We start from the raw sequence: 115,343 nt of genomic DNA on the forward strand, positions 1-115,343 counted from the left end.
AACCTTGGTGGTTTCCTGCAACAGCTAATCTAGGTAAGTCAGTTGTATAAGGGGTTACTGTTAAAGTTATTACATTCGAATAAGAGACCAAACTTGCATTAGAGCCCAAAGAAGCTTTCAATCTTATATCTATATCAGTTGGGCTATATGGAATAGCACCTAAATTCATCATTAATCCGTTTAAAGTTTCAACAGTCCATGTCATAAATCTACTTGTGGTATTTCCACCTACTTCAAAAGTTGAAAAATCACTTCCTGACAAAGCTACTTGAACTTCATAATTCACCTCAGTTTGAACTGAATATTTAGCATGATTCCAAACTAAAGTGGTTGCCTCATTATTAGGGTTAGCAGGGTTTAGTTCATAACTACTACCATCAACTGGAGAAACTAATTGAGGATTTTGATCTGCTTGAACAGTTACTTGCTCATCATTTTCACAAGAAAAATTAATACCTAATAAAAAGACAAGAGCTGATATTTTTAATATTTTTTTCATTTTTAAAACAATTTTATGTTAATAACCTGGATTTTGTGACAAATTAGGATTAGCTTGAAGAGCTGTCAATGGAATTGGAAACACATTATAAGTAGCAGGAATAGACGCACCATTTAGTGCATTTCCTTTCCATGGCCACAAATAACTTCCGCCTGTAAACATTCCAAAACGAATTAAATCACTTCTTCTATGTCCTTCCAACATCAACTCTCTACCTCTTTCATCAATTATAAAATTTAAGTCCAAATCAGAAGCTGTAATTGTTGCTGCATTTGATCGAGTTCTGATTTGATTTACATAACTAACTGCATCAGTAATAGTCCCTCCTGATGCACCTCTAACCACACATTCAGCATACATAAGATAAGCATCAGCCAATCTAAACAAAGGAAAATCCGTACCAGAAAAATCTGTTGGTGTAGTAGCTGACATATAATTATTATTTCTAAACTTAATAGATGGATAACCATTTGTCCATTCTTTATAATCTGTCATTTCGTAGGTATGACCATTTGTCCAAAAGAGCTGTGCTCTATCATCTGTTGATGTAGATAGATTTCCAAAAAGCCCATACCAAGCTTTAGTAGCTCTATGACCAGCCCATCCTTGCGTTGCTCCATAAGTACTTAAAGTCATTGTTGTACTATTTAAACTACCATTCACAATGTAAGTTGTATTACCATAACTTTGACTAACTAATGGATCTGCAATTAAAGGATAAATAATTTCAGTAGAAGTATTATTATCTCCAGTAAAATTTGAAGCAAAATTAACTGCTAAGTTATACCCTCCTTCATTGATAACTTTTTTGGTATAAGTTAAAGCATCTGAATATCTATCAATACCTGTATATACTTGGGCATTTAAATATAATTTTGCCAATAGCATTCTAACTACTGATTTATTAGCTCTACCGTAATCGTTTGTTGTAACAATTCTATCCTCAATATCCAAAAGCTCTGATTCTACGAAGTTAAACAAGTCTAATCTTGATGCTTCTGGCAAAGGTGTTGAAACACCAGCATTATCTTCAGTAACTAAAACACCTTTTCCAAAACAGTCAATCATATAGAAATAGGCTAATGATCTTAAAAATCGTACTTCACTTATGATTGATTCTTTATTAGGGACGTCAACATTGTTAAGAACCACCAATAAATTATTACACTGAGGAACGGTATAATAAACACGATTATAGAGGTATCTAAAGAATTTATTATTTTCATCCCAATTTGATGTAGTTGTTAACTGATCTAAACCATTATCTCCCCAACGGTTTTTCATTCCATCTGCTGTAAATTCTTGTAGATTTATAATTCCTCTCAAGAATGGTGACTCACCTGGATCGTCACTAATATCTGAAGAACCTGGTCCATCTGGTCCAGATAAAGCAAATGAACCATACAATTTTGACATAATACCTGTAATTGCATTTGGATCTTTCTGTAGTAATTGTTCCAAAGACAATTCTACTTTTGGTTCTGTATTTAAATCATCTGTACAACCAGAGAACAAAACAGAACACAAAATAAATAAGCTTAATAATTTAATTCTTTTCATATTGCATTTTTTAGAAATCCATACTTAAACCAAAAGTATACGACTTAGGCCTTGGATAAAAATTAGTATCAATCGCATTAAAGTTTTCAGGATCTTGACCTGTGTACTTAGTTATTAAGAAAGGATTGTTTAAAGCACCATAAACTCTTAAAGTAGAACTTTTAATTAGCTTATTGAATTTATAACCAAGTATTATATTCTCACATCTTAAGAAAGTGGCATCTTCTAAGAAATAATCTGAAAAAGTAGCATTTCCATTATAATTTTGAAAAGCTAAGTCTGCTTCACCAGAATAGAAATCAAGTACATTAGACAAACTATTATTATTAGTCGGAATTGCACTATCCACCCATCCTGAAGTGAGCTTTCTAGAATTATAAACTTGTCCTCCAAATTGACCTCTCCAACTAGAACTTAAGTCCCAATTTTTGTAATTAAAATTCAATCCAAATCCAAATGTCCAGTTTGGTCTCGCCGCTTTGTAATATCTATCATCATTATTGATAACATGATCTCCGTTTCTATCAACAAATGCTCCTGGAATAACGTTTCCATCAACATCATATAACTGCTCAAAAACCCAAAACGAGTATGGTTGCAGACCAACAACATGGTCTGCTATATTAACCCCTGTACCTGTTGGCAAATTTCCACCAGCTTGAACTTTATCCACATCTTTTAAGTCTGTCACTTTAATATAAGTGTAAGCCAAGTTTGTATATACGTCTAAATTAAAATCATCTTCTTTTAGTGGTTTAAAATTTAGATTTAATTCAAAACCTTTTCCTTCAGTACTTCCTACATTTTTCACAAATGTATCGGTTAATCCTTGACCAGGAGGTAAAGGGACTCTAGCTAACAAATCTTTAGTTTCTTTTTTATAAATATCAAAACTCCCTGATAAGAAACTATCTTTGAAGAAATCAAAGTCAAGCCCTAAATTATATGTGGTTGTTTTTTCCCATGTTAAATCTTCATTAAAGGCTAAAGCCGAGTATAAATTTGATCCTTGTAAATATTGACTACTAGTACTCCCAACATTAAACAAAGGAGTTGATGGATAAAAGCCCACTGTAGCTGTTATATCTTGTTGGCCAGTTTTACCCACTCCAATTCTTATTTTAGCATCATTTACAAATGATACATCTGTAAGAAAACTTTCTTGTTTTAACTTCCAAGCTAAAGCGGCAGATGGAAAATAACCCCATCTTTTGTCTTCTCTAAATAAAGATGAAGCATCTGCTCTAAAAGTTACTGTTAATAGATATTTATTTGCTAAATCTATATTAGCTCTACCAAAGAAAGATTGTAAATTTAAAACATTATAATATCTATTATTAGGGTTATTAACATTTGGCTGAACTTCTCTTAAACCTGTTGTTAAATTATATCTGTAGATTTCTTTATTCCCATCGTTTTTAAAGTTCTGATATGAATAACCACCTTGAATGTCAAATTTATTTAAAAACCCATCAAAAGACTTACTATAAGCCAAATAAGAATCCATTGTTACATTCGTCATTTTTTGATTTTCTAAATAATTAATACCTGGGTTGAAAATAAAATCAGTATCACTATTTATTACTCTATAAGTAGCTAAAGCATTATCTGTATAAAGCTCTCTTATTCTTGCTTTCGAAGCATCAATTCCTAAATTTAATACCGCTCTAAGGTCTGGAAGAAAATGCATTTTATAATCAAATTCCATATTTCCTAAAAAGCGTAATACTCTTTCTGGTCTAGATCTTTGCTCTAATAAAGCTAAAGGGTTATACTGACCACTTATATTGTTTGAATTTGTCACCAAATCTTGATAATAACCTCCAAATCTATTTGAAGCTGAATAATCATATAATGGTTTAGTAGGATCCATTTTAATAGCACCGCCTAAAGCACCATCTTCATCAATTGAGTTTTTCACAACACTTATTAATCTAGCATTGGCATCAATTTTTAAATGATCTTTAAATAATTTAGGTGATAATTTTAATGAGTAATTATATCTTTCATAATCATTGGTTTTAACAATTCCTTCGTTTTTAGTATATGAAACAGAGGCTCTCATAGGCAAAACTTTGTACAAATTCGCTTTTGCACTAAAATTATGATCAGTAGAAATTGCAGTTCTATAAATTGCATCTTGCCAATCCGTATCAAATAAGATTCTTCCTTCTATAACATTTGGGGTAGACAAATCATCTGTAGCTGTAGAATTAGGATCATCTATTCCTAAAAAATTCGTGTAAGTAGGATGGTATTGTTGTATAAATTTAGTAAAATCACTTCCATTCATTACTTCTATTTTTTTACCAACTTTTGATACAGAAACATTTGCTGAATAATTATATTGTGCTTCTCCAGAAGTACCTTTCTTTGTTGTTATAATTATAACTCCATTGGAAGCACGAGAACCATATATTGCTGATGCAGACGCATCTTTCAAAACGGTAAAACTTTCTATATCATTAGGATTAATGAACGATAATGGATTACTAACCCCAGCTTGAGTAGTATTATCAACTGGAATCCCATCAATAACTATTAACGGACTACTATTTGCGTTTAAAGAAGAACCTCCTCTAATTCTGATATTGGGAGCCGAATCAGGCTGACCACCCTTTGTAGTTATTCTAACACCAGCAACTTTACCAGTCAATAATTGATCAGCAGAAACTATAGCTCCTTTATTAAAATCTTTTGCTGTAACAGAAACTAAAGATCCCGTTGCGTCTTCTTTCTTCACAGAACCATAACCAATCACTACTACTCCTTCTAATTGATTCGCATCTTCGGTCATTAAAATAGTAATTTCTGTTTGACCTTTATAAATAAATGTCTGTTTTACAAATCCTACATAAGAGAAAATAATTTGATCTCCATCTGATAAATTTGAGAGCATGAAGTTTCCATCAAAATCTGTTGATGTTCCTGAGTTGCTATTTGCTACCGATATATTCACACTTGGCAATGGGGATTGCGTGGCACTATCTAGCACTCTACCTTTTAAAATATTTTGTGCAAAAGTACCCAAGGGCAATACTACCAGCATTAAAAAAAATAGCTTTTTTTGTAATGTTTTCATACAATTTGTTTAGGGTTAAATCTTTAATTATTTTTGCTTATAATTCACTTCTAATGTTAAATTTATGTAAAAAAAGCGTAAAAAAAAACCTAGCTCTAATTATGGTATACCGAAAACGTTTTCGTGTTGAAAACTTTATTAATTCAATGCATTTTTTACATTAAAATTACGATACTAAGAAAAATAAAAGTACTTTTATTGAAAATATTAAATTTACAAAAAATGCAATGAAAAGAAAAGTAACTTTAAAACAAATTGCCAAAGAATTAGATGTATCAATTTCTACTGTATCCAAATCTTTAAAAAACAGTCCTGAAATTAGTGAAGATACTCGTTTAAAAGTTCAAGCATTTGCAAAACTATATAATTACAAACCAAACAACATTGCCTTAAGTTTAAAAAATAAAAAAACAAAGACTATAGGTATTATTATTCCTGAAATTGTACATCACTTTTTTGCCACTGTAATTAGTGGTGTAGAACAAGTAGCAAACGAACAAGGCTATAATGTTATTGTGTGTCTCTCTGATGAATCTTTTGACAAAGAAGTAATCAACTTAGAAATGCTGGCTAACGGAAGTACTGACGGTTTTATCATGTCGCTTTCAAAAGAAACACAACAAAAAAAAGACTTTCACCATTTACAAGAGGTAATCAACCAAGGCATGCCTATTGTTATGTTTGATAGAGTAGCCAATGAAATTCTAGCAGACAAAGTTATTATCGATGATTTATTAGCGGCTTATCAAGCAGTTAATTACTTAATTGAAGAAGGAAGGAAAAAAATTGCTTTAATTACTACAGTAGATTATGTGAGTGTAGGCAAATTAAGAACCGAAGGGTACTTGAAAGCGTTAACCGATCATAACATACCTATTAATGAAGATATCATTTTAAAAATTGAAGACATTGACAACTGTTCTGATGTTATCCAAAAACTAATTTTGGAACAAGAAATCGATGGCGTTTTTGCTGTAAATGAGCTTTTTGCTGTAGTTGCAATTAAAGAAGCATTAAAAAAAGGAGTGAAAATTCCAGACGAGATGTCAATAATTGCATTTACAGATGGAATCATTTCAAAATTTTCAACTCCAACTATCACTACTGTAAGTCAGAATGGTGTAAAAATGGGAAGAAAAGCGGCTGAAATGCTTATTGAAAGACTAGAAGCCGAAGATGAGGAAGACGAAAGATATCGCACTGAAGTAATTGAGACAAACCTCATTTCCAGAGAATCTACGCAAACGTGATAGTTCACCATAAACAACTGAAAAACAATATCTTAAAAAATAAAAAAAAACACTATTTACAAGAAAAAAAGTAGTTAAAAAAATTTTTTAGAATAAAATAAGATATATATTTGTACTCAATCAAAGCTTATAATACACTTCTACACTATTAAGTTTTGATAAGCAATAACGCTTATCGTAAATCAATTAAAAATTACGATAATGGAAAAGCGTAAGTTAAGTTTCTGGGAAATTTGGAACATGAGTTTCGGTTTTTTAGGAATTCAGTTTGGTTTTGCATTACAAAATGCTAACACCTCAAGAATTTTCGATACTCTTGGTGCTGAAGTAGATAAAATTGGTCTCTATTGGTTAGCAGCTCCATTAACTGGACTTATTGTGCAACCTATAGTAGGTTACTTTTCAGATAGAACTTGGACAAAACTTGGAAGGCGCAGACCCTACTTTTTAGCAGGTGCTCTATTATCATCTATTGCCTTATGCATTATGCCAAATTCTCCCACATTATGGGTAGCAATTGGTACGCTTTGGATTATGGACTCTTCCATTAATATTTCTATGGAGCCTTTTAGAGCTTTTGTGGGTGACAATTTACCAGAAAGACAACGTACTTTAGGATTTTCTATGCAAAGTTTCTTTATTGGTGTAGGTGCTGTAGTAGGTTCTGCATTACCCTATATTTTCACAAACTGGTTTGGAATAGAAAATACTGCTCCAGCTGGAATTATTCCTCCTTCTGTTAAATGGTCATTTTACATAGGCGGTTTTGTATTTCTTATAGCAGTATTATGGACTGTTTTTAATTCCAAAGAATATTCTCCTGAAGAATTAGAGCAATTTGAAAAAATAAAAGAACCTCAACCAAATAAGATTGAAAACAGCCAATCATTGGTTCCTGTGAAAAAACAGTTCAACTATGGAATGATACTAACCACCATAGGCGCAATAGCATTAACTTATGTTTACCACATTAATAAAGAAGACAATAAGCATAAAGAACTGTATATTTTAGCTATAGGCTTATTTATAACTGGAATCCTTTTTATTGTCGTTTCTCAACTTCGTAAAGCAAAAGTTAGAAATGGATTCACTGTTATTGTTACCGATTTATTAAACATGCCTAAAACCATGAAACAATTAGCATGGGTGCAATTCTTTTCTTGGTTTGCCCTATTTTCTATGTGGATTTACACCACAAAATCGGTGACTGGGCACGTATTTAACACTTTTGACACTACATCAAAAATATATAATGACGCCGCAGATTGGGTTAGTGTTATGTTTACTGTTTATAATGGTGTGGCAGCAGCTGTTGCATTCTTACTTCCAGTAATAGCAAAAAGAACTAGTAATAAATTTACGCATATGTTAGCTTTAGTTGCTGGTGGTTTAGGATTAATTTCTATTTATTTCTTATCAGACAAAACGGGACTATTATTAGCTATGGTAGGAGTAGGTATTGCTTGGGCAAGTATTCTCTCAATACCATATGCCATGTTGTCTGGTGCTTTACCTTCTAATAAAATGGGATATTATATGGGCGTCTTTAACTTTTTCATTGTTATTCCCCAAATCGTAGCAGGAACTATTTTAGGCTTTTTAGTGAATACCTTTTTTAACGATCAGCCGGTTTATGCTTTAATCATTGGAGGTTTTTCAATGATTTTTGCTGGACTGTTAACATTAACCGTAAAAACTAAAAGAAAATTGAATATTAATGAGCAATAAAACTTTCATATTTGACTTAGATGGAGTTATTGTTGATACGGCTAAATATCATTTTTTAGCGTGGCAACGATTGGCCTCACAATTAGGAATAGATTTTACACCAGAACACAATGAACAGTTAAAGGGAGTAAGTCGAGTTCGCTCTTTGGATATCATCTTAGAATTAGGCAATATTAAAGCGTCTACAGAAGATAAAGAAAAATGGTTACTCCAAAAAAACACAGAGTATTTAACTTATATAGACACAGTTAATCAATCTGAAATTTTACCAGGTGTATTGTCTGTTTTAAATTACCTTAAAGAGCATAATCAAAATATTGTGTTAGGAAGTGCTAGTAAAAACGCAAGACCAATTCTTGAAAAAACGAATATTATACACTATTTTGATGTCATAGTAGACGGTAATGATGTGACTAATGCCAAACCAGACCCAGAAGTATTCTTACAAGGCGCAAAGAAAATGAACGCAATTCCTACAAATTGTATTGTTTTTGAAGACTCTGTTGCAGGTATTCAAGCAGCTAATATCGCTCAAATGACAAGTATTGGAATAGGTGAAAAAGAAGTACTGCACGAAGCACAATATGTGTTTCCTAACTTTACTTTCATAGACACAATTTTTTTAGACAATTTATTGAAAAAATAAAATGAATCAGGATTATATCATACCAAATAATTGGTCAATTATTGAAGAAGGATTTAATGCAGCAAGTGTAAAATCCTCAGAAAGTTTATTTAGTATCGGAAATGGTGCTATGGGACAAAGAGCTAATTTTGAAGAAGACTATTCTGGCAGTACTTTTCAAGGTAGTTATATTGCTGGAGTGTATTATCCAGACAAAACTAAAGTAGGTTGGTGGAAAAATGGGTATCCAAAATATTTTGCCAAAGTCTTAAATGCTCCTAACTGGATAGGAATCGTTGTTGAGATTAATGGTGAATCACTCGATTTAGCTACCTGTAAAGAAATTAAAAATTTCAGAAGAGAATTAAATATGAAAGAAGGTTGGTACAATCGTTCTTTCGAAGCAATTCTTCAAAATAACACACAGGTCCAAGTTAATGTAACTCGTTTTCTTTCTTTAGATTTAGACGAACTAGGCGCCATTAAATATGAAGTAACGCCTGTAAACTCTGACGCAAAAGTGGTTTTCAAACCTTACCTAGACGCTGGAATTGAAAATGAAGACACCAATTGGGAAGAAAAGTTTTGGGAAACTTCAACTATTAGGCATGATGAAAACAAGGCATTTATTGTTGCGCGTACCTTAAAAACAAATTTTGTGGTTGCCACATTTATGCAAAATAGTATTTTAGTTAATAATGCTACCGCTAATGTTTTGCCTGTTGAAGTACACAAAGAAACTTCTAAAATTTCCTTTTCTTACGAAATAGCCGCAACTAAAGGACAAACTGTTAGTATTCAAAAACTTGGCGGGTATACAGTTTCTACAAACCATACTGAAGACAATTTAATTCTTGCGGCTAAAAAAGTTTTGGAGAAAGCGAATTCAAAAGGATTTGACGGTCTTTTAAACCAACAAAAAGAAGCTTGGGCAAAAATTTGGGAAATGAGCGACATCACTATAGATGGTGATGTTAAAGCACAACAAGGCATTCGATTTAATATTTTTCAATTAAACCAAACCTATTTAGGTAAAGATTCTCGATTAAATATAGGCCCGAAAGGATTTACTGGGGAAAAATATGGCGGTTCAACTTATTGGGATACCGAAGCGTATTGTATCCCATTTTATATGGCTACAAAAAATCAAAATGTAGCTAGAAGTTTATTAGAATATCGCTATAATCAATTAGACAAAGCCATTGAAAATGCGCAAAACAACTTAGGTTTTAAAAATGGTGCTGCTTTATATCCAATGGTTACTATGAATGGAGAAGAATGTCATAACGAATGGGAAATAACTCATGAAGAAATTCATCGTAATGGTGCTATTGCATTTGCTATTTTCAACTATTATAGATACACTGGTGATTATTCTTATATACCCGAAAAAGGATTAGAAGTTTTAATTGGTATTGCTCGTTTTTGGTTCCAAAGAGCCACCTTTTCAAAACATAAAAACAAATATGTTATTTTAGGTGTTACTGGACCTAATGAATACGAAAATAATGTAAACAATAATTGGTACACAAATTACATCGCTAAATGGTGTATTGATTATACTTTTGATCAAATCCAGAAAGTGAATGCGGAATATCACTCAGATTACTTACGTATAATGCAAAAAGTGAATCTGAATGATAACGAATTAACGTCATGGAAAAAAGTAGCCGACAACCTATATTTCCCATATTCAGAAGAATATGGTGTATTTCTTCAACAAGATGGTTTCTTAGATAAAGAATTGGTTAAAGTTTCTGATTTAGACAAATCGCAACGTCCAATCAATCAAAAGTGGTCATGGGATCGCATTTTACGTTCTCCATATATTAAACAAGCTGACATCCTTCAAGGGTTTTATTTTTTTGAAGATCACTTTACTAAAGAACAATTAGAAAAACATTTTGACTTTTACGAACCCTTTACTGTTCATGAAAGTTCACTTTCTCCTTGCGTTCACTCTATCCAAGCTGCAGTTTTAGGCCGAATGGAACAAGCCTATACTTTTTATTTGCGCACTTCTCGTTTGGATTTAGATGATTACAACAAAGAAGTTCATGAAGGGCTACATATTACTTCTATGGCAGGTACATGGATGAGTATTGTGGAAGGCTTTGGAGGAATGCGTATTAAAAACAATGTATTGCATTTTGAACCAAGAATTCCTTCACAATGGCAAGGCTATTCATTCAAAATTAACTTCAGAAATGCTATTGTAAAAGTAGAAGTCAGCCATCAAGAAACCAAAGTAACCGTAGAAGGTAATCAAGAAATAGATATTGTTGTAAACGGAACACCACAATTAGTTAAAAACCAGTAAAATGAATACAATTAAAACACTACTAATTTTAGTAGCGCTATCCTTTTTAAATGTTCAAGCGCAAGAGTTAAAATCACCAAATGGGAAATTTGTAATGCATTTTGCTTTACTAAATGATGGAACTCCTACTTACCAATTGACCTATTTGAATAAAGAAATTATCAAAAAAAGTAAATTAGGATTAGAATTACAAAATGATTCTAAATCACTTTTAAATGATTTTACAATTGTTCAAGCAACTCCAGCTACTTTCAATGAAACTTGGAAAACAGTTTGGGGTGAAGAAACAGAAATCCAAAATCACTACAATGAATTAGCGGTTCTCCTCAAGCAAAATAAAACAGATCGAGAAATAATTATTCGCTTTCGATTATTTAATGATGGACTTGGCTTTAGATATGAATTCCCACAACAAAAAAACCTTGTCTATTTTACAATTAAAGAAGAAAGAACCGAGTTTGCCATGACTGGTGATCATACCGCTTTTTGGATTCCAGGTGACTATGATACGCAAGAATATGATTATACAGAATCGAAACTTTCTGAAATAAGAGATTTATTTCAAACCGCATTAACTACGAATGCTTCTCAAGAACAATTTTCTGAAACAGGTGTACAAACTTCTTTAATGATGAAAGCGGCTGATGGCTTATACCTCAACATTCATGAAGCTGCCTTAATTGATTATTCTTGTATGCACCTTAATTTAGACGATAAGAACCTAGTTTTTCAATCGCATTTAACTCCTGATGCACAAGATAACAAAGGCCATTTACAAGCCCCTTGTGTTTCTCCATGGAGAACTATTATCGCAAGTTATGATGCCAGAGATATTTTAGCATCCAGAATGACATTAAATCTTAACGAACCTTGTAAAATTGAAGACACATCATGGATAAAGCCAGTAAAATATGTAGGGGTTTGGTGGGAAATGATTACAGGTAAAAGTTCATGGTCGTATACCAATGACTTCCCTTCCATTCAATTAGGAATTACAGATTATTCAAAAGCAAAACCAAACGGTACGCATGGAGCAAATACAAAACATGTAAAAGAGTTAATTGATTTTGCTGCTTTACATGGATTTGATGGTGTATTAGTAGAAGGTTGGAACCAAGGTTGGGAAGACTGGTTTGGTCAATCCAAAGATTATGTTTTCGATTTTGTGAGTCCATATCCAGATTTTGATGTGGAAGGTATTCATGAATATGCTAAGTCAAAGGGAGTTAAAATGATTATGCATCATGAAACATCGGGTTCAGCTCGTAATTATGAGCGTCATTTAGATCAAGCCTTTCAATTTATGAATAAACACGGGTACGAAGCAGTAAAAACAGGTTATGTGGGTGATATGTTACCTCGAGGTGAACATCATTATAGTCAATGGATACTCAATCATTACCAATATGTCATTGAAAAAGCAGTAGATTATAAAATTATGGTAAATGCGCATGAAGCGGTTCGTCCAACGGGAATTTGTAGAACCTACCCAAATATGATTGGAAATGAATCTGCAAGAGGGACCGAATTTCAAGCTTTTGGAGGTTCAAAACCAAACCACACTACCATTTTACCTTTTACGAGATTAATTGGTGGACCAATGGATTATACTCCTGGCGTATTTGAAATGGATATCTCAAAAGTAAACCCAAATAATGATTCCCATGTAAATACTACCTTAACGAATCAATTAGGTTTGTATGTAGTAATGTATAGCCCATTACAAATGGCTGCCGATTTGCCAGAAAATTACAATCGCTTTTTAGATGCTTTTCAATTCATTAAAGATGTTCCTGTAGCTTGGTCTACCTCAAAATATCTTGAAGCAGAACCTGGTTATTATATCACCATTGCGAGAAAAGATAAAAATTCTAACAACTGGTTTATTGGAAATAATAACGGGGCAAGTCCAAGAACCGCAACAATAAACTTGGATTTCCTAGATAAAGACAAAAAATACGAAGCGACTATCTATGCCGATGCTAAAAATGCAGATTACAAAACAAACCCGCAAGCTTATACGATTACAAAACAAAAAGTAACCCACAAGTCAAAATTAAAAATGACTTCTGCAGCAGGCGGTGGCTATGCGATTAGCATCGTAGAAATAAAATAATATTACAAAAGACAGTGGTTATAAATTGCTGTCTTTTTCATTTAATACCAAATTGAAATGAAAAAAAATAAGCTCATCTTATTATTCGCCATATTCTTTACTACTCTTTCTATGGCTCAAATCACAAAAATGGAACCTCCTTTTTGGTATGAGGGCATGAAAAAAAGCGAAATACAAATTTTATTTTATGGAAAAGATATTGCTGAAAATTCGGTAACTGTATCAAAACCCGTAATTATTACCAACCTAACGAAAACCGAAAATCCAAATTATTTATTTGTAACCATAGATACAAAAACTATAAAGGCTCAAACTCTAGAATTCACTTTTAAAAATGGCAAGAAGACTTTTTCTCAACCTTTTGAAATTAAAAAAAGAAGAGCCGATTCAGCCATTAGAAAAAGCTTCGATGCATCTGATGTTATCTATTTACTAATGCCAGATCGTTTTGCCAATGGTAATGAAGCCAATGACTCTTCTCCTAATTTAACAGAAAAAGGAAATAGAGATTTACCTGGCGGAAGACATGGTGGAGATATACAAGGAATTATCGATCATTTGGACTATATACAAGAATTAGGAGCAACAGCAATTTGGTCTACTCCTCTTTGCGAAGATAACGACAAAGGGTATTCTTACCACACTTATGGTCAATCGGATGTGTACCAAATTGACGCTCGTTATGGAACCAATGAAGACTACAAAAGACTGGCTTCAGAAATGCACAAACGCAATCTTAAATTGATTAAAGATTATGTTACGAATCATTGGGGTGCTGAACATTGGATGTTTAAAGACATGCCTTCTTACGATTGGTTCCATCAATTTCCAGGTTACGCACAAAGTAATTATCGAATGACTACTCAATACGATACTAATGGATCTAAACGCGATGCTAAATATTGTATGGACGGATGGTTTGTACCTAGCATGCCCGATTTAAATCAATCCAACCCTTTAGTATTAAATTACTTGATACAAAATGCGATTTGGTGGATCGAATTTGCAGATCTTGATGGTTATCGAGTAGACACGTATTCTTATAATGACAAAGACGGTATTGCCAAATGGACAAAAGCAATTACGGATGAGTATCCTTATTTTAATATTGTAGGCGAAGTGTGGATGCACGATCAAGCACAAATATCCTATTGGCAAAAAAACAGTCCCATTGCAAAAATTCAAAGTTATAATTCTTACTTGCCAAGTGTCATGGATTTTACCTTACATGATGCTTTTGGTTCAGTTTTTAATGAAAATGAAGCTAATTGGTCTAATGGAACAATTAAATTCTATGAAAATTTTGTCAATGATTTCTTGTATGATAATCCGAATAATTTATTAGTGTTTATCGAAAATCATGACACGGGTCGTTTTAACGAAATTTATAAAAATGACTTTAAAAAATTCCAGTTAGGGATGACTTTATTAGCAACTACTAGGGGAATTCCTCAAATTTATTATGGTTCAGAAATTGGAATGGCGGGTAATAAAGGAAAAGGTGATGCAGATATTCGTCAAGATTTTCCGGGCGGCTGGAAAGGCGATTCAAATAACGCTTTTACCAATTCAGGAAGAACCGAAATGCAAAAACAATATTTCAATTTTTCAAAAAAACTTTTGAATTGGAGAAAAAATAAAACGGTTATACATTCTGGTAAATTAACCCATTATATTCCTGAAAACAATGTATATGTGTATTTTCGTCATAATGACACTGAAAGTGTTATGGTTATTCTTAACAACTCTTTGAACAACCAAACTCTTAATCTCAATCGATTTGAAGAAAACATAAAAAAATTCACTTCAGGTAAAGATATTATTTCTAATGAAACCCTAAAATTGAATAACGAACTTTCAATAGAAGGGAAAACCGCATTAATTTTAGAATTACAATAAATGAAAAAATTTATATTCCTATTGTTAAGTAGTTTCGCTTTTTGTCAAGACAACATTCTTTCGTATACTCTTGAAAATTCAGGTAATTTTGAAGGCAAAATAGAACGTATCAATAGTTTCCCTTCTCAATTTATTGTTCCACGAACGGTAGATGTTTGGTTACCCAAAGCATATACTGCCACAAAAAAATACAATGTGTTGTATATGCACGATGGACAAATGTTGTTCGACGCAACAACAACTTGGAACAATCAAGAATGGCAAGTAGATGAAGTAGCTTCTAAACTAATGGAAGAAAATAAAGTGAATGATTTTATTGTGGTCGCTATTTGGAATATTCCAGAATTACGTCATACGGATTTATATCCGAAAAAGCCTTATGATTTACTTTCTGAAGCATGGAAAGAAAGGTTACAAGATGAAATACAAAAATCACATTTCCCTTTTGATGCAACAAAAATTAATTCGGATAATTATTTGAAATTTATTGTAGAAGAGGTAAAACCTTATATAGACAAAACGTATCCAGTGTATACTACTGCAAATCATACTGCGATTATGGGTTCTAGCATGGGTGGTTTAATTTCTATGTACGCGCTTTGCGAATACCCTGAGATCTTTGGAAAAGCTGCCTGTTTATCGACACATTGGGTAGGTTTTCTAGATTTTGAAAACAATCCTATTCCAGAATCTTTTTTTAGGTATTTAACGAAAAAGCTACCCGATCCTAAAAACCATAGCATTTATTTCGATTATGGTACTGAAACCTTAGATGCAAGTTATTTGAAATATGAATACCGAGTAGATGAAATCTTAAAAGAAAAAGGATACACCAATTCAAATTCAAAAAATCTAAAATTTGAAGGTGAAAATCATTCCGAAAATTCATGGCAAAAGCGGATCCATATTCCAATGGAATTCCTTTTTAAAAAATAAAATAAAACATATGAAAAAAACAATCGTAGCCTTATCAATTCTAGTATCATTATGGAGTTGTAAAGAAGATAATAAAGAAACAATTAGTGAACCAATTGCTGATACCACAAAAGAAATAGTCGAATTTTCACCTGAAATGGCTGAAAATGCTGTTATTTATGAAGCCAATATTCGTCAATATTCCGCAGAAGGTACTTTTAATGCATTTACCAAAGACATTCCACAATTAAAAGAGTTAGGTGTTAAAATCATTTGGTTGATGCCTATTTTCCCAATTTCTGAAACGAAACGAAAAGCTACAGGTGGAGAAAACAGCAAATTCGCTTTCGAAATGCCAGAAGCAGAACAAGCAAAATATCTAGGCAGTTATTATGCTGTTTCGGATTTTAAGAAAGTAAATCCTGAATTTGGAACTATTGAAGATTTACGTAATCTAGTAACTACAGCTCATGATAATGGTATGTATGTTATTCTAGATTGGGTACCTAATCATACGGGTTGGGATCATGTTTGGATTAAAGAACATCCAGAATTCTACACCCAAAATGAAAAAGGTGAAATTATAGACCCTATTAACCCTGAAACAGGGGAAACTTGGGGCTGGACTGATGTGGCCGACTTGAATTATAACAATCAAGAGCTTCGTAAAACCATGACAAATGACATGTTACATTGGATTAAAAATGAAAACATAGATGGTTTTCGTTGTGATGTTGCGGGTAATGTTCCTACTGATTTTTGGCAACAAGCCATTCCTGCTTTACGTAAAGAAAAAAACATTTTCATGCTAGCAGAAGCTTGGGAACCCGAATTATTAAAAGACAATCTTTTTGACATGTGTTATTCTTGGGAAGGACATCATACGATGAATAAAATAGCGCAAGGAAAAGAAAATGTAACAAACTGGGACAGCTTCATGGATAAAAGACTAAAAGAATATGAAGCGGACGACATTTTAATGAATTTTGTAGACAATCATGATGAAAACTCATGGAATGGAACCATTCAAGAAAGATTAGGAGATGCTTCAGAAGTAATGATAGCACTATCCTATATGACTCCTGGAATGCCTTTAATTTATAGTGGTGACGAATATGGTTTAGATCGTCGTTTAAAGTTTTTTGAAAAAGATTCTATTCCAAAAGCGAAAGGAAAAAATTGGGCTATTTTCAAAAAATTGGGTGGTTTAAAAGTGAATCAAGTGGCCTTAAACGGAGGTAAAAACAAAGCGGCTTATAAAAGAATTCCAACCTCTAACAACCAAAATATTTTGGTCTTTGAAAGAGAGAAAAATGGAGAAAAAGTCATTTTTATAGCCAATTTATCCCAAAACAATCAAAATTTCACCACAGATTTAGAAGGGAAATTCAAAAATTTACTTACAAATGATGATTTTTCGTTAAATAAAAATCAAAATATAGAATTGAAACCTTGGAAATTTGTAATTTTGCAATAGTACAGGTTCATGTTTACCTGTTTGTTTGTTTGAATTGCGCGAATCTCCACTTTTAGATTCGCGCTTTTTCGTATATTTGAGTATGCAAAAAATAGGTCATCGTGGTGCCAAAGGTCACCTTACAGAAAACACATTAGAATCCTTCCAAAAAGCAATTGATTTAGGTGTGGATGCTATCGAATTAGATGTACACCAATGTGCTAGCGGTGAACTGGTTGTTTTTCATGATTTCACATTAGAAAGACTAACGAATGGTGAAGGTGAAATTTCGAAATTTACGTTGGAACAATTACAGCAATTAAAAATCACAAATCACTATTACATTCCAACCTTAATTGAAACATTAGACTTGATTGATAGAAAATGTAATATAAATATTGAACTAAAAGGACATCATACTGCTCAAGCTACCGCTTTGATAATTGAAGATTATGTTCAAAAAAACGGCTGGCAATATTCTGATTTTATTGTTTCTAGTTTTCAATATGAGGAATTAGAAACTTTTTATCATTTGGGTTCCAAAATACTTCTAGCGGTTTTAACTCAAGCTAGTGTAGAACAAGCTATAGAATGGGCAAAAAAATTCCAAGCTACTTATATTCATCCTCATTTTTCACTTTTAACGACCGACAATTGTAATTTTGCTAAAGAAAACAATCTAAAGATAAATACATGGACAGTGAATGATGCTCTAGACATTGAACACGTAAAAAAGTTTCCAATTGATGGTATTATTTCCGATTTTCCAGACAGAATATGAATACAAAATACGACATCCTAATTATTGGAGGTGGAGCCGCTGGTTTTTTTACCGCAATTAATATTGCTGAAAAAAATAAAAGTTACAAAATCGCTATTTTAGAACGCGGAAAAGAAGTGTTATCTAAGGTAAAAATCTCAGGTGGTGGAAGGTGTAATGTGACTCATGCTTGTTTTATTCCCAATGATTTAGTCAAATTTTACCCTAGAGGCGAAAGAGAACTTAAAGGACCATTCAATCAATTTTGTTCTGGAGACACCATTGAATGGTTTACCAATCATGGCGTTTCATTAAAAATAGAAGAAGATGGCAGAATGTTTCCAGAAACCGATTCTTCCCAAACCATAATAAACTGTTTTTTAGATGCTTGCAAAAAACTTAAAATAGATATTCTTACCTTTCAGAGTGTACAATCTCTATTTAAAAAAGAAATGGGCTGGAAAGTAGACACTAATTCTGATTCATTTTTGTGTAAAAAAGTCGTAGTAACTACTGGAAGTAACCCAAAGATTTGGGATATGTTGCGGCAATTAGGACACACCATTGTTCCACCTGTTCCCTCTTTATTTACCTTTAATATTAAGGACCCAAGAATAAAAGATTTAATGGGACTTTCTGCTTTGGCAACTGTAAAAGTAAAAGGAACGAATTTAAAAGCATCAGGACCTTTATTGATTACACATTGGGGAATGAGTGGTCCTGGCATTTTAAGGCTATCTGCATGGGGTGCACGTATTTTATTTGAAAAAAAATACCAATTTACATTGCAAGTGAATTGGTTAAACGAAATTTCTTTTGAAGAGTGTATAGAAACCTTAAAAGAACTAAAAGTTGAAAATAGTAAAAAACAAATAGCTACGTTTTGTCCTTTTGATTTCCCAAAACGATTATGGGAAAATCTAACCCAAGCAGCTGGCATAGCCCGTGATCTAAAATGGGCTGATTGTTCCAAAAAACAATTAATCACTTTAGCCGAACAGTTAACCAATGGTCATTTTCAAGTGAATGGTAAAAGTACTTTTAAAGAAGAATTTGTAACTGCAGGAGGTATTGATTTAAAAGAAATTAATTTTAAATCAATGGAGAGTAAAAGTTTACCAAACCTTTATTTGGCTGGCGAAATATTAAATATTGATGCTATTACTGGTGGATTTAATTTTCAGAATGCTTGGACTGGAGGGTTTTTAATTAGTGAGGCATTAAAATAAAAAAGACCGGTTTAAAACTGGTCTTTTTTATTTTATTTTTCTCTTCCGCCATCTAATATGGTTTGCCAATCTTTCAATTCTTGCCATTTTCCTTCATAACATAATTTAGCTTGTCTTGGCCAAGTTCCTGGATCATGAATTTGGAAACGCTCCCCCGCTTTGTTTAAAATTTCCCGACATCTATCTACTGATGTTTCTGACAAAGCTTTCCATGTTAAAATTCCAGAAGTTTTGAATAATTCTTCAATTTTTGGACCGATTCCTTCTATAATTTTTAAATCATTTTCATTAATCTTTTTACCAAAAACTGCTTTAGCAGCAAGAGCATCAAAAACAACAGTTACTACTGATGAAACACTGGTCTCTTGAATGGGTTTCACTTCAGTTGCAAAACTAGCTTTCATCTTATTTTGATCATTCAATTGAGCACGCATTTTATCCAAATCAGAACGCAATTGAGAGTTCATCCGATTACAACTATCTAAATCGTCTTGCAAAGAAGAAACATCTATTGTTGCTTTACTAGAAAACATTTTTCCAAGTAAATAGCCTAATATAGCACAAATAACACCTACCAAGGCTGGAATGATAAAACAAGGTAAATTCATAGTATTATAGTTTAGTTAGTTGTTTTATTTAATAGTAATTTCTGTTCGTCTGTTTTTAGCCCTACCTACTTCTGTTGCATTATCTGCTATGGGTTCTGATTCTCCTTTTCCATAAATTTCAATTTTATTTTCTGGAATACCATTGGCAACAAAATAATCTTTAGCAAATTTAGCCCGTTGTTCAGAATAATATTGATTGGTATGTCGTACTCCAGGATCGTTATCAGAATGACCTGTAATATTTATTTTAGCACCTTGCACATGATTTACATAGTCTACAATCGCTGCAATTCTTTCTTTTTCTTGTTGTGTTAGAATAATAGTCGATTGACCCGTATTAAAATACAATATTACTGGATTAGCATTGCTGTTTCTTTTAATGGTTTCCCAATCTTTTTCATTTTCCTTACTATATTCGTTAGACAACCAACTATAACGTACTGGTCCAAAAACGGTATCAGAATTTATCTTTAATTCTTCTTGCAACACATCTGATAATTCAATTTTAGCTTCAGGAATTCCTCTATTGACAAAATAGTTTTTTACTGCATTAGCTCTGGCTAATCCTAAATTTGGAAAAATAGAATTATTCTCTTCTTTGGAATTATACAAACCAGTAATCTTAAATTGAGCATCACTTTTTAATAATTCTTCTTTTAAATGTAAAACACCTCTTTGTACCGAATCTGAAACAGGTAAGAGAGGCGTAAAACTTGAAGTAAGAAAATTAAAATTTTCACTACAATAATAGTTTGTATTGGGCGAAGAAAAAGAAAAACCACTTTTTCTAGAACTAGTTTCTTTTTTGCTTTGCACAGATTCCTTTTTACTTTCTTTATTTTTTTCAGGAAGGAGGGTATCTACTGTACAACGGTTACAGCAAAAAGCAGTATAGAGCCAAGTTCCAATTAAAATTGTAATTACAATTCCAAGAAGATAGAGTACTTTTTTGGACATAATCTATAATTTTGATTACTATCAAAATTATAAAAAATTAACAAAAAAACAACTATAAAACTTTAAAAAACAAAAATATATTACATTATTTTTATCAGAAATTGAGAATATAAATTGAAAAAGTTAAAATGGTAGCAAACCCCACCCAAACTAAATAAGGGATTAAAAGAATCGCTGCTGTTTTATGTATATTTTTAAAGATAAGATACGTTTCAAAAATAAGTAACCAAAGTATGACGATTTCTATTAAAGCGAGTAAAATATTATGCAATCCGAAAAATAAATACGACCAAAAAGCATTTAATAGCAACTGAGTTACAAAATAAAATAGCCCTTTCTTTACTAGTTCAATATCTTTCTCTAACGCATTCCAAACTAATCCTCCTGCAATACCTATCAACAAATACAACACACTCCAAACAGGTGCAAATAATTGATTGGGTGGATTAAAAAATGGTTTTTTCAAAGTAGGATACCATGTTTCTATACTAGTTGCTGTAACCAAACTAGACAAATAACCTATTAACAAACAGATCGCAACCACACAAGCAATTTTTAGATACTTAGACATTGTATTTAATTTTAAAACAAATTAACGAATAAACTCACAAACAAGTAAATCAAAATTGGTATTTTTGCACAAATTTTCAATTATGTTATCTGAAAAGGATTTTATTACAAATAAATATGCCACTATAGAAACCGCCTCCTTTGAATGGAGTGCACCAAGCAACATTGCACTTGTCAAATATTGGGGCAAAAAAAGCAATCAAATCCCTGCCAATCCTTCCATTAGTTTTACTTTAAATAATTGTAAAACAATTACAAAATTATGGGTTACAAAAAAAAACGACACAACTTCCTTATCTTTCGATTTACTGTTTGAAGGAAAACCTAAAGAGTCGTTTCAACCAAAAATTCAAAAATTCTTAGAGCGAATAGTAACATATTGTCCTTATTTAAAAGAATATCATTTGGCAATTGACACAAAAAACACCTTCCCTCATAGTTCAGGAATAGCTTCTTCTGCCTCGGGCATGGCAGCTTTAGCTATGAACATCATGAGTTTAGAAAAAACATTAGTTCCTGAAATTTCTGAAGATTATTTTTATAAAAAAGCCTCATTTTTAGCACGTTTAGGCAGTGGGAGTGCCTGTAGAAGCGTTAAAGGAGAAGTGGTTATTTGGGGAAACCACCAAGAAACCAACAATAGCTCTGATTTATTTGGGGTGGAATTTACATCAATTCACGAAAATTTTAAAAACTATCAAGACACCATTTTATTAGTAGATAAAGGCGAAAAACAAGTTTCAAGCACTGTGGGTCATGATTTAATGCACCATCATCCTTTTGCCACAAAAAGATTTGAACAAGCGCAAGACAATCTCACTCACATTAAAAGCATTTTGTCATCTGGAAATTTGGTCGAATTTATTAAAATAGTAGAAAGCGAAGCATTAACATTACACGCAATGATGATGACTTCGTTACCTTATTTCATTTTAATGAAACCAAATACATTAGAAATTATTAATCGAATTTGGAAATTTAGAACAACAACAACTATTCCAGTATGTTTCACACTTGATGCTGGAGCTAATGTACACATTTTATACCCTAAAGAGGCCACAGAAAAAGTTTTAGAATTTATTAAGAATGAATTAGTTGGCTATTGTCAAAATGGTCAGTATATTTGCGACCAAATTGGCACAGGTGCTCATTCGATTTAATTTTTTTGTATCTTTACGAAACCCTATTTAAAACGCCCTATGAAAGGACCATTATTTTACTCAAAAATTTTACTTTTTGGAGAATACGGAATTATTCAAGACTCCAAAGGACTTTCTATACCTTATAATTTTTACAAAGGTGCTTTAAAAACAGACGAAAATCCTTCCAGTGAAGCCATATCTTCTAATAAAAGCCTAGAAAAATTCGCTTTTTATTTAGCTGATTTACAAAGCAAACAACCTGAACTAGTTACATTTAATTTAGAATCTTTACATCTTGACATTGCTAATGGAATGTATTTTGATTCAAGCATTCCTCAAGGATATGGTGTAGGTAGTAGTGGCGCTTTAGTAGCTGCAATTTATGATAAATACGCTTACAACAAAATAACCGTTTTAGAAAACCTTACTCGAGACAAACTATTACAATTAAAAGCCATTTTTTCACAAATGGAATCTTTTTTCCATGGTAAAAGCTCTGGTTTAGATCCCTTGAATAGTTATTTAAGCTTGCCTATATTAATAAATTCAAAAGACAATATAGAACCTACCGGAATTCCAAGCCAAAGCATGCAAGGAAAAGGGGCGGTTTTCTTAATTGATTCTGGGATTGTAGGAGAAACAGCTCCAATGGTGAGTATTTTTATGGAAAACTTAAAAGATAATGGATTCCGAAAAATGCTAAAATCACAATTCATTAAATATACAGATGCTTGTGTAGAAAACTTTTTACATGGCGATATCAAATCTTTATTTACAAATACTAAAAAATTATCAAAAGTCGTTTTGAATCATTTTAAACCAATGATTCCTGAACAATTTCATCAAATTTGGCAACACGGAATTGAAACCAACGATTATTACTTAAAACTTTGTGGATCAGGTGGTGGCGGTTACATTCTAGGTTTTACTGAAGATTTAGAAAAAGCAAAAGCCTCATTAAAAGATTATAAATTAGAAGTAGTTTATAATTTCTAAACATAAGAGTTTTCTAAAACAATTTCTTTAACCATTTTATAATAAATGCTATCAAGAAAATCCAAATTATTACTGACTAAAATTTTCAGTTTTTTTTCTGTTATTAGAGGATATAACATTTGGGTTATTGCATTAGCACAATATTTAGCCGCTATTTTCATATTGGCTCCAGAATTACGTGCTTTAGAAATTTTATTAGATTGGAAATTATTCCTAATTGTTTTAGCTTCTTCTTTGACTATTGCATCAGGCTACATTATTAATAATTTTTATGATGCCAAAAAAGATCTAATTAACAGACCAAGAAAAGCAATGATTGACCGATTAGTAAGTCAGTCTACCAAATTAAAAGTCTATTTTGCGATTAATTTTTTAATTGTAACTTTGGTTAGTTTTATTTCCTGGAGAGCTGTTTTATTTTTCTCTAGTTATATTTTTCTTATTTGGTTCTACTCACACAAGATTAAGAAATACCCCATAATAGGTAATTTAACAGCCGCTATTTTAGCAATTTTACCTTTTTTTGGCATTTTAATGTATTATAAAAATTTCTATCACGTAATTTTTGCTCATGCCACTTTTTTATTTTTATTAATTCTTATTCGCGAACTAATTAAAGATTTAGAAAACATTGAAGGTGATTTAGCTAATGAATACCAAACCATTCCTGTTTTATTTAACGAAAAAACAGCAAAAACAATTATTTCAGCACTTACTATAACTACTATTTTCCCTGTCTACTTATTAATTGACATCTACGATGTTGGCTACATGGACATCTACTTTTATTTCAGCCTACTGCTTTTAATTTTCTTTTTTATCCAATTATGGAAATCAGAAAACAAAGCAGATTTTTTAAAACTACATTTCTTGTTAAAATTTATAATTGTAGCTGGCGTTTTTTGCATTGTATTAATAGAGCCTTCTGTTTTAATACATGGTAAAAAATTACTAACCAGTCAATACGTTATCTTTTTAGAATCAATTACTTAAAGAAAAAGAAAAGCCAATTGTATTTTACAATAAAAATATGTGAATCCACTTAATAGTTATATCTTTGCAAAAAATACAGATAAGATATGTCACGTCATCAAGGAAATGATAAAAACAGGCCAGGATCAGGAAGACAAGGTGGCTTTAAAAACACTAGTAACTCAAGAGGAAATGCTCCAATAAAGAAGACACCTTCGAAATTCTCAGCAAAAACGGAAACCAATAAGCCTAAAAAAAATACTAACGCGACTTCTAATCCTGATGAAATGCGACTAAATAAGTATATCGCAAATTCAGGAATGTGTAGTCGTAGAGAAGCAGATCTTTACATTCAAAGTGGTAATGTTAAAGTAAATGGTGAAGTAATCACTGAAATGGGTTACAAAGTAAAATTGAGTGATGTTGTCGTTTTTGATGGAGCAACAATTACTCCTGAAAAAAAAGAGTATATTTTATTAAACAAACCTAAAAACTTCTCTACAGCAGGTGATGATGAAAAAGGAGATGGAAATGTTTTAGATTTAGTTCGTAGCGCTACAAAAGCAAAGCTTCAACCTGTAGGAAGAATGGATAAAACTACGACAGGCTTATTATTGTTTACCAATGACACAGACACCATTAGAAAGTTTACACTTCCAAACCAACGATCTTCAAAATTATATCAAGTTTCTCTAGACCGAAATTTAAAGTATGAAGATTTAGAGAAAATTTCTGGAGGTATAAATATTGATGATTTTAGAGTCTATGTAGAAGAAATCACATATATAGAAAACGAACCAAAAAGTGAAATCGGTGTAAAAATGAAGACTGCTAATGTAAAAATAGTTCGTAAAATTTTTGAACACCTTAATTACAATGTAATTAAACTAGACCGAGTAACTTTTGCCGGTTTAACGAAAAAAAACCTTCCTCGTGGCACTTGGAGGTTTCTAACTGAACAAGAAATTATAAATTTAAGAAATTCATAAACCTTAATTAGCCACGAAAACTATTTCGTGGTTATTTTTTAGACCATGTCCAATCACTTACAACAAATAGCCGTTCGATGGTTTGAAGCATTTAATGCAAAAGACTTAGATAAATTATTGTCATTATATGATGACGAAGCGAAACACTATAGTCCAAAATTAAAAGTAAAACAACCTGAAACCAACGGTTTAATACATGGCAAAAAAGCCATGCGTGTTTGGTGGCAAGATGCCTTTGATAAGCTACCTACATTACATTACAAAGTAACTTCATTAACAGCGAACACAGATCGTGTATTTATGGAATACATTCGTCAAATAGCGAACGAAGAAGATCTATTTGTCGCTGAAGTATTAGAAATTAAAGACGATAAAATTGTTTTTTCTAGAGTATATCATGGATAAAACAACTGCAAAACAAAAAACCTTAGACATTAAAAAACAACCTCTAAGGTTTTTTCAAATAAAATAATTAAGTAGTTTTTTTACATTTTCGTCGCAATTTCTTTACTATATTTTTTCAAAATAGCACGGCTCATTCCTAAATTAGCCTTACTACTATCAACAGCTAAATAAATGAAATACTCTCCATTTTCTGAAATACTTATAATATGAATTTGATTCGATAAAGTAATCATGATATCTTCAATATTTTCTTTTAATCCTAACGCTTTAATAGCAGTCATTTTAGCTTTCACAACCTCTAAATTATAGGCCGATGCTAATTCTGGATCAAAATTTGAACTTACAGATAATGACTTATATGACATACCTGTCTTTACTTCAGTTACCGCTACAGCGATAAATCCTGAAACGTTTGTTTTTAAATCTTCTACGAATGTGGTTAAAAAATCTGACATAAATTGTTGCTTATTTTAGTTTATAAATTTTGATATTCTTAAAACACTAGAACTATTTATTAATAATAGAATCCATGGTTTTCATTATCAATCCTAATTTCGAACCATCTTTTGAAAATGAGGCCAAATAGTAATCTTTACTAAACTTGTTCACTACTACAAGTCCGTGATCTGCATGTATTGTAATCTTATCCATATCACCATATTCTAGATCTTGGATAATTTCTTTACACATCGTGGCAATCATTCCAGACATTGCTGCATAATTACCATCATACTCAAAATCACTTGACTCAATTAAATCTCCATCGATATCAAATAGAAGAACATTTTCTACTCCTGCATCTGTTATCATGTTTCTTAAATCTTGTTTGGTCGGTCTACTGCTCATAAATTAATCTTAGTTTTTATTTGTATTAAAATTTTTATTAAAATATATTTAGAGTTTTAACAAAAATAACTTAAATTTATCTCATAAAAAAGTTAAATTATTCGAATTCAATTACAGAAAAACTATAATCATGAAAACAAAAAGCCTAAAAAAACTAAACAAAGACCTACAAAAAGCATTAGTAGAATTTAGAAAATATTCTACAGACAATGGTCCAATTACTAAAAAAAGAGGATTTTTTAAAAGTATTTTTAGTTAAAAACAAACAAAAATTCTTATAAAAATTCTTGTCCATTTTTAATTTTAAGAATATAATACTACTATTTCTTTAAGCATTAAGAATATAGTAGTATTATGTTATTGTATATTAACAAAAAAAACTGGTGGCATGATTTTTACCTATAAATTTCAAGAATAAATTAAGAAATTAAACAAATTGATAATCTCCAAAAACTTGTTCAATTTCAGTAAACACGTCTAACAACTGATTTAAATCATCTGTTGTAACTAGCTTTTGCTTGTATTCTTTAAAACCATGAATCCCTTTAAAGTAATTTGTATAATGCCTACGCATTTCTACAACACCTACTCTTTCATTTTTCCACTCCACAGACCAAATCAAATGATTACGTGCCGCTTCAATTCGATCTTTCATACTAGGAACTGGTAAATGTTCTCCAGTTTTAAAAAAATGTTTGATTTCATTAAAAATCCAAGGGTAACCAATTGCTGCACGTCCAATCATAATTCCATCTAAACCAAATTTATTTTTATATTCTAATGCCTTTTCAGGAGAATCAATATCTCCATTACCGAAAACAGGCATTGTGATTCTTGGGTTATTTTTTACTCGAGCAATATGAGACCAATCAGAGTGTCCTTTGTACATCTGGGCTCGCGTTCTGCCGTGTACCGTTAATGCTTGCACACCAATATCTTGCAAACGTTCCGCAACTTCATCAATATTAATAGACTCTTCATCCCAACCTAAACGCGTTTTTACAGTAACAGGCAGCGAAGTACTTTTTATGACCGCTTTCGTTAAACGCACCATCAAATCAACATCTTTTAAAACACCTGCACCTGCACCTTTGGAAACTACTTTTTTTACTGGACATCCAAAATTAATATCTACTAAATCAGGCTGAACTGTTTCAACAATTTTAGCACTCATAGCCATAGCTTCTTCATCGCCACCAAAAATCTGAATTCCTACTGGTCGTTCGTAATCAAAAATATCTAACTTTTGACGACTTTTAATAGCATCACGTATCAATCCTTCAGAAGAAATAAATTCAGAATACATTAAATCTGCACCATGCAACTTACATAAGCGTCTAAAAGGCGGATCGCTCACATCCTCCATTGGGGCTAATAAAAGAGGAAAATCGGGTAATTCTATGTTGCCAATTTTAGGCATAATCTTCAATTTTTTTTGCAAAGGTAAGTTTTTTTATAAAAACTTAAATTGTTAAGCTAGATTTCAATGTTTGAATGAATTAAAAAACAATTATCTTATTTCTTTTCAGTCAAATAACGCCAGTAACGCTTTGGAACATGTTGTAAATGCAATTTTGTGTTTTTTCTTTCTTTTATATTTGTATGATCAAAATATTCAATCCACAATTGCTGATAGTTTATCTCACTGTCATGCAAAACAGCTACTCTATTTTGAAAATAGTTCTGTTGGTCTGGCAATGTAACAATTTCAACATCTTGCAAATCATAAAAAATCCCATACTTTCGTCTTTCATCATAAATCAACCATTTTTGGTCTTGGTACCTTTCTTTAAAGTGCCTTATAATTAAAGGCAAAACATCAAAATCAGGATGAATTTTTGCAAAGTAAATTTTATCCTTTAACAACTCAAATCGCACAAAAGCTTCCATCCGATGTTTTTCTCTTCCCACACTTTTTACCAATTTTGACAACTGTAACACATACATATTCGAATAATCATGCATAATATTTTTCCCCTTACAATCAATCGCGTAAAAAATAACATTGGCCATAATATTTTCCACATTTTTATCTTCCGAAGCATAAGCATACAACAATTGTCTTACGCCATATTTACCCAATAAAATCTCTAATTTAACCAAAACACGATTGGCTTTTTCTATATTAGTAATTATGGTTACCGTTTCTCCAAAAAGAGCATCTTGACTTACTCTTGTTTTTACAATTGTTACTTCAACATATTTATATTCGTAAATTTCAAATATAGCTGTTAGAAAACCTTCAAAGCTATTATCGTAAGAAAGCTGTATCATTTAATAAAGACATTTGAGTACTAAATTGTTTTTCAAACTTACTTTTTGTTTCATTCAAAATAACTTTTTTTAGATGCACACTATCTAAATACTGCAAATATTTATTGGTATTCGCTACTGTTATAAAGTATTTTGCCCGATTAGTAGCTCCACCCATTTTCTTTATATGTTCCAAAGAAAGTTGTTGAAAACGTCTAGTTTGCACAATTTTATAAGCAGATTTTACACCTATTCCTGGCACACGTAAAATCATTTCAAGAGAATCATATTGAATGTTAACCGGGAATTGATGAATATTGCGTAAAGCCCACCCTAATTTTGGATCCACTTCTAAGTCTAAAAAAGGATTATTTTTTTCCAAAATTTCGTCTGCTTTAAAACCATAAAAACGCATCAGCCAGTCTGCCTGATATAATCGATTTTCTCTCACCATAGGCACTTGAGTTCCCAAAGCAGGCAATCTGGCATCATCAGCAACAGGCACATATCCCGAATAATATACTCTCTTTAAATTAAAATTATTGTAAAAATGATTGGCTACTTTTATAATTTGAAAATCTGTTTCCGATGTTGCACCAATAATTAGTTGTGTACTTTGCCCAGCTGGTGCAAATTTAGGAACCAATTTAAATTTTTTCTTTTCATCCTTATATACAATTATTTCATTTTTAACAAAACCCATAGGTTGAATCATCTGCTGATGGTTTTTATCTGGCGCTAATAATTTTAAACCCGATTCGGTTGGTATCTCTAAATTAACACTTAATCGATCTGCATACAATCCTGCTTCTCGCATTAAATCATCACTGGCTCCAGGAATAGTTTTTAAATGAATATAGCCATTAAAATTATGTTCTAACCGTAATTTTTTAGCTACCCTAACCAAACGTTCCATAGTAAAATCTGCATTTTTAAAAATCCCCGAACTTAAAAATAAACCTTCTATATAATTTCTTCTATAAAAATTAATCGTTAAATCCACTACTTCCTCAACTGTGAAAGCAGCTCTTTGTATATCATTACTTTTTCTTGTGACACAATAAGCGCAATCATATATACAAAAATTAGTTAAGAGAATTTTCAACAAAGACACACAACGACCGTCTTCAGTGTAAGTATGACAAATTCCAGATGCAGAAGAATTTCCTAATCCTTTTTCTTTATTCTTACGATTTCCTCCACTAGAAGAACAAGAAACATCATATTTTGCAGCATCTGCCAAAATTTCAAGCTTTTCTTTAATTCTGTCGTAATTCATATTGATGTAAGATTATTTTCTTACAAATATAAGACAAAATTACCCTAAAAAGAAACCTTTTTTCAACTTTAGCATTTGTTTAAGCATCACATATTATCTGTTAATAATACATAGAATGTTAAAAACTTTGGTTTATATTTGCAGATTAAATACAGTGCTGTATTTTTAGGAAATTTGACAGAATCAGAAGATGAAGAACATTAGAAATTTTTGCATTATTGCGCACATCGACCATGGTAAGAGTACTTTGGCTGACAGATTATTAAGTGCTACACAAACGGTTTCAGCCAGAGAAGAGAAAGCGCAATTGCTCGACAATATGGATTTAGAACGTGAGCGTGGTATTACTATTAAAAGTCACGCTATTCAAATGAATTATAAATACAATGGAGAAGATTATATTTTAAATTTAATTGACACTCCAGGGCACGTGGATTTTTCTTATGAAGTATCTCGTTCTATAGCTGCCTGTGAAGGAGCTTTATTAATTGTTGATGCGGCTCAAAGTATACAAGCACAAACTATTTCAAATTTATATTTAGCCTTAGAAAACGACTTGGAAATTATTCCTGTCTTAAACAAAGTCGACTTACCTAGTGCCAATCCTGAAGAAGTTAGTGATGATATTATAGACCTTTTAGGTTGTAAATTAGAAGATATTATCCATGCATCAGGAAAAACAGGTTTTGGTGTTGACAAAATATTAGAAGCAATTATTGAGAAAGTTCCTGCACCAAAAGGAAATCCAGATGAGCCTCTTCAAGCTTTAATCTTTGATTCCCATTACAATCCTTTCAGAGGAATTGAAGTAATTTTCCGTGTAATTAATGGTGAAATTTCCAAAGGTCAGAAAATTAAGTTCATGGCAACTGGTAAAGAATACTTTGCTGATGAGGTAGGAACTTTAAAATTAAATCAAGTTCCCAAACAAAAAATATCAAGTGGTGACGTTGGGTATTTAGTTTCTGGTATAAAAGAAGCTAAAGAAGTAAAAGTGGGTGACACCATTACAGATGCCAAAAATCCAACGACCAATATGATTACTGGTTTTGAAAATGTAAAACCAATGGTATTTGCTGGGATTTATCCAGTAGACACAGAAGATTTTGAAGATTTAAGAGCTTCTATGGAAAAGCTACAGTTAAATGATGCTTCTTTAGTATTTGCCGCTGAAAGTTCGGCAGCCTTAGGTTTTGGATTTCGTTGTGGTTTCTTAGGAATGCTACATTTAGAAATTATTCAAGAGCGCTTAGAACGTGAGTTTGACATGACTGTAATTACTACAGTTCCTAACGTATCTTATTTGGCATATACTAAAAAAGAACCTGATACAGCTATCATTGTCAACAACCCATCTGATTTACCTGAACCATCAAAATTAGACCGTGTGGAAGAACCTTTTATTAAGGCAACCATCATTACAAAATCTGATTTTGTAGGTAACGTAATGAGTTTGTGTATTGAAAAAAGAGGAATTATTACTAATCAAACCTATTTAACTACTGAAAGAGTTGAATTAAATTTTGACATGCCATTAGCTGAAATTGTATTTGATTTTTACGATCGTTTAAAAACAGTTTCTAAAGGATATGCTTCATTTGATTACCATCCTATTGGAATGCGAACTTCAAAATTAGTTAAATTAGACGTCCTTTTGAATGCTAACCAAGTAGATGCTTTATCTGCATTAATTCATGAAGACAATGCTTATTACATTGGTAAAAAAATGTGTGAAAAATTACGTGAATTAATCCCACGTCAACAATTCGACATTCCAATTCAAGCAGCAATTGGAGCCAAAATCATTGCTCGTGAAACCATAAAAGCCTTACGAAAAGACGTAACAGCTAAATGTTATGGTGGAGATATTTCTCGTAAAAGAAAACTGTTAGAAAAACAGAAAAAAGGAAAAAAACGTATGCGACAAGTTGGTAATGTAGAAATCCCACAAGAAGCATTCATGGCCGTTTTAAAATTAAATGATTAAAATATTTAAATAAATCAATTTCAACCCAATAATTTTCATTATTGGGTTTTTTTTATACCATTAAACTTCCGCAAATTCCTAAACCAACAAGCAAATACAAAACAGCTAAAATATAGAGTACTTTTGCTGCTTTAGGACTATTTTTTCTTACAATCGCACCAAATACACCTAACAATAAAGGCGGACCAAACATAATTAGTAAAAAGAAAAAAATTAATCCGTTTAAGTTTCCAACTTCTAATGCTATCATCTTTTAAAATTTTATTTGTGACCGTAATTCTTCTAATCGTTCTTTTTTATCGTCTCTATAAAACAAATTCATTGTTTCAAAAGGAATAATTTTATAATCTTTATCTACAATATGAACACACGATTTTTTTATCGCTCTTACATCAAAATTATAAGCGTCAATAAATTGCATAATAATAATTCGAAAAAGATTATCATAACCTAAGTGAGGTGCATCAATATTTGGCAAACAACACATGATTGATTTCAAATTTTCTTCTGCAACTTCAACAGAATTTCCAGTACTAAATAGTTCAATCATTTTCCCTTTTAATTGTTCGTCCTGTTCATAAATTATGGTATTTTTACTATTATCTAACAAATCATTAGGATTAATATATCTTGTTAAAGGAAAAACTTGGTCATCCAATTTCAAAGCATATCCCATTACTAAAGCATCTGGATTACAAGGAACGGGTAATAAGTCATCAGGATTAAAAATAGAAGTTTGTTCCAAAATTTTCCTTCTTACTTCTGTTAAAGTCATTCTATCGGTTTGGGGATTAAAGTTTTCTAATCTTCCTGCAATTTGTGTCGGTTGAAAAGTAACACCTCGCACACATTTTTGTTGAATCGCATAGGTTATAATTTTTCCAATTTCATGATCGTTTAATCCTTTTTGCAATGTAACTACCAAAGTAGTAGATATATTAAACTCATTTAAATTTTCAATAGCTTGTTTTCTGACTTCATTTAAATCAGCTCCTCTTAATTCTTGCAGCACTTCATTGTCAAACGAATCAAACTGCAAGTAGATTTCAAAATCTGGTGTAAATGATTTTAATTGTTTTACAAAATCTTTATCCTTTGCTATTTTTATACCATTTGTATTTAACATGAGATGCCGTATAGGCAATGATTTAGCATAGGTAAGAATTTCAAAAAATTGTGGATGCAAAGTAGGTTCACCTCCACTAATCTGAACCACATCGGGTTCTTTTTCATTTAGAACAATAGTATCTAACATTTTCTTTACTTCTTCTAAAGTTCTATGTCTCCCATAAGTTGGAGAAGAGCCTGCATAGCAAGTAGGGCAAGTTAAATTACACCTATCTGTTACTTCTACAACAGTTAAACAAGAATGTTGTTCATGATCTGGGCATAGTCCGCAATCATAAGGACAGCCGTAATCTGTTTTTGTGTTAAATTTATAAGGCGTTTCTGAAGGCTTATTGTAATTTCTGATGTTTTTATAATAGTCAATATCATCGGCTATCAAAACTTTAGAACTTCCATGATCAGGACACCTTTTTAACATATAGACTTTATCATTTTCAAAAACAATTTTAGCATCAATTCGCTTTAAACATTGAGGACAAAGACTTAAGGTATAATCGTAATAAGTATAATTTCTAACTGGCATTTTTAAAAAAAATTAAAATTGTTTTATAGTAGTACACTAAACACAGCATACATACTATTTGTATTGAACTTAGGTTTAGAACATAAAAAAGGTTTGGTTTTAAAAACTCTATAAAAAAGCGAAATAAAAAATACAATATCATAAAATATTGAAAAAGCAATCCGTTTTTTAATTGTTGTCTTTTTAGTTGCAGCAAAAACAAAAAAAGCATGATTAAAAAAAACAATTCATATAAAGCGATTGGATGTCTTTTTATACCATCTCCCAAATTCATTCCTAAAAAAAAAGAAGTTTCTTTTCCATAGGTAAACTCATTCGTCCCCGACAAAAAACATCCAATTCTACCTATAAAAATCCCAATGATAATTGGAAAAACAAATAAATCTCCTGAGGATTGTTTTTCATTAATTATCTTTTTTGACCATTCAACTCCTAAAAGTCCGCCAAACAAACCTCCCATAATTGTTTTTGTGTTCAACAACTTTAAAAAAGCAATAGAATTTACAGGCACAATAGGATTTTCAAGAAAACCAATAATTCTAGAACCCAAAAATGCACCAATAGCTGCACCAAGAATAATGGATAAACGATGTGTTGTAGAAATGGTATCTGTTGTATTTTTTCGTAAATACAAATAATATCTAAACCCTAAAAAAAAAGCTAAATATTCTAAAATGAGATGTATGTTTATTTTATTTCCTAAAACAATTGGTTCAAAAGGAATAGTCATGTAATCGATTTATTCAAATTTAGAAAAATACTACAAAAATGGTACCCAAAAAAACATTAAAAGATTGTTTTAATAAAATGATTAACATTTTTCAAAATAAAAGCGCTCAACCCATTTAAAAAAAATGTAATTTTGCACAGATCAAAATGATTTTCAACCCCCAAAGATATCATAATGAAGAAACTACTAATTTTATTTTGGCTTTTGCCAATGTTATCTTATTCTCAATCCATTACTGTGGATGACACCAGTAATTCCCCAAATCAATTAGTGGATTTACTTTTAGGAAATTCTTGCACAGATGTATCCAATGTAATGATTTCATCCAATCAATCAGTAGCATCATTTAACAACAATGGATCAGCTTTTCCAATTAATGAAGGCATCATTATTCGTAGTGGTATCGCTAAATATTCCGAAGGGCAATATACAGGCAACAATTTAGATAGCCAAGTAAATACTAATGGAGATAATGGTCTACAAAGCATTGTTACCAATGCGGGTCAGTCTGGTTTAATAACCGATGTTGCTTTTCTTCAGTTTGATTTTATCCCTTTGTCTTCTAATTTTAGTTTTGATTTTCTTTTTGCATCAAATGAATATGGACAATGGCAGTGTGCCTCTTTTGACACTTTTGCCTTTTTCCTAACTGATCTAACAACTAACACTACAACAAATTTAGCTGTAATCCCAACTACTACAACACCTGTCTCTGTTTTAAACATAAGAAATCAAGCTTATAACAACAATTGCAATTCAGCTAATGCAAATTTATTTAGCACTTATAATGTAAACAATCCTAGCAGCTCTACCATGAACATGAGAGGTTTTACTACTGTTATGAATGCCTCAGCAGCAGTAACACCCAATAACTCTTACAGAATTCGATTAGTTATAGGTGATTATCAAGATTATCGATATGATTCTGCTGTTTTTTTAGCTTCAGGAAGTTTTATTACAACAATTGATTTAGGTTCAGATGACACCATTTGTACAGGAGACATGAGAACAATCACTTCTGGTTTAAGTGATACTGAGTTTAATCATAGTTGGACTTGGAACGGAAATCCTTTAGCAGAAACAAGTAACACCTTAACAGTAACACAAAGTGGTATGTATGAAGTTACTTTAACTAAGCCAAATTCAAATTGTGTTATAACCGATCAAATTGTATTCTCAGATTTAGCTGTCAATAATCCTGTAGATTTAATTGCTTGCAACAACGGAAGTACTACTTACAACTACGATTTAACACTCAACAACGAAACAAATTTAGCAATCAACAACGCGGTTTATGATATATACTATTACGCTTCTATAACAGAAGCAAGTTCTCATACTAATGCAATTACTCAAGTTACTAATTATAATAGCACAGGAAATGAAACTATTTATCTAGCATTATACAATACCAATACAGCCGCATTTTGTGATGCCATTTACCCTTTTGATTTACTGGTTAGTGATCCTATTGTAGTTAATCCAATTGCTAATTTTGAAAATTGCGACACTACTAATCCTTCTGGGCAAACGGTTAATTTAATAAACCAAACTTTGGCAAACAATTCACAACTTGCTTCAGATTACACACTTTCTTTTTATCCTTCTCAAAATGAAGCTCAAATAGGTGGTCTTGGAAATTATCCTAATCCAACAAATTATGGTGTTGCTACAGGTGCTTCAATACAAACTGTTTGGGTTAGAATAGAATCTAATACGAATTCACAATGTTTTGCAGTTAGTAACTTCGACATTATTATACACCCACTTCCATTGGTAGACACTATTAATAGTATAGTTGAATGTCATGAATATATATTACCTTCTATTACTAATGGAAATTATTTTTCTGGACCAAACGGAACAGGTAATTCGTATAATGCAGGTGATAGCATAGATGTAGGGGGAACTTATTATATTTTTAATGGTCCAGACATCAACGGATGCACGAATCAATCTAGCTTTCAAATAACACTTATAGATGAATATGGAATTCCTTTAGAATATTGTGGCCAATTTGTAGTTCCAAACCCTATTGAAGGAGATTTCTTTACTCAAACTGGTGGCTCTGGAAACCCTACTAACACTATCATCCCTAGCGGTACAATTATAACAACTGATCAAACTATCTATTATTACGCTGAAGTAAATGGTAATTTTTGTAAAGAAGAAGCTTTTCCATTAATAATACACCCTTTACCACCTGTAGACTCATTAAATGATGTGGTTACTTGCGTGAATTACACTTTACAACCATTAACCAATGGCAATTATTATAATGCGCAAGGAAATCAACTATCCGCTGGTGATGTTATCTCCACAACACAAACTATTACTATTACTAATGGCCCTGATGTAAATGGTTGTAGTGATAGCACCACATTTACCATCTATATCATTAATAACGTAGGGAACCAAAATGCCTGTGGTAGTTATACTTTACCTAATTTAGATGCAGGAAATTACTATACTGGTCCCACAGGAACAGGAACCATCATACCAGCACAAACCAACATTACCACATCGCAAACTATCTATATTTATGCCAATACAAGTACAGCACCAAACTGTACTGATAATATGTCTTTTGACGTAACTATTTTACCTGTACCTCCTGTAGACTCTCCAAACGATGTTGTAGCTTGCGATTCTTATGTTTTACCAGCATTAACAAATGGAAACTATTATACAGAACCTAATGGTTCAGGAGAGATGTTACAAGCTGGCGACATTATCGATTTAACAGGAAACAACAATGCCCCAGGAACATACTATGTTTACACTCCTGCAAACGCGGCAGGTTGTGACAACCAAAGCTCTTTTAGCATTACTATTAATCCGTTACCACCAGTAGACACGGTAGGAGATCTATATTATTGCAACTCCTATTCATTACCTAATCCAATTGATGGTAATTATTATACCGAACCAAATGCTTCTGGTATCTTAGTCGATGCAACTATGGTATTTAATGAAACCAAAACCTTTTATATATATAATATAGATCCAAATACAGGTTGTACCCAAGACATTCCTTTTACGGTTTACTATAACTATATTGGCTTACCTGATTATGACAACCATACTGCTTGTGACAACTATACACTTGAAAATTTAACACATACACCTTCATCGCCAGATAATTATACTATAAATTATTATTCACAATCAGGTGGTAATCCAACAGACATTATAAACCCTAGTAATTATACTCTTACTTCAACACAAACTATTTATGTTTTTGCAAGTAATGGAGATCGTTTTCCTTGTACGGAAGAAAAAAGCTTTACTGTAACCATATCTGAAACCCCAGATTTAACTTTATATCCAATAGATTTTACATCTTTAGATGGTGCTAGTTATTGTGGTGATTTTACTTTACCAACATTAACACCAACAGCCTATACTCTAAATTATTACAGTCAGCCAGGCGGTAATCCAGTTAATTTAATCAATCCTAACGACTATACTTATAGTGTTGCTGCAACTAGTTCGAGTATAACATTTGATGTTTGGGTATATGCAGAAGCTACAAATAACCCAAATTGTCATGATGAAACACATTTTCAATTTACAGTTTACCCAAGATCTGTATTTTCAGTAGAAGACGGTATCATTTGTATTCATCCAGAAACAGGAGTAGTGGAACAAACTGCAGTATTGCAGGTAAATCAAGATAGTAGCTTGAACAGTAACAATTATGAAATAGAATGGTATCTTAATGGGGTTTTAATGGGCTCAGGATTTCAATACACAGCTAGTGAGATTGGAACATATGATGTCGTTCCTGTTAAATTAACGACTGAAAACGCTCCTGATTGTTCTTACGACCCTACAACGGTTGAAGTAACTCAGTCTAGTATTGCAGTTGCGGAAGTTGTTTTAACAGACACTTTTGAAGAAGTAGCCGTTGCGACTGTAACTATTTCAAATGGATATGGGGATTATGAATATCAATTAGATGGAGGTCAATTTCAACAAAGTCCTATTTTTACTGACATAGGATCGGGAGATCATACTATTATTGTTAATGATATCTATGGGAATTGTGGAGACCAAACACTAACTTTTACTGTCATTAAATACCCTAAATTTTTCACACCAAATGCTGACGGCTACAATGACAAATGGAATATTTATGATTTAAAAGATAGTCAAGAAACAGTTATCTCAATTTTTGACCGCTATGGAAAATTGATAAAACAAATTTCACCAAATGGTCCAGGATGGGATGGCACTTATAACGGTGTTCCTTTGCCATCTACAGATTATTGGTTTGTAGTAGAATATAAATACAACAACCAAAACAAAACTTTTAAGGCTCATTTTACAATGAAGAGATAAATAAAAAGCACTTGATACCAAGTGCTTTTTTATTTATAATTACTAATCCTTATTTTATAATCCTGTTCTAATAGCTTCCACAGGATCTAATTTTGAAGCTGATATAGCAGGAATAATTCCAGATACCAAACCAATAAAAGTAGCCAACCCGCTACCTATTAATAAATTTTGAGTACTTAATACAAATTCAAAATCCAAAGCTGCGCTTAAACCGACAGCACATAGCCACACTAATAACATCCCTACAATTCCACCAATTAAAGATAAAATAACTGCTTCAAATAAAAATTGAAACAAGATAAATTTATTTTTGGCTCCTAAAGCTTTTTGAATGCCAATTAAATTAGTTCGCTCTTTTACAGAAACAAACATGATATTAGCAATTCCAAAACCACCTACCAAAAGTGAGAAAAAGCTAATCCCCCATCCTATTTTATTCATCTGTCCAACGATATTATCAATAAAATCTGTAAATCCAGATAACACATTGATAAAAAAATTATTTATTTCTCCTGGTTTAATACTTCTAAAAGTTCGTAATTTTTGAGTTAATTCTGCTTTAAATTCATTCATATCAACACCCTTTTCAGGTTTAATTAAAATAGCTGGAGTAATACTTTTATTATTATCTCCGTACATTCTTCTTAAGAAATTAACTGGAAAAAACACAGTAACATCATTACTTTGTCCAAAAGTAGATTGTCCTTGCTTTTTAAGTACACCAATAACAGTTAATTTTTGTCCATATAATCTTATTTTCTTTCCCAAAGGATTTTTATTACCGAAAAGACTTGTTGCTACTTCGCTACCTATAACAATAACTGGTGTTCCAGAATTAGATTCTGATTCGTTAAAAAAGCGCCCCGATTCTACTTTGATAGGTTCTATATCAATTAATTCATTGGTACAAGGATTTACTTGAATTGAATTAACGGTTTTATCTTCGTATTTGATATTTTCGCTACGCGTAAACAAATTGAAAGACATTTTATCTACATATTTCACCGATCTTTTGATGTATTCGTATTCTTCATAAGTAACGTCAGGAAATTGTTCTCTTTTCCATCTCGGAACATCAGTAGGGCCAAAAGAAAAGCGAATTAAATACACTGTATTTAAATCCATGTCACTTAAATCTTCCTTAATTTTTTTATCCATAGAATCTACTGCTGCCAACACAGCAATAATAGAAAAAATACCTATCGTAACTCCTAAAAGAGACAATAAGGTGCGTAGTTTGTTATTTCGCAAGGCATTAAGCGCAAAGCTTAAACTTTCTTTAAGTAATCGAAGATATAATAACATAATACAGTTGAATTATCTTATTAGTAGACCTAAAGCAAAAAATGTTACAAAATGAGTTGAAAAAGATAATGTTCACCTGCAACACACTATAAGTTATTATAATTTCGGCATTAATAAAATTTTGATACAACGTGGAAATTTTTGAAAAAAAAAAAATACTTTTTTTACAGATTAAAACAAATTATGAAACGAAAAAGCAATTAAATCTTTAATAGAATTAAGTTCGAGTTTCTTTAAAATATTTTTTCGGTGAGTATCTACAGTAAATTGACTAATGTGTAACATATCTGCAATTTGTTTTGCCGTTTTTCCTTCTTTTATTAATAAAATAATTTCTTTTTCTCTTTTGGAAATAAGTTTAAACAAAGGTTGTGGTAAATAACTCTGCATATCCATTTCCAAAAATACATCTTCACCTTGTAAAACAGCCATAATTACTTCTTTAACTTCTTTGGCATCGGTACTTTTTGGAATAAATCCATTCGCTTCGCTTCGCTTGATTTCCTGAACCAAGGCTTTAGGATCAAACATCGAAATAAAAATTATCTTTATTTGTGGATAATTTGTTTTTATGCGTTTAGCAATATCCAATCCATTTTCTTCTTTTAATTGAATATCCAGCAAAATCAAATCGATGCAATCCAGTAACTCAGGCAATTCTTTTTCAGAAGCAATAACATCTTGTAATTGAACTAATTCAATATCACTTAAAATCCTTGCCAATCCTTCTGCAAAAAGTTTGTGATCATCGATAATGATAGTATTATTAATTTTAGTTTTCATGCAAAGGAATGTTTATAATAATTGTTGTATTACCTTTTGTACTCGAAATGTGCACTTCGCCATTTCTATTCTTAACTCGCTGATGAATGTTTTTTAATCCCATACCTGTTCCTTTCATCGCCTTATCAAGATCAAAACCAACACCATTATCTTCAATTATAAGTTGAATTTCTTCGTCGATTAAGATTTGAATAGTAACTTCTTTGGCTTGTGCGTGTTTTAAAATATTAGTCACAATTTCATTACAAATTTTAAAAATAGTATCGGCTGTAACATTCGACAAAAGACTTTCGTTACCAATAAAAATTACGCTAAATTCTATTGGACTTATATTTTGATATAATGCTACAAGAGTATTAATTCTATCCTTAATAGTATTTTGATGAGACGTATGTATCGCTAATTTTTTATAAAATCCGCGAATGTCATTACTCGCATTAGTTATCATATCTATTAAAATTTTATCTTCTTCATAATTATTGGTTACCCAAAGTTTTATAGCACTAATGGTTGCTCCTAAATCATCGTGTAAATCTCTCGCAATTTGCTGCCTTTCTTGATTTTGAATATTTAATTCCCTATGCATCATACGCTCTTCATAATTTGCGTTTTCAATTTCCAACTGAAATTTTATTTTAGCAGTTTTTTGAAATCGCCACGCAATTAAAACACCAATAAAAATAAACTCAACACAAACCACCCAGTAGAAATAGTTAGGATAGGTTATTTCATAATAATTTAAGATACCAGAATAATTTAAAAAATAACCTGCTGGGTTAAAAAGCAACATAATAATTACAAAGAAAATACCTGCTGTAATATTTTTTGATTGTAAGGACAATAAAATGATTTTTAAAACAGTAATAGCTACAATAACAAAGATAAGATAGAGATTTATTTTCCAAAATAACGTATATCCTATTTGTCCAAAATGAAGTTGATTCATAAACAAAAAATAGATAACTATTGAAAAAAGACTACAAAAAAGACCTAATTTATAGCAAAAATCGAATATTTTTTTACAGCTAATTTCAGTCTCTGTATCCTGAAAAATGTAAGAAACAATACTATAGTTTATACAAACAGCTAATAACGCCAATGGTAGAGAATGAAATCGATTGATTATCCAAAATAAAGTTGCTTGTGAAACAATAGTATTCATTAATTCTTCAGACAAAGCAATGATAATTACGACAAGCAAATAAAAGAAAAAGAATAAAAACACATTTTTTCTTTGAATTATCCAAAGAATTAAACTTAGTAAAGACATAATTAAAAATGTTCCAATAAAGAAACCAACCGACCAATAAAATTGTTTCTCCCATAGAAGATGATGTTCAGGGGTTGTTAAATCGGTAAAAGCATTTTGTGTATGCCGCTTATTAATTAATTTTACTACGATTTCTTGTTTTTGCTTATATTCTAAAAAAACAGGAATAGACAGCGCTCTGGTCTTCACTTTCCTATCACGCAATAATTGATTTCTAAACAAGGTATCAGTTGCTACCCAATGCCAATTTTTTTTACGAAACACATAAAGAGAATCGGCATGAGTATAAAATGACCACCAATAGTTGTGTTCAATTTCGGAATTATTTTCAATTTTTAAATAATACCAAGTAGAATAAGGATTTAAACCAATATTTTTCTTAGATGAATAAGCGTCATCAAACAAATTATCATTACTTAATTTTGCAGCAACATCTGTGAAACTGGCATTCTTAGTTGTATCTATCCAAACTCGCAAATAAGCATACAAATTATCAATATTAGGTCCGTTCACTTTAAAAACATTTTTTTCTTGCGCAGAAACAATGGTTATAAAGTGAATACAAATGCAAATAGTAAATACAATTTTGTTTGAAAACCTCATAATTAGTACAACAAATATCTTGTAATTTACTGAAAATAAAAATACCAAGTTATTGGTATTGTGGGTGTTTTATAATAAAAATAAATTTATAGTATCTTTATAAAAAAGAATAAAACAGTAACTATCAGATAGATATGAAACCATTTATATTTAAAAAACACGCTTTCGTATTACTTTTTACTTTCCTATGTATATCTTCTAATTATGCGAATGAAACAAAACCTACAAGATACATAACGGTATATTATTTTACCCAGCAAACCTCACAAAAAGATGGACATATAGTGTTATCTTTTGTAAAATCTATTAACTGTCAATGGGGTGATCGAGGTGAGTATGCCATTCAAAAAATGATACGAGATCATTACGATAGTTGGTTCAGATATAAACCTTGGAGCAAAGAATACAAAGCAAATGTATATGTTTATGAATCTGAAAACAGTGCAAAACAAGCGCGTAACAGAATTCATTCCTCTTCTGGTTTATATGATGACAATGACAAATATACCGATTCGTATCGATATGACTGCGACTATCATCTTTCTTTTGATGAAGAAAAAGAATGGGAAAGACAAAGACAAGCTAAAGAAGAAGAAAGAAGACAAGCTAAAGCGGAGCAAGATCGAATAGCTGCTGAAAAAAAGAGAATACAAAACGAGAAAAATACAGCCGAAGAAAAAGTAAAATTCACTAATTGGTCTAATACTACTTATAAAACACTTATTGAAAAACTAAAAGAATGGGATGCTAGCACAAAACAGTTTCTTACCGAGACACAGAGCAAATATTACTTATTCAATGGTGAACAATTACCTTCCTATTTAGACATTTACGCCTTATTAATTGAAAAAACCATATTATCGCCAACCCTACCTGCTGAAGAAAAATCGGCTATTATTAATCGGGTTTTAATAGACACATATAACTATTACAATATTTATTACGATTATAACTACAACAATGTAATTCCTGCTGACCAATTTAAAAAAATCAATACCATTTATGCCTACGGAAAAGCACAATTTGGTTTTCATCCGGCTACCAATGCATATCGCTATTTATCTGGCATTACTGTTTCTGTACCAAATCCTAATTTCTCAGAAGATATTAAAGAATTTGAAAAAAGAGGGATAGGCTATTTTGCTGAAAACAAAGTAGATTTAGCCTTATTTGAATATTTCTCAGCTTTAACGAATCACAACACCGATTTAAAAAGGGTAATTAAAATGAGAAACTTCACTGATAACACTATTCAATGGCGTATTAATTTAGGATATCTTTTGTATTACAACGGTTACTATTATGATGCTTACAGAATGTTAAACAGAGAAAGAACTACCGTAGATATACGTAATAAAAATTTTAAATCTACTTCTTATTGGGAAATCTATTCTTATGAAATTGCTGCTTTATATTATTCAGCTAATTACGACTTAGCCATACAAGAAGCTCAAAAATTTGAAGAAGCCCTTTTAAAACAATACCCAAAGAAGGAACTAATTAATTTTAATTCGATAAAAATAAGTAAAGAAAAAAATAGCTTAGCTACTGACGATATGTCTCTACAACACTGCTATTCACGTGCTTTAATATTTTGGTCAAAATCACTTTTCAAAAAAAATGACATAAAAACTTCCGCTAAAATATTGAATCCAATTGTAAAAATGATAAAAAAAGGTACTCCTATTACTTATTTTGGCAACAACGATAACCAACTTATTTATCTACTAAAAACACACGAACCTAGTTTGTATGAAAAAAACAACTTGGTTAAAGCAACTAATTATTTCAAAAAAATAAATCAAACCTATGATGAATGGGAAAAAAATACTCGTAAAAAGACCTGGGAAGAAATAAATGCGTCAAAAATTGAAGCTTTTAATAATGCCTATGATAACAAAAACGATAATCTTGCAGTAACTATTGCCAAAGAACTTTTGCCTTCTTTACGTTACGATTTTACACATGACAACATGGTTTATAAAGATCTTATGACAAAAGCAGCCTTAGCTTCCACTTGCATCAAAGAGTACGAAAGCGCTATATGTTTTTCAAATTTTGCCCAACTTTACACTGAAAACAAAGAAGAAAGTGTGGCTTATTTATTATTACTTACCAATATTATTTTAAGCAACAATTATACTTATAAACTAAATTTAGATTCGAATATTATATTTTCAAAACCCGAAGACGATAATGTAAAATATGATTTTGAAGCACTACTTACTACAGCAGCTTCCAAAAAATACGATGCAGATTATGGTTATATCATACTAGAACATATTCAACAAGAACTTTCTAGAAAAAAAGAAAAATCGATATACTTGCCTTATATTTATAATGCAATTAAAAAAACGAAACCTAAGACTATATGATTCCATTTTTTAAAAAAACAGCAGCTTGTTTTTTACTTTTTTTAACCAATTGTATTTATGCACAACTTAACAATATTACGCATTTTTCATTAATAGAGAGTGAAGAAGAATATGCTACTATGATAGAACCAGAAGATACTCTTTTCGAAAAAACAACAATTGTAGCTTTTAGAGAAGTAAATCCCATCTATATGTTAAACAATGAAATTAGCTATCATGATTTTGCTACCTTCTGTAAAAAAACAGGTAGAAAAATACCAAAACAACTCAATGGCAATAATGATTTACTTCCTGTTGTGAATGTAAATTATGCCAATGCAAATGACTATTGCAAATGGTTGTCAGACTATTATCAAATAGAATTTCGTTTACCCACAGATAAAGAATGGGAATATGCTGCAACCATTGGTTTTTCAGAAAATAAAGAAGATCAAAATGGTGTTAATAAAAATATTATTTACCGTAATAATGCTAAAAATGAAAAGCCCAATTGTATTACCTGTACACAACCTAATTTATACGGTTTATATCATATGTGTGGGAATGTTTGGGAAATAACAGAACCTTCTGATATTTATGCCAATAGCAATAGTATGATTATTATGGGAGGCAGTTTTTTTGAAGATGCAGACCATGTAAAACCCAATTCGAAATTAGAACATACTAAAGGTCTAAAAAGAGCCGATATTGGTTTTAGAATTGTAACCAGTAAAAAAGAATATGAACTATTGCGTCTTACAACAGAAATTCAAGAGATTTTTAATACTATAAATGATTCCAAATTTCCTATTTCTATAACTCCCAAAGGCATCTATAAAGAAAATCTTTTCATCGATTGGTTTAATGGATTTGAAAACTTCTATTTTAACGAAGAAAATCAAACGGCTGGTTTTTGTTGTTGGGCACAAGATATTAACAACTTAGGCAAAGAAAAAGAGTCAGAAATAACTTTTACCTTTAAAAAAGAACAACTAAAATATATTGAAAAAATAGCCTTACTTTTTAGCAGATTTTCATTTGAAAATTAAAATCTAGTTATAAACATTATTTTATTAAAAAAAAGTTCTTTTCTGTGTTGATATTTGTTGAAAGTTTTGATAAGTATAACTACTTTTGCACAACGAAAACACTGTCAAAAACAATTCCAAAACAAATGGAGTTGTTTTGATAAAAAAACAATACAACACAACACTATGAGCACAACAAAAAAAATTACTTCTGCCTTAATTTCTGTATTTGACAAAACAGGTTTAGAACCTATTGTAAAAGCACTTCACCAAAACCAAGTTATCATTTATTCCACTGGCGGAACTGAAACTTTTATTACTAATTTAGGAATCCCTGTTGTAGCAGTTGAAAACGTAACAGATTATCCCTCTATTTTAGGAGGTAGAGTAAAAACATTACATCCAAAAGTATTTGGAGGAATTTTAAATCGTCAAGATAACCCTTCAGACGTAGCACAAATGGAAGAATATAACATTCCTCAAATCGATTTAGTAATTGTTGACTTATATCCTTTTGAAAAAACGGTTGCCTCAGGAGCAAATGAATCAGATATTATTGAGAAAATAGATATTGGAGGTATTTCTTTAATTAGGGCTGCTGCCAAAAATTTCAAAGACACTGTTATTGTGCCTTCTGTAGAGGAATATAAACTTTTTTTAGATTTTTACACGAATGAAAACGGAGCGACTACAATAGAGCAAAGAAGATTATTTGCAACCAAAGCCTTCCATGTATCATCGCATTATGACACTGCTATTTTTAATTACTTTAATACAGATGAGACCTATTTAAAAACAAGTATGTCAAATGGTCAAACCTTACGATATGGTGAAAATCCACACCAAAAAGGTTTTTACTTTGGTGAATTTGATAAAATGTTTACCAAATTAAACGGGAAAGAATTATCATATAACAACTTATTAGATGTAGATGCTGCTGTTAATTTAATGAATGAATTTAAAAATGACGCTCCTACTTTTGCTATTTTAAAACACAACAATGCTTGTGGTATTGCTACAAGAAAGACCATGAAAGAAGCTTATTTGGATGCTTTAGCTGGAGATCCAACTTCTGCTTTTGGTGGTGTTTTAATAGCTAATGGTACTATCGATTTAGAAACTGCAGAGGAAATACATTCCCTTTTTTGTGAAGTAGTCATTGCACCATCTTTCGATAAAAATGCTATTGACTTACTAGAAGAAAAGAAAAACAGAATTTTACTAGTTATCAACGACATTGAATTACCCACTAAACAAGTAAGAACATGCTTAAATGGCATCTTAGTACAAGATAAAGATAATATTACCGATACTAAATCGCACTTAAAAAACGTTACTGATACAAAACCTTCTGAAGAAGAAATTGAAGATTTAATTTTTGCCTCAAAAATTTGCAAACACACAAAATCAAATACAATTGTTTTAGCAAAAAACAAACAATTATGTGCTTCTGGAACAGGGCAAACCTCCCGTGTTGATGCCTTAAAACAAGCCATTGAAAAAGCAACATCATTTGAATTTGATTTAACTGGAGCTGTAATGGCAAGTGATGCCTTTTTCCCGTTTCCAGATTGTGTAGAAATTGCGAATAAAGCAGGAATTACTTCAGTGATTCAACCTGGAGGTTCTATAAAAGACGAATTAAGTATAAATTATTGTAACGAAAACAACGTATCAATGGTATTTACTGGAACACGTCATTTTAAACATTAATTTTATTACATTTGTAAAACACGAATTTTTTTACTAACACAAAACCCTAAAAAAAGCATATGGGATTTTTTGATTTCATGACTGAGGACATCGCAATTGACCTTGGTACAGCAAACACCTTAATCATACACAACGACAAAGTAGTAATCGATAGCCCTTCTATTGTTGCTCGGGATCGTATTAGTGGAAAAATAATAGCCGTAGGTAAAGAGGCTAATATGATGCAAGGAAAAACACATGAAAACATTAAAACAATAAGGCCTTTAAAAGATGGGGTTATTGCCGATTTTGATGCTTCAGAAAAAATGATAAGTATGCTTATTAAAAGTATTCCTGCATTAAAAAAGAAACTATTTACACCTGCTTTACGAATGGTAATTTGTATACCTTCAGGAATTACTGAAGTAGAAATGCGTGCTGTAAAAGAATCGGCTGAGCGTGTAAATGGAAAAGAAGTGTATCTAATACATGAACCTATGGCTGCTGCTATTGGTATCGGTGTCGATATCATGCAACCAAAAGGAAATATGATTGTAGATATTGGTGGAGGTACAACAGAAATTGCAGTAATCGCATTAGGTGGTATTGTTTGTGATAAATCAGTAAAAATTGCTGGTGATGTATTTACAAATGATATTATTTACTATATGAGAACACAACACAATTTATTTGTGGGTGAAACAACTGCTGAAAAAATTAAAATTCAAATAGGTGCTGCAACTGAGGATTTAGACAGTCCACCAGAAGAAATGCAAGTACAAGGAAGAGATTTATTAACTGGCAAACCAAAACAAGTTGACATCTCTTATAGAGAAATAGCAAAAGCCTTAGACAAATCGATACAAAGAATTGAAGATGCAGTTATGGAAACACTATCACAAACACCTCCAGAATTAGCTGCTGACATCTACAACACGGGTATTTATTTAGCTGGTGGTGGTTCTATGTTAAGAGGTCTAGACAAGCGTATCTCTATTAAAACTGATTTACCTGTATACATTGCTGAAGATCCATTAAGAGCTGTAGTAAGAGGCACAGGAATAGCATTAAAAAATCTTGGTAAATACAAAAGCATCCTTATAAAATAAACATAATTCATGCAGCAAATAATTTATTTCTTTATAAAAAACAGCTATAGATTGCTGTTTTTGCTGCTTTTGGGTATTTCATTTGCACTTATTATCAGGTCTCATTCTTTCCACAGAAGTGAGTATATAAATAGTGCCAATAGTATCACTGGTGGAGTATATGAAAATATAAATTCTATAAACGAATATCTTAGCTTAAGAGAAAAAAACGAATTACTTGCTGAAGAAAATGCAAGATTAAAGGAGATTTTATTTAATAAAAAAGACACAGTACTCGATGCAAAGAACTTAAAGTATAAAGATGTATTATTTTATACTGTTTCTAAAGCAAAAGTTATTAAGAACTCTTACAATACAAGACAAAATTTTTTAACTATTAATGCTGGAACAAAAGACAGTATTAAGAGTGGCATGGGAGTTGTAAATGATCATGGCATTGTAGGGATTACTGAAAAAACATCAAAAAATTATGCCACTATTATTAGTATTTTAAACATTGACGTTAAGATTAATGCCAAAATAAAAAACTCAGATCATTTTGGTACTTTAAGTTGGGATGGAAAAAATGCCGGTTATGTACAATTAACTGATGTACCTCGATTAGCAAATATAAAAAAAGGAGATTCAATTGTAACTGGTGCCGAATCAAAAATATTTCCAGAGAATATTCCAATTGGAAAAATCGACAAAGTTTTCATTAATAAAAAAACAAATTATTATACCATAAATGTAAGATTGTTTAACGACATGACAGCTTTAGGCTACGTTTACATCATTGGTAATACAGAAAAAGAAGAAATTGAAGCACTAGAATAAGACATAACTAACAATAAGCATTGAATAACAACATCTTAAATATAATTCGTTTTGTATTACTTATTTTTTTACAAGTAATCTTATTCAACAACATCCATATGTTTGGGTTTGCCAACCCATACCCCTATATTTTATACATTTTATTGTTCCCAGTTAATGGCAATAAAAACATTTTGTTAATCAGTAGTTTTTTTCTAGGATTAATTATCGATATGTTTTGCAATTCAGGAGGAATACATGCCATGGCCTGTACCACTTTAGCTTTTGTAAGACCAAACTTATTTCGTTTTTCTTTTGGAATTAGTTATGAATATCAAACCGTAAAAATTGCCGATAAAATAACTTCTGAAAGAATTTCATACATTCTTTTAGCCATCTTTATACATCATTTTATTTTATTTCTATTTGAGTATTTTAGATTTACATTATTTTTTGAAATCATCTATTCCACATTAGTTTCAACCATCCTTTCCTTTATTATTTGTTTACTGATTATTTATCTTATCAAACCTAACAAAAGATGAGAAAAATTGTATTACCATCGATTATAATTGTTGCTGCTGTAGTATTAATTGCTCGCATTTTTTATTTGCAAATAATTGATGATTCGTTAAAATTAAAATCAGAAAATAACGCCATAAAAAAGGTTTTTGATTTTCCTGAAAGAGGATATATTTATGATCGTAACGACAAATTACTGGTTGCTAATCAACCATCTTATGATATTATGGTCATTCCTAGAGAAATAAAAAATTTAGACACTTTAGATTTTTGTAATTTATTAAAAATAGACAAGGAAGAATTTTTACAAAAAATCAAAAAAGCCACCACATATAGCCCAAGATTACCTTCTGTTTTTTTAGCTCAATTAAATAAAAAGGAATACGCTGCTTTTCAAGAAAAAGAAAGAAAATTTGAAGGTTTTTATACTCAAAAAAGAGCACTCAGGGATTATCAAGTAAATTTTGGGGCCAATATTTTTGGCTTCATCACCCAAGTAAATGAAGCCATCATTAAGAAAAACCCATACTACAATAGTGGTGATTTAATTGGAAAACAAGGTGTTGAGCAGGAATATGAAGATATCTTAAGAGGTGTTAAAGGTGTAAAGTATCTTTTAAGAGATAAATACAATAAAGTAATTGGACCCTATAAAGAAGGAAAGTTTGACACACTTTCACAACAAGGTAAAGATTTAACCCTTACTATTGATTATGAGTTACAAAAATATGGCACCGAATTAATGGTCAATAAACGCGGAGGCATTGTTGCTATTGAACCAAAAAGTGGAGAAATATTAGCACTAGTCTCTGCACCTACATATGATCCTGCATTACTAGTAGGAAGACAACGTTCCAAAAACTATACTGCTTTATACCATGATTCTATTGCAAATCCTCTATTCGACAGAGGTTTATTAGCGCAGTATCCTCCTGGATCACCTTTTAAAATAGTAACTGGATTAATTGGTTTACAAGAAGAGGTTGTTACACCAGAAACTGGTTTTGTATGTCATCATGGTTTTTCTTATGGTGCTGGACGATTCATGAAATGTCATGATTCCGGGTTATCTAAATTAAATAATGGAATATACAATTCTTGTAACACCTATTTCTGTAGTGTGTATCGCAACACCATAGATAAATTTAAAAATTCTTCTAAGGGTGTTGATATATGGTCTAATCATGTTAAAAGTTTTGGTTTAGGAAATTATATGGGGACTGATTTACCCATTGGAAAAAAAGGAAACATTCCCACTTCAAAAACATATGAACGTTTATACCCTAATGGTGGTTGGAAAGGTTCTACTATAATTTCGAATGGAATTGGTCAAGGAGAAATCTTAACCACGCCTCTTCAACTAGCTAATATGATGGCTGTAGTGGCTAATAAGGGATATTATTTTACACCGCATATTGTAAAAAAAATAAAAAATCAACCCTTAGACAAGAAATTCACAACCAAACATTATACTACAGTAGATGCCAAATATTTTGAACCTGTTATCGAAGGATTAGCAGATGTTTACAATAAAGGAACCGCCGCTAGTTTAAAAGTTAAAGACATGCAAATTTGTGGCAAAACAGGTACAGCCGAAAACAAAATACGTGTTGCAGGCAAAACATATCAATTAAAAGACCATTCTATTTTTGTTGCCTTTGCACCGAAAGAAAACCCTACTATTGCCATTGCAGTTTTTGTCGAAAATGGGTATTGGGGGAATCGTTTTGCGGGACCTATAGCTACTTTAATGATTGAAAAATATGTTAACGGTGAAATTACAAGAAAAGATTTAGAAACAAGAATGTTTAGTCAATCTTTAGAAGACGAATACAAAAAAATAGAAAACATAATTTATCAAAGGTTTTCAGAAACCACATCAGTACAAGACATAAAACCAAGTGTAACATTAAAAGAAGAGGAGGTTAATTAAATGAGAGGTAAAAGCATTGGCAATATAGATTGGATAATTGTTCTTTTATACATTGCTCTTGTGGTAATGGGTTGGTTAACTATTTATTCTGCTTCATTACCATTAGAAGCGACCTCTGTTTTTGACACAAAACAAACCTATGGAAGACAAATGCTTTTCATTTTTCTAAGTATTCCATTAATTCTTATTTTACTTTTTTTAGATGCCAAAATATTTGAACGTTTTTCTTTTGTCTTTTACGGTATAGGCGTTCTACTTCTCCTAGGGTTATTTATTTTTGGGGTTACCAAAAAAGGGCAAACCAACTGGTATCAATTTGGCGGTTTTGGTTTTCAACCATCAGAATTTGTAAAAACCGGAACAGCCTTGTTATTGGCCAAATATTTAAGTTTTTCACAAATAAACTTAAAAAATGTTCAACATCAAATGATTGGTTTTGGCATTATATTACTCCCCGTTTTCTTGATTCTCTTACAACCAGATGCGGGAAGCGCCATGATTTTTTTATCCTTAATTTTTGTATTAAATAGAGAAGGGTTACCTGCTTGGTATTTAGCATCGGGCTTTGGTGCCATAATCGTTTTCTTTTTAGCACTTAAAATAGACCCAAAATACATTATTGCTGGTATTGCAATAATTATGCTATTATACTATCTAAAAATGAAACGAATTAAAAGAAACACTATTCTTTTTTTCATCATTTTTACTGTCATATCTGGATTTGTTTTTTCTGTAAATTATGTTTACAATAATGTCTTAGAACCACATCAAAAAGACAGAATAGATGTCTTACTTGGCAAGAATGTAGATATAAAAAAAGAAGGGTATAATTTAAATCAATCCATGATTACTATTGGATCTGGAGGTTTAACTGGGAAAGGGTATTTAGAAGGTACTCAAACCAAAGGAGGCTTCGTTCCAGAACAACATACCGATTATATTTTTACAACGGTAGGAGAAGAATGGGGCTTTATTGGTAGCACTACAGTAATACTTATTTTTGTAACTTTATTTCTAAGGATTATTGTTCAAGCTGAAAAACAAAAGACAAAATTTAGCAGGGTGTATGGTTATTGTGTTGCCAGTTATTTGTTTACTCATTTCTTTGTAAATATTGCCATGTTAATTAAACTCTTCCCAACCATAGGTGTTCCCTTACCTTTTTTCTCATATGGTGGTTCTAGTTTATGGGCTTTTACAATAATGCTATTTATTTTTGTAAAACTCGATGCAAATAAAGTAAATGAATGGTAATAGAATAGGTTTTTTAATTATTATAAATTATTTTATAACCTATATCTATACCTAAACTCTTTTGATCTAAACTTTGATTTTTAATTTTAAAGTTATATTCCGAAATAGGTAGCCAATTATTTGATTCAGAAAATTCATATCTTAAAAAACACCTAGCATTATCCATTTCTATTAAAGGAATTAAAGGCATTAAGTTTTTTGAAATTTTTCTTATTTCGTCTTTATATTGATTTTTTTTGTAAGGCAACTCAACAATTAATCTATCCTCATCATCTACATTTCCCATAAATTTAACACTTACAAATAACCCTTCGGATGGAATGGAAATTTCATTTAATTCAATTGTAAAATCAGTATCATTATGGTCTGAATCAATTACTTTTGTAAATGAAAATTCTGGTAAACACTCATAAGGTTTATAATCTTTTGAAGAATAAACATTTATTGCAATTAAATCTTTAAAATGCTTTGGAACTAATTTTTGCTTTCCATCCTTAAATTCAAAACTTTTATTGATAATTGGAATAGTAACCAACTTCAAAAATGAATTATTATGCCCATCATTGTCAATAAAAAAACAAAATTCCAAGCCCACAGACGGAAAAATAGTTTTAGTAAAATCGCCATGGTTTTTTGCTATTTTACTTTTTTGTTTTAATTTTAAACTACTCTCTCTTTTTGTAAGAAAAACTTCTTTTAAAATAAGATTCTTAGATTTCAATAAAATAGAATCTTTTATTTCACTTTTGTTTAGAATTGAGTCTTTGTAACTCAAATGAGAAACTATAAATCGATCAGGTAAAACATTATAATCTACAAATCCATCTTCATTGGAATAAACTCCGTAACCATTCATAAAATCTATAGAGACATTTGCAATTGGACTATTATGTTCTGAATCACATATTACAATTTGTTTAGATTGAGAATAGACCATATTAACTAATAATACAAATAAAAACTTTATGTTCATTTTTTATTTAAGATATAAAGTGGCTTTCAAAATTTGCTTGTTAATTCTACAATCTATTTTTGCAAAATTAGATGTAAAAAAAAGGAATGCCTAGTAAAAAACTATTCTGATAAATATTTATTTAATTCAATTCTAATTTCTTTACTATCTGGACTTGGAGCATTACTATTAATTAGCTCACCTTTTTTATTATAAATTAAATATCTTGGAATTGATTTTAACTGTAAATCTCTATAAAAATTTGCTTCAGGATAGTTTACACACAAATAACTGTCTTTATACGGTAATTCTTCATTCTGCATAGCTTTTTGCCACGCGTCAAAGTTTCTATCAATACTTAAATATAAGAATTTGACATTTTTATTCTTGTAATATTGCTGAAGCTGATGAGATGAAGGCATTAATTCCCTACATGGCGCGCACCAACTTGCCCAAAAATCAACATAGATGACTTTACCTTTGTTTTCATTTATAAATGTTTCTAATTTACTTTTTATTTTTTTGGGATTTATTAAAATAACCTCATCAGTATTTTTCTTTAATTCAGCAAGATTGATCAAATACTTACCTTCGAGTTCCTCTATTAAATTCTCACCTAAAGAGCTTTTTTTTAATTTTTCAAAATACTCATTAATATCTGAAACATTAGAATATTGAAGTAAATCATTAAAATAATGATATAATAAAAAGGCTTTGTTCTTTTCTGAAATCTCTTTACTCATCAAAACATTATCGAATTGCTTCTTATCATCAAAGTGTGATCCAAATTTTTCTTTAATAAGAACAGGAGGGAATATTTTATTAAAATGCTCTATAACCAATAATCTATTAAAAGGTAAACTCAAGTTAATATCTTGTAATAAAATAGAATTATCCGAATTTTCATTTTCTTCAATTTTTTTTAATATATAATTATAATCTTCATTATAAATATCAAAATACTCTTTGGAAATTTTTTTCTGATTATAAATATCTTTTAAGTCTTTACTATATTTTTTTAAAACTTCTATATTTTTCAATCTGAAATCTTTCTTTTCAATATCTGTTAAAAATCGTTTATTATTTAGAAAAAAAATATTTTCATCTTCGATAATTTCTGATTTTATATTATAATCAACAAAATAATTAATATCTGATTTTTCATTTCGATTTATTATTGAACAATAAGGAGCATCATTCTTATAATCAAAAACGACTATATCTCCTGGTTTAAAAATGTAATAAGAATGATGATAAAAATGATACCCATGAAATATGATTACATCTTTTTTTGTACTAATTTTAAGGGTATCAGTCTTATTAAGATTACGTTTTGGTAATTCTCTTTCAACAAACTCGTCTTTTACAGTATAATAGAGCGTATTTGTTTTTAAAGATTTTGAACCTATAGCGCTTACTAAAGTATCTTTTTTAAAAGTTCTTTGTTTAAAAATTAATGTGATAATCGAATCATTTTTAGTTTCTGTAGTATTTCCCATCTGTACATTTTTCTTGCAAGAAAAAGAAGATAAGATTAAAAAGACTATTAAAAAAAAGCTATATTTTTCATTCTATTTGAAATAAACATTTGAAATTTGAAAAAGATAAAAGCTATCTCACAATTATAGTAAGATAGCTTTTCGTTATTAATAATTAGTATTAATTAAGCCAAGATGCAGTAGAACAGCTAGCACAACACCATTGCACTCTATATCCAGCATTTGTACCATTAGTAATTATATCATTAACAGTTGCTTTATCAATATCATAACTTAAAACTTGTTGTCCATTAGATGCAGTAACCAAAGCAGCACAAGTTCCACCTTCAGCTAAACTACCGTTAAGGTTTTTTCATCTGTTTCTTACTTAATACGGTAACTCCTTGTAAACTTAAAATTGATTTTTTCATACTTGTAAATTAAATAAATTGAAATTACTCAAACTATTAAAGTCAGTTGAGTTTCTGGCTACTTTTGCAAAAATATCTTGAAAATTAAATGTATTATTATATATCTACAACGAAAAACATACTTACTTTAGTATCAACAAAGTATAGTTTAAGTTGTTAAATTTAACGACAATAAAAATCAGTTATTTTTGTTCTTTCTTTTTTTCATTACTTCTACCAAAAATATCCCTAAACTGATATAAAAAACGTTCTATTAAACGTAAATCTTCGGTAACTATATCTGCAGTTCCTATCATTTCTTGTTGAAAGATAATCTTCTTTTCATAAGAAGTATCCAAACCATTTGGCAAGGACACATCAATTAACAAATTGCCTTCTTTATCAGGAGTGGCAGAAATATTTGAAACCACACCTTTTACAACACCATATTCTCTATCTGGAAAATTGGCCAATCTGATATTAACCGTTTGCCCTTTCTTTATTTTACCAGAATTTTGTGCCAATGCTTTTACTTTTCCAATATACACTTTTTCATTTATAGGTACTACTGAAAAAACTAAATCACCAGCTGTTACAGATTGATTTTGAGACCATAATTGCAAAAAGGAAACTTTACCATTCATTGAAGTTCGTAAAACATAATTTAATTCCCAATCCTTTATTGCCTTTTTTAATTGAAAAAAAGATTGTAAAACATTCCGTTCTAAGTTTATCGCATCTTTGGTTGCATTTATTGATGTACTTTTACTGTTTTTATTTAAATCATTCAAAGAGGATTTTAATTGGGAAATAGAAGATAATAGATTTTTATAATTCTTTTGAGATTGCAAATAAGTAATTTTAGACTTCTCAAATTCTTGAGCAGCAATAACTCCTTTTTTATATAATAATTCTTGTCGGTCTAATTGACTCTTCTCTAATTCTAATTCTGTTTGATTAATGCTTTTTTGAGATTCTAACAATTGTAAACGTTCTTTTAGCTGACTTGCTTCAAATCCTTGCGCTCTTGACTCAACCTGATAGGGTTTTAGCAACTTCTGTAAATCATTAGCACTATACTCTTTCTGAAAAAGAGCATACGCACTTTCTATGTCTCCTAATTGAGAAAATTTTAATTTTTCAAAAGGAAATGGTGTTCTATTAATTTGTATGGTATCTATAATATTTTTAAGTATAAAAACATCATTATAATTTGCAGTATTTTCTATTACTGCTAAAGGGGTATTTTTTGTAACAATACTATTATCGCTTACTAACATCGCTTCTATTCTACCAGAAGTTCTTGCAATTAATTTTTCGGGAGGTATAGCAGTAGTAATTGTTATTTGGGTAGCATTAATATCAGGATATTTAATAAAATATGAAAACAGTAATAGTAGTAATAGTAATAGTAAAATTACTAAATTTCCCCATCGGATCATCCAATGAGGTACTTTAGTTAGAATTTCTTGAACTTGTTCACTTCTTAACTCTAAATCATCTGTAGCTGTATCGGTGTTATTATGTATTTCGTTTGGCATTATATCTTAAAAAATCTTTTATAAATGTAATAGATACTTTTCTTTTATAGTGATATTTGGCATTTCTAACTGCCTAACTGCAATTGATTTTTCACTAATTTAAAATAGCTCCCCTGCAATGCAACTAATTCATCATGTGTTCCCGTTTCGATTATTTTCCCTTTTTCTAAAACCACTATTTTATCGGCATTCATTACAGTACTTAAACGATGCGCTATAACAAGAACCGTTTTATCTTTAAAAAAAACATCTAGTTTTTCCATAATTTCTTTTTCATTATTAGCATCTAAAGCACTCGTAGCCTCATCAAAGAATAGCATTTCCGGATTTTTATAAACCGCTCTAGCTATAAGCAACCTTTGTTTTTGCCCTGTACTCATACCAATACCTTCTGAACCTATTTTAGTGTTATAACGCAGAGGATAATCGTCTATAAACTCTTTTATGTTAGCAACATTTGCAGCATATTGCAACCTTTCTTTATCAATTACATCAACACCTACAGCGATATTGTTAGCAATAGTATCACTAAAAATATAACCTTCTTGCATTACAGATCCAATATGATTTCTCCATGCTTTTTGAGAAATATTCTTCAATGAAGTTTTATTAATTATAACATCTCCTTCTTGAGGTTCATAAAACTTCAACAATAATTTCATTAAAGTAGTTTTCCCACTTCCACTTGTTCCTACAATAGCAGTTACTTTTTTAGTAGGTATTACTAAATTTAAATTATTTAAAACTGGAACATCTGAACCAGTATATCTAAAAGACAAATCTTTAATTACAATGTCACTTTCTGGAATTTCCTTTGTTTTTTCGTGCTCATCTTCAACTTCATCTTTCATTTCATGAATTTCTGACAATCTGGCTAAAGAAATTTTAGCATCTTGCAATTCTCTAATAAAATTTATCAATTGAACAATTGGACCATTTAAACTACCTACAATACTTGTAATTGCCATCATTTCACCTATAGAGAGTCCGTCATTTATTACAGCTAAAGCCGATAGAAAAATAATGATAATGTTTTTAAGTTCGTTTATAAAATTAGAACCAATACCTTGTGTTTGTTCTAATACTAAACTTTTCATAGAAACTCGGAATAATCTTGCTTGAATATATTCCCAGCCCCATCTTTTTTGTTTCTCCGCATTGTGAAGTTTAATTTCTTGCATTCCATTAATTAATTCAATCACTTTGCTTTGCTCTTGAGATACTTCAGAAAATCGCTTATAATCCAGTTTTTCTCTTCTTTTTAAGAACAAAATTACCCATAAGAAATACAAAAGACTTCCTACAAAAAACACGGCAAAAATCCCAAGATTATAATAGGCTAAAACACCTCCCATCAACACCATATTAACCATAGAAAACAAAACATTTAAGGAAGATGTAGTTAAAATTCTTTCAATTCTACGGTGGTCATTAATGCGTTGCATGATATCTCCAGTCATTTTTACATCAAAATAGGAAATAGGTAAATTCATTAATTTGATAAAGAAATCTGAAATTAAGGCAATATTAATTCGTGTGGATAAGTGCAATAAAATCCAGCTTCTAATTAATTCTAATGCTGTTTTTCCAAAAAACAAAAACAATTGGGCTAATAAGACCAAATAAATAAAATGGATATTTTGATTTTGAATACCAACATCTACTACATTCTGGGTAAGAAAAGGAAAAATTAACTGAAGTAAACTCCCTGCTAATAAGCCAATAGCTAATTGAATAACAAAAGCTTTATACCTAAAAATATATTTAGAGAGCAAATTAAACCCAAATTTAGTCTTACCTTCTTCGTCTTTGTCTAAGTCAAACTCAGACTCATAAAATTTAGGTGTAGGTTCGAGTAAAAGAGCAATACCTTCCTCGGTTTTTTCGTCTGCATTATTACCTATCCAAAATTTTAAAAACTCCTGCTTGTCATAGGCTATAAGACCAATCGCTGGATCTGAAATATAGTATTTGTTTTTTTTAATTTTGTAAAGTACTACATAATGGTTTTTGTTCCAATGTAGAATACATGGCAATGGAGCCTCTGCTAATTTTTCTAATGAAATTTTTATTCCTAGTGATCGAAAACCTATATTTTCTGCAGCATCACTTAAAGTTAGTAAATTACTTCCTTCTCTGGTTGTTTCAGATAATTCGCGAAGCATTTGTGTATTGAGTACCTTTCCATTATATTTCGCAATAATTTTTAAACAGGTAGGACCACAATCTTTACTTTCAGTTTGTATATAATACGGAAATTTTCTCAAGTGTTTGTTTAGATTTTTTTCCAAAAATAATTAAAAGAAGTGCTGAAAAAAAACTTTATTCTGGATTTATAGTTCAAAAAAATGATAAAAAAAGCAGTAGAGGAAAAATTCCCTCTACTACTAAATTTTTATTATAATCCACAAGCCGAAGTACAGCATTCTACGGTACTACAATATTTTTTAAACACATTATTACAGTAACAAGGAAACGATGCTTCAATAGGTTCTACTTTAGCTCCTACAACCATTTTTTGTTCGTTTTTAGATAAAATTTGTGCGCCTTCTAAATTTAAAATTGTTTTTTTCATGATATATTTATTTATATTTAAAATGTTACTAAATTAAGAACAATAAGAGTACCCGCTAGGATGTAATGTACACCTATAAGGTGCATAACAAACCACTATTTGTCCGTTTTGACCTTCTTCTGAACAAAGTTCTCCTCTTCCAGAACCTCCTGCTACCATTTTTAGCTCATTCTTTGATAATTTTTGAGCATTAGGTAAATTTAAAATTGATTTTTTCATATAAACTGTTTTTATAATTAACAAGATCCAACTCTACAGGTATTAGTACTACCTCCTAACCAAACTCCAAACTCTTCATTCTCACACTGATATTGAGTTGTGTTATGAATAAAATACATGTTTTCACATGTTCCGCCATTAACTTTCTTTTGTTCCATTTTTGACAAAGTTCGAACACCTGCCAAATTTAAAATTGATGTTTTCATAATTTATATATTATAATTTGTTAATGCTATCCTTTTTTTAAGTCAACTATAGCATTTGACTATCGTTGCAACAATATTTTGTTAAGCTAAAATAGCTTCTTGTTTTTCTTCTAACTCGGAAAGAAAATATTTCAATTCAGATAAGTCGTATTCTTGTGGATATAATTGAGAATTTACTAATTTTACTGGTGTATAATTATATTCATTACTCATGCACCATTGGTACTGTGCCCGCAAATCACTCTCAACAGTTGGATCAATTTCTGTTTTAACCCACTTTTCTTTCCATTCTTTTAAAGTCATTCTCAGAATATGCCAATCCTGTAATGCTTCTAAAACTTGTTCTGGCTGATGCTTATTAATATGAAATAAGGTCTTTGCAACAATACCATAAGGATTTTCTTGATTATCAACATTCAAATTAAAAAAAACATGCAGCTTCAGCTTATTAGGATATTGTTCTAATAACTTTATTCCTTCAGCAAAGGCAGTATGACAATGACCACAACTCGGACTTAAAATTAAATCTATGGTTACCAATGCAGTGGTATCTCCTAATACTATCTTCTCTAAACTATTATAAATAATTGGATCCATTATAGGTTGTTCCAAGGAAGAAAAAATAGAAAAATTACGCTTAAACTTTAATAACTTTACATTTTCTTGCTCTAAGGAAGCCTTTTTCAATACAATAGGCTTAATAAAAAACCAAATAGGAAACACTAATACGACTGCTTGAAAAAACACTTTATAATCAAAATTGAAATCTCTAGTGTAAAAAACAAACAAAGACGATTGTAAAACCAATAACAAACCAATCCCTAAGCACAAAACACACCATTTTCTTAACTTTACTTTTTGTAGCCAAATGGAATACCCAACAACAGGCAAAGAAAGCAAGCTCATAAAATTTAATATCCCAAAGGATGCAGGTGACAATTGAAATAACACTAAACTAGTTCCAAAAAAAAGAAGTGGCAAATCTGAAAAATCTAACCAAGATGTTAATTTTGAACTATCCGATTTAATCACCGAATCGCAAGAGGTATGTTCGCTAAAGGAACATATTTTGGAAAGAACCCCTTCTGTTTTATTTAGTTTCTCATCTATAACAGCTATTCCTAAAAACAAACCTACTGCACTAACTGCAAAATACAACAGGTAGAAAGGATTTACAATTGGAAGCTGAAATAAAAATAGTATAAGAAATAATATTCCTAATAAAACATATTTGTTATTTTTTATGGCTCCAGTTTGTATAGTCTTTGCAGTATCATTTGGTTCAATTGCTACAACAATGCCATTCCATTGTAATAAGAAAGAATCGATAGATAGTTTTTGTTTTACTCCCTTTTCTTTCTCAATAATAACTTCAGAATCTTTTTTGAGAACCAAAACAATCTCATCTGAAACAACCGCTAAAAAACTATCAGGAAGTGCTTCAAACTGCTCTTTAGGTACTTGAGCCGCCACATTTTCAACTTGTAATAAATCTAACGAATCAGTAACTGCATACAAGCTAGGATAATTAGGGTGAGATAAAAAAAGATTCTCAAAATCAGAACGCTCTTCCTTATAATGGTTTATTTGCAGAAATTTTTGTACTATCGAAATCATAAATAATAAATTAAAAAAAGGATAGTATGCTTAGAAAATTAATACAATCTATCCTTTAACGTGTCATTTTGTTAGTGTATTTTATAGAGATATTCTACATGGCTCTGCGCAAGCTAAACTATAATATTTACATTGATTTGTAGTAGGGTCAATGCAATCTTTTAATTGTCCTTTAATTACTTTTTGCTCTTTTTTTGACAAAACAGTAACTCCTTTCAAATTTAAAATCGATTTTTTCATAAATAATAGTATTAAATGAGTCATCTTAATTAATGAGTCAATACTTACAATACTACTAAATAAAAATTACATCTCTTTACAATAAATCTACCTAAAATGTTAAATTCAAAAATCCCAATTATTATATTCTTTACTTGCCTCCAATTTGTTTTCTAGAGCATCATCCAGAGAAGGAAAAAAATCAATCTTAGTGATTTTTTCAATACTATCAACTGGTACAATAAAACTATACAAAGGCTTATTAGAATCTTCATGAGGCACTAAAAAACCTATCATTTTCTTTTTATCTTTAGACAACAGCACTTTGTAAAAATAATCCGGTACTGCAACATTTTCATAACCAATTTTTTTTAAATTTCCCGATAAGACTCCTCCAGTTATTACATATATACTATCCTGTTTTTTTGCCCAATATCTCACTTTTTGTTCTAATCTATTCCAAATTCCAGCATTAAAATTATATTTCTGCGGTGCAATATTAGACGTTAAAAAAGTTTCTTTAAAATCTTCAAAAGAAGCTCTCCTATCTCCAGCTGGACATAAGTGCCCTTTATTATAACCTGATTTCTTATAATTTCGCCAATCAGCCGCTCCTGTCAAAATAGCATCATCAATCTGAAAATATGGCCTTTTATAATCATTATCCTTTATGTCAGAGGTTTTTAAAACATAAGCAACCCACTCCGCCTGTTCATAATCCTCGGAGTATGACAAAGTATAGGTTTCTTTCTTATAAACAGCTCCTGTAGTATTTGTAGGCAGGTAATTAAATCCAGAAAATTTATCTTGAACATCGACAGCTATAATTTCTGGCAATGTTTTTTCAGACAAAATCTCTCTACATGACATTAGAGTTCCTAATACTATAATTAAGATTGAAAAACTGCTTTTACTCATTTTATACGCTTTTAATTATCTTTGCTTATATAAAATTAAATAAAAAGATATGAAAACCAAATCATTACTATTACTACTATTTTTATTTGGAATGCAATTCGCAATGTCTCAACAAATTAAGGATTCGATTTCCACAACAAAAGTAAAGACAGAAAAAGAAATAGAATTAGAAAAAGCTCAACTTAAAGCAGAAAAAAATCGATTGAAAGCAGAAGAAAAAGCAGAAAAAGACAGAATAAAAGCAGAAAAAGAAAAGGAAAAAGTCGAGAAAGAGAGAGAAAAAGCAGAAAAAGACAGAAAAAAAGCAGAGAAGAAAAGAGAAAAAAAAGAGAAAGAAGCAGAGAAAGCAAAAGAAAAAAGAAAAGAAGCAAAAAAAGATGTTGCTAAAATTAAAGATAAAATATCAAGTCAAAAAAAAGAGATTGAAAAAGAAAGATTGAAATTTGAAAAAGACCAAATGAAAGGCAAATTAAGCCCAAATGATGAATTAAAAAGAAAAGAAAAGATTGTAAAGAAAGAAGAAAACCTCCGCAAATTACAATCTAATCTTGAAAAAGCAGAAAAAAAATTATCTAAATTAGATTAATTTAAAAATAAAAAAACCAGCTAATTAGCTGGTTTTTTTATTGTAATAAGATTAAATTATTATGCTTCAAAAGAAACAATTGAAACATATGATTTATTATCTTTTTTCTTTTGAAATTGTACAACACCGTCAACTTTAGCGTGTAAAGTATGATCTTTACCCATGTAAACATTTTCACCTGGATTGTGTTTAGAACCTCTTTGTCTAACAATGATGTTACCAGCAATTGCAGCTTGTCCACCATAAATCTTAACGCCTAAACGTTTCGATTCTGATTCTCTACCATTCTTAGAACTACCGACACCTTTCTTGTGAGCCATGACGTTTTAAGTTTTATTTGTTAATAATAGAATTAAACAGCTTTACCTCCGTTTAATTCGTCTTGTAATTTTTGTAATTCATCCCACTTCTCATCAGCAGCTAATTGCGCTTGTTGACCCCATGTTGTAGGATCTAAATGAGAGAGTTTTGAAGTTGAAGCATCTAGGATTTCTTTTACAGAATCTGCGCTTGCTTTTGCTAATTTAGCAAAAGTATCAATTCCAGCTGCAACTAAAGCCTCAGCAGCCTTAGGTCCTATACCTTCAATTTTCTTTAAATCATCACCTTTTTTAGAAGCTTTTGCTTTTGGAGCTGCTTTTTCTGCTACTGGAGCATCTGCTGTTTTCTCTGCTTTTGGAGCCGTTTCTTTTTTAGGTGCTGCTTTTTTACTTCCAGAAGCAACAATTCCCTCAATAATAATTTGAGTTAATGATTGTCTGTGACCGTTTTTCTTTTTGAATCCTTTTCTTCTTTTCTTTTTGAAAACGATTACTTTATCACCTTTAAGGTGTTTTAAGATTTTTGCCTCTACAGAAGCTCCATCTATAGCTGGGGCGCCTAGAGTTACAGTACCATTATCGTCTAATAAAAGAACTTTATCAAAAGAAACTTTGTTTCCTTCTTCTTCTCCTAAACGGTGTACATAAACCTTTTGGTCTTTGCTTACTTTAAATTGTTGCCCTGCTATCTCTACGATTGCATACATACGAATATGAATTTAGTTAATTTTTCAAGTGTGCAAATATACAACAATTTATTATTCAAGCAACAAGTACTATTATTTTTTTACAATTAAACACAATTAGTAGATTTTTTTATAAACATAGTGTAACATATTACAAAGAAAACAGACAAATAGAAAAAAATAACTCAAATATTAACATATGAAAAAATCTTTAATGGCTTTGAGTACTGCACTTCTTATAGGCGGGTCAACTTACGCCCAAAAAGTAACATTTGATGAATATGATCTAGACAACGGACTTCACGTTGTTCTTCATCAAGATAATTCCGCTCCCGTGGTTATTACATCAGTGATGTACCATGTAGGAGCAAAAGATGAACAACCAAACCGTACTGGTTTTGCTCATTTTTTCGAACATTTATTATTTGAAGGAACTAAAAATATCGAACGCGGAGAGTGGTTTAAATTAGTAACTGCCAATGGTGGTAACAATAATGCAAATACTACAGACGACAGAACGTATTATTATGAAGTTTTTCCTTCAAACAATTTAGAACTTGCCATTTGGATGGAATCGGAAAGATTAATGCATCCGGTAATCAATCAAATTGGTGTCGATACACAAAACGAAGTCGTTAAAGAAGAGAAACGTTTACGTGTAGACAATCAGCCTTACGGAAACATATTCAAAGCTGTAAAAGAGAATATGTTCAAAGTACACCCATACCGTTGGACAACTATTGGTGAGATGGAACATTTAGATGCGGCTACTTTAGAAGAATTCCAAGCATTTAATAAAAAATTCTACATTCCTAATAATGCTGTTCTTGTTGTTGCAGGTCAATTTGATAAAGAAAATGCTAAAAAATGGATTAAAGAATATTTTGGACCAATTAAAAAAGGACCCGCAGTTGAGCGCAAAACGTACACTGAGGCACCTATTACCAAAGAATTCAGAACAACTTGGGAAGACCCTAATGTTCAGTTACCAATGGTATTAGCTACTTACAGAACACCTTCAATGAAAACGCGTGATGCTAGAGTATTAGACATGATATCATCTTACTTATCTGATGGAAAAAGTTCAAAATTATACAAGAAATTAGTAGACGATAAAAAAATGGCTTTACAAGCTGGAGCTTTTAACAATAGCCAAGAAGATTACGGAATGTATTTAATTTACGGAATTCCAATGCAAGGCAAAACTTCTGATGATTTAATTAAAGAAATTGATGAAGAAATTGTAAAAGTTCAAACCGATTTAATTTCTGAAAAAGACTACGAAAAATTACAAAACAAATTTGAAAATCAATATGTAAATAGTAATTCAAGTGTAGAAGGAATCGCAAATAACTTGGCAACATATTATTTATTATATGGAGATATCAATTTAATTAATACCGAAATTGACATTTATCGTTCGATTACTAGAGAGGAAATTAGAGAAGTAGCTAAAAAATATTTAAATCCAAATCAACGAATGATTTTAGATTATATTCCAGCTAAAGATAAAACTCAAAACTAAAATTGAAGATGAAAAAAATAGTATATATTGCAGCAAGTTTGTTTTTAACAATTACTATGCAAGCTCAAGACAGACCACAACCAAAACCAGGACCAGCACCTACCATTAATATTAAAAAACCAGAAAGTTTTACTTTAAAAAATGGTTTAAAAGTGTTAATCGTTGAAAATCATAAATTACCTAGAGTTTCCTACACTTTAACATTAGACAACACACCTTATGCTGAAGGAAACAAAAAAGGAGTGTCAAGTATTTTAAGTGCAATGATTGGAAATGGTACTACAACTACCTCAAAAGATGCATTTAATGAAGAAATTGATTTCTTAGGCGCTAATATTAATTTCTGGAGTGAAGGCGCTTCAGCTAATGGTCTTTCAAGATATTCGAAAAGATTATTAGAATTAATGGCTGACGGAAGTTTAAATCCAATTTTTGTACAAGAAGAATTTGACAAAGAAGTTGCCAAAACAATAGAAGGTTTAAAAGCGGATGAAAAAAGCGTAACTTCTATCGCTAGAAGAGTAGAAAGTGCTTTAACTTATGGTAAAAACCACTATAACGGGGAATATGTTACTGAAGAAACATTAAAAAACATTACTCTTGACGACGTAAAACTAAACTACAACACATACTTTGTTCCTGGAAACGCTTACTTAGTAATTGTAGGAGATGTTAATATAAAAGAAACCAAAAAAGAAGTAGAGCGTTTATTTGGCAAATGGAAAAAAGCAACAGCTCCTTCTTTAACTTATTCTGAACCAGTAGATGTACAATACAGTCAAATCAACTTTATTGATGTACCAAATGCCGTTCAATCAGAAATTGCGGTGGTAAATCTTTCTAAATTAAAAATGACCGACAAAGATTACTTTGCTGCTATTTTAGCCAACCAAATCTTAGGTGGTGGTGGTGAAGGAAGGTTATTTTTAAACCTTCGCGAAGCACATGGATGGACTTATGGTTCTTATTCTAGTTTAGGTTCTGGAAAATATATTAACAAATTCCGTTCTGGCGCTGCTGTTAGAAATGCAGTTACAGATAGTGCTGTAGTGGAAATATTTAACGAATTAAAAAAGATTAGAACAGATTTAGTTTCTGATGAAGAGTTACGTAATGCTAAAGCAAAATATGTAGGAAACTTTGTCATGCAAATTGAAAAACCTACAACAGTAGCACGTTATGCTTTAAACAAAGAAACACAAGGTCTTCCAGATGATTTTTACGAAAACTACATTAAAAACATTAATGCAGTAACTGCTGAAGACATTAGAAATGCCGCTCAAAAATACTTTTTAGCAGACAATTCAAGAGTAGTTATAGTAGGTAAAGCGTCTGAAGTATTACCTTCATTAGAAGCTATGAGCAAAAAACAAAAATTACCTATCTTCTACTTTGATAAATTTGGTAATAAAGCAGAAAAACCAGTAGTTAAAAAAGAAATACCAGCTGGTGTTACCGCTCAATCTGTAATTAAAAAGCACATTGATGCCATTGGTGGCGAAAAAGCGTTACAAAATGTTAAATCAATTGTAACAATTTCTACTGGAACTATTCAAGGAACACCTCTTGAACTTGTTGTGAAGCAAACTTCAAATCATAAAATGGCTACAGAAATGAAGGCTATGGGAATGACCATGATGAAACAAGTTGTAAATGATAAAGGAGCCTACATGGAGCAACAAGGACAAAGAAAAGACATTACTGGAGATGATTTAAAAGAAATGCAAAGTGCTGCTGGAACTTTTAAAGAATTAAATTTATTAAACGATAAAGAAATTGTTTTGTCTGGAATGGAAGCCATAAACGGAGAAGATGCGTATGCAATCAAAAAAGGAAAAACAACTTATTATTACAATGCAAATTCTGGTTTAAAAGTTGCTGAAGCAAGAGAAATGGAACAAGCTGGTCAAAAAATGACACAAACAACATATTTCCAAGATTACAAAGATGTAAAAGGAATTAAATTCCCTTACAAAACGATTTTAAATGTAGGGATGGAAATCGAATTAACCACTTCAGAAGTAAAGATCAACGAAGGTGTTACTGATAAAGATTTTGAATAATTTTATATTCTAAAAATTAAAAAGCTCTCAATTAATTGAGAGCTTTTTTTATAATCAATTATTTTTTCTACTCGACAAATACACCCCAAAAAGCACTATAAATGCTCCGCATGCTTGAATAAAATTCAAACTTTCATTCATAAATAAATAACCTAACAAAATAGCCACAACTGGTATTATATAAGTAACTGAAGCAGCAAAAACTGGAGAAGACAACTGTATTAATCTAAAAAATAAAATATTTGAAAGACCTGTACCAACAACACCTAAAACAGCAATATAACCTAATGAAGTAATTACTTTTTCCTGAGCAACAATACCAAAGAAATCTGAGAAATACAATACGAATAGCGCTGGAATAAAAATAATAACAAAGTTACCTGTACTAATTGCCAAAGGCTTTATGTCTGATAAATATTTTTTAATCAAATTTACATTGATTCCATAAAACAAAGACGCTAATAAAATCAACAAGGCGTAATAATAATTTTCCGTAGTATTACTTCCTTCTCCAAACAACACCAGTAATAAACATCCGATAAACCCTATAACTACTCCAAAAACCTGCCTTCTTTGCACACTTGTTCCAAAAAACAAAAGCCCCACAATAAGCGTATTTAGAGGTGTTAAAGAATTTAAGATCGAACTTACAGACCCATCAATTTTAGACAATGCCAAAGCAAACAAATACACTGGAAAAAAAGTACCACATAAAGAAGTGAGTGCAATATATTTCCATTTATGCAATGGAATTTTATACAATTCTTTGAAACCAACAATGATTAGAAATAAACCAGCAAACAAAATCCTTAAGCTTCCCATTTGTACTGAATTTACACCTTTTAAGCCTAGTTGCATTAGTATGAAAGAACTTCCCCAAACGCAACCTAAAAACGCCAACAAATACCATTTTGTATTATTATTTCCCATAAAAAATATTTTGTAGTTCAAAATTCATATTTTATTTTAACTTAACCATCATTTTTTTATATAAATTTGTATTAATTAACAGAATAACTTTATTAAATAAGATATGAAAAACATAAAATTAATAGCACTGGTATTGTTCTCAACAATTGCTTTTGTTAGCTGTAAAAAAGAAGAAACTGCTACAACAGAAACAACAACTATTGCTCCTGAAAATATCGCGACTGCTTCTTTTACAATTGAAGGAATGACATGTCCAGAAGGATGTGCAAAGGTTATTGAAAACAAATTATCAGGTCTAAATGGTGTGAGTGAAGCAAAGGTAGATTTTGAAAACAAAACAGCTACAGTTACCTTTGATAATCAAAAACAAACACCCGCTTCTTTAACAGAAACAGTTGAAAAAGTAGGCGGAGGTGACCTTTATAAGGTTTCCAATGTAAAATCTTCTAGAGACAAAGCTTTTTACAGTGATAAAGAAAAGAAGAAAAAGAAAAAATCTAAAAAAGAAGGATGTTGCTCTGAAAAAAAGGAAGAGAAAAAATCTTGCTGTGCTGGTAAATCATCTTGTGGAGAGAAAAAAGAAACTGGCACTCTATAGCCATAAAACTTTTAGTTAAAACAAAAAAGAACGAATGAAATTCGTTCTTTTTTGTTTTATTCCCATACAATGGTTTCCATTATTTTTCGAATATCATTTTTAACATAATCTGCAGCAGGAAGAATGGAATCGTAATTCGGTTTAGCATAAAAATACAAACTTCCAACCACAAAATTCTTAGTACTATCTGTAACATAAAACTGAGCATTTGTTGCCGCATTACCTCCTACCTCGTAAAACATACCGTACACTTTTTTTTGTTTATTTATATAAGGTTGCTCTAATATATCATCTGCCTTTATTACATGATCATAGGTTAGCTTTTGTGCATCTTTTAATAAATCATCAATATTATTATCTACTACTGGCTTATAGGTAAGGTAAACTGTTGCTTTCATTTTAGGATAATGCAATTCAAAAGAACACACCTCTTTCGCCTTTACTTTAACTTTATCATTCACACTAAATGAAAAAGGACAACTCCCTTTTAAAAGCCCATAAGTTGCTTCAGGATACTCCAACCTTAATTGTCCTTTAGGCTTTGGAATAGTCTCTTCTCCACAAGAAACAAACATGAATACTATTAATAAAACATAGAATAAATACCTCATTTTTTATGCTATCGTTACTTTAATTTGTTTTATCCTGCGTTTATCAACACTTTCCACAGTAAAAACATACGTATTAAACGTTATTTTTTGATTTTTCTTAGGAAAATTTCCAGAAATTTCAAGTAAAAAACCAGCTAAAGTTTCTGCTTCACCTTTTTTTTCTTCAAATTCAAGTCCATTAATATCAATAATTCTATAGAAATCTTTAAGACTTATCTTACCTTCAAAAAGGAAATTTTTATCATCTATTTGAGAATATATAATATTTTCATCATCAAATTCATCACTAATATCTCCTACAATTTCTTCTAAAATATCTTCTAAAGAAACTAACCCAGAAGTCCCTCCATATTCATCAACCACAATAGCTAAGTGATTTTTCATTCCTTGAAACTCTTTCAATAGATTGTCAAGCTTCTTGTTTTCTGGTATAAAAAATGGAGCTCTAATTAAAGATTGCCATTCAAAATCTTTTTCATCTATATATGGAATTAAATCTTTGATAAACAACACGCCTTCAATTTGATCTATGTTTTCATTGTAAATAGGAATTCTAGAATATCCTTTTTCAACAATTTTAATCATAATATCTGAAAAAGACTCTTCTTTATCAAGCGCAAAGATATCGATTCTTGGGCTCATCACTTGTTTCACTTCTGTATTTCCAAAAGTAACAATCCCTTCTAAAATTTTTTGCTCTTCTTGTGTTGTTTCTGCCTGATTTGTTAATTCTAAAGCCTGAGACAATTGGTCAACCGAAAAACTCGTTTTTTGTACGCTAAATTTTTTCTCTACATACAAAATAATGTTTCGCATTGGAATTGTTATTGGCGTAAGCAATCGGTCTAAAATGGAAATTGGCAAATACACTTTCTTTGAAAAATTAACATTATTTCTATTCGCATAAATTTTCGGCAATACTTCTCCAAATAATAAAATCAAAAAAGTTACCACAACTACTTCAAGAATAAAACGAAGTAAATTAGAGCTTATAGAATTAAAAACTTTTTCACTAATGGAAGAAAAAAGAATAACAACAGCAATATTGATAAAATTATTGGCAACCAAAATAGTAGCTAATAATTTTTTTGGTTTTTCTAATAAACGAAGAATAATTTGACCTTTATTTCCATCGGTTTCAACTAAATCATCTAAATCTTTTTGAGAAAGTGAAAAAAGGGCTACTTCAGAACCCGAAATAAATGCGGAACAAATAAGCAGAAAGAAAACAGCTATTAACCCTATTAGTAGCTCAAAATCTATAGTATTTATAAAACTGGAAGGATCTGGATCCAAAGTATAAGATATTAATTAAACATTAAAACGGTAAATCGTCATTATGAGAATGCTCATTTAAGCCGTCAAAATTAGTGTTTTTTGACGACTCAGAAACATCTGGTCTAAAATTTTGTTTTGTTGCCTCAGATTCTTTTTTGGTATTTAAAAACGTAAACTCAGTAACTTGAATTTCTGTTGTATATTTTGTACTTCCATCTTCAGCTTGCCATTGTCTTGATTTAATTCTTCCTTCAATATAAATTTTATCTCCTTTTGAAAGGTATTTTTCACAAATCTCAGCCGCTTTATTTCTTACTACAATATTATGCCATTCTGTTGAAGTAATTTTCTCACCAGTCGTTTTGTTAATATAAACCTCATTAGTTGCTAAAGGAAACCTTCCTATACAGTTTCCTCCATCAAAATAATGCATTTTTATTTCGTCTCCTAAGTGACCTATTAAAAGCACCTTGTTTAAAGTTCCATTCATGGCGTATATTCATTTTATAAATCAAATATAGTGTTTTTTTTGAAGTTTTATAAATAATTTGAAACCATAAAATTATGAATCACTATAGGCATAGGTAGTTGCATTACATCATCAACAGGTAGTGCTTCCTGAATTACATTATTATATTGCAGTTCAAAAAAATGAATATATAAATGTTGATGTGATAATTTATGCACCAATGTTTTTTCGTTTTTTAAAACCAAAGTAGTAGGATTATAAGTAATCTGAATTTCTTCCACAACTTCTTGCAAACTCTTCTTATGAGAATGTTCTAATAAAGTAAACTCGTATAAATTGTACCATATTCCTTTATCTTCTCTTTTTGAAACCACTATGTTTTCATTACTATCTTTTATAATTAAATAGTTAAAATAACGTGCTTTTACTTTTAATTTTTTAGTCTTTACAGGTAATACATCTATTTTATTCTTTTCAAATGCATAACAATTAGTCTTAAAAACACATGACAAACAATCTGGACTTTTTGGAACACATTGCAACGCACCAAATTCCATCATAGCCTGATTAAAAAGAGCTGGAGCATCTAAAGGCAATAATTCTTGTGCCAGTTTTTGAAATTCTTTTTTAGTCCTTCCTAATGCAATATCTAATTCTATTCCAAAAATTCTCGACAGCACTCTAAATACATTACCATCTACAACAGCAATAGTTTCATTATAAGAAAAAGAAGCTATAGCAGCAGCAGTATATTCGCCCACACCTTTTAAAGAAAGTAATTGATTATATGTAGTAGGAAAAAAACCATTCCAGTCATTTACAATTGTTTTTGCTGTAGCATGTAAATTTCTTGCCCTAGAATAATATCCTAATCCTTGCCATAATTTCAAAACGTGTTCTTCAGTTGCAGCTGCTAAATCATTTACTGTAGGAAAAGCAGTTACAAAAGCTTCATAATAAGGCTTTCCTTGCGCAACACGCGTTTGCTGAAGTATGATTTCTGAGAGCCAAATATGATATGGATTGTTGGTTTCTCTCCAAGGCAACTCTCGTTTATTTTGTAAATACCAAGCAATTAAGGTCTTAGAAAAATTCATTTTTATTTATTGGGAAACAAAAATAAAAATATTAAGGCTTAAAAATTAATTAATTATGATTGATTTATTATTTTTTTAATTCATATATTTGCAAACTCAAAAAAAGAACATAAAAATATTAATACGAAAGAAAATGACGAAAGCAGACATTGTAGCTAAAATTTCTGAAAAACTAGGTCTTGAAAAATCTGATGTTCAAGCAACTGTAGAGACTTTTATGGAAGAAGTAAAAAACTCATTGGAAACAGGTGATAATGTATATTTAAGAGGTTTTGGAAGCTTCATCATCAAAACAAGAGCGGAAAAAACTGGAAGAAACATTTCAAAAAACACGACTATCAAAATTCCTGCTCACAATATTCCAGCATTTAAACCTGCTAAAGTATTTGTTGAGAGCGTAAAAACGAAAACTGAAATAGCAGTATAAATCATTTATTAATCTAAACCAACAACGTTATGCCAAGTGGTAAAAAGAGAAAAAGACATAAGGTAGCGACTCACAAACGTAAAAAGAGAGCGAGAGCTAACCGTCACAAAAAGAAAAAGTAGTTTAAAACTACTTTTCTTTTTTTTAAAGTTCTTTGAAATTAATCAGTTTTATTACTGATTATCGGGTAAAATACCTGTAAAATATTGTTTAATCCATCTGTACTAGAAAAGTAATTAGTAACTAGTAATAAGCAATTAGTGTTTTTTACACTAATTATCATTCACTATTTACTATTCACTAAACAAGTATGGATAAAAATGTACAGCGTGAACAAAGAATTAATTATTAGATCGGGTTCAGAAGCAGTAGATTTTGCCTTATTAAAAGATGGAAAACTAATTGAATTACACAAGGAGGAAGAAGAAGGAACAAATTTTAGTGTTGGTGACATTTTTATTGCCAAAATAAGAAAACCAGTAGCTGGTTTAAATGCAGCTTTTGTAAATTTAGGTTATGAAAAAGACGCTTTCTTACACTATCATGATTTAGGCCCAAATCTACCTTCTTTGATGAAATTTATTAAACTTGTAAGCGCAGGTAAATTAAAAGATTATTCACTCAAAAATTTTCCTTTTGAAGCTGAAATCGACAAAGATGGTGTAATAACTGACATACTCAGCGCCAATCAGTCGGTTTTAGTACAAGTAGTAAAAGAACCTATTTCAACTAAAGGACCTAGAATTAGTTCAGAGATTTCTTTAGCTGGTAGATATGTCGTTTTAGTTCCTTTTTCAGACAGAGTTTCTATTTCTCAAAAAATAGACTCCAGAGAAGAAAAAGACAGACTAAAAAGATTAGTTCAATCTATTAAACCAAAAGGTTTTGGGGTTATTGTGAGAACAGTAGCCGAAGGCAAAAAAGTAGCCGAATTAGATAAAGACCTTCAACTGCTATTAGACAGATGGTCTGCCATGTGCAAAAGGCTACAAACCGCTCATCATCCTTCAAAAGTACTAGGAGAATTAAATAAAGCTTCTTCTATTTTGAGAGATGTCTTTAATGATACTTTCACCAGTATTCATATCGATGATGAAGAATTATTTATTCAAACGAAGGACTATTTGCAAGAAATAGCTCCTGACAAAGTGTCTATCGTAAAACACTATCAATCTAAAGATCTTCCTCTTTTTGAGAAATATCATATTGAAAGACAAATAAAAACTTCCTTTGGGAAAACGGTTTCCATGAGTAAAGGAGCGTATCTAATTATTGAACACACAGAAGCATTACATGTTATTGATGTTAATAGTGGCAATCGTTCAAACAAGGCTTTAAGCCAAGAAGATACAGCTTTAGAAGTAAACATGATTGCCGCAGCAGAAATTGCTAGACAATTGCGTTTACGAGACATGGGAGGAATTATTGTTGTAGATTTTATTGACATGCAAAACGCAGACAATAGAAAACAATTATATGATTTTCTAAGAGAAGAAATGAGTGACGACAAGGCCAAACATAAAATCTTGCCTCCTAGTAAATTTGGATTAATTCAAATTACTAGACAACGTGTTAGACCAGAAGTTAATATTAAAACGAGAGAAGAAGACCCAAATGAAGACGGGAAAATAGAAGCTCCAATTTTAATTATAGACAAAATAACGGCTGACCTAGAAAGAATTATAAAAGTCCATAACAAGGTCGTTTTAAATACACATCCTTTTGTGGCAGCATACCTTGAAAAAGGTTTTCCATCAATACGTTCAAAATGGTTTTTTGAACATAAAAAATGGGTGAAAATTATACCGCGTGACGCTTACACGTATCTTGAATACCATTTCTTTGATAAACAAGGAAATCAAATTAAATAAACACAAAACCGCCTCTCTAATTAGATGGGCGGTTTTTTTATATCTATTTTTAATCCTACTTGGCACATGTAACTGTTTCACTTATAAATCATTGGTTAACAAATAAAAAACAAAGACCGCTACTTTCTACAATAGCGGTCTTTCATTAAAAAAACTATAAAAAACAACATTATTGTTTTACAAATTTTTTCACTCCAAATTCATTTTCAAAAGTCGTTACTTTAATAAGATATAAACCATTTTGTAGTGACGTCACATCCACTTCATTTGCTTTTGTTTGTAATACTAATTTTCCTTCCAAAGTATATACTTCTAATACATTTATATTTTGTGAACTTGAAACATGCAAAATACTTGTTGCTGGGTTAGGGTAAATTTGAAAATTAGTAAACTCTTGAAAAGATGTCGAACTCAAAACTGAAGAACCAAACTCATACACTCCTCTATCCACAACTGCATTGAAAACTCTTTGGTTCCCTAATAAATCTGTTGTGCCAATTACACTTGCATTATCTCCAGAATCTATAGCAGGTGAACCCAAACTTAAAGTATAGTCTCCACCAGCTAAATCTGTAAACAATGGATCCAAACTGTTATTGTTTGCAGAGGTTCCTGAAAGGGTAATTCCTGTAAAATTGGTTTCGTCTGTTGAATTAAGTATTGTTGCTGTAGAAATGCCACTTTCAATAAATCCGCCAATAGGCCTTGCTGTTGCACCAGAAATCGCTTTATTATTCCAAAACAAACAGTTGGAAAGAGTAGCTGTATGGTTTGAATTAGTGTTTTTAGTTAAAGCCAATGTTACTCTGTTCTGGTTATTCATTGATGCATTAGCTCCATCATCTACATTATCCACAAATGTACAATTTGAAATAGTAGTCACAATATTAGAACCTGAACCATAAGAACGTAACCACATAGAACTTCCTGCGTATCCATTAGTAGCACTACTTGTATTTGTTGCTTTATTTTTACTAAATAACGTATTAGAAATTGAATAGGTTATTACAGCTGTGCTTAAATTAGCAGAATAAATAGCCGCACCAATCGCTGATAGATTCTCAGAAAGCTCGCAATTACTAATCACCATACTACCCGTTCCTCCAAAAACATTATAACCTCCTGCAATAGCACCTGAAGCTTCAGTAGCAATATTCTTAGTCAATTTACAATTGTTTAAAGTTACATTTCTTATACTTGCATTTTTATTAATTCCACCACCATATCTCGTTTCAGTTGCTCCAGAAGTTGCATTAGCATGTCCAGCAGTAATTGTTAATCCATCTAATAACGGATTTTCTCCAATTAATGATACCACTGTATAACTATTATCTGATCGAGTGGAATTAACAAAAGAAATGGCAGCATCATCATTTCCTAATAAATCTCCTGACAAAATCGTTTCATTTGAGCCCACAACACGATCGGAAAGCTGTGTTTCATTGCCTACAAAACCACCATATAATTTTAAATTAGACGCAATGATACTAAAAGTAGCATTTCTATCTGAGGCATCTGGAGTATATATTCCTTCAGCAATCCAAATCTCTTCATCATTTTGAGCATCAGCTAAAGCATCATTTAGATTAGTATATGCATTTGTCCAAGAAATACCATTATTATTTCCAGTTGCATTGGCATTTACATAAATAAATCCAAGCACTCTTTCAGTTTTAAAAGTAATAGGTAAAGACCAACCAGTAGTATTATTAGTGCATTGTTCACTTAAATATACTTCATAATCAGTAAAAACATCCAAATTAGTTAGATTTACAGAGCTAGAAGTAACTCCATTAATAATAATTGCATTTGCGAAAGGTTCTGATGTTTTATGATACGCTAAATTAAAAGTTCCTCCATTAGAAATAGTTATTGTCGCAGTAGTTTCAGTAATAGCTGAAGCTGTTAAAACAGAAGATTGGGGCGCAAAACAAAAACCATTATAGTTAGCAATACTCGCAATCTCTGTTGGCGTAAGTATACGATTATAAATTAGTATATCATCAATAACATCTAAGTATCTATTTGTGTTTATTAATGAATTATATCTATTATTTGCCACAGTAATATTACCTGTTGTATCATGAGTTTGCAACAAACTTAAGCTACCACTAGACGTAGATTGACTATTACCTCCACTACCATAACTCACTCCATCAATATAAATCGCTAAATTATTAATTAATGTATAAGTACAACAACCAGAAAAATTGTCGGAGCGAGATAAAAGTATAGCAACGTGATGCCAGTTCCCGTCACTTACAAACTTACTAGCCAATAATCCCCCGCTTTTATATGAAAATGCTCCACTATACTGTACTCCTAAAGTAGCGCCTACTTTACCATCTTGTAAATAAACATAATAACCCGCCCAAGTTGAAGTTGAAAAATCAGGTCTATTACTATCATCTAAAATAATTCGAGTATTGCTATCATTTGTTGTCGTTTTAAGCCAAAAACTCAACGTAATATATTCACCTAAACTTCCTACAGCTGGAAAATTAATATCAGGGCGTGTTAAATAATCCCCATTTAAATTGACAGCACTAGTAGGAGGAACATCAAAACGGTCATTAATTTCTGATAAAGCTGTGCCAGTTTGAGTAAAATCTGTTCCATTAGCACCATCAGCTAAAACATTTCCATTTTCAAATTCGTATTGCGCGACCAATCCACTGGTTGGATATTGTGCACACATAAAATTCGTTAATAAGAAGCTTGTAAAAAGTAATATTGTTCTCATAATAAATCTTTTATAGTTTATAAGAACAAAATTCTAGATTATGCTGTATCTTTTTAAAAGGATTTTCTGAAATTGGGTTTTGACTTGCTAAAGATATTAGCCTATATTCTGAACTATTGTTAAAAACTCTTCTTTTTTATCATTTGAAATAGAAACTAATTTATCATTATCCATAACAATATATCCACCTTCTTTTTTGATATATTCTTTTATATATTTTAAATTAATCAAATAAGAACGATGCGGTTTATAGAAGTTCGATTGAGATTCTAACACTTCAACAAAATGTCTTAATGGCTTACATACTAATAACTCTTTTTCTTTTATTGTACTAACTTTGGTATACATCCCGTCTGCTTCAAAAAGAATGATATCTTCAAAATTTACAAATTTAAATCCATCTGCAAAAGGCAATCCTATTTTATTAAAATTTGCAGTTTTTAAGCTTTTTTTCAATTCTTCTAATTTTGTACTAATTTCAGATTTACCAATTTGAAGTATTGCTTTTTCAGTTGCTTCTTTAACTGCTTCAGCATGCAATGGTTTTAACAAATAATCTATAGCTGTTAGTTGAAAAGCTTTAATCGCATAGTCACTATATGCTGTAGTGAAAATAATTTCAAAATTAAATTCATCTTTGTTTATAAAATTTAAAATTTCCAATCCAGAATGTTCAGGCATTTCAATATCCAAATAAACAATCTGTGGTTTATTTTTCTTGATTAATTCTACTCCTGTAAGTAAATCTTCTGCCTGAAAAATAGTATCAATTTTAGCTACATTTTCACGAATTAAAATCTCTAGCAAACTTCTAGCTTTTGGTTCATCATCAATAATTATAGCTTTCATATTCTTATATTTTATCGTATTTTTTCTATTTTAAAATTGGTATTATTAAAATAACTTTTGTTCCTATTACTTCATTGTTTTCGTTTTTTACATCCTCAATTGTAACCCCTATCTTTTTTTCTTTTCCAAAATTGAGCAATTCCAATCTATTTTTATTTGCCTGAGTGGCGAATGACTGATGTCTTTTACGTTGCAGTTGTGCGGCTTTTTCCCTACCAATACCATTATCTTCAATAATACATTTTAACATTTGATTATCCGCTAAAATTTCAAAAAGTATTTTCAGAAATCGATCTCCTTTTTTATGTAACAAACCATGTTTAATTGCATTTTCCACATAGGGTTGAATTAACATCGTAGGTATTTTAACCTCATCTTTACTCACTAAATTAATGATTTTATAACTAAATTTTTCTTCAAACCTTAGTTTTTCTAATTCAAGATAAATATTCAAACATTCGATTTCTTCTTTTAAAGATAAGTATCCTTTAGAACTATGATTGAGATACGCTCTAATTAAATCGGCAAATTTGGCTAAATAAGAACTAGCCAAATGTTTTTGATTTAAAACAATGTATTCTTGTATAGAATTTAAAGCGTTAAAAATAAAATGCGGATTCATTTGCGATTTTAAGTTCTCTAATTTTAAGACTGCTAATTCGCTTTCAAATCTGGTATTCTTTAAAACCAACTCGTTTTCTTTTTCTTTTATGGCTAATTTGTTTCTATAAAAAAGTATTATTATTCCAAAAACAGATAAGAAAATAGGTAGGACAAACCACCATCTTTTCCAATAAGGAAGATTAATTTGAAAATTTATTTTTTTTGAAATAAAGCTTTTCCCGTTTGAATTTTCAGCCTTTACTTCAAAAGTATAAGCTTTAGGTGGAAGACTATTAAAACTCACAAAATTAACATTTTTTTCAATCGGAATCCATTGTTCCTGCAAACCTATTAATCGATACGAAAATTGCAATTCTTCTTTAGGAAAATAGCCATTGTTATGAAAGGCAATCTTAATCCTATTTTTTTCATAAGGTAACTCATAGTGGTCTTGAATAAGCGTATCCTTTTCATTGATCATTATTGATTTAACATAAACTTCTTTTGGATAATAGGCTTTTGATTTAATCATTTTTTCAATTTCAAAAATACCTTCTTGACTAACAAAATAAAGACTTTCTTTATTTACAATAATATCTCGTATGTTTCCAACAAAGTTTGCAGCGTTTATGAGTGTGGATTTAAAACTATTTTTAGTCGTATTAAAAACTTGAATACCTTGATCAGTAACAATCCACAAACTAGAACCATCACCTTTAATTTCATGAATAACATTTGATTTCAAACCATTTTCTTCATCAATTTTACCTACAATTTGATGGTTTTTAAAGCCTAAAATTCCATTTGTAAAAGTAGCTACCCAAACCGTTCCGTCTGCAGTTTTTGAAATACTTCTAGCTATTATACTTTGATTCTTATACTTTAAAACAGTAGGATTAAAAGAAGCATCATAAACCAATAAATTATCTACAAAAGAAACATACGTTTCATGTGTGTCGTTATTAAAAAAACAATTGTAAGCCCTATTATTGTTTAATCGTTTAATTTCGGCTAATGTGTTATTTTTATATTCAAAGACCGTTGCTCTATCATAACCAGTATAAATAATTTGATTAGAATTATTAACTTGGTGTAAATCTTTTGCATTAAAAATACAGTTTAAAGAAGTTAGTCTTTTAGAATCGAAGGAATACAAAAAAGAAAAATTTTCTGTACTTATTAATACTTCATTTTGTTGTGGTAAAAACAACAGTGCAGTAATTTTTCTTTTATTATTAAGAAATATATTCTCTTTTTCTCCTGTTTTTAGGTTTAAAAGAAACAAATTCCCTTTTGTAGTACCAATAGCGACTTCGTTTTCATTTATTTTTGCAGTTGCGGAAATCACTTCATTAGTAACTAAATTTTCATACCGCTTTATTTGTAGACTTGGAACAATAAAGACACCATTTGTTAAAGTGGTTAACCAAAGCGTTTTATTTTCATCAAGTATCGCATTTGTAATAAAATCATTTTTAAAGAAAATATCTTTAGTAGTAATTACATCTTCATTTTTATCTGCCAGAATAAGTCCGTTTGAAGTACAAAACCATAATTCATCATAATAATTTAAAATCTTAATAATTCTAGTATTCTGCAATTCTTTTGGAAAAAAAGTCGCAATTAATGTATTTTCTTTAATTTCAAAAAAAAGGTTTTTATTAGAAATAATATCATATATAAGTAGGTATTCCTTTTTTTGAAATCTAAAAAATTTTGGAAAGAAATTATTTCCAAATACGGGTAACTTTTGACTTATTTTTTCAACTGAATTTGTTTTAGAAACTGAAAAAATAAAATCATTTGCTGTAAAATAAATTTTATTATTGACAAGAAAAGGAGCCCTAATAACTGGATATTTAAAAGTAACGGGTAACTTAATTTCTTTTCTTTCTTTAGTAAGTAAATTAACCGAAATAAGAACCGAGTTAGAAAAAATAAAAAGTGCTTCGTCTAGAAAAAAAAACTCAGCTAACTCCCCTTTTAATTCATTTTTTAAATCTAAAAACAATTCTAATTTTTCGTTTTTAATGTAAAAAAACTGTCCAGAAATAGTGTTACACCAAAGCTGTTTTTTTGGATCAAATTTTAAACCAAAAACAGAAAGTCCTCTTTTTTTTGAATGAGAAAATTGCACATACTCTTTCCCATCAAATCTATATAATCCTTTATCTGCTGCTAACCAAATGAATCCTGTACTATCTTCAATTATATCATAAAACTCAACGTCTGGCAAGCCTTCTTTTTCTGTTAATTTTAAAGCAATAGGATCTTGAGCAAATAAAATATTTACTAGTAGAAGTAAAAAGAAATAATATAATAAATGCGTTTTCACTTATCCAAAAATAAAATTTTAAAAGCACACCGCAACTTCTTATTTCTGAAAACCACTTCTGACTTTCTGAGTTATTCTTTTTCTATCGTAATTTTTCTTTTAATCTCTGTGCCAAATTCATCTACAACCGTAAGAACATATGTTCCAGTAGTAGCAATAATTTGCTTTTCATGAAATGTTTTTGTACTTCCTAGGTAAGCTTCGTTTAAATACCAAAAAACTTCAGTGTCCGCTTTAGAATGTGCCACTTTAAAAATTACAGGTTGTATTTTACCTTCAAAATTTTTAGTAAGAATAATTGTAGCATTGGGATTTGGATAAATGAAATCCATTTTTTTCTCATTGGTTACATCAATACAATCGGATCGAAAAGACGGAAGTGCACTATAATTAGCATGCTTACTCTTATAATACCATTCCATAACAGGAGGCAAAACAAACCATGATTTAGACACTATTTCGTCAATAGGTTCACAAGAACTGTTTACTCTAAACTGCTCGGTTTTATCTAAATGAACTAATTTATGAAAAGGACAATTGCTCGTTTTTTTATCATTTTTTGGAATCCATTGTAGTATCGCTTCACAATTTTCCTGAGCTAAATATCCAGATTGTTTGCAAACTCGCTTTTCTTCCATATCATTATAAGGTATGGTAAACCAATTTGCTTTGGGAAACAAACGAAAAACATCAAATAAAATAGGTGCTGCACTTTCTACACCCGTTAAAAGAGGTCGTCCTTCACCAGTTGCGTTTCCAACCCAAACACCCACAACATAATCTTGAGTGATTCCTACTGCCCAAGCATCTCTACCGCCAAAACTGGTTCCGGTTTTCCAAGCCAATTCAATGGAAGAATCATAAAATCGCCATGCTTCATCACCTTGAGGACGATTAACTTCTTTCATAGCATTAAAAGTATGCCAAATAGCTCCTGCACTAAATACATTCTTTTCTCTTTTTGGCTGACCAAAATTTGTTTTTATGGCTACATTATAATTTAAATCTGCTAATTCATTTGTTCGAAATTCATCTTGCGTTTGGTTATAATTTGTCAACGTATTTGCCATATATGAATAAGCACGACACAAATCCCAAAGATTCGTCTCTGCTCCACCCAAAATTAGAGAGAGTCCATAATTAGAAGGATGTCTATTTACATCTCGCAATTTTAATTTCTGCAGTTGCTCATAAAATTTAGTTACCGAATAATCTTGCAACATCAATACGGCAGGTATATTCAAGGAACGTGCTAAAGCTCTGTTTGCAGCAACTGCTCCATCATAAGATAAATCATAGTTTTGAGGTGTGTATCCCGAAATTTGTGTAGGAATATCAGGAATTAATGTGTTGGGTAAAATCTCACCATCATCTAACATAGATGCGTATAAAAAAGGTTTTAAAATACTACCTGTACTTCTCGGTGCGTCAATAATATCAACATCTTTTTGATGGTCCTTGTCTGTTGGACTATTACCTACATAAGAAACAATATTTCTTGTTTTTACATCTACTACCAAAACTGCTATGTTATAAACCTGATTTTGTTTATATAAACTATAGTATTGGGTTACAATATCATTAACTCGTTCTTGAACATCTAATTGAACCGTTGTTTTAATTTTTTCTCCATGATGTTCTTTTGCAATTTTTTGTAATAAATGTGGTGCAATTTGAGGAACAGCAAATGGCTTTTGAGGCAATGGTTCCAACAAAGCTAATTCATAAGTTTCTTTATCGATAACTTTATTCTCATATATTTTTTTTAATAATCGATTTCTTTTAGTCAATAATTTATTTTGGTTTTTACCAGGATAAATTAAACTAGGTGCATTGGGTAAAACTGCTAAAGTAGCCGCTTCTGCCCAAGACAACTGATGTGGTTGCAAACCAAAATAACGCCAAGAAGCCATTTCTAACCCTACCACATTACTTCCAAAAGGTGCATGAGCAGCATATAATTGTAGAATTTTATCTTTTGTGTATCGAAATTCTAACCGAGTTGCCAAAATTACTTCTAACATTTTTTCAAAATAAGATCTTTTTTTTTCATCTCTATGCAAACGGATAACTTGTTGCGTTAAGGTACTTCCTCCTCTAACGACCTTGTTAGCCTTTCTATTTTGTTGAAATGCATGATACATTGAAATGGGATTAAACCCAAAATGACTATAAAAATGTTGATCTTCGAAGGCAATAATACATTCTTTAAATTTTGTAGGAATACTGTCATTTTCTGGAAATCGCCATTGACCGTCATCTGCAATTTTTGCTCCCATAAATTGTCCTTCTTTGCTTTCTATAACTGTAGTATAATTAGATTCAAAAAGAACTTTGGGTAGCGAAAAATAATAAACAACCATAAGAAATATTCCTATGGCTGTTTTTATTTTATGCTTTTTAAAAAATCTAAAAAGCTTTTGAATTATTCTTTTATAATATTGATCCACTGCCCTTTGTTTCTCACGATGTAATTATCATCATACATAGCTTCACATTGAATTCCAGGTAAATAATAGGTTCCTAAGAAAGAAGCATTTAATAAAACGGTAAACGTTTTAGATTCATTTATATCTAAATTAAAATAGAAATTGGTTCTATCATCTCTAATATCAATGTAATCAGCTTTATTTTCCGTTTCACTGCCAAAATCAGTATAACGTGAATTCATAATTTCAAAACCAGACGGTACAATTTGAGTTAAAGCAATGTTATTCATCCTCTCTGAACTATTATTTCTAATGGTAACCTGACCAATAATTTCTGTTCCTTGTTCAATTGCATTGAAATTAATAGCGCCACCAGCTTTATTTCTATAAGAAACAACAGCTGTTAAATTCTTTTGAATTTCTTTTTCTTCTCCAATAGGTAGCACACCACTATTTAAAACTCGAACATAAACAGTACCGTTATTATTATTTTTAATTGAAACACTGTATTTACCTTTGTTTACATTCAGCTGCTTATCAATAACTGATTTTTGAGTCGCTAAGTTTTCCGATTTTCCACCAAAATTAATACCAACATTTACTCCTTTTTCACCATTCTTAATTGCAAATTTTGACATTGCATAAAGCGAATAAGCCGTAGTTTGTGTACTCATATATTGATTCGAAGAAAGATTTTTTGCTAATACATTGGCTAATTCAAAAGCCTTTGTTTTATTATCCATTAACAAATAGGTCTCTAACAACATGGCTCTACTTCGATCTTCTGAACCATAATAGTAATAATAACTTTTCGAATTATACTCAAAAGAACCTACAGATAAAATTAGTTTTTGTGCCGCTGATTTTTGACCCACAATAGCATAACAAGCTGCTAAACGTAATTTAGATTCATTTGAAATCCCAACAGTTTCCCTTAATCTATTCATAGAACCTAAATCGGCTACACCAGCTAGCGCTAATGTGTACAAACGATAAGCTTGAGCAAAATCATTATAATAACCTGAATTATACCTCCATTGTTTCGCTTGTCTTTGTTGATATGAAATCCATTTTTGTTTGAAACCTGTAGGCAATATATATCCTTTTTTCTCTGCTTCTATCATAAAATGACCTGCATAAGAAGTTCCCCAATCATCAGGTGAACCTTCACCTTGCCAGTATGCTAGACCACCATTGGAAACTTGGAATCTTCCTAATCGTTGAATTCCTTGATTCACATTGTATTGCATTTTTTGTTTTCGAGCATCATCAATAGCGACAACATCTGCTAAATACAATTGTGGGAAAACACTTGACGTTGTTTGCTCTACACAACCGTGAGGATATTGTATTAAGTATTTTAATCTTCTATTAAAATCTATGGTTGGGAAAGAAGACACTTCAATTCTAGCATTATTTGTTCCTGCAACACCAAAAGTTTCCCAATTAATCGCTTTGGTAGTATTGGGTTCTAATACCAAATCCATATAATCAGTTGTTTCTGGATTAGGGTTAGTAATATCAATTTCGACAGGGAAAGATGCTTTTTCAGACCCTGAAGTTGCTACTACTTCTATTTTACCTAAACCCGTTACTTCACCAACTTCCAAGTTAAAATAAACCATTTTTTCATCTGGGGAACTAAAGCTTACTTGTTGTTTAGCCGATTCTAAAATTCGAATTCCATTATTTGTTTTTACTTGAACCGTTACATTTTTGACATTTTTTTCCATAGCAAAAACGGTAACTGGCAGAGTAATTTTCTCATTTGGAGAAATTTTTCTTGGTAAAGAAGCTAAAACCATCAAAGGACTTCTAACAGGTGTAGTTTTTTCTGCACTTCCGTAAGCATTTGAATTAATGTCTCCTGCTACGACCATAGTCCGAACGGAACCCACATAATTCGGCATTTCAATAGTATGTGCTTTTGTTTCTCCTTTTTCTAACTTGAAAGGTCCTAAATAAATTACTACTGGCTTAAATCGATTTGCTTTTTTTGCTTTTCCTCCACCTAAATCTTCATCACCCCCTAAACTAAAAATCTGATTTATTTTTCCACCATATGCTCCAATTACATCATCATATACGTCCCAAGTTTTAACCCCTAAAGCTTGTTTGGAATAGAATTTATCCCATGCATTTGGTGTTTTAAATCGGGTTAAGTCTAACAGCCCTTCGTCAACAATAGCCACAGTATATGTCATCGGTTTCCCATTCTTTTCACTGACTTTTAAGGTTGCTTTTTGTTCTGGACGTAATACTTCTGGCATAGCTACCAGAGGTTCTAAAATGGTATTTTTATCTACTACTTCAATTGGAATAATTCCATACATTCGTATTGGCGTATCATTTAAAGTAGAAGCATGTGGTTTTAACAAAGTAATATTTACATAGACATTTGGAGCCATTTCTGGTGTAACTGGAATTTCAACTTTCGTTTCTCCTTTTGTTGTATTGGTCCAAAGTGTTTGCACTACTTTTGAACCATTCTCTAATGAAATCAATGCTCTTCCTCCTTCACTGGAAGGAAAAGATATAATTGCTTTTTCTCCAACCGCATATTTGTCTTTATCGGAAGCAAAAACAAGCATACTAGCTGTTGCTGCATCACCTGACTTTGTTTTTCCAGACCAATAAGGCCAATCTATAAGTGCTGTAGTACTTGTTGCATGTCCTTCATTTGGGTCTACAACTCTAATTAAATATCTACCCCAATCACCCTCAGGAACTAAAAACTGAAAACTTCCTTTTCCGTTACTATTTGTAGATATAGTAAAGTTCTTATAAGCTGTTGTTGCGTTATCAGAATTAAAACGAGATAAATTATCCCCACCACTATTCCACCACCATCTCCATTCTACTTTATATACTCTAACCTCTAAATTTTTAACTGCTTTTGGTTTTCCATTTTCAGATAAAGTAACCACTTCAAAGCGATTCATCTTATCTGTTTCTAACATACCATATTTATTTGTTTCTGGGGTTTTTAAACCAACATAGGTTTCATACGGAGAAAAACTGGCTGTAACAACATCTGTACTAAAATCACCTCCATTTTCATAGGCTTTAGTTTGCATTACAATTTTCAATTTCCCAGGTGCTTGACTTGTGATTTCTGGTTTAAGTGTAAGATTAGTTTTTCCGTTTTCATCCACTTTACCTGAAAATACATTTACTTCTTCTGTATAGAAATCTCTTACTTCATCATCAAAATCATAATTACTATATCCTTTAAAAGTGGTTTGTTCTTTCATGAACTTAGCCTGCATTTCCACTTTTAAATTTTTTGCAACGGCGCCATGAAGCCATTTTACTTCTAAAGTACCTTTGTTTGGGTTGTTTCCAGATATATTGGCATCAGCAAAACTATTTTTTATTTTTAATCGGTTAGGCTTAATGGTTTCAATTTTAATCGATTTAAAAAAGTGAGCACCGCCAACAGATATTTTGGCTTCCCAATTTCCAGTTATATCAGTGTCTTTAGTTATAATTTTAAAACTGTAATGATTATTTTCATTGTACTTCTGAACTGCTTGATAGGTTAATTTTCCTCTTGGATCAGATAGTTTAAACTTAATTGGATGCGATTTTTCTAATTTATTCTCATTATCATTTAAAATAAATGCAATATGTAACGTATCACCAGGTCTCCAAACACCTCTTTCTCCATAAATATACCCTTTAAGTCCTTTTTGTAACGCTTCTCCATTAACCTCAAAATTACTTACAGAAAGTGATTGTCCTTCGTCTAGTTTTACATAAGTTGTATTTTTATTATTAGTAACAATCGCAAAATAAGCATATCTTTTTACCTCTGCTGTAGCAATTCCTTCGCTATTAGTTGTTACTGTTGCCAGTTTTTGTTGCTGATAATCGTATAAGTCAATGGTAGCTCCAGAAATTGGATTTGTGGTAAGAATATCGTTAACAGCAAATAAATAAGAACCATTTTCTCCTCTTTTAGCAATTACCCCTAAATCAGTAGCCACAACATTCGTTGCAATAGTATTTCTGTAATAATAAGAGTTATCACAAGGATTTTCTCTTTCATACCAATCATAATCATCATAGTAATAATCATCATAGTAATAATTAGCACTTCTCACTTCTCCATCATCCTCTCTTTCTTCTTCGTCTAAATCATTGTCTTCTTCTGAAGCCGTACATTTGTACAATGAATATTTTTTATTGAACCCAATTTCCACCCTGTAAATAGCTCCTGGTTCTGGTGTTATGATTTTTGCCAAATCTAAAGCATAGGCGCCCCATTTACTATAATTCGTAAGATTATTGGTTTTTAAAACAATCTTTTCTTTAGCTATTGGAGCAGCCACTTTTTGAAGATTTCTACTGCCATTGATTTGATTATCTTGTAAGAATTGTAAAATATTATTTTTAAAAATCTTATACACCTTTACATCCACTGCACTTAAATTAACCGCTTCAAAGTTTATTTTTAAATTGTTAGAGCTAGGCAAAATGGTTCCACTTTTAATGAAACGAACGGCAGGTTTTATTTGTTCAAAAGAAACTTTTTGTGAAAAATTTTGCTTCATTTTATAACCATCTTCACTTTGAATTCCCTGAAACACTTCTACTAAAAGTTCCCCTTTTAAAGATTCATTAAAATATATTTTTAAAAGATTTCCAGCTGTAGAAAATTTTAAATCGGTAGCAGATTCTACATCAACCAAACCATCAAAATTTTGGCCTTTTTTTAATGGATCTGAAAAATTAAGCAACAATACTTGACTGTTATCTTCTTGTACTTCTACATTAATTATTTTAAAATTATTTTTTCCAGGTATATCATATTCCAAACTGCCTTTTTGATCAATTCCTTCTTGTTTACCATCCCAGTTGATTTCAATTTTGCTGTCCTCAACAAAACGCTGAATACTATCGATTACAAATTTAAATTCTTTCTCGTTACTTAGTTCTTTATCAAATTTAACCGTTACTTTTTTACCTCCTTGCGTTACTTGAACCAATTTTTTGGCTCTTTCTAAGTCTAAAGCATCACTCATTGTTAGAACGCCATTCAAATACATATAATCTTTACTGTAAGACTGTAAATCCAATGTAGAAACTATAAAATCTTGTTTAATTGTTTTTAGGGTAAAATTGAAATTTTTTAATTCTTTAGGAACATCTTTAATCTCAGATAAATGAAAACTAATTTGATATTCTTTATTAGAATCTAAAGCTTCATTAGGAACAAAAGCTAATGTATTTGTTGAAAGCGCAATTACTTTACCGTCTACTTTTGGGTTTATGGTAAATAAATCATTATCTAATTGCTTATTTTGTGTCCAATCTGCATTATCAAAAGCTAATACAATTCTGACATCACTTTTGGCTGAAACAATACCTGAGCTAAAATTTAAAATATACTCTTTAAATAATAATGGATTAGAATTAAAGTCTTTACTATCTTTAGAACAAGACACAAGAAGTAGTAAAACCACAAAAAGTTTCAGAAAGCGATTGATTTTCATAAATTTAAGTATTAAGAAAGGAAACAGAATTTTTCGAATTTAAAGATACTGTTTTTTTTAATAAAAATCCGACAAAATTTAGCGTTTTAAACGAAAAAAAGCACGCATAAGTAAAGCGCATTCTTTTTCTAATATTCCAGACACAATTGCTGTTTTGGGATGCAGTTGAGTTCCCATTTTTACAAAACCTCTATTTTCATCAGCTGCACCATAAACAATTTTAGAAATTTGACTCCAATATAATGCTCCAGCACACATTTGGCAAGGTTCCAAGGTTACATACAACGTACAATCTTTCAAGTATTTTGCTCCTAAATAATTTGCTGCACTAGTTATGGCTTGCATTTCAGCATGTGCTGTAACATCATGGAGCAATTCTGTTAAATTATGCGTTCTGGCAATTATTCTATTCTCTACCACAATTACTGCACCCACTGGTATTTCGCCCTTTTCAAAAGCAATTTCAGCTTCTGCTAAGGCTTTTTTCATAAAATATTCGTCAGTAAAAATATTTTCCATTTGTCAAAATTACAATTTCCAATTATTACTTTTGCAACATGACTGAAAATTTACTTTCTAAAATACAAAATCCATCCGATTTAAGAAAGCTATCTGAAAATCAATTGCCGCAACTTGCTAAAGAATTGCGCGATTTTATTATTGATATTGTTTCGCAGAAAGAAGGTCATTTAGGGGCAAGTTTAGGCGTTATAGAATTAACCATCGCTTTACATTATGTTTTCAACACTCCAGAAGATTTATTGGTTTGGGATGTAGGACATCAAGCTTATGGACATAAAATTTTAACGGAACGAAAAACACTTTTTCACACGAATAGAGATTTAAACGGAATTTCTGGTTTCCCAAAACGAAGTGAAAGCATTTACGACACTTTTGGAGTGGGTCATTCTTCTACTTCTATTTCAGCTGCTTTAGGTATGGCTATGGCTTCATTACTAAAGAATGAAACCGAAAAACAACATATTGCCGTTATAGGCGATGCCTCTATTGCTAGTGGAATGGCTTTTGAAGGCTTGAATCATGCTGGAGTTACTAATGCAAATTTACTAGTTATTTTAAATGATAATGCCATAGGTATTGACCCAAGTGTGGGAGCCTTAAAAAACTATTTAACTACAGTTAAAGAAGGAAAAAACCCAAGACAAAACAATATTATTAAGTCTTTAAACTTTGACTATTCAGGTCCAATAGACGGACATGATTTACCAAAATTACTCTCAGAATTAAGACGGTTACAAAAAGTTAAAGGACCAAAATTTCTACATATTATTACAACCAAAGGAAAAGGATTACAATTAGCAGAAGAAGACCAAGTAAAATATCATGCACCTGGTAAATTTGAAGCTAAAACGGGTAGAATCCATCCCAAAAACGAAGAAGGATTAGCTCCAAAATTTCAAGATGTATTCGGACACACTTTGTTAGAATTAGCCAAAGAAAACGCAAAAATAATTGGCATAACACCAGCCATGCCTTCGGGTTCTTCCATGAAATATATGATGGAAACAATTCCAGAAAGAGCTTTCGATGTAGGCATAGCAGAACAACATGCGGTTACCTTATCTGCTGGAATGGCAACACAAGGTATGGTTGTATTTTGCAATATCTATTCTACTTTTTTACAACGTGCTTATGACCAAGTTATTCATGACGTAGCTTTACAAAAACTACCTGTTATTTTTTGCTTAGATAGAGCGGGTTTAGTAGGTGAAGATGGAGCAACACATCACGGTGTCTTTGATATTGCTTATTTAAATTGCATTCCAAATTTAATTATTACAGCTCCTTTAAACGAAATAGAGTTACGCAACATTATGTACACGGCTCAACTTGGATTAGAACGCCCTATAAGCATTCGCTACCCTAGAGGAAGAGGAGAAATTACAGATTGGCAACAACCTTTTGAAAAAATTGAACTTGGAAAAGCTAAAGAATTAAAAAAAGGTTCAAAAATTGCTTTTCTTTCTACTGGAACTATTGGAATTAATGTAACCAAAGCTATCTCATTATGTGAACAACCAGAAGCCATTGGTCATTTTCATTTTCTATGTATAAAACCATTAGACTATAGCGCTTTAGAAAAAATATGTAAGCAATATGAAAAAATTATAACTATAGAAGACGGAACTATTATTGGCGGTTTCGGATCTCTTATCAATCAATATATTTTAGAAAAAAAACACACTGTAACTGTTATCAATCTTGGTATACCTGACGATTTTATCGAACAAGGAAGTATTCCAGAATTACAACATATTAGCCAAATAAGCGTTACAACTATTATTAACCAAATCAATTTATTACTTTAAAACTATGAAGAAAGCCTTCCTACTAGGGTTTTTATTCCTGACGATTCAATGTACCTTTGCTCAAATCATTAGAACACAATTACCAGACACTATTTCATATTGGAAAAAAACAAACAAAATAGGTCTAGACATTTCTCAAATTACCTTTGTAAATTGGAATGCTGGTGGTAACAATTCCATTTCTGGCTTATTGAAAGGAAATTTTATCCGCGAATATTCTAAAAAAACACTCAACTGGAAAAATGAATTAATTTTCCGGTACGGTATTAACAAACAAGAAGGACAAGACGTAAGAAAAACAGACGACCAATTACAAATTAATTCAACTATAGGCTTTAGAAAGGACACCATTTCTAATTGGTTTTATGGCGGAAAATTCAATTTCAACACTCAGTTTGCCAACGGTTATTCTTATCCAAATACAGAATTAGCTATTTCAAAACCCTTTGCCCCTGCCTACATTTTTTTAGGTATTGGTGCAGAATATTCCAGAAAAGACATTAATTTAAATTTATACCTTTCCCCTTTAACACAAAAAACAACTTTAGTATTAGACGAACGTTTAGCAAATCAAGGTGCCTTTGGCGTTGACAAAGCAATTATTGATGAGGTTACAGGAGAAATTTTACAAAATGGAAAAAAATCAAGAACAGAAATAGGGATCTTGATTACCAATCAATGGGAAAAAGAAATTTATAAAAACATCAACTTAGAACATCGCATCAGTTTATACACCGATTACCTCAACAATTTTGGAAATATAGATGTGGATTGGCAGTTACAACTCAATATGACCATAAACGAATATGTAAGAGCTAATATTGGTACGCATATTATCTATGACGACGATATTAAAGCGAAAGAAGAAATAGATGGGGAGCAAGTAATCGTAGGTCCAAAAATGCAATTAAAACAAATACTAGGCGTAGGATTAGTGTACACCTTTTAAAGCTAATTTTATTAATATTAACTTTTGATTCTTTTATAGTGTAAAAATTATAGCGTAAATTTACAATATGTATGCTTTAATTGATTGTAATAATTTTTATGCTTCTTGCGAAAGAGTTTTCCAACCTCAACTCGATAAAAAGCCGATAGTTGTATTATCAAATAATGATGGTTGTATTATCTCGCGCAGCGATGAAGCTAAAAAAATAGGCGTTCCTATGGGAATTCCTGAATTTCAAGTAAAAACCATGTTACAAGAACATAAGGTAGCCATATTCTCATCCAATTATTCATTATATGGTGATTTGAGTAATCGTGTAATGACCATCTTAGAGCAATTCTCTCCTGCAGTGGAAGTATATAGTATAGATGAAGCTTTCATGAATTTTGAAGGAATGTCAATCTCTGATTTTACAGAGTATGGTTTGCAAATTAAAAACCGAATTAGAAAATGGACTAGTATTCCTACTAGTATTGGTTTTGCACCTAGCAAAGCACTTTCAAAAGTAGCCAATAAAATTGCGAGAAAGTTTCCAGAACACACTAAAGGAGTTTACGTTATTGATACCGATGAAAAAAGAATAAAAGCTTTAAAATGGACAAAAATTGAAGACATTTGGGGTATTGGTTTTCGTTTAAGCAAAAAGATGAAAGCCAAAAACATTTTAACTGCATATGATTTTATTCAACCACATCATGAAGTTTTTATTAAAAAAGAAATGGGTGTTACAGGACTTCGATTAAAATATGAGTTAGAAGGAAAATCGGTCATTAGCATTGAAGAACCAAAAAGCAAAAAAAGTATTGCTATTACTCGAAGCTTTGAAAAAAGCATTACGAATTATGATGAATTAAAAGAACGTGTTTCCACATTTGCCATGGTTTGTGCAGAAAAATTACGCAAACAAAAAGCCTGTTGTTATAATGTTATTCTCTATCTTCGAAAAGATAAATATATTGAAGAAAATACGCGTTATAATTTTTCACGTATGCATACCTTACCCTTCGCAACAAATTCGGGCATAACAATTAGTACTACAGCCATTAAAATGCTCAAAGAAGTATTTGAAGAAAATGCTGTTTATAAAAAAGCGGGCATTATTGTAACACAAATCATTCCTGAAGACACTAAGCAATTCCATTTGTTTGAAGAAGAAAATCCAAAACATCAAGCCATAATGAAAGTAATGGATCAATATTTACAAAAAACGGGGGAAAGAAAAATAAAATTAGGCAATCAAGATTTAGAAAAAACGTGGCTAATGAAGCAGAAGCATTTATCCCAAAAATACACTACAGATATCAAAGAAATACTTACAGTAAAATGTTAGACAAAAGTAAAAAACTTCATTTCTTTATTCCAAAAACCGATTCAAGCACCGAATTACCTTACATTGCTTCAGGTATAAAAGCTGGCTTTCCTTCTCCTGCTGCCGATTTTGAAGAAACTAGAATTAGTTTAGATACTTTTTTAATAAAAAACAAAGAAGCCACATTCTATGCTAGAGCTAATGGTAATTCTATGACAGGAGCAGGTATTGATGATGACGACATTTTAGTTATAGACCGAAGCATAGAACCTAGCAATAATAAAATTGCCATTTGTTTTATCGATGGAGAATTTACCGTAAAAAGAATAAAAATAATAGATGAAAAACTATTTCTTTATCCAGAAAATGATGCTTACAAACCTATTGAAGTTATTGAAGAAAATGAATTCATGATTTGGGGAATTGTTACGTATGTTATTAAAAAAATGAACTATTAATTTAGTAATAAATACTATATTTACTTTTCATTTTTTAAAAAGTACAAATTACCACTACGTTAATGTTACAATCGTTACTAAAATTTTGTTGTATTTATGGCTTCATCCTTTTCTTCTCTTCCATAGTTGGTCAGGAAATAGAAAAGAAATCTTTCACACTAAGTCATGATAACTTAGCTGAATTAGAGAAACAAGAAATCAATCCATTATTTGACTTATTAAATAACAATCAAGCTAAAGAAGCCAAACAAGGCGCGCTAAAACTACTTCAAACCCTACAAACTAAAGAATCTTATGTAAGAATACAACTCTTACTTTCTCATTATTATAACAAAAAAACACAACTCGATTCGATGACATTTTATGCTAATAGAGCATTAAAAGGTTCTGAGTCTATTAAAAATGATTCTATTAGAAGAATTTTAGCCTCTAACGGTTACAATTTACTTGGATTAGCTAATAATAAGCGAGGACTTTTTGAAATTAGTAAAAAATATCACTTAAAAGGAATCGAAATTGTTGAAAATCAAAAAAAAGCCTATCCCTATTATTCAAATCTTCATGGATTAGCTAATATATATACTAAACTTTCTGACTACGAAAACGCTAAGAAATACTTCAATCAATGTTTACAATATAAAGAAGAGGAAGAAATTGTTATTGGTAGTTATCTTAATTTAGGCTCAGTTTATGTACTCGATAAAGATTATGAAACCTCAAACAATTATTTCAAAAAAGTAAAAGGAATATGCGAAGAAAAAAACAATTTGCAATGCCAAGCAGTAAGCGCCTTAAATATTGGGGTTAACTATGTTTATATAGACAACATTCCTGAAGCTTTAAAGTATTATAAGGAATGTTTAGCCATTTCTAAAAAAGGAAAATTATACAATATAGAAGTAATTGTGAATCAAAATATTGGCGAAATATTATACTCTCAAAACAAACTTCAAGAAGCTGAACTACACTACTTAAACGCTTTGCATGTCGCTTTAGAATATCATTTTTTAGACCAACAAAAAGGCATTTATCTAAAACTAAAAGAATTAGCTGTAGCACAAGGCAATTATAAAAATGCGTATGCCCTTATGACACGCTATGCAGAAGTTAATGATTCTATTTCTAAAAAACAAAAAGATCAAGATATAAACGAATTAGATATTAAGTTTAAAACGTTACAAAGAGAAAACAAAATCAAAGATTTGACTTTAAAAAATAACAATAAAATGCTTTTATTGAAGAATCAAGAAAGAGCCATTGAAAATCTTAATCTACAGAAAGCAATAGAGAAAAAACAAAATGAAAATGAAGTCTTAAAATTACAAGAAGTAACTCAACATAAGGTCAACCAAATTAATTTGTTGCAGAAAGACAAACAACTAAAAGAATCTGAAATTTTAAGAGAAAAACAAGTTCGAAATATTATTGTTATTGGTTTCTTAGTACTTCTTATTCCTGTTATTGCATTATCATTTGTCTATTATCAAAAACAAAAAGCGCAACTCTTAATTAATAAAAAACAAAAAGAAATTAGTGAACAAAAAAACAAAGCGCTTTTAAAAGATCAAGAATTAAAATTAGTGAAAGCTGAGATTGAAGGTCAAGATAAAGAACGGATAAGAATTGCCCAAGAATTACATGACGGTGTAGGAGGAAATCTAGCTGCTATTAAGTTGCAGTTAAACAATTCAACTTATGGAAAAGAAAATGAAATTAAACGCATAAATGCTCAAATTAACGACACCTATAATCAAATACGGAGCATTTCTCATAACTTATTACCCAAACGTTTTCATCAAGACAATTTTTGTGAATTTGTTGAAGAATACCAAAACAAATTAGCCGAAGCCAGTCATATTCACTCTTATTTTTCAGCTCACCCAAGAAATGAAATTAACAAAATAGAGGAATCCATTCTTAACGAAGTCTATCATATTATTCAAGAATTAACTACAAATACCATTAAACACGCCCAAGCGAACAGTATCGAATTACAACTAAATTTGATTGAGAACCTATTAAATATTATTTTTGAAGATAACGGAAAAGGATTTGCTGTTGAAAATAACAAAGAAGGAATTGGTTTAACCAATATTAAAAATCGAATCCATCAACTCAATGGAAATTTACAAATTGATTCCACACCAAATAGAGGAGCTATTTTTAACATTGAAATACCTATAATATAAAAACAAAACATGACAAACATAATTATTGCCGACGATCACAATATGTTTTTAGAAGGATTGATTTCCTTATTAAGGAATGTTCCTGAAATTACAGTAACAGGAAAAGCTTCAAATGGAAAAGAACTTCTCAAAATATTGGAAGAAAACACTGCCGATGTGATTTTATTAGACATTAGTATGCCAGAAATGGATGGTGTTGAAGTAACCAAAGTAATTAAAAAAAACTATCCAGAACTAAAAATTATTATCCTAACAACTCATAGTAATGCACACATTATTGCTAAGTTAAATCGCTTAGGTGTAGATGGCTATCTTTTAAAAAACGCAGAAAAAGACGAACTTTTATACGCTATTAAAAAAGTACAATCGGGAGAAAATTATTTTTCTAAAGAAGTCGCTGCTATTCATAAAGAATACGAAAACAACCTGAAAAAAAATCTATCCTCAACCACAGAATTAAGTAATAGAGAAAAAGAAATACTCGTGCTAATTGCTAAACAATTGACCGCTGCCGAAATTGCAGAAAAAACATTCATTAGTTTGAACACTGTAAACACCCACAAAAGAAATCTATTATCAAAACTAAATGTAAAGAATACAGCAGGTTTAGTAAAATATGCAATTGAACTTGGATTGTTAGATTAGTTTTTGTTTTTCAAGCAATTAACATTTGTTCTATTTGTGCTTTCATTTCTTTATGATTAATTAAATCTAAGATTGGCTTTATTGTGTTGCAAATCTTAATATCAAAATAAGGTAAAAAATGTTCAAAAACATCCCTATTTTCTTTCATAATCAAATAATGAAAAGCAGTAAAGCCCTGTTGGTCAAAATCATATAAATCAATTCCAGAATTTATCCAATAGTGTACTAATTCGTAATTGGATTGCATCGCATTATAGATAAGTACATTTTGCCCTATATGGTTTTTACAAAACTTATTAAAAAACATGTTTTTTTCCAATAAGAAGCTGGTCATTTCTAAGGTATTACAATAAAAAATTAATTGATCTGTAAATGCTGCTCCGTTTTGTAACAATAAATTTACTAATTCTATAAAATTATGCCTTATCGCTTCTGATATAGGACTCGATGTACCATTTTCAACACCATTAGGGTTTGCACCCCAACTAATTAACAATTCTGCCATAGCTAATCCTGGTGATTTTTCATAATGACAATCTTCTTTTTTGAGTCTAAATGGTTCATTGCAAAATTCCAAGAATGAACAATTATACTCTTCAAAATAATTACATTGTGCTCCATAATTAATTAACAATTGTACCATTTCAATTTCATCTTGTTCAATTGCGCATTTTAAAGAATAACTAAAGTCATTTGCTCCATTTTTTAGTAAAAGTTGCATAATTTCAATATCATTTTTCATTACAGCCTGACTTAAGGGAGAAAAAATATCAGCTGCCAAGTTAACATCAGCACCGTTTTCTATCAAAAGTTCAACCATACTTAATTTATATTCACTTTTACCTGAAGACAAACATCTATATAAACTTGTTTCATACGGATACTCTATTTGTTTATAATTTACATCGGCTCCTTTTTCCAATAATTTAAAAGCCTTTTCAACTAAATCAAAAGTATATTTATAAGTATCTAATAAATTAAAAAGCTCAATTGATAATTCATTATTTTTATTCATCTTATATTTTTTTAATTAAACAAAATTTAAAAAGCATATTAGCTTCAGTAAAATAGCTAACTGAATCGGGTTTCTTGGATTAATTACTAATCTACATAACCTCTATATTTTTTACAATGTGAACATTCGAAAGCATAAAAAACCGATTCTGCATAATCAGATTTTTCAGGACTAAATTGTTCCTTGTAAAAATCGTCTTCTTGCCAGTTATCGAGAATTTCATCAAAAAATTTTTCTGCATTACCATCTGGAGATTTTGCAACAAAATCTTCATGTTCCCATATATCAACAAAAGTCATAAAGTCATTGCAATGCGTTAGCCAAACGGCTCCTTGCCAAGCTCTAAAAGGCGGAGTATGCATTAATTCGTCAATCTTAGACTTTTCTATAGCCAGTAAATTTTCCTCTTTTGGCAATAAATTAGTATGATAATCAATAGAATCCTGTAATGATTTATATTTCGTAGAACTTGTTACAATTCCTTCTTCTGTTAAATACCCTCCTTCAACTTCCTGAACAAAAGCATATTTTCTATCCAGTAAACACCCTAGGCATACATATTCAAGGCCTTCCTCTTTTTGTTTTGTAACAATTTCTATTGTCTCATCTACTTTAACTAATGGCTCACTAGTTCTTTTACAAAAATGACACGTTTCACCATTGCTATAGTATTCAAAAACGCTTTCGTACAAAGAAGACTTAAAATATTTTAAATTAATATTTTCCATAATTACGATTCTTTTTTATAATTGATTTAACAAAAATAAAATTTATTAAAAAATTCAAAATCACTATAAATAGTGAAAAGCTACATTTTTATAGTGCTTATTTTTGTATCTAAACAAGTATATTATGAACACAACAGAAATAAGAATCGACTTAGCAAAAAATCAGTTTACCTTTTCTGAAATAACTCATCCTGAAAATATCACTGCCATTCGTTTTGATAATTACAATCAAAAAATAGAATTGCCTTTAATCATAAATGAATATCCTAATATTAAAAAACTAAGCTTTCATGGTCAATCTAAAGAAAATCTATTTGAAACTCCAAATAATTTAGAACAACTTATCCATATTCAAGATTTATGTCTTTGGAGAGATTGCGATTTTACAAAAATGAAACCAATGCCTCAGATAGAAGAACTATATGTAAGTGTAAAAAACGTAGAAACAGAAACTAAACAAATAATTACTTGTTTTCCTAATTTGAAAAAGATTAAAATTTGGGGTAACTTCTTAAAAAAACAAACATTACCTAATGAAATAGATCGTCTTATTTCATTAGAATCTATAACTTTAGTCGAGTGTGGATTGAGCAACATACCCACTTCTATATTCAATTTAAAACGACTTAAAGTATTGAAACTAATAGGGCTTCCTCTAGAATCCTTTCCAGAGGTTATTACTCAATTAGAACATTTAGAAATTTTAGAAGTTAGTAGTACCTTAATCAAATTACCTAACAATTTCAGTAATTTAAAAAATCTGAAAAAACTTAATTTAGACAACTCTTTGAATCGCGGAAATAAACAAGAGTCTAAGTATTTAAAACCAATTCCTGAAAGTATTGGAAAATTTAAGCACTTAGAAGAATTAAGTTTGAGTTCTTGCGGTATTTTTGATATTACTCCTATCACTTCTCTTAAAAAATTAAAAAAACTTACTTTACGTTATTCTTCTTTAAAAAATTGTAATTCTTTTTCCAGCTTTTCCCATTTGCAAGAATTAGACCTAGCAAACAGTTATGACTTAAAAGACTTAGATGGATTGAAAGGTTTACATTTAAAAAAACTAAATCTTTCATGCAATTACATGAGATCTATTGAAATAATAGATTCGCTAGAAATGTTAGAAGAATTAGATATTGAAAGTTGCGATTACATCAAAGATTTTTCACCGATTTACAAACATAATAACTTAAAAGAACTAGACGCTTCAAATGACATTATAAAAAATTGGAAAAAAAGAGACGATTTTAAAAAATTATTACCTATTCATGAACTCATTGAAAAATTAGACACCACAAATACTGAAGCATTTGAAGTACTTATTGCCCAATTAGGTAAACATGTAAAAGCGAATTATATTGATGAAGAAAATCCTTTGGCTTCCTTTTTTGATATAGAAACAGAAGAAGAAGAAATTACAGAAATTGAAATACTAGACCAAGCTATTCAAAAACATATCAAAAATCTTTCTGACACTTGTTTGACAACAATTTTTGGTATGTCTTTTAAATCGGCATATGATAATTATAATGCAACTTTACTTGTTTTGGAAGAAATTATTTCAAGAAAAAATAGATCCACTCAAAAAAAAGTTATAAAACAATTCTATAAGGCATGTGAATACTATGACGCTGGACATCGCTATTGGGGATTTACAGTTCAAGATCAATTAATAGATAATTTTTTTCCTCAATTTACGTCTGAAGCTTTGTACCAACTCCTGAAAAAAGCATCTACAGACCTGTTGAATTCACAAGGAGGTGACCAAATGGATGAGCTGTTTGTTCCTGCATTTGAAAACACAACCGATTTCGATTTACAAAAAAAAATAATCAAAGTCTTCTTCCAATATGAGGAAGAAGCACGAACTTACTTTGGGAAAGAATATTTCGACACTATTTTAAACCAAATTAAAGCTGTGGCTTTACCCGAATTGAATACATTCCTTGCAGAAACAAAAGAAAAAAACAAACTACAAGAAGCCTTAATTTCAGATTTAGAGAATTTAGACACAGAAAATCTTCCAAAAATAATAGCTCAGTTAGGCAATGGTATTTCTAAAAAATTAGAAGATGAATACCTTTATAACATCGTTAAGGCAATACAAAAAAATACGCTTAATGAAAAATGGATAACACAATGTCTTGCTTATTTAACCAATAAAGGAGAAGCTTCTTATATTGCACAAATTTTAGAATCAAAATATCATAAAGATAGTTCTGAAAAAATAATTTTATATTTTGACAACTTGCTTTTAGAAAAAGATTCTGAAAAAAATATTAGTCTCATTTCTGAAATTATCCGATTGTTGTTACAAGATTTGGATAGAAATGAAAAGGAAACTTTTAAAGATTTGGAAATCTATCGAAATTATGCTGTAGCTATTTGTAAAGAAGAGATTAGTAAAATATATTCAGGAGAAATCAGAAATTTACTTTCTTTCTATTTTAACCGATTATCGAATCATCAAGACAAAAATAGTGCTAATTGGATTTTAGATAAAATAACTGCGATTTTCAATCACTCAGAAAACCAATTTTCTTATGAAAACCTATATTACGACACTTATTATTTAGTAAGTGATGGCGAAAATGAAACGTGTCGTACTTTATTTTATACTTTATGTCCAAAAATTAAGAATTATCGCAGTGAAAATATTTTGTATTTAAATGTAATTGCTGCTATAAAACTAAACGACGTAACTTATTTTGACCTTCTTCTAAAAGAAATTGAAAAACTAGAAGAAATTACACAAGTTTTGTTGGCATTCAATCTCGCTTGCGGATTTGCTCATTTCAACAGAAAAGAAGCCTTATTGTATTACACAAAAGAAGCCATTCGATTAGGAAAAACTAAAGAACAATTCTTAGACGATACCGATTTTGAAAAATTTTGGCAAGACCAAGATTTCTTACAAGCCATTGTTGAAGAGCAAAACACAATATAAAAAGATGAAAACTAAATTAAGTGAAGATTTTCAAGATAAGATGCTTTCTTTTATAGAAAATCGATTTGAAGATGAAAACAACAAAATCATCCTAAGAAAAGTAGACTGGAAAACGGTAGCAGAAAATTGCTTCAATCAAATGATTGCTTTTTTTGATAAGATGTCTTTACAAGATTTAAAAGATAATACTATTAATCAAATTGGTGCTATTACCTTTAGTTGGAATGAATATGATGGAGACATTACAATTGATTTTGCTCCTAATAATGATGAAGAAACTGCTTTTGATGAAGGTTATATAATGGCAGAAAGTGCTATTGACAATGACCTTTTTTTTCAAAAATATTTTAATTGTTCGGGAGCAGAAAGTTTTGAAACTATCGGAGAAGATTATACTTCATTAATCTATTGCTTTGAAATGATTCTTGAAGCTATTATCACAGAAGTATCACAAAACAAATCATTTAATAGACTTCCCTTAAAATCGCCATGTCTTTTTGGTTTTACTGCTTTCGATGACGAATTACCATCTGTTTTTTTTACCTATAATTAAATTTATATTGTAATCCTATTATATCACCAAAATGAACTTTAGTATTACTGATCTAGAAAATAAAAACAAAACGGAACTTATAGCCATAGCGCTTCACATTGTAAATAAAAAGTACCCTAAACTCGATATTGATATAAAAACATATCGAGTTACGGCTTTTAAAAGTTCAGAAGAAGTTTTTATTACGTTTGAACGATGGGTACGATGTGTTCCTAAAAATCATCTAAATGGGAAGCAAATTTATAAAGTAACTATTGAATTGGTTACTAAAAAATGTTTACCATTGGATACCAATTCTATCAGCTATTTTTATCAACCATCAAAGAGCGACACAAAGGCAATTGCATTTGTAAAAAAACATTTTGGTCCCTTTAATCCTTTTTTTTTTCATACTATTTACGAAAGTGAAACTCAATTTATTTTGGAACGAGTAAATATGTATTCGTTTGGTCGTTATAGTATAAACAAAGAAACCAAACAAACTATGGTAGAAATTGAAACTTCTTTTGCACTACAAGTAAAACCAACTTTATCAATACCAGATCCTTTAGTTGAAATTATTGCATAAGGAAACAAAAATAAAGCGTTACTTATTTTGAAAAAATAATTGTTTTATATTTTCAATACTCAGCCCCTCTTTCTTTTCTGTTTTTTCTCCCTTTTTATATTTTGAATACGAATAGGTTTGATTGTTCTTTTCGAAATACAATCCTTCTACAGGCTTCTTCTCTTCATTGATAAACAATAACAATCCAGACTCAAAATCATGATGCTCTTGAAATAATTGTGAATAATCATTTTTAGCTGTCGTTGAAAGTTTAGGAATCTTACTATATAACAAATTCATATAAAAAGAGAGAATCAAGTTATGATTATAGGAGTTGTCTTCGCTTGAAATTGTACTTTCAAAATTATATTTTTGGGTATATTGAAGAACATTAGAAGAACTTACATTATAACTCACAATACCAGGAATAATTAGCATTTTGTTTGAAAGGTTTTCTTCGCAAAATTCATACGCTAATTGTATTTTTTCATCGACTTGGTAGGTTACTTTACCTTTTGTATTTTCATTAAATAACACGGTAAGACTTTTACTTCTGGTGTCTATTTCTGGATCTATTTCTTCACTATCTTCCACCTCTATTTTCTCTTTGAAAATAACATATCCATTAGGTATAAAATTTAATTTTATTAATTCAGCATAATGCATTCCTAACAACCAGAAATCAACATGTGTTTTGGCTCCGTTAGTATGGTATTCAGTAACCAAAAGGTGAGCATCACCTAATTGATATCCTAAATGATGTAATCCGTCCCAAAGCATTCCGTTTTGAAAACTCGTTTTTACCAAGACAGGCGGTGTACTATTCATTTCAGTTTCTAATATAGTTGTTAATGTAGTTGTATACATCGCCATACATTTTCCGTTTTCATAATAGGAAACTTCTGGAATTTCAAATTCGTTTTCAGAAATAAAATACCCTTCATAAGGAACATTGTCTTTAAAAAATCCTACTAGTTCTTTTTGATTTTCAATTTGGTAGCGAAAATCGGTTGTTTGCAGTAAAACACCATTTTCATAAATATGACTGTAAGCCAATCCATCAAACAAATAGCTTGTTGATACTAGTGTACCATGTCGTTGCCCTTTTTCATTAAGTAATTCTCTATCGTATTGATATGTTTCCATCTTTCTTTGAGCGTTTATAGTGAGGAAAAAAAATAAGAACCATCCTAAGACAATCTCTTTTTTCTTTATTATTTTACAATTTCGTTTATTCGTTTTCAATTTCTTGCCAATAGTGTTCAAACCATACTAACAAATCACTAGAAAGTAAGGCTATGCTCTTTTTTAAAGTAGTTCGGTTATATTTTTCATTTAAATAAGGAATAATATATTCCATATTAAATACATCATGATCCAAATCGATTCTAGACAAGTAATGTAAAACTGTAGTTAAAAAGGTTTCTCCTTGTTTTGCTAACTCTAAGACGGCATAACACAAGGCTGTTTCTTCTTCGTTTCTATAGCATTCTTTTGCTTTTGAATCAGTACAAAACACTTCTATTATTTTTTGAACAACAATTTTGCTTTCTTCTATCTGAATCACTCTTGAAAAAAAAGTAGCTTCATCTAAAACCGTTTCCTTTTTATCTTCAAACTGAAAAAGGAGTTTACTTCCTATTCCTAAAGTTTCTCTATTTTTAACAGTATCATATATCTGGTTCAAAGCTAAAAGTTGTTCGCTTTCATCTGATAAATCGTCAACTTGTATTTTTATTTTTCCTAAACCTAAAATTTCATTTTGTTGTTTTTGATTTAAAGAAATGTTTTCCAATTGCTCTTCTGACAGCTTAGTTAACGCAACCTCATGAATAGCATTTGCATTCTGAAAATTATATTTAGACAAATTGAAAACATAATAATCATCATGATTTTTAAAAAAGAGCGCCTCTTCGGTTACTTTATACAAATGGGCATGAAACGTGGAAAAATGAAATATTCTTGAATCATTTGAAACAGTAGTAGGGATAAACATTGGAGAAAGTGTTTTATCATAGTTTACTTTTCTTACTACTCCTCCTCGCCAGCACAGCCAAAATCCATCTGAAACAAAAACGATATTGTGTAAATTTTCACAAAATTCTGAAACTGCTTGCTGATATTCTTTAAAAATCTTTTTTTCTAAAAAATGGGTCGCTAATTCTTGATTCGTATAATCATAACAACCTAATTCATTTATTTCGAATTCCCTAACTGCTACCGTTTCAGTTGCGAATGTTGTTAAATCGATAAGCTGGATTTTGTAAACGAATAAGGGATTTTGTTTTTCATTATAGGTAACACCTACATCACCATAATAAGGCATTACCCCTAAACCAGTTCGAGTATCAATAAAAGGTTTAACAATATCGTAAGAAGAACAAGGAGCTTGAGGCAAACTAAAATATTGTTGCTCCTTTGTTTCTGGATTAAAAACTGTAAAACCATGACTATATTTCTTTTCTTTATTTGCATATTCCCAATCATGTTTATAAAATAACAAACATCCGTCTTGTCTAATTTGTAAATAAGAGTTGTAAAAATTAGCTATTTCTTGAATTTCAATTTTAGGAGTACTTAAATCTAAGGTTGCCAAGAAAGACTCATGTTCATGATTATAAAGACAAACATATACTTTAGTTCTGTCTACAGAAAATATTGCATTTGCTCCAATATTTCCATTTAACTTATACTCTATTATCAGCTCTTTTTTATCTGCATTGTACAATCTTATCCAACCTGTCCAATTAATAATTACAAATTGATCTTCTGTATAATATTCACTCAGAATAATAGGTTCGTCATCTCCTAATAATGGTATATTCCAATAATTTTCATATTCACCCTCATTTTTATGTTGAAACACTTTTACAATATTTATCCCGTCTCTATGCAGTGATAATTTGTATTTATTAAATAGGACATTCATTATAATAAAGGCTCTAAATAATCTACAATCATATTTGTCATATGATTGCTAAAAGTATCTCCATACAAACGCTCAGTAAGAAACAATGTATTATCTTTTAACTCCATTTGAAACGCTTCCGATTTATCAGTATTCGTAATATGAATACAGGTTACTTTTTCTTGCAAAGCTTCTTTTCCTATAGCATCTTGGCAAATCTTTTTAATGGCATCTTTTACGTCATTAAACACATAATTTTCTAATCTACTTAAAGGATATGAATCAAAAGCTGTAAATGTTTCCCAATTAATAGCAACGCTTATTGGATAACCTGCTAATTCTTGAATTTCAGATTCAAATTTTGGTAACGAATCGGTTTGTATTGTTGCTGCTAAACGCTTTTCGGCTAATCCCATGATTTTAATTTTTTAAATTTATAACAAAACTAAACTCAATTAAATCAGCTGCCATCATCATAAATAGTGATTTTATAGTTTCTTCAAAAAAAGAGCTGGTTCGTTAAAAACCAGCTAATATGCTATAAAATTCTTTTAAAACATAATGGTTATTCCTGCTAAAAAATTAATTCCTGCTTGCGGATAAAAACCAGCACCTTCATAAGTAATTGTATTTCCAGAAGAATCATCATCGTAAGTATAAAAATACCCATTAGACTCATATTGTACATCAAAAATATTATTCACTAATCCTGAAAATAAAATTGATTGAATTCCTCTATTAATTTTCCACTCATAGTTTACATTAAAATCATTAACAAAATAAGCCTCTAATGTTGATTTTTCAGCATCGATATTCCCCATATACTGTTTACCGACATATTTAGATAATAAAGAAATCTGTAATCCTTTTAAAGGTAAAAAAGTAAAATTATTACCTGCAATGATATTAGGAGAAAAAGCAATATCTGTATCCCCTAAATTTTGCAATTCTCCATCTCTTTGAAAAAAGAAATCTTTATTTTTATTTTGACTTAATGTTACATTAGGTTGTAAAAAGAGTTTTTTAGATAATTGAATTTGAGCATCTATTTCTAATCCAACTCTATAGCTTTTACCGCTATTTGTAAACACTGGAGCTCCTACGTCATTTAAAGCTCCCGTTAATACTAACTGATCTTTATAATTCATATAAAATGCATTGGTATTTACCTTAATCTTTTTAGTATTGTATTTCCATCCTAATTCAAAATCATATAATCGCTCTGGTTTTGTACTACCGCTCTCATAATCATCTCTTCTTGGTTCTTTATTGGCTATCCCAAAATAACCATAAAACATACTCGCAGCATTCCATTGGTAGTTTAACCCCACTTTAGGATTAAAAAAGCGAAAAGTATCGTCAACATCAGAGAATGCCAAACTAGTTGCTTTATAGAACACCATTCGATACTGTAAATCAGCAAAAACATTTAATTTATCTACAATTTCATGTGATAGTTTAGTATAAACATTTACATCATCTTTATTTCCAAAATTATCATAATAACGATTCATTCCTGGAATATAATATTGTGTCTTGATAACTTCACCATAATGTTTCCCTAAATATCTATTGGCTGCACCACCAATTTGAAAATCGGTTTTTTGACTATCATAATTTAGAGTAAATGTAGCTCCAAAAAAATCATTATCCAACCATCTTCTTCTTACTAAATCAGCTACAGTATTACCATTATAACTTGGTAAATTATAATCTGCTAAATCTTCATCATCTTTATATTGTTCAAAAAATCCTTTCCCTATGGTATAATGTAAGGAAACGTTTGAACGCCATTTTGGATTCCATGTTTCTGACCAATGTAATTGAAAATGATTTTGCCAATAATTATCGGTTTCATTGTCATAAAATTGAATATTTCCATTTTCGTCATAATACATTCCAGCAATATTATATGTTCTGTTATTTGCTAACATTTCTTCGTCTTCTAAACCATACCATGCTTGATACGTTTTTTCTTTTCCACCAAAAGCTATCAGTTTTATAATGGTATTTTCTTTTATATAATTGGCATTAAAGAAGTAACCAAACATATTGGTAGAAGCGCGGTCTATGTAACCATCAGAAGCAATTTGAGATAAACGTCCATTAATCTCAAAATTATTATGCAAACCACTTCCAAAAGACACGGTATGCTTTTGAGTACCAAAACTACCTATCGAATTTGCAATTTCAGCGTGAGCTTTTTCTTGATAGGATTTTGTTTCCATATTTAAACTAGCTCCAAAAGCTCCAGCTCCATTAGTAGATGTTCCCACACCTCTTTGCAACTGTGCACTTTCGATTGAAGATGCGAAATCGGGAAGATTAACAAAGAATGTTCCATGACTTTCACTATCATTAAAAGGAACACCATTTAAAGTTACATTAATACGTGAACCATCAGAGCCTCTTACTCGCATATAAGTATACCCTACACCATTACCTGCATCAGTTGAAGTCACTACAGAAGGCTGGTAACTTAACAAAACAGGAATGTCCTGACCTAAATTTCTTTTTACTATTTCTTTTTTAGAAATATTAGTAAATGTAATCGGGCTTTTGTCTTTTGCTCTAACTGAAGAAAGGACAACTTCATTTAATTGAGTTACTTTCACACTATCCTTTTCTATTTCTTGTGAGAAAGAGGAAAAAGAAAAAAGGAAAAAGAAAATAAATGTCTTTGACAAGTTCAGATTCATCTTACGTAAAAGAATTGAACAAACCTGTACTTTTTGCACATTTAATTCATCACTTTTGTTGAATAAAATTTTCATTCGTAAAAAATTATACGAATAAAAGGGGTCATTATTCTTTGTTAAAATTTAAATTGATACACTTGAGATTGCTTCATTTTATTCATTAAAATGAACATTTTCTCTTTTCCTAAACAGCATTACCTGTTCTAGGTTCTATGGGTATAATCTCAGCTCGTTATTTAGAGCACCCCTTTGAGACGGTGCAAATGTAAGGTAAAGTTACAAATTAGATGTTAGAAATTAGTTTTTTTTTAAGGCTTTGGTTTTTTTCTACTTTCTTTGATTTGAGAAGTTGTCTTTTTAGCTAAACGTCTCTTTTCTTTCACAGCTTTTGGGACCTTAGTTACTTTTCTAGGTTTGTTTACTTTTAAACCTTCTACTATTATTTTAAAAAAACGTTTCGTTACAATTTCTTTATTTTTTAATTGACTTCTATCTTCATCACAGGCAAGTATCAGATTATTTTCTTGAGTAATTTTAGTAGCTAGTTTTTCTTTTAAAAGTACTTTTTCGTTTTCTTCTAGCCCTAATGAATTTTCTAAATTGTAAGTTAAAATTACTTTGGAAGCCACTTTATTTACATTTTGACCACCAGCACCACTACTCCTAACGGCTTTATAGTTTAGTTCTGAAGCGATGATTTCTTTATTCATTTTCAGGTTGATGTGCTGGTTTTAATAAATCATTTACTGTTTTAACAGGATTAAAAGTAGACAAAGGCACCTCTACAAAAATAGTATTCCAAAGAGCCATTGCCCCATTCCAAAGACCTGGCAATTCAAAAGCTTTTAACAATTTTCCATCTTTTGTTTTTTCAACAATAAATCCCATATTATCGTCTACATAATGTAAGAGATTGAATTTTTCTCCTTTGTAATCTTTAACTCCACAAACTAAATCAACAGGATTAAAATGAGTAGACTTCTTAAAAATTTCAACTTGCTTCTCTACACTAAAATCTACTTGAGTACTTTCAATAATTTGTAAAGAGATATTACCTTCATCATTTTTTACCCAAAATGGACCTCCACCTGGCTCTCCTTCATTTTTAACCATGCCACAAACTCGTAATGGTCGATTTAAAATAGAGAATAGAATTTCTGCTTGATATGTTTTTTTATACTTATCAAAATCTATTGGCAAATTAACATTTAGTTTTTCTGTTACAAAAACGGCTATAGGCTGCAATTCATGATTAGATAAGGACGGTTTTTCTAAATAATTTAAGAAATCAAAGATTTGTCTTTGTATTGAAATTAAAACACCTCCTAGTAACTTTTTATATCTGATAATTTCTCCAATATGATTTTGGGAAACATTATCGATATTTTTAATAAAGATTAAATCTGCTTCCAACTGATTTAAATTCGCTATTAAAGCACCGTGTCCACCAGGTCTAAAAACCAAAGACCCATCCTCTTTTCTAAAGGGTGTATTTTCAAATGTCACAGCAATAGTATCGGTACAAGATTGTTGATAAGAAAAACTCACCGCTACATTCGAATACAAATCTGTTATTTTTCTAAAATCTTCTAAGTGATTTTCAGAAATAGTGAAATGAACTTTAGGTTTTGTTTCATTAACTTTATAAAAAATCGTTTCATCTAAATGCTCTTCCACAGGGGAATAAATTTTTCCTTTTTTTTGATGAAAAGGTAATATTCCTTTAGGTTTACTGGCAAAATTTAACTCTTTTTCAGACAACAATGTTTTAATTAAAAAGTAATCTTTAGTGTCTCGATCCGCACTATAAAAATCTGGATAGGCAAGAATTGTTTTTTCTTTTAAGTCAGGATAAAACGGGAAATTTTTCAAGCCAATTAAAAAAACAGATAATTCACTTCCCTTCTTTCTGTTTATATAAGCATTAATTGTTTCGTTTTTGTAATCATATTCATTTATAAATTCTGATAAAAACTGAAACATTCTACTTGCTGCACCTGAAGCAGGTACAAATTTTTGAATTTCAAAAAGATGCTTTTTTTCATTAAAAATAGTAATAAAACTATCTTTATCTTCTCCACTTAACACCCAAATACCATCATCTTTAGTAGCAGAACGTACTAAATTAACTTTTGGGATTCCTTTTTCAAAAAAATGAAATTGTTGTTCTATTTTATCAATAGAAATCCCTTTATCTTTAATCTGTTTTAAGTCTAATTCTCTAAATTTCTCTTCCATTCTTTATACGCATAAATTGCAATAATAGTAAAAACGACATATTGTAAACTGGTAAAAGTATATCCTTTACAGAAATATAATGGAATAGAAACAATATCTCCAATAATCCACAATATCCAGTTTTCAACTTTACGCTTTGCCATTAACCACATTCCTACAAAAAAAACACCAGTTGTAAATGTATCTACATAAGCTGTCCAACTTGTAAAGTTATTAAAAAAATGATACACTATTACGACAAACAAAACTGTTATTATAAAAATAACGATTCCTAAACGCAACTCTTTTTTGTTCATTTTTGCAATAGGATATTCTTCCTTATTATCCTTTTTTAATGTCCAAAGATACCATCCATAAATACTCATTGAAGTATAATAAATATTGATTAGCATATCTCCTATTAAACGCCATTGAAACAATAAATAAACAAAAATTATAGTACTAACTATACCTGTCGGATATACTAAAATATTATTTTTTTTAGCAAATAGAACACTAGCTAACCCAAATAGAACAGCAATAATCTCTAAAACAACATCTAGCGTTGCATAATCTTTATATTGTGAAAACAGAAAATCAATCATATTTCAAAAAAGGAATTGTTATTTTCGAAAGCTGTGCCAATAACCACCATAGTTGCCCCTGCCTCAAAAGCTTTATGAATACCTTGCAAAGAACGTATACCTCCACCAACAATCAAAGGTATGTCTATTTGTGCTACAGTATGACTTATCATTTCAAGAGGAATAGCCTGTTTTGCACCACTTCCAGCTTCCAAATAAACCAATTTATTCCCCATAAATTCACTTGCTTTTGCTGTTTGACTCACATAATTAACATCCTTACGATTCATTGGCTTAGTCAAGCTCACTCTTTCAACCGCAGTTACAACTCCACTTTCTATTAATAAATAAGCTGTTGGAATAACTTCTAAGTTTGTTTTTTGTAATAAAGGAACTGAGTTTACCTGATGTTCAATTAAATAATCTGGATTTCTTCCAGAAACTAAATTTAAAAACAAAATTCCATCCGCATAGGCAGAAACTTGTTTATAATCTCCTGGAAAAAGTAAAACAGGTAGCGCTACATGTTTTTTTATTTCCTGAATTAATGCGTCTAAATGATGTCCATTAAAAGTACTTCCACCAACTAAAATATGAGTAGCTGGCGATTTTTTTATTTTAACACACAAGGGTTTAACTTGAATTATTTCTAATTTTTCAGGGTCTAAAAGAATCGCTAAAAGCTGTCGCTTTTGCTGTTTTGCATGAAGTATTTCTTGGTAAATAGCTGCCATCATTAATTTTGAAAAGCACAAACTAAGGCATAATTATCTACAAATTCAAATTGAAAACTATATTCTTCCGTTACATTATTAAATTTTAATTGAGCCAATCCTTTTTTATCCGTCAAACAAAATTCTTTTTCAAAAATATGTTTTGGAAAACTAATTCCTTTTTCATTCTTAATTTTAAAAATAGATTCTTTAATTCCCCAAACCACTGTAGCTTTCTTTATTTTATCGGGTTGATTTAAATTTTCTAGATGATGTATGTCCATAAAGCGCGGAGCTATCGTTACAATTTTATCTTTCAATATTTCCAAATCTATTCCCATAAGAGTATCACTTATTAAAACCGCAGAAAAATCGCTAGAATGACTAATCGATATGTGTTTTTCGTCTTTTAAATGAGGTTTGCCAAAATCGTCGTAAAACAAATCAAAATCAGTATAGCCAATATGTTGTAATAACATTCGAACAGCCAAAAAACCATTCTGATGACTTTCCGACTTCATACATTCCAATCGAGCTAAGGAAGTGTCTTTTAATGAAACCTGACGAAAAAGAGTATTATAATCTTCATCTATTTTCCAAATATAAATAGTAGTCGTTTGATTAACATGTATTTCCCTGTAAAATGGCATGAATAGAATATTTTATAAAATTAAAAATAGTGATCTAATTTAAATATACAAAATCCAATTAATTAAGTAAAAATATTATAAATAAAAAACTGAATTTCAAAATATTAGAATGTTAGACATTTCACAAAAAAGCAAAAATGGTTTAAAAAATAAAAAGGAATTATGTATCTTTGCCCTCTGAAATTATAAATACAAATATACGAATAGATGAGTACAAAAACCATCCCATACGTTCCTTATAAAGTAAAAGATATTACTCTTGCTGAATGGGGAAGAAAAGAAATTGAGTTAGCTGAAGCTGAAATGCCTGGTTTAATGGCTTTAAGAGAAGAATATGGAGCAAGCAAACCATTACAAGGTGCGCGTATTGCAGGATGTCTTCATATGACGATTCAAACAGCTGTTTTAATTGAAACCTTAGTGGCTTTAGGTGCCGATGTAACTTGGTCCTCTTGTAATATTTTCTCTACACAAGATCACGCTGCTGCTGCTATTGCTGCTGCTGGTATTCCAGTATATGCATGGAAAGGTTTAAATGAAGAAGAATTTGATTGGTGTATCGAACAAACATTATTCTTTGGTGAAGACCGTCAGCCATTAAATATGATTTTAGATGATGGTGGTGATTTAACCAATATGGTTTTTGATAAATATCCAGAATTAATAAAAGGAATCAAAGGTTTATCAGAAGAAACAACTACTGGTGTACACCGTTTATACGAAAGAATGCAAAATGGCACGTTACATATGCCTGCTATCAATGTAAACGATTCTGTAACTAAATCTAAATTTGACAACAAATACGGTTGTAAAGAATCGGCGGTAGATGCTATCAGAAGAGCTACTGATGTTATGCTTGCTGGAAAAAGAGTTGTTGTTTGTGGCTATGGAGATGTAGGGAAAGGAACAGCAGCTTCTTTTAGAGGTGCTGGATCGATTGTAACGGTAACTGAAATCGATCCTATTTGTGCTTTACAAGCTGCAATGGACGGTTTTGAAGTTAAAAAATTAGACACTGTTGTAGGAAATG

94 protein-coding genes and 1 riboswitch (1 of these 95 cut by a window edge) are annotated in these 115,343 nt (G+C 30.6%); of the genes, 42 read left to right on the forward strand and 52 right to left on the reverse strand.

All coding sequences use genetic code 11. The features are described from left to right. From CX675_RS20010 to CX675_RS12960, 3 genes are all read right to left on the reverse strand, one after another. On the reverse strand, positions 1–499 hold a 499-nt coding region (locus CX675_RS20010; RefSeq protein WP_205728635.1), incomplete at its 3' end, for a SusE domain-containing protein. Positions 500–517: 18 nt separating this feature from the next. Then, positions 518–2,059: a RagB/SusD family nutrient uptake outer membrane protein gene (locus CX675_RS12955; RefSeq protein WP_130735667.1), complete on the reverse strand. Its 1,542-nt coding sequence runs from the start codon at positions 2,057–2,059 to the stop codon at positions 518–520. A gap of 10 nt (positions 2,060–2,069) precedes the next feature. Next, a complete protein-coding gene (locus CX675_RS12960; protein ID WP_130735668.1) occupies positions 2,070–5,141 on the reverse strand; it encodes a SusC/RagA family TonB-linked outer membrane protein in 3,072 nt (1,023 codons plus the stop codon). 227 nt (positions 5,142–5,368) lie between these two features. On the opposite strand from CX675_RS12960, the gene CX675_RS12965 reads away from it, so the two are divergent. From CX675_RS12965 to CX675_RS13010, 10 genes are all read left to right on the forward strand, one after another. Beyond that, positions 5,369–6,391, forward strand: a complete 1,023-nt coding sequence (locus tag CX675_RS12965) for a LacI family DNA-binding transcriptional regulator (RefSeq protein ID WP_130735669.1) — start codon at positions 5,369–5,371, stop codon at positions 6,389–6,391. Positions 6,392–6,592: 201 nt separating this feature from the next. Beyond that, positions 6,593–8,119: an MFS transporter gene (locus CX675_RS12970; RefSeq protein WP_130735670.1), complete on the forward strand. Its 1,527-nt coding sequence runs from the start codon at positions 6,593–6,595 to the stop codon at positions 8,117–8,119. Beyond that, the gene (pgmB, locus tag CX675_RS12975) at positions 8,109–8,765 is read left to right on the forward strand and encodes a beta-phosphoglucomutase (RefSeq protein WP_130735671.1); all 657 of its coding nucleotides are present in this window, start codon (positions 8,109–8,111) and stop codon (positions 8,763–8,765) included. Before CX675_RS12970 ends, pgmB begins: the two co-directional genes overlap by 11 nt. A 1-nt stretch (position 8,766) precedes the next feature. Continuing rightward, positions 8,767–11,064 (forward strand): glycoside hydrolase family 65 protein, encoded by a 2,298-nt coding sequence (locus CX675_RS12980; protein ID WP_130735672.1) that lies wholly within the window; start codon positions 8,767–8,769, stop codon positions 11,062–11,064. A gap of 1 nt (position 11,065) precedes the next feature. Beyond that, complete coding sequence (locus tag CX675_RS12985) at positions 11,066–13,180, forward strand: glycoside hydrolase family 97 protein (RefSeq protein WP_130735673.1); 2,115 nt, start codon at positions 11,066–11,068, stop codon at positions 13,178–13,180. Positions 13,181–13,237: 57 nt separating this feature from the next. Further along, positions 13,238–15,079, forward strand: a complete 1,842-nt coding sequence (locus CX675_RS12990; protein WP_130735674.1) for a glycoside hydrolase family 13 protein — start codon at positions 13,238–13,240, stop codon at positions 15,077–15,079. After that, positions 15,080–16,015: an alpha/beta hydrolase gene (locus CX675_RS12995; RefSeq protein ID WP_130735675.1), complete on the forward strand. Its 936-nt coding sequence runs from the start codon at positions 15,080–15,082 to the stop codon at positions 16,013–16,015. 10 nt (positions 16,016–16,025) lie between these two features. Next, a complete protein-coding gene (locus CX675_RS13000; protein WP_130735676.1) occupies positions 16,026–17,471 on the forward strand; it encodes an alpha-amylase family glycosyl hydrolase in 1,446 nt (481 codons plus the stop codon). Between the two features lie 82 nt (positions 17,472–17,553). Then, positions 17,554–18,231 carry a glycerophosphodiester phosphodiesterase family protein gene (locus tag CX675_RS13005; protein WP_130735677.1) on the forward strand — a complete coding sequence of 226 codons (678 nt, stop codon included), beginning with the start codon at positions 17,554–17,556 and terminating at the stop codon, positions 18,229–18,231. Then, positions 18,228–19,439: an NAD(P)/FAD-dependent oxidoreductase gene (locus tag CX675_RS13010; RefSeq protein ID WP_130735678.1), complete on the forward strand. Its 1,212-nt coding sequence runs from the start codon at positions 18,228–18,230 to the stop codon at positions 19,437–19,439. The genes CX675_RS13005 and CX675_RS13010 overlap by 4 nt, the downstream gene beginning before the upstream one ends. 32 nt (positions 19,440–19,471) lie before the next feature. Here CX675_RS13010 and CX675_RS13015 read toward each other — a convergent pair whose 3' ends face one another. The 3 genes from CX675_RS13015 to CX675_RS13025 all read right to left on the reverse strand — a co-directional run bounded on the left by CX675_RS13015 (position 19,472) and on the right by CX675_RS13025 (position 21,575). After that, positions 19,472–20,047, reverse strand: a complete 576-nt coding sequence (locus CX675_RS13015) for a hypothetical protein (RefSeq protein WP_130735679.1) — start codon at positions 20,045–20,047, stop codon at positions 19,472–19,474. A 24-nt stretch (positions 20,048–20,071) separates the two neighbouring features. Continuing rightward, positions 20,072–21,004: an OmpA family protein gene (locus tag CX675_RS13020; RefSeq protein ID WP_130735680.1), complete on the reverse strand. Its 933-nt coding sequence runs from the start codon at positions 21,002–21,004 to the stop codon at positions 20,072–20,074. A gap of 94 nt (positions 21,005–21,098) precedes the next feature. Beyond that, a complete protein-coding gene (locus CX675_RS13025; protein ID WP_130735681.1) occupies positions 21,099–21,575 on the reverse strand; it encodes a TspO/MBR family protein in 477 nt (158 codons plus the stop codon). Positions 21,576–21,657: 82 nt separating this feature from the next. On the opposite strand from CX675_RS13025, the gene CX675_RS13030 reads away from it, so the two are divergent. From CX675_RS13030 to CX675_RS13050, 5 genes are all read left to right on the forward strand, one after another. After that, positions 21,658–22,734, forward strand: a complete 1,077-nt coding sequence (locus CX675_RS13030) for a diphosphomevalonate/mevalonate 3,5-bisphosphate decarboxylase family protein (RefSeq protein WP_130735682.1) — start codon at positions 21,658–21,660, stop codon at positions 22,732–22,734. 39 nt (positions 22,735–22,773) lie between these two features. Next, positions 22,774–23,712, forward strand: a complete 939-nt coding sequence (locus CX675_RS13035; protein ID WP_130735683.1) for a mevalonate kinase — start codon at positions 22,774–22,776, stop codon at positions 23,710–23,712. A 45-nt stretch (positions 23,713–23,757) separates the two neighbouring features. Then, a complete protein-coding gene (locus CX675_RS13040) occupies positions 23,758–24,705 on the forward strand; it encodes a geranylgeranylglycerol-phosphate geranylgeranyltransferase (RefSeq protein WP_130735684.1) in 948 nt (315 codons plus the stop codon). Positions 24,706–24,791: 86 nt separating this feature from the next. Continuing rightward, positions 24,792–25,673, forward strand: a complete 882-nt coding sequence (locus CX675_RS13045; RefSeq protein WP_130735685.1) for a pseudouridine synthase — start codon at positions 24,792–24,794, stop codon at positions 25,671–25,673. A gap of 45 nt (positions 25,674–25,718) precedes the next feature. Beyond that, positions 25,719–26,078, forward strand: coding sequence for a nuclear transport factor 2 family protein (locus CX675_RS13050; protein ID WP_130735686.1), 360 nt, complete (start codon positions 25,719–25,721; stop codon positions 26,076–26,078). A gap of 80 nt (positions 26,079–26,158) precedes the next feature. Here the strand turns inward: CX675_RS13050 and CX675_RS13055 are convergent, their stop codons facing one another. Then, positions 26,159–26,533, reverse strand: a complete 375-nt coding sequence (locus tag CX675_RS13055; RefSeq protein ID WP_130735687.1) for a hypothetical protein — start codon at positions 26,531–26,533, stop codon at positions 26,159–26,161. A gap of 52 nt (positions 26,534–26,585) precedes the next feature. Then, the gene (locus CX675_RS13060; RefSeq protein WP_130735688.1) at positions 26,586–26,924 is read right to left on the reverse strand and encodes a hypothetical protein; all 339 of its coding nucleotides are present in this window, start codon (positions 26,922–26,924) and stop codon (positions 26,586–26,588) included. Positions 26,925–27,054: 130 nt separating this feature from the next. On the opposite strand from CX675_RS13060, the gene CX675_RS20275 reads away from it, so the two are divergent. Further along, on the forward strand, positions 27,055–27,183 hold the full coding sequence (locus CX675_RS20275) for a hypothetical protein (protein WP_255509228.1): 129 nt from the start codon (positions 27,055–27,057) through the stop codon (positions 27,181–27,183). A gap of 168 nt (positions 27,184–27,351) precedes the next feature. Here CX675_RS20275 and dusB read toward each other — a convergent pair whose 3' ends face one another. From dusB to CX675_RS13075, 3 genes are all read right to left on the reverse strand, one after another. Next, complete coding sequence (gene dusB, locus CX675_RS13065) at positions 27,352–28,344, reverse strand: tRNA dihydrouridine synthase DusB (protein ID WP_130735689.1); 993 nt, start codon at positions 28,342–28,344, stop codon at positions 27,352–27,354. 95 nt (positions 28,345–28,439) lie between these two features. Beyond that, entirely contained in the window at positions 28,440–29,198 is a 759-nt protein-coding gene (locus tag CX675_RS13070; RefSeq protein ID WP_130735690.1) for a TIGR03915 family putative DNA repair protein, read from the reverse strand. Then, complete coding sequence (locus tag CX675_RS13075; protein WP_130735691.1) at positions 29,176–30,456, reverse strand: putative DNA modification/repair radical SAM protein; 1,281 nt, start codon at positions 30,454–30,456, stop codon at positions 29,176–29,178. The genes CX675_RS13070 and CX675_RS13075 overlap by 23 nt, the downstream gene beginning before the upstream one ends. A 190-nt stretch (positions 30,457–30,646) precedes the next feature. Between CX675_RS13075 and lepA the strand changes: the two genes are divergently transcribed. After that, the gene (gene lepA, locus CX675_RS13080; protein ID WP_130735692.1) at positions 30,647–32,443 is read left to right on the forward strand and encodes a translation elongation factor 4; all 1,797 of its coding nucleotides are present in this window, start codon (positions 30,647–30,649) and stop codon (positions 32,441–32,443) included. A gap of 52 nt (positions 32,444–32,495) precedes the next feature. Here the strand turns inward: lepA and CX675_RS13085 are convergent, their stop codons facing one another. Genes CX675_RS13085 through CX675_RS13095 form a run of 3 tightly spaced genes read right to left on the reverse strand, consistent with a single transcriptional unit; the run spans position 32,496 to position 34,824 of the window. Next, positions 32,496–32,693, reverse strand: a complete 198-nt coding sequence (locus CX675_RS13085) for a hypothetical protein (protein ID WP_130735693.1) — start codon at positions 32,691–32,693, stop codon at positions 32,496–32,498. Between the two features lie 3 nt (positions 32,694–32,696). Further along, positions 32,697–34,094, reverse strand: a complete 1,398-nt coding sequence (locus tag CX675_RS13090; protein ID WP_130735694.1) for a radical SAM protein — start codon at positions 34,092–34,094, stop codon at positions 32,697–32,699. Next, positions 34,084–34,824 (reverse strand): prolipoprotein diacylglyceryl transferase family protein, encoded by a 741-nt coding sequence (locus tag CX675_RS13095; protein ID WP_130735695.1) that lies wholly within the window; start codon positions 34,822–34,824, stop codon positions 34,084–34,086. The genes CX675_RS13090 and CX675_RS13095 overlap by 11 nt, the downstream gene beginning before the upstream one ends. A gap of 174 nt (positions 34,825–34,998) precedes the next feature. Here CX675_RS13095 and CX675_RS13100 point away from each other — a divergent pair, with 174 nt between their 5' ends. After that, the gene (locus CX675_RS13100) at positions 34,999–39,168 is read left to right on the forward strand and encodes a T9SS type B sorting domain-containing protein (protein ID WP_130735696.1); all 4,170 of its coding nucleotides are present in this window, start codon (positions 34,999–35,001) and stop codon (positions 39,166–39,168) included. 54 nt (positions 39,169–39,222) lie between these two features. On the opposite strand, the gene CX675_RS13105 is transcribed toward CX675_RS13100, so the two are convergent. The 3 genes from CX675_RS13105 to CX675_RS13115 all read right to left on the reverse strand — a co-directional run bounded on the left by CX675_RS13105 (position 39,223) and on the right by CX675_RS13115 (position 43,129). Then, positions 39,223–40,473, reverse strand: coding sequence for an ABC transporter permease (locus CX675_RS13105; RefSeq protein WP_130735697.1), 1,251 nt, complete (start codon positions 40,471–40,473; stop codon positions 39,223–39,225). Positions 40,474–40,644: 171 nt separating this feature from the next. Next, on the reverse strand, positions 40,645–41,256 hold the full coding sequence (locus tag CX675_RS13110; protein WP_130735698.1) for a response regulator transcription factor: 612 nt from the start codon (positions 41,254–41,256) through the stop codon (positions 40,645–40,647). Further along, positions 41,246–43,129, reverse strand: coding sequence for an ATP-binding protein (locus CX675_RS13115; protein ID WP_130735699.1), 1,884 nt, complete (start codon positions 43,127–43,129; stop codon positions 41,246–41,248). The genes CX675_RS13110 and CX675_RS13115 overlap by 11 nt, the downstream gene beginning before the upstream one ends. 134 nt (positions 43,130–43,263) lie before the next feature. Between CX675_RS13115 and CX675_RS13120 the strand changes: the two genes are divergently transcribed. The 8 genes from CX675_RS13120 to rodA all read left to right on the forward strand — a co-directional run bounded on the left by CX675_RS13120 (position 43,264) and on the right by rodA (position 53,816). After that, the gene (locus CX675_RS13120; protein WP_130735700.1) at positions 43,264–45,504 is read left to right on the forward strand and encodes a hypothetical protein; all 2,241 of its coding nucleotides are present in this window, start codon (positions 43,264–43,266) and stop codon (positions 45,502–45,504) included. Next, positions 45,501–46,532, forward strand: a complete 1,032-nt coding sequence (locus CX675_RS13125) for an SUMF1/EgtB/PvdO family nonheme iron enzyme (protein ID WP_130735701.1) — start codon at positions 45,501–45,503, stop codon at positions 46,530–46,532. The genes CX675_RS13120 and CX675_RS13125 overlap by 4 nt, the downstream gene beginning before the upstream one ends. Positions 46,533–46,697: 165 nt before the next feature. Beyond that, positions 46,698–48,224, forward strand: a complete 1,527-nt coding sequence (gene purH, locus CX675_RS13130) for a bifunctional phosphoribosylaminoimidazolecarboxamide formyltransferase/IMP cyclohydrolase (protein ID WP_130735702.1) — start codon at positions 46,698–46,700, stop codon at positions 48,222–48,224. A gap of 59 nt (positions 48,225–48,283) precedes the next feature. Beyond that, positions 48,284–49,312: a rod shape-determining protein gene (locus tag CX675_RS13135; RefSeq protein WP_130735703.1), complete on the forward strand. Its 1,029-nt coding sequence runs from the start codon at positions 48,284–48,286 to the stop codon at positions 49,310–49,312. Between the two features lie 9 nt (positions 49,313–49,321). Next, entirely contained in the window at positions 49,322–50,128 is an 807-nt protein-coding gene (gene mreC, locus CX675_RS13140) for a rod shape-determining protein MreC (RefSeq protein ID WP_130735704.1), read from the forward strand. A 20-nt stretch (positions 50,129–50,148) separates the two neighbouring features. Continuing rightward, on the forward strand, positions 50,149–50,652 hold the full coding sequence (locus CX675_RS13145; protein ID WP_130735705.1) for a rod shape-determining protein MreD: 504 nt from the start codon (positions 50,149–50,151) through the stop codon (positions 50,650–50,652). Then, a complete protein-coding gene (mrdA, locus tag CX675_RS13150; RefSeq protein ID WP_130735706.1) occupies positions 50,649–52,562 on the forward strand; it encodes a penicillin-binding protein 2 in 1,914 nt (637 codons plus the stop codon). The genes CX675_RS13145 and mrdA overlap by 4 nt, the downstream gene beginning before the upstream one ends. Next, the gene (gene rodA, locus CX675_RS13155) at positions 52,563–53,816 is read left to right on the forward strand and encodes a rod shape-determining protein RodA (protein ID WP_130735707.1); all 1,254 of its coding nucleotides are present in this window, start codon (positions 52,563–52,565) and stop codon (positions 53,814–53,816) included. A gap of 13 nt (positions 53,817–53,829) precedes the next feature. Here the strand turns inward: rodA and CX675_RS13160 are convergent, their stop codons facing one another. From CX675_RS13160 to CX675_RS13195, 11 genes are all read right to left on the reverse strand, one after another. After that, positions 53,830–54,789: a hypothetical protein gene (locus tag CX675_RS13160; protein ID WP_130735708.1), complete on the reverse strand. Its 960-nt coding sequence runs from the start codon at positions 54,787–54,789 to the stop codon at positions 53,830–53,832. 101 nt (positions 54,790–54,890) lie between these two features. Beyond that, positions 54,891–56,267 (reverse strand): TlpA disulfide reductase family protein, encoded by a 1,377-nt coding sequence (locus CX675_RS13165; protein ID WP_130735709.1) that lies wholly within the window; start codon positions 56,265–56,267, stop codon positions 54,891–54,893. 160 nt (positions 56,268–56,427) lie between these two features. Beyond that, the gene (locus CX675_RS19855; protein WP_165396046.1) at positions 56,428–56,574 is read right to left on the reverse strand and encodes a hypothetical protein; all 147 of its coding nucleotides are present in this window, start codon (positions 56,572–56,574) and stop codon (positions 56,428–56,430) included. A 285-nt stretch (positions 56,575–56,859) separates the two neighbouring features. Then, a complete protein-coding gene (locus CX675_RS13170; protein ID WP_130735710.1) occupies positions 56,860–58,197 on the reverse strand; it encodes an HlyD family secretion protein in 1,338 nt (445 codons plus the stop codon). 65 nt (positions 58,198–58,262) lie between these two features. Beyond that, a complete protein-coding gene (locus CX675_RS13175; RefSeq protein ID WP_130735711.1) occupies positions 58,263–60,464 on the reverse strand; it encodes a peptidase domain-containing ABC transporter in 2,202 nt (733 codons plus the stop codon). A 131-nt stretch (positions 60,465–60,595) separates the two neighbouring features. Next, entirely contained in the window at positions 60,596–60,772 is a 177-nt protein-coding gene (locus tag CX675_RS19860) for a hypothetical protein (RefSeq protein WP_165396047.1), read from the reverse strand. 33 nt (positions 60,773–60,805) lie between these two features. Next, positions 60,806–60,991 carry a hypothetical protein gene (locus tag CX675_RS13180; protein ID WP_130735712.1) on the reverse strand — a complete coding sequence of 62 codons (186 nt, stop codon included), beginning with the start codon at positions 60,989–60,991 and terminating at the stop codon, positions 60,806–60,808. A gap of 17 nt (positions 60,992–61,008) precedes the next feature. Continuing rightward, entirely contained in the window at positions 61,009–61,197 is a 189-nt protein-coding gene (locus CX675_RS13185) for a hypothetical protein (protein WP_130735713.1), read from the reverse strand. 81 nt (positions 61,198–61,278) lie between these two features. Next, positions 61,279–62,814: a vitamin K epoxide reductase family protein gene (locus CX675_RS13190; protein WP_130735714.1), complete on the reverse strand. Its 1,536-nt coding sequence runs from the start codon at positions 62,812–62,814 to the stop codon at positions 61,279–61,281. Positions 62,815–62,895: 81 nt separating this feature from the next. Next, positions 62,896–63,054 (reverse strand): hypothetical protein, encoded by a 159-nt coding sequence (locus CX675_RS19865; protein ID WP_165396048.1) that lies wholly within the window; start codon positions 63,052–63,054, stop codon positions 62,896–62,898. 105 nt (positions 63,055–63,159) lie between these two features. Continuing rightward, positions 63,160–63,951, reverse strand: a complete 792-nt coding sequence (locus CX675_RS13195) for a DNA/RNA non-specific endonuclease (protein ID WP_130735715.1) — start codon at positions 63,949–63,951, stop codon at positions 63,160–63,162. Positions 63,952–64,000: 49 nt separating this feature from the next. On the opposite strand from CX675_RS13195, the gene CX675_RS13200 reads away from it, so the two are divergent. Continuing rightward, complete coding sequence (locus CX675_RS13200; protein ID WP_130735716.1) at positions 64,001–64,537, forward strand: hypothetical protein; 537 nt, start codon at positions 64,001–64,003, stop codon at positions 64,535–64,537. A gap of 59 nt (positions 64,538–64,596) precedes the next feature. Here CX675_RS13200 and rpmA read toward each other — a convergent pair whose 3' ends face one another. Both rpmA and rplU read right to left on the reverse strand, forming a co-directional pair. Further along, positions 64,597–64,857 carry a 50S ribosomal protein L27 gene (gene rpmA / locus CX675_RS13205; RefSeq protein WP_130735717.1) on the reverse strand — a complete coding sequence of 87 codons (261 nt, stop codon included), beginning with the start codon at positions 64,855–64,857 and terminating at the stop codon, positions 64,597–64,599. A 32-nt stretch (positions 64,858–64,889) separates the two neighbouring features. Continuing rightward, positions 64,890–65,564, reverse strand: a complete 675-nt coding sequence (gene rplU / locus CX675_RS13210) for a 50S ribosomal protein L21 (RefSeq protein WP_130735718.1) — start codon at positions 65,562–65,564, stop codon at positions 64,890–64,892. Between the two features lie 178 nt (positions 65,565–65,742). Between rplU and CX675_RS13215 the strand changes: the two genes are divergently transcribed. Both CX675_RS13215 and CX675_RS13220 read left to right on the forward strand, forming a co-directional pair. Continuing rightward, entirely contained in the window at positions 65,743–67,068 is a 1,326-nt protein-coding gene (locus CX675_RS13215) for a pitrilysin family protein (protein ID WP_130735719.1), read from the forward strand. Positions 67,069–67,076: 8 nt separating this feature from the next. Then, positions 67,077–69,131, forward strand: coding sequence for a pitrilysin family protein (locus tag CX675_RS13220; RefSeq protein ID WP_130735720.1), 2,055 nt, complete (start codon positions 67,077–67,079; stop codon positions 69,129–69,131). A gap of 54 nt (positions 69,132–69,185) precedes the next feature. Here the strand turns inward: CX675_RS13220 and CX675_RS13225 are convergent, their stop codons facing one another. Then, the gene (locus CX675_RS13225; RefSeq protein ID WP_130735721.1) at positions 69,186–70,061 is read right to left on the reverse strand and encodes a DMT family transporter; all 876 of its coding nucleotides are present in this window, start codon (positions 70,059–70,061) and stop codon (positions 69,186–69,188) included. 103 nt (positions 70,062–70,164) lie between these two features. Between CX675_RS13225 and CX675_RS13230 the strand changes: the two genes are divergently transcribed. Next, positions 70,165–70,659, forward strand: a complete 495-nt coding sequence (locus CX675_RS13230; RefSeq protein ID WP_130735722.1) for a heavy-metal-associated domain-containing protein — start codon at positions 70,165–70,167, stop codon at positions 70,657–70,659. Between the two features lie 56 nt (positions 70,660–70,715). Here the strand turns inward: CX675_RS13230 and gldD are convergent, their stop codons facing one another. Genes gldD through mutY form a run of 4 tightly spaced genes read right to left on the reverse strand, consistent with a single transcriptional unit; the run spans position 70,716 to position 74,114 of the window. Next, entirely contained in the window at positions 70,716–71,270 is a 555-nt protein-coding gene (gene gldD / locus CX675_RS13235; RefSeq protein WP_130735723.1) for a gliding motility lipoprotein GldD, read from the reverse strand. A 3-nt stretch (positions 71,271–71,273) separates the two neighbouring features. Next, a complete protein-coding gene (locus tag CX675_RS13240; RefSeq protein ID WP_130735724.1) occupies positions 71,274–72,566 on the reverse strand; it encodes a gliding motility-associated protein GldE in 1,293 nt (430 codons plus the stop codon). 22 nt (positions 72,567–72,588) lie between these two features. Beyond that, complete coding sequence (locus CX675_RS13245) at positions 72,589–73,038, reverse strand: single-stranded DNA-binding protein (protein ID WP_130735725.1); 450 nt, start codon at positions 73,036–73,038, stop codon at positions 72,589–72,591. 47 nt (positions 73,039–73,085) lie between these two features. Beyond that, complete coding sequence (gene mutY, locus CX675_RS13250) at positions 73,086–74,114, reverse strand: A/G-specific adenine glycosylase (RefSeq protein WP_130735726.1); 1,029 nt, start codon at positions 74,112–74,114, stop codon at positions 73,086–73,088. A gap of 88 nt (positions 74,115–74,202) precedes the next feature. On the opposite strand from mutY, the gene CX675_RS13255 reads away from it, so the two are divergent. Next, entirely contained in the window at positions 74,203–74,541 is a 339-nt protein-coding gene (locus tag CX675_RS13255) for an HU family DNA-binding protein (protein WP_255509229.1), read from the forward strand. 320 nt (positions 74,542–74,861) lie between these two features. Beyond that, positions 74,862–76,412, forward strand: a complete 1,551-nt coding sequence (locus CX675_RS13260; protein WP_240723639.1) for a ribonuclease E/G — start codon at positions 74,862–74,864, stop codon at positions 76,410–76,412. 169 nt (positions 76,413–76,581) lie between these two features. Here CX675_RS13260 and CX675_RS13265 read toward each other — a convergent pair whose 3' ends face one another. The 6 genes from CX675_RS13265 to CX675_RS13290 form a co-directional block, all read right to left on the reverse strand. Continuing rightward, positions 76,582–79,155 carry a T9SS type A sorting domain-containing protein gene (locus CX675_RS13265; protein ID WP_130735729.1) on the reverse strand — a complete coding sequence of 858 codons (2,574 nt, stop codon included), beginning with the start codon at positions 79,153–79,155 and terminating at the stop codon, positions 76,582–76,584. Between the two features lie 96 nt (positions 79,156–79,251). Beyond that, on the reverse strand, positions 79,252–80,004 hold the full coding sequence (locus CX675_RS13270) for a LytTR family DNA-binding domain-containing protein (protein ID WP_130735730.1): 753 nt from the start codon (positions 80,002–80,004) through the stop codon (positions 79,252–79,254). A gap of 25 nt (positions 80,005–80,029) precedes the next feature. After that, positions 80,030–82,942, reverse strand: a complete 2,913-nt coding sequence (locus tag CX675_RS13275) for a histidine kinase (RefSeq protein ID WP_130735731.1) — start codon at positions 82,940–82,942, stop codon at positions 80,030–80,032. Between the two features lie 71 nt (positions 82,943–83,013). Beyond that, positions 83,014–85,305, reverse strand: a complete 2,292-nt coding sequence (gene pbpC, locus CX675_RS13280; RefSeq protein ID WP_130735732.1) for a penicillin-binding protein 1C — start codon at positions 85,303–85,305, stop codon at positions 83,014–83,016. Between the two features lie 62 nt (positions 85,306–85,367). Further along, positions 85,368–90,869: an alpha-2-macroglobulin gene (locus CX675_RS13285; RefSeq protein ID WP_130735733.1), complete on the reverse strand. Its 5,502-nt coding sequence runs from the start codon at positions 90,867–90,869 to the stop codon at positions 85,368–85,370. Between the two features lie 78 nt (positions 90,870–90,947). Then, positions 90,948–91,388: a nucleoside deaminase gene (locus CX675_RS13290; protein WP_130735734.1), complete on the reverse strand. Its 441-nt coding sequence runs from the start codon at positions 91,386–91,388 to the stop codon at positions 90,948–90,950. Positions 91,389–91,426: 38 nt separating this feature from the next. Between CX675_RS13290 and CX675_RS13295 the strand changes: the two genes are divergently transcribed. The 6 genes from CX675_RS13295 to CX675_RS13320 all read left to right on the forward strand — a co-directional run bounded on the left by CX675_RS13295 (position 91,427) and on the right by CX675_RS13320 (position 98,749). Then, complete coding sequence (locus tag CX675_RS13295; RefSeq protein ID WP_130735735.1) at positions 91,427–93,199, forward strand: 1-deoxy-D-xylulose-5-phosphate synthase; 1,773 nt, start codon at positions 91,427–91,429, stop codon at positions 93,197–93,199. A gap of 4 nt (positions 93,200–93,203) precedes the next feature. Continuing rightward, positions 93,204–94,148 carry a DUF3078 domain-containing protein gene (locus tag CX675_RS13300; RefSeq protein WP_130735736.1) on the forward strand — a complete coding sequence of 315 codons (945 nt, stop codon included), beginning with the start codon at positions 93,204–93,206 and terminating at the stop codon, positions 94,146–94,148. 67 nt (positions 94,149–94,215) lie between these two features. Beyond that, a complete protein-coding gene (locus CX675_RS13305) occupies positions 94,216–95,478 on the forward strand; it encodes a Y-family DNA polymerase (protein ID WP_130735737.1) in 1,263 nt (420 codons plus the stop codon). Then, positions 95,472–95,915 (forward strand): LexA family transcriptional regulator, encoded by a 444-nt coding sequence (locus CX675_RS13310; protein ID WP_130735738.1) that lies wholly within the window; start codon positions 95,472–95,474, stop codon positions 95,913–95,915. Before CX675_RS13305 ends, CX675_RS13310 begins: the two co-directional genes overlap by 7 nt. A 62-nt stretch (positions 95,916–95,977) precedes the next feature. After that, complete coding sequence (locus tag CX675_RS13315) at positions 95,978–98,104, forward strand: tetratricopeptide repeat-containing sensor histidine kinase (RefSeq protein WP_130735739.1); 2,127 nt, start codon at positions 95,978–95,980, stop codon at positions 98,102–98,104. A 9-nt stretch (positions 98,105–98,113) separates the two neighbouring features. Then, a complete protein-coding gene (locus tag CX675_RS13320; RefSeq protein WP_130735740.1) occupies positions 98,114–98,749 on the forward strand; it encodes a response regulator transcription factor in 636 nt (211 codons plus the stop codon). Between the two features lie 10 nt (positions 98,750–98,759). Here CX675_RS13320 and CX675_RS13325 read toward each other — a convergent pair whose 3' ends face one another. Both CX675_RS13325 and CX675_RS13330 read right to left on the reverse strand, forming a co-directional pair. Further along, entirely contained in the window at positions 98,760–99,764 is a 1,005-nt protein-coding gene (locus CX675_RS13325; RefSeq protein WP_130735741.1) for an ankyrin repeat domain-containing protein, read from the reverse strand. An 86-nt stretch (positions 99,765–99,850) separates the two neighbouring features. Beyond that, positions 99,851–100,492 (reverse strand): CbrC family protein, encoded by a 642-nt coding sequence (locus tag CX675_RS13330; RefSeq protein WP_130735742.1) that lies wholly within the window; start codon positions 100,490–100,492, stop codon positions 99,851–99,853. Between the two features lie 124 nt (positions 100,493–100,616). On the opposite strand from CX675_RS13330, the gene CX675_RS13335 reads away from it, so the two are divergent. From CX675_RS13335 to CX675_RS13345, 3 genes are read left to right on the forward strand one after another with little or no spacing between them, the layout of a single operon-like run. Then, a complete protein-coding gene (locus CX675_RS13335) occupies positions 100,617–103,442 on the forward strand; it encodes a leucine-rich repeat domain-containing protein (RefSeq protein ID WP_130735743.1) in 2,826 nt (941 codons plus the stop codon). Between the two features lie 4 nt (positions 103,443–103,446). Then, positions 103,447–103,995 (forward strand): hypothetical protein, encoded by a 549-nt coding sequence (locus tag CX675_RS13340; protein ID WP_130735744.1) that lies wholly within the window; start codon positions 103,447–103,449, stop codon positions 103,993–103,995. A gap of 31 nt (positions 103,996–104,026) precedes the next feature. Then, entirely contained in the window at positions 104,027–104,563 is a 537-nt protein-coding gene (locus tag CX675_RS13345; RefSeq protein ID WP_130735745.1) for a hypothetical protein, read from the forward strand. An 18-nt stretch (positions 104,564–104,581) separates the two neighbouring features. On the opposite strand, the gene CX675_RS13350 is transcribed toward CX675_RS13345, so the two are convergent. The 9 genes from CX675_RS13350 to CX675_RS13390 form a co-directional block, all read right to left on the reverse strand. After that, positions 104,582–105,688: a hypothetical protein gene (locus tag CX675_RS13350; RefSeq protein WP_130735746.1), complete on the reverse strand. Its 1,107-nt coding sequence runs from the start codon at positions 105,686–105,688 to the stop codon at positions 104,582–104,584. A gap of 85 nt (positions 105,689–105,773) precedes the next feature. Then, positions 105,774–107,471 carry a hypothetical protein gene (locus CX675_RS13355; protein ID WP_130735747.1) on the reverse strand — a complete coding sequence of 566 codons (1,698 nt, stop codon included), beginning with the start codon at positions 107,469–107,471 and terminating at the stop codon, positions 105,774–105,776. After that, positions 107,471–107,866 (reverse strand): hypothetical protein, encoded by a 396-nt coding sequence (locus CX675_RS13360; RefSeq protein WP_130735748.1) that lies wholly within the window; start codon positions 107,864–107,866, stop codon positions 107,471–107,473. Before CX675_RS13360 ends, CX675_RS13355 begins: the two co-directional genes overlap by 1 nt. A 135-nt stretch (positions 107,867–108,001) precedes the next feature. Then, a complete protein-coding gene (locus tag CX675_RS13365) occupies positions 108,002–110,224 on the reverse strand; it encodes a TonB-dependent receptor (protein ID WP_240723640.1) in 2,223 nt (740 codons plus the stop codon). A gap of 89 nt (positions 110,225–110,313) precedes the next feature. Then, positions 110,314–110,408, reverse strand: a riboswitch (TPP riboswitch). A 49-nt stretch (positions 110,409–110,457) separates the two neighbouring features. Continuing rightward, entirely contained in the window at positions 110,458–110,859 is a 402-nt protein-coding gene (gene arfB / locus CX675_RS13370; protein ID WP_130735749.1) for an alternative ribosome rescue aminoacyl-tRNA hydrolase ArfB, read from the reverse strand. Next, entirely contained in the window at positions 110,852–112,387 is a 1,536-nt protein-coding gene (locus CX675_RS13375; protein WP_130735750.1) for a DUF4301 family protein, read from the reverse strand. Before CX675_RS13375 ends, arfB begins: the two co-directional genes overlap by 8 nt. Next, positions 112,363–112,971, reverse strand: a complete 609-nt coding sequence (pnuC, locus tag CX675_RS13380; RefSeq protein WP_130735751.1) for a nicotinamide riboside transporter PnuC — start codon at positions 112,969–112,971, stop codon at positions 112,363–112,365. The genes CX675_RS13375 and pnuC overlap by 25 nt, the downstream gene beginning before the upstream one ends. Beyond that, positions 112,968–113,687: a geranylgeranylglyceryl/heptaprenylglyceryl phosphate synthase gene (locus tag CX675_RS13385; protein ID WP_370277759.1), complete on the reverse strand. Its 720-nt coding sequence runs from the start codon at positions 113,685–113,687 to the stop codon at positions 112,968–112,970. Before CX675_RS13385 ends, pnuC begins: the two co-directional genes overlap by 4 nt. Beyond that, positions 113,687–114,313, reverse strand: coding sequence for a 4'-phosphopantetheinyl transferase superfamily protein (locus CX675_RS13390; RefSeq protein WP_130735752.1), 627 nt, complete (start codon positions 114,311–114,313; stop codon positions 113,687–113,689). The genes CX675_RS13385 and CX675_RS13390 overlap by 1 nt, the downstream gene beginning before the upstream one ends. Before the next feature lie 207 nt (positions 114,314–114,520). On the opposite strand from CX675_RS13390, the gene ahcY reads away from it, so the two are divergent. Beyond that, on the forward strand, positions 114,521–115,343 hold the 5' portion of the coding sequence (gene ahcY / locus CX675_RS13395; RefSeq protein WP_130735753.1) for an adenosylhomocysteinase. 494 nt of this gene lie beyond the right edge of the window; only the first 823 of its 1,317 coding nucleotides appear in the window; it begins with the start codon at positions 114,521–114,523; its stop codon lies beyond the right edge, outside the window.

The sequence above is a fragment of the Flavobacterium sp. J27 genome (assembly GCF_004303025.1).
Classification (GTDB): domain Bacteria; phylum Bacteroidota; class Bacteroidia; order Flavobacteriales; family Flavobacteriaceae; genus Flavobacterium.

Excerpts from the sequence above, each read along its gene's own strand:
- CX675_RS12955 (WP_130735667.1), bottom strand. The coding sequence starts at position 2,059 with ATGAAAAGAATTAAATTATTAAGCTTATTTATTTTGTGTTCTGTTTTG.
- CX675_RS12960 (WP_130735668.1), bottom strand. The coding sequence starts at position 5,141 with ATGAAAACATTACAAAAAAAGCTATTTTTTTTAATGCTGGTAGTATTG.
- CX675_RS12965 (WP_130735669.1), top strand. The coding sequence starts at position 5,369 with ATGAAAAGAAAAGTAACTTTAAAACAAATTGCCAAAGAATTAGATGTA.
- CX675_RS12970 (WP_130735670.1), top strand. The coding sequence starts at position 6,593 with ATGGAAAAGCGTAAGTTAAGTTTCTGGGAAATTTGGAACATGAGTTTC.
- pgmB (WP_130735671.1), top strand. The coding sequence starts at position 8,109 with ATGAGCAATAAAACTTTCATATTTGACTTAGATGGAGTTATTGTTGAT.
- CX675_RS12980 (WP_130735672.1), top strand. The coding sequence starts at position 8,767 with ATGAATCAGGATTATATCATACCAAATAATTGGTCAATTATTGAAGAA.
- CX675_RS12985 (WP_130735673.1), top strand. The coding sequence starts at position 11,066 with ATGAATACAATTAAAACACTACTAATTTTAGTAGCGCTATCCTTTTTA.
- CX675_RS12990 (WP_130735674.1), top strand. The coding sequence starts at position 13,238 with ATGAAAAAAAATAAGCTCATCTTATTATTCGCCATATTCTTTACTACT.
- CX675_RS12995 (WP_130735675.1), top strand. The coding sequence starts at position 15,080 with ATGAAAAAATTTATATTCCTATTGTTAAGTAGTTTCGCTTTTTGTCAA.
- CX675_RS13000 (WP_130735676.1), top strand. The coding sequence starts at position 16,026 with ATGAAAAAAACAATCGTAGCCTTATCAATTCTAGTATCATTATGGAGT.
- CX675_RS13005 (WP_130735677.1), top strand. The coding sequence starts at position 17,554 with ATGCAAAAAATAGGTCATCGTGGTGCCAAAGGTCACCTTACAGAAAAC.
- CX675_RS13010 (WP_130735678.1), top strand. The coding sequence starts at position 18,228 with ATGAATACAAAATACGACATCCTAATTATTGGAGGTGGAGCCGCTGGT.
- CX675_RS13015 (WP_130735679.1), bottom strand. The coding sequence starts at position 20,047 with ATGAATTTACCTTGTTTTATCATTCCAGCCTTGGTAGGTGTTATTTGT.
- CX675_RS13020 (WP_130735680.1), bottom strand. The coding sequence starts at position 21,004 with ATGTCCAAAAAAGTACTCTATCTTCTTGGAATTGTAATTACAATTTTA.
- CX675_RS13025 (WP_130735681.1), bottom strand. The coding sequence starts at position 21,575 with ATGTCTAAGTATCTAAAAATTGCTTGTGTGGTTGCGATCTGTTTGTTA.
- CX675_RS13030 (WP_130735682.1), top strand. The coding sequence starts at position 21,658 with ATGTTATCTGAAAAGGATTTTATTACAAATAAATATGCCACTATAGAA.
- CX675_RS13035 (WP_130735683.1), top strand. The coding sequence starts at position 22,774 with ATGAAAGGACCATTATTTTACTCAAAAATTTTACTTTTTGGAGAATAC.
- CX675_RS13040 (WP_130735684.1), top strand. The coding sequence starts at position 23,758 with ATGCTATCAAGAAAATCCAAATTATTACTGACTAAAATTTTCAGTTTT.
- CX675_RS13045 (WP_130735685.1), top strand. The coding sequence starts at position 24,792 with ATGTCACGTCATCAAGGAAATGATAAAAACAGGCCAGGATCAGGAAGA.
- CX675_RS13050 (WP_130735686.1), top strand. The coding sequence starts at position 25,719 with ATGTCCAATCACTTACAACAAATAGCCGTTCGATGGTTTGAAGCATTT.
- CX675_RS13055 (WP_130735687.1), bottom strand. The coding sequence starts at position 26,533 with ATGTCAGATTTTTTAACCACATTCGTAGAAGATTTAAAAACAAACGTT.
- CX675_RS13060 (WP_130735688.1), bottom strand. The coding sequence starts at position 26,924 with ATGAGCAGTAGACCGACCAAACAAGATTTAAGAAACATGATAACAGAT.
- CX675_RS20275 (WP_255509228.1), top strand. The coding sequence starts at position 27,055 with ATGAAAACAAAAAGCCTAAAAAAACTAAACAAAGACCTACAAAAAGCA.
- dusB (WP_130735689.1), bottom strand. The coding sequence starts at position 28,344 with ATGCCTAAAATTGGCAACATAGAATTACCCGATTTTCCTCTTTTATTA.
- CX675_RS13070 (WP_130735690.1), bottom strand. The coding sequence starts at position 29,198 with ATGATACAGCTTTCTTACGATAATAGCTTTGAAGGTTTTCTAACAGCT.
- CX675_RS13075 (WP_130735691.1), bottom strand. The coding sequence starts at position 30,456 with ATGAATTACGACAGAATTAAAGAAAAGCTTGAAATTTTGGCAGATGCT.
- lepA (WP_130735692.1), top strand. The coding sequence starts at position 30,647 with ATGAAGAACATTAGAAATTTTTGCATTATTGCGCACATCGACCATGGT.
- CX675_RS13085 (WP_130735693.1), bottom strand. The coding sequence starts at position 32,693 with ATGATAGCATTAGAAGTTGGAAACTTAAACGGATTAATTTTTTTCTTT.
- CX675_RS13090 (WP_130735694.1), bottom strand. The coding sequence starts at position 34,094 with ATGCCAGTTAGAAATTATACTTATTACGATTATACCTTAAGTCTTTGT.
- CX675_RS13095 (WP_130735695.1), bottom strand. The coding sequence starts at position 34,824 with ATGACTATTCCTTTTGAACCAATTGTTTTAGGAAATAAAATAAACATA.
- CX675_RS13100 (WP_130735696.1), top strand. The coding sequence starts at position 34,999 with ATGAAGAAACTACTAATTTTATTTTGGCTTTTGCCAATGTTATCTTAT.
- CX675_RS13105 (WP_130735697.1), bottom strand. The coding sequence starts at position 40,473 with ATGTTATTATATCTTCGATTACTTAAAGAAAGTTTAAGCTTTGCGCTT.
- CX675_RS13110 (WP_130735698.1), bottom strand. The coding sequence starts at position 41,256 with ATGAAAACTAAAATTAATAATACTATCATTATCGATGATCACAAACTT.
- CX675_RS13115 (WP_130735699.1), bottom strand. The coding sequence starts at position 43,129 with ATGAGGTTTTCAAACAAAATTGTATTTACTATTTGCATTTGTATTCAC.
- CX675_RS13120 (WP_130735700.1), top strand. The coding sequence starts at position 43,264 with ATGAAACCATTTATATTTAAAAAACACGCTTTCGTATTACTTTTTACT.
- CX675_RS13125 (WP_130735701.1), top strand. The coding sequence starts at position 45,501 with ATGATTCCATTTTTTAAAAAAACAGCAGCTTGTTTTTTACTTTTTTTA.
- purH (WP_130735702.1), top strand. The coding sequence starts at position 46,698 with ATGAGCACAACAAAAAAAATTACTTCTGCCTTAATTTCTGTATTTGAC.
- CX675_RS13135 (WP_130735703.1), top strand. The coding sequence starts at position 48,284 with ATGGGATTTTTTGATTTCATGACTGAGGACATCGCAATTGACCTTGGT.
- mreC (WP_130735704.1), top strand. The coding sequence starts at position 49,322 with ATGCAGCAAATAATTTATTTCTTTATAAAAAACAGCTATAGATTGCTG.
- mrdA (WP_130735706.1), top strand. The coding sequence starts at position 50,649 with ATGAGAAAAATTGTATTACCATCGATTATAATTGTTGCTGCTGTAGTA.
- rodA (WP_130735707.1), top strand. The coding sequence starts at position 52,563 with ATGAGAGGTAAAAGCATTGGCAATATAGATTGGATAATTGTTCTTTTA.
- CX675_RS13160 (WP_130735708.1), bottom strand. The coding sequence starts at position 54,789 with ATGAACATAAAGTTTTTATTTGTATTATTAGTTAATATGGTCTATTCT.
- CX675_RS13165 (WP_130735709.1), bottom strand. The coding sequence starts at position 56,267 with ATGGGAAATACTACAGAAACTAAAAATGATTCGATTATCACATTAATT.
- CX675_RS13170 (WP_130735710.1), bottom strand. The coding sequence starts at position 58,197 with ATGCCAAACGAAATACATAATAACACCGATACAGCTACAGATGATTTA.
- CX675_RS19860 (WP_165396047.1), bottom strand. The coding sequence starts at position 60,772 with ATGAAAAAAACAATTTTAAATTTAGAAGGCGCACAAATTTTATCTAAA.
- CX675_RS13180 (WP_130735712.1), bottom strand. The coding sequence starts at position 60,991 with ATGAAAAAATCAATTTTAAATTTACCTAATGCTCAAAAATTATCAAAG.
- CX675_RS13185 (WP_130735713.1), bottom strand. The coding sequence starts at position 61,197 with ATGAAAACATCAATTTTAAATTTGGCAGGTGTTCGAACTTTGTCAAAA.
- CX675_RS13190 (WP_130735714.1), bottom strand. The coding sequence starts at position 62,814 with ATGATTTCGATAGTACAAAAATTTCTGCAAATAAACCATTATAAGGAA.
- CX675_RS19865 (WP_165396048.1), bottom strand. The coding sequence starts at position 63,054 with ATGAAAAAATCGATTTTAAATTTGAAAGGAGTTACTGTTTTGTCAAAA.
- CX675_RS13195 (WP_130735715.1), bottom strand. The coding sequence starts at position 63,951 with ATGAGTAAAAGCAGTTTTTCAATCTTAATTATAGTATTAGGAACTCTA.
- CX675_RS13200 (WP_130735716.1), top strand. The coding sequence starts at position 64,001 with ATGAAAACCAAATCATTACTATTACTACTATTTTTATTTGGAATGCAA.
- rpmA (WP_130735717.1), bottom strand. The coding sequence starts at position 64,857 with ATGGCTCACAAGAAAGGTGTCGGTAGTTCTAAGAATGGTAGAGAATCA.
- rplU (WP_130735718.1), bottom strand. The coding sequence starts at position 65,564 with ATGTATGCAATCGTAGAGATAGCAGGGCAACAATTTAAAGTAAGCAAA.
- CX675_RS13215 (WP_130735719.1), top strand. The coding sequence starts at position 65,743 with ATGAAAAAATCTTTAATGGCTTTGAGTACTGCACTTCTTATAGGCGGG.
- CX675_RS13220 (WP_130735720.1), top strand. The coding sequence starts at position 67,077 with ATGAAAAAAATAGTATATATTGCAGCAAGTTTGTTTTTAACAATTACT.
- CX675_RS13225 (WP_130735721.1), bottom strand. The coding sequence starts at position 70,061 with ATGGGAAATAATAATACAAAATGGTATTTGTTGGCGTTTTTAGGTTGC.
- CX675_RS13230 (WP_130735722.1), top strand. The coding sequence starts at position 70,165 with ATGAAAAACATAAAATTAATAGCACTGGTATTGTTCTCAACAATTGCT.
- gldD (WP_130735723.1), bottom strand. The coding sequence starts at position 71,270 with ATGAGGTATTTATTCTATGTTTTATTAATAGTATTCATGTTTGTTTCT.
- CX675_RS13245 (WP_130735725.1), bottom strand. The coding sequence starts at position 73,038 with ATGAATGGAACTTTAAACAAGGTGCTTTTAATAGGTCACTTAGGAGAC.
- mutY (WP_130735726.1), bottom strand. The coding sequence starts at position 74,114 with ATGAATTTTTCTAAGACCTTAATTGCTTGGTATTTACAAAATAAACGA.
- CX675_RS13260 (WP_240723639.1), top strand. The coding sequence starts at position 74,862 with ATGTACAGCGTGAACAAAGAATTAATTATTAGATCGGGTTCAGAAGCA.
- CX675_RS13265 (WP_130735729.1), bottom strand. The coding sequence starts at position 79,155 with ATGAGAACAATATTACTTTTTACAAGCTTCTTATTAACGAATTTTATG.
- CX675_RS13270 (WP_130735730.1), bottom strand. The coding sequence starts at position 80,004 with ATGAAAGCTATAATTATTGATGATGAACCAAAAGCTAGAAGTTTGCTA.
- pbpC (WP_130735732.1), bottom strand. The coding sequence starts at position 85,305 with ATGGTTGTTTATTATTTTTCGCTACCCAAAGTTCTTTTTGAATCTAAT.
- CX675_RS13285 (WP_130735733.1), bottom strand. The coding sequence starts at position 90,869 with ATGAAAATCAATCGCTTTCTGAAACTTTTTGTGGTTTTACTACTTCTT.
- CX675_RS13290 (WP_130735734.1), bottom strand. The coding sequence starts at position 91,388 with ATGGAAAATATTTTTACTGACGAATATTTTATGAAAAAAGCCTTAGCA.
- CX675_RS13295 (WP_130735735.1), top strand. The coding sequence starts at position 91,427 with ATGACTGAAAATTTACTTTCTAAAATACAAAATCCATCCGATTTAAGA.
- CX675_RS13300 (WP_130735736.1), top strand. The coding sequence starts at position 93,204 with ATGAAGAAAGCCTTCCTACTAGGGTTTTTATTCCTGACGATTCAATGT.
- CX675_RS13305 (WP_130735737.1), top strand. The coding sequence starts at position 94,216 with ATGTATGCTTTAATTGATTGTAATAATTTTTATGCTTCTTGCGAAAGA.
- CX675_RS13310 (WP_130735738.1), top strand. The coding sequence starts at position 95,472 with ATGTTAGACAAAAGTAAAAAACTTCATTTCTTTATTCCAAAAACCGAT.
- CX675_RS13315 (WP_130735739.1), top strand. The coding sequence starts at position 95,978 with ATGTTACAATCGTTACTAAAATTTTGTTGTATTTATGGCTTCATCCTT.
- CX675_RS13320 (WP_130735740.1), top strand. The coding sequence starts at position 98,114 with ATGACAAACATAATTATTGCCGACGATCACAATATGTTTTTAGAAGGA.
- CX675_RS13325 (WP_130735741.1), bottom strand. The coding sequence starts at position 99,764 with ATGAATAAAAATAATGAATTATCAATTGAGCTTTTTAATTTATTAGAT.
- CX675_RS13330 (WP_130735742.1), bottom strand. The coding sequence starts at position 100,492 with ATGGAAAATATTAATTTAAAATATTTTAAGTCTTCTTTGTACGAAAGC.
- CX675_RS13335 (WP_130735743.1), top strand. The coding sequence starts at position 100,617 with ATGAACACAACAGAAATAAGAATCGACTTAGCAAAAAATCAGTTTACC.
- CX675_RS13340 (WP_130735744.1), top strand. The coding sequence starts at position 103,447 with ATGAAAACTAAATTAAGTGAAGATTTTCAAGATAAGATGCTTTCTTTT.
- CX675_RS13345 (WP_130735745.1), top strand. The coding sequence starts at position 104,027 with ATGAACTTTAGTATTACTGATCTAGAAAATAAAAACAAAACGGAACTT.
- CX675_RS13350 (WP_130735746.1), bottom strand. The coding sequence starts at position 105,688 with ATGGAAACATATCAATACGATAGAGAATTACTTAATGAAAAAGGGCAA.
- CX675_RS13355 (WP_130735747.1), bottom strand. The coding sequence starts at position 107,471 with ATGAATGTCCTATTTAATAAATACAAATTATCACTGCATAGAGACGGG.
- CX675_RS13360 (WP_130735748.1), bottom strand. The coding sequence starts at position 107,866 with ATGGGATTAGCCGAAAAGCGTTTAGCAGCAACAATACAAACCGATTCG.
- CX675_RS13365 (WP_240723640.1), bottom strand. The coding sequence starts at position 110,224 with ATGAAAATTTTATTCAACAAAAGTGATGAATTAAATGTGCAAAAAGTA.
- arfB (WP_130735749.1), bottom strand. The coding sequence starts at position 110,859 with ATGAATAAAGAAATCATCGCTTCAGAACTAAACTATAAAGCCGTTAGG.
- CX675_RS13375 (WP_130735750.1), bottom strand. The coding sequence starts at position 112,387 with ATGGAAGAGAAATTTAGAGAATTAGACTTAAAACAGATTAAAGATAAA.
- pnuC (WP_130735751.1), bottom strand. The coding sequence starts at position 112,971 with ATGATTGATTTTCTGTTTTCACAATATAAAGATTATGCAACGCTAGAT.
- CX675_RS13385 (WP_370277759.1), bottom strand. The coding sequence starts at position 113,687 with ATGATGGCAGCTATTTACCAAGAAATACTTCATGCAAAACAGCAAAAG.
- CX675_RS13390 (WP_130735752.1), bottom strand. The coding sequence starts at position 114,313 with ATGCCATTTTACAGGGAAATACATGTTAATCAAACGACTACTATTTAT.